The 114,436-nt window shown below is 70.3% G+C and carries 93 protein-coding genes (1 of these 93 cut by a window edge); 50 read left to right on the top strand and 43 right to left on the bottom strand.

The annotated features are described in order from the left end of the window. Nucleotides 1–977, bottom strand: partial view of an NADP-dependent phosphogluconate dehydrogenase gene (gene gndA, locus WFQ05_RS16925; protein WP_337054649.1) — the 5' portion only. The gene continues 436 nt to the left of window position 1, outside the view; the window shows 977 of its 1,413 coding nt (coding positions 1–977); the start codon lies at nt 975–977; the stop codon falls past the left edge of the window. 232 nt (nt 978–1,209) lie between these two features. On the opposite strand from gndA, the gene WFQ05_RS16920 reads away from it, so the two are divergent. From WFQ05_RS16920 to WFQ05_RS16905, 4 genes are all read left to right on the top strand, one after another. Beyond that, nucleotides 1,210–1,518, top strand: coding sequence for a zf-TFIIB domain-containing protein (locus tag WFQ05_RS16920; RefSeq protein ID WP_337054648.1), 309 nt, complete (start codon nt 1,210–1,212; stop codon nt 1,516–1,518). 288 nt (nt 1,519–1,806) lie between these two features. Continuing rightward, entirely contained in the window at nt 1,807–2,685 is an 879-nt protein-coding gene (rpoH, locus tag WFQ05_RS16915; protein ID WP_130516770.1) for an RNA polymerase sigma factor RpoH, read from the top strand. Between the two features lie 766 nt (nt 2,686–3,451). Then, complete coding sequence (locus WFQ05_RS16910) at nt 3,452–5,695, top strand: TonB-dependent siderophore receptor (protein WP_337054647.1); 2,244 nt, start codon at nt 3,452–3,454, stop codon at nt 5,693–5,695. Beyond that, a complete protein-coding gene (locus WFQ05_RS16905; protein WP_337054646.1) occupies nt 5,695–6,630 on the top strand; it encodes an alpha/beta hydrolase-fold protein in 936 nt (311 codons plus the stop codon). The genes WFQ05_RS16910 and WFQ05_RS16905 overlap by 1 nt, the downstream gene beginning before the upstream one ends. 264 nt (nt 6,631–6,894) lie before the next feature. Here WFQ05_RS16905 and WFQ05_RS16900 read toward each other — a convergent pair whose 3' ends face one another. Both WFQ05_RS16900 and WFQ05_RS16895 read right to left on the bottom strand, forming a co-directional pair. Then, a complete protein-coding gene (locus tag WFQ05_RS16900; RefSeq protein ID WP_337054645.1) occupies nt 6,895–8,211 on the bottom strand; it encodes an NAD(P)/FAD-dependent oxidoreductase in 1,317 nt (438 codons plus the stop codon). A gap of 280 nt (nt 8,212–8,491) precedes the next feature. Then, the gene (locus WFQ05_RS16895; protein ID WP_337054644.1) at nt 8,492–10,669 is read right to left on the bottom strand and encodes a primosomal protein N'; all 2,178 of its coding nucleotides are present in this window, start codon (nt 10,667–10,669) and stop codon (nt 8,492–8,494) included. A 468-nt stretch (nt 10,670–11,137) separates the two neighbouring features. Here WFQ05_RS16895 and WFQ05_RS16890 point away from each other — a divergent pair, with 468 nt between their 5' ends. Then, nucleotides 11,138–12,166 (top strand): hypothetical protein, encoded by a 1,029-nt coding sequence (locus WFQ05_RS16890; RefSeq protein WP_130528274.1) that lies wholly within the window; start codon nt 11,138–11,140, stop codon nt 12,164–12,166. After that, nucleotides 12,153–12,770 carry a DUF3106 domain-containing protein gene (locus WFQ05_RS16885; RefSeq protein ID WP_337054643.1) on the top strand — a complete coding sequence of 206 codons (618 nt, stop codon included), beginning with the start codon at nt 12,153–12,155 and terminating at the stop codon, nt 12,768–12,770. Before WFQ05_RS16890 ends, WFQ05_RS16885 begins: the two co-directional genes overlap by 14 nt. Before the next feature lie 39 nt (nt 12,771–12,809). On the opposite strand, the gene WFQ05_RS16880 is transcribed toward WFQ05_RS16885, so the two are convergent. After that, a complete protein-coding gene (locus tag WFQ05_RS16880) occupies nt 12,810–14,015 on the bottom strand; it encodes a DUF3667 domain-containing protein (protein WP_337054642.1) in 1,206 nt (401 codons plus the stop codon). Between the two features lie 106 nt (nt 14,016–14,121). Between WFQ05_RS16880 and WFQ05_RS16875 the strand changes: the two genes are divergently transcribed. The 3 genes from WFQ05_RS16875 to WFQ05_RS16865 all read left to right on the top strand — a co-directional run bounded on the left by WFQ05_RS16875 (nt 14,122) and on the right by WFQ05_RS16865 (nt 17,835). Then, a complete protein-coding gene (locus WFQ05_RS16875) occupies nt 14,122–15,474 on the top strand; it encodes an MATE family efflux transporter (protein WP_337054641.1) in 1,353 nt (450 codons plus the stop codon). Between the two features lie 109 nt (nt 15,475–15,583). Continuing rightward, a complete protein-coding gene (gene sppA / locus WFQ05_RS16870) occupies nt 15,584–17,494 on the top strand; it encodes a signal peptide peptidase SppA (RefSeq protein ID WP_337054639.1) in 1,911 nt (636 codons plus the stop codon). Between the two features lie 11 nt (nt 17,495–17,505). Continuing rightward, nucleotides 17,506–17,835: a hypothetical protein gene (locus WFQ05_RS16865; RefSeq protein ID WP_306995740.1), complete on the top strand. Its 330-nt coding sequence runs from the start codon at nt 17,506–17,508 to the stop codon at nt 17,833–17,835. A 4-nt stretch (nt 17,836–17,839) separates the two neighbouring features. Here the strand turns inward: WFQ05_RS16865 and WFQ05_RS16860 are convergent, their stop codons facing one another. Then, on the bottom strand, nt 17,840–18,067 hold the full coding sequence (locus tag WFQ05_RS16860; RefSeq protein ID WP_130516788.1) for a hypothetical protein: 228 nt from the start codon (nt 18,065–18,067) through the stop codon (nt 17,840–17,842). 60 nt (nt 18,068–18,127) lie between these two features. On the opposite strand from WFQ05_RS16860, the gene WFQ05_RS16855 reads away from it, so the two are divergent. Further along, nucleotides 18,128–18,538, top strand: coding sequence for a GNAT family N-acetyltransferase (locus tag WFQ05_RS16855; RefSeq protein WP_337054638.1), 411 nt, complete (start codon nt 18,128–18,130; stop codon nt 18,536–18,538). 11 nt (nt 18,539–18,549) lie between these two features. Continuing rightward, nucleotides 18,550–19,329 (top strand): SDR family oxidoreductase, encoded by a 780-nt coding sequence (locus WFQ05_RS16850; RefSeq protein WP_337054637.1) that lies wholly within the window; start codon nt 18,550–18,552, stop codon nt 19,327–19,329. 180 nt (nt 19,330–19,509) lie between these two features. Here the strand turns inward: WFQ05_RS16850 and WFQ05_RS16845 are convergent, their stop codons facing one another. Genes WFQ05_RS16845 through WFQ05_RS16830 form a run of 4 tightly spaced genes read right to left on the bottom strand, consistent with a single transcriptional unit; the run spans nt 19,510 to nt 23,993 of the window. Then, on the bottom strand, nt 19,510–20,274 hold the full coding sequence (locus WFQ05_RS16845; protein WP_337054636.1) for a DUF2894 domain-containing protein: 765 nt from the start codon (nt 20,272–20,274) through the stop codon (nt 19,510–19,512). Between the two features lies 1 nt (nt 20,275). Continuing rightward, on the bottom strand, nt 20,276–20,896 hold the full coding sequence (locus tag WFQ05_RS16840) for an OmpA family protein (RefSeq protein ID WP_337054635.1): 621 nt from the start codon (nt 20,894–20,896) through the stop codon (nt 20,276–20,278). Then, a complete protein-coding gene (locus WFQ05_RS16835) occupies nt 20,893–23,250 on the bottom strand; it encodes a DUF802 domain-containing protein (protein WP_337054634.1) in 2,358 nt (785 codons plus the stop codon). The genes WFQ05_RS16840 and WFQ05_RS16835 overlap by 4 nt, the downstream gene beginning before the upstream one ends. Then, nucleotides 23,232–23,993, bottom strand: a complete 762-nt coding sequence (locus WFQ05_RS16830) for a DUF3348 family protein (protein ID WP_337054633.1) — start codon at nt 23,991–23,993, stop codon at nt 23,232–23,234. The genes WFQ05_RS16835 and WFQ05_RS16830 overlap by 19 nt, the downstream gene beginning before the upstream one ends. 307 nt (nt 23,994–24,300) lie before the next feature. Here WFQ05_RS16830 and WFQ05_RS16825 point away from each other — a divergent pair, with 307 nt between their 5' ends. Next, nucleotides 24,301–25,029: a class I SAM-dependent methyltransferase gene (locus WFQ05_RS16825; RefSeq protein WP_337054632.1), complete on the top strand. Its 729-nt coding sequence runs from the start codon at nt 24,301–24,303 to the stop codon at nt 25,027–25,029. A gap of 279 nt (nt 25,030–25,308) precedes the next feature. Here WFQ05_RS16825 and WFQ05_RS16820 read toward each other — a convergent pair whose 3' ends face one another. The 4 genes from WFQ05_RS16820 to WFQ05_RS16805 all read right to left on the bottom strand — a co-directional run bounded on the left by WFQ05_RS16820 (nt 25,309) and on the right by WFQ05_RS16805 (nt 29,523). Then, nucleotides 25,309–25,890 carry a GNAT family N-acetyltransferase gene (locus tag WFQ05_RS16820; RefSeq protein ID WP_337054631.1) on the bottom strand — a complete coding sequence of 194 codons (582 nt, stop codon included), beginning with the start codon at nt 25,888–25,890 and terminating at the stop codon, nt 25,309–25,311. A 19-nt stretch (nt 25,891–25,909) separates the two neighbouring features. After that, nucleotides 25,910–26,692 carry a glutaminyl-peptide cyclotransferase gene (locus tag WFQ05_RS16815; protein WP_337054630.1) on the bottom strand — a complete coding sequence of 261 codons (783 nt, stop codon included), beginning with the start codon at nt 26,690–26,692 and terminating at the stop codon, nt 25,910–25,912. 96 nt (nt 26,693–26,788) lie between these two features. Continuing rightward, nucleotides 26,789–28,003 (bottom strand): serine hydrolase domain-containing protein, encoded by a 1,215-nt coding sequence (locus WFQ05_RS16810; protein ID WP_337054629.1) that lies wholly within the window; start codon nt 28,001–28,003, stop codon nt 26,789–26,791. 143 nt (nt 28,004–28,146) lie between these two features. Next, nucleotides 28,147–29,523, bottom strand: a complete 1,377-nt coding sequence (locus WFQ05_RS16805; RefSeq protein ID WP_205953502.1) for a short-chain fatty acyl-CoA regulator family protein — start codon at nt 29,521–29,523, stop codon at nt 28,147–28,149. Nucleotides 29,524–29,647: 124 nt separating this feature from the next. Here WFQ05_RS16805 and WFQ05_RS16800 point away from each other — a divergent pair, with 124 nt between their 5' ends. The 5 genes from WFQ05_RS16800 to mmsB are packed head-to-tail and all read left to right on the top strand — an operon-like array spanning nt 29,648 to nt 35,216. Continuing rightward, nucleotides 29,648–31,153, top strand: coding sequence for a CoA-acylating methylmalonate-semialdehyde dehydrogenase (locus WFQ05_RS16800; protein WP_337054628.1), 1,506 nt, complete (start codon nt 29,648–29,650; stop codon nt 31,151–31,153). 22 nt (nt 31,154–31,175) lie between these two features. Then, nucleotides 31,176–32,357, top strand: a complete 1,182-nt coding sequence (locus WFQ05_RS16795) for an acyl-CoA dehydrogenase family protein (RefSeq protein WP_337054627.1) — start codon at nt 31,176–31,178, stop codon at nt 32,355–32,357. Beyond that, nucleotides 32,354–33,148, top strand: coding sequence for an enoyl-CoA hydratase (locus WFQ05_RS16790; protein ID WP_337054626.1), 795 nt, complete (start codon nt 32,354–32,356; stop codon nt 33,146–33,148). The genes WFQ05_RS16795 and WFQ05_RS16790 overlap by 4 nt, the downstream gene beginning before the upstream one ends. Continuing rightward, on the top strand, nt 33,145–34,323 hold the full coding sequence (locus WFQ05_RS16785) for an enoyl-CoA hydratase/isomerase family protein (RefSeq protein ID WP_337054625.1): 1,179 nt from the start codon (nt 33,145–33,147) through the stop codon (nt 34,321–34,323). The genes WFQ05_RS16790 and WFQ05_RS16785 overlap by 4 nt, the downstream gene beginning before the upstream one ends. Then, a complete protein-coding gene (gene mmsB, locus WFQ05_RS16780; protein WP_337054624.1) occupies nt 34,320–35,216 on the top strand; it encodes a 3-hydroxyisobutyrate dehydrogenase in 897 nt (298 codons plus the stop codon). The genes WFQ05_RS16785 and mmsB overlap by 4 nt, the downstream gene beginning before the upstream one ends. A 236-nt stretch (nt 35,217–35,452) precedes the next feature. Here mmsB and WFQ05_RS16775 read toward each other — a convergent pair whose 3' ends face one another. From WFQ05_RS16775 to WFQ05_RS16735, 9 genes are all read right to left on the bottom strand, one after another. After that, nucleotides 35,453–36,562 (bottom strand): DUF4124 domain-containing protein, encoded by a 1,110-nt coding sequence (locus tag WFQ05_RS16775; protein ID WP_337054623.1) that lies wholly within the window; start codon nt 36,560–36,562, stop codon nt 35,453–35,455. Beyond that, the gene (locus WFQ05_RS16770; RefSeq protein WP_337054622.1) at nt 36,562–37,188 is read right to left on the bottom strand and encodes a DUF4124 domain-containing protein; all 627 of its coding nucleotides are present in this window, start codon (nt 37,186–37,188) and stop codon (nt 36,562–36,564) included. Before WFQ05_RS16770 ends, WFQ05_RS16775 begins: the two co-directional genes overlap by 1 nt. A gap of 54 nt (nt 37,189–37,242) precedes the next feature. Beyond that, a complete protein-coding gene (locus WFQ05_RS16765) occupies nt 37,243–37,809 on the bottom strand; it encodes a Sua5/YciO/YrdC/YwlC family protein (protein WP_337054621.1) in 567 nt (188 codons plus the stop codon). Nucleotides 37,810–37,813: 4 nt separating this feature from the next. Continuing rightward, nucleotides 37,814–40,357 (bottom strand): DNA topoisomerase I, encoded by a 2,544-nt coding sequence (locus WFQ05_RS16760; protein ID WP_337054620.1) that lies wholly within the window; start codon nt 40,355–40,357, stop codon nt 37,814–37,816. 165 nt (nt 40,358–40,522) lie between these two features. Beyond that, nucleotides 40,523–41,485, bottom strand: coding sequence for an RDD family protein (locus WFQ05_RS16755; RefSeq protein WP_337054619.1), 963 nt, complete (start codon nt 41,483–41,485; stop codon nt 40,523–40,525). Between the two features lie 84 nt (nt 41,486–41,569). After that, nucleotides 41,570–42,256, bottom strand: a complete 687-nt coding sequence (locus WFQ05_RS16750) for a GYF domain-containing protein (RefSeq protein ID WP_337054618.1) — start codon at nt 42,254–42,256, stop codon at nt 41,570–41,572. A 55-nt stretch (nt 42,257–42,311) separates the two neighbouring features. Then, on the bottom strand, nt 42,312–42,785 hold the full coding sequence (locus WFQ05_RS16745; protein WP_130516831.1) for a DUF494 family protein: 474 nt from the start codon (nt 42,783–42,785) through the stop codon (nt 42,312–42,314). A 42-nt stretch (nt 42,786–42,827) separates the two neighbouring features. Further along, a complete protein-coding gene (gene dprA / locus WFQ05_RS16740; protein ID WP_337054617.1) occupies nt 42,828–43,946 on the bottom strand; it encodes a DNA-processing protein DprA in 1,119 nt (372 codons plus the stop codon). Nucleotides 43,947–44,020: 74 nt separating this feature from the next. Continuing rightward, nucleotides 44,021–45,178, bottom strand: a complete 1,158-nt coding sequence (locus WFQ05_RS16735; protein ID WP_337054616.1) for a LysM domain-containing protein — start codon at nt 45,176–45,178, stop codon at nt 44,021–44,023. 411 nt (nt 45,179–45,589) lie between these two features. On the opposite strand from WFQ05_RS16735, the gene def reads away from it, so the two are divergent. The 5 genes from def to WFQ05_RS16710 all read left to right on the top strand — a co-directional run bounded on the left by def (nt 45,590) and on the right by WFQ05_RS16710 (nt 51,525). Then, nucleotides 45,590–46,102 (top strand): peptide deformylase, encoded by a 513-nt coding sequence (def, locus tag WFQ05_RS16730; protein ID WP_130528300.1) that lies wholly within the window; start codon nt 45,590–45,592, stop codon nt 46,100–46,102. A gap of 117 nt (nt 46,103–46,219) precedes the next feature. Then, nucleotides 46,220–47,140, top strand: a complete 921-nt coding sequence (gene fmt, locus WFQ05_RS16725) for a methionyl-tRNA formyltransferase (protein ID WP_337054615.1) — start codon at nt 46,220–46,222, stop codon at nt 47,138–47,140. Beyond that, nucleotides 47,137–48,435, top strand: coding sequence for a 16S rRNA (cytosine(967)-C(5))-methyltransferase RsmB (rsmB, locus tag WFQ05_RS16720; RefSeq protein ID WP_337054614.1), 1,299 nt, complete (start codon nt 47,137–47,139; stop codon nt 48,433–48,435). Before fmt ends, rsmB begins: the two co-directional genes overlap by 4 nt. A gap of 61 nt (nt 48,436–48,496) precedes the next feature. After that, nucleotides 48,497–50,230 (top strand): glycosyltransferase family 39 protein, encoded by a 1,734-nt coding sequence (locus WFQ05_RS16715; RefSeq protein WP_337054613.1) that lies wholly within the window; start codon nt 48,497–48,499, stop codon nt 50,228–50,230. 35 nt (nt 50,231–50,265) lie between these two features. Beyond that, the gene (locus tag WFQ05_RS16710) at nt 50,266–51,525 is read left to right on the top strand and encodes an O-antigen ligase family protein (protein ID WP_337054612.1); all 1,260 of its coding nucleotides are present in this window, start codon (nt 50,266–50,268) and stop codon (nt 51,523–51,525) included. A 62-nt stretch (nt 51,526–51,587) separates the two neighbouring features. Here WFQ05_RS16710 and WFQ05_RS16705 read toward each other — a convergent pair whose 3' ends face one another. Then, on the bottom strand, nt 51,588–52,388 hold the full coding sequence (locus WFQ05_RS16705) for a glycosyltransferase family 2 protein (protein WP_337054611.1): 801 nt from the start codon (nt 52,386–52,388) through the stop codon (nt 51,588–51,590). Nucleotides 52,389–52,397: 9 nt separating this feature from the next. On the opposite strand from WFQ05_RS16705, the gene WFQ05_RS16700 reads away from it, so the two are divergent. Continuing rightward, on the top strand, nt 52,398–53,465 hold the full coding sequence (locus tag WFQ05_RS16700; protein WP_337054610.1) for a CDP-glycerol glycerophosphotransferase family protein: 1,068 nt from the start codon (nt 52,398–52,400) through the stop codon (nt 53,463–53,465). Nucleotides 53,466–53,628: 163 nt separating this feature from the next. Here the strand turns inward: WFQ05_RS16700 and WFQ05_RS16695 are convergent, their stop codons facing one another. The 4 genes from WFQ05_RS16695 to WFQ05_RS16680 all read right to left on the bottom strand — a co-directional run bounded on the left by WFQ05_RS16695 (nt 53,629) and on the right by WFQ05_RS16680 (nt 58,103). Beyond that, nucleotides 53,629–55,143 carry a PH domain-containing protein gene (locus tag WFQ05_RS16695; RefSeq protein ID WP_337054609.1) on the bottom strand — a complete coding sequence of 505 codons (1,515 nt, stop codon included), beginning with the start codon at nt 55,141–55,143 and terminating at the stop codon, nt 53,629–53,631. Then, complete coding sequence (locus WFQ05_RS16690) at nt 55,140–55,646, bottom strand: PH domain-containing protein (protein ID WP_337054688.1); 507 nt, start codon at nt 55,644–55,646, stop codon at nt 55,140–55,142. Before WFQ05_RS16690 ends, WFQ05_RS16695 begins: the two co-directional genes overlap by 4 nt. Before the next feature lie 290 nt (nt 55,647–55,936). Continuing rightward, entirely contained in the window at nt 55,937–57,052 is a 1,116-nt protein-coding gene (gene ribA, locus WFQ05_RS16685; protein WP_337054608.1) for a GTP cyclohydrolase II RibA, read from the bottom strand. Between the two features lie 130 nt (nt 57,053–57,182). Continuing rightward, the gene (locus tag WFQ05_RS16680) at nt 57,183–58,103 is read right to left on the bottom strand and encodes a lauroyl acyltransferase (RefSeq protein WP_130516855.1); all 921 of its coding nucleotides are present in this window, start codon (nt 58,101–58,103) and stop codon (nt 57,183–57,185) included. Nucleotides 58,104–58,206: 103 nt separating this feature from the next. On the opposite strand from WFQ05_RS16680, the gene dtd reads away from it, so the two are divergent. The 4 genes from dtd (at nt 58,207) to WFQ05_RS16660 (ending at nt 64,283) form a co-directional block, all read left to right on the top strand. Beyond that, nucleotides 58,207–58,644 carry a D-aminoacyl-tRNA deacylase gene (dtd, locus tag WFQ05_RS16675; RefSeq protein ID WP_337054607.1) on the top strand — a complete coding sequence of 146 codons (438 nt, stop codon included), beginning with the start codon at nt 58,207–58,209 and terminating at the stop codon, nt 58,642–58,644. A 108-nt stretch (nt 58,645–58,752) separates the two neighbouring features. Further along, complete coding sequence (gene rpoD, locus WFQ05_RS16670; RefSeq protein ID WP_130535096.1) at nt 58,753–60,618, top strand: RNA polymerase sigma factor RpoD; 1,866 nt, start codon at nt 58,753–58,755, stop codon at nt 60,616–60,618. Between the two features lie 411 nt (nt 60,619–61,029). Then, entirely contained in the window at nt 61,030–62,982 is a 1,953-nt protein-coding gene (gene mdoH, locus WFQ05_RS16665) for a glucans biosynthesis glucosyltransferase MdoH (RefSeq protein WP_130516861.1), read from the top strand. A 467-nt stretch (nt 62,983–63,449) separates the two neighbouring features. Further along, nucleotides 63,450–64,283, top strand: a complete 834-nt coding sequence (locus WFQ05_RS16660; RefSeq protein ID WP_337054606.1) for an alpha/beta hydrolase — start codon at nt 63,450–63,452, stop codon at nt 64,281–64,283. A gap of 68 nt (nt 64,284–64,351) precedes the next feature. Here the strand turns inward: WFQ05_RS16660 and WFQ05_RS16655 are convergent, their stop codons facing one another. The 3 genes from WFQ05_RS16655 to WFQ05_RS16645 all read right to left on the bottom strand — a co-directional run bounded on the left by WFQ05_RS16655 (nt 64,352) and on the right by WFQ05_RS16645 (nt 66,849). Then, nucleotides 64,352–65,059 carry an alpha/beta hydrolase gene (locus WFQ05_RS16655; RefSeq protein ID WP_337054605.1) on the bottom strand — a complete coding sequence of 236 codons (708 nt, stop codon included), beginning with the start codon at nt 65,057–65,059 and terminating at the stop codon, nt 64,352–64,354. A gap of 351 nt (nt 65,060–65,410) precedes the next feature. Continuing rightward, nucleotides 65,411–66,253 (bottom strand): alpha/beta hydrolase, encoded by an 843-nt coding sequence (locus tag WFQ05_RS16650; protein ID WP_337054687.1) that lies wholly within the window; start codon nt 66,251–66,253, stop codon nt 65,411–65,413. 224 nt (nt 66,254–66,477) lie between these two features. Next, nucleotides 66,478–66,849 (bottom strand): hypothetical protein, encoded by a 372-nt coding sequence (locus WFQ05_RS16645; protein WP_337054604.1) that lies wholly within the window; start codon nt 66,847–66,849, stop codon nt 66,478–66,480. Between the two features lie 150 nt (nt 66,850–66,999). Here WFQ05_RS16645 and WFQ05_RS16640 point away from each other — a divergent pair, with 150 nt between their 5' ends. Then, nucleotides 67,000–69,978 carry an ATP-binding protein gene (locus WFQ05_RS16640; RefSeq protein ID WP_337054603.1) on the top strand — a complete coding sequence of 993 codons (2,979 nt, stop codon included), beginning with the start codon at nt 67,000–67,002 and terminating at the stop codon, nt 69,976–69,978. Further along, complete coding sequence (locus tag WFQ05_RS16635) at nt 69,978–70,619, top strand: response regulator transcription factor (RefSeq protein WP_286575357.1); 642 nt, start codon at nt 69,978–69,980, stop codon at nt 70,617–70,619. Before WFQ05_RS16640 ends, WFQ05_RS16635 begins: the two co-directional genes overlap by 1 nt. Before the next feature lie 93 nt (nt 70,620–70,712). Here WFQ05_RS16635 and WFQ05_RS16630 read toward each other — a convergent pair whose 3' ends face one another. From WFQ05_RS16630 to WFQ05_RS16615, 4 genes are all read right to left on the bottom strand, one after another. Continuing rightward, a complete protein-coding gene (locus WFQ05_RS16630) occupies nt 70,713–70,991 on the bottom strand; it encodes a hypothetical protein (RefSeq protein ID WP_337054602.1) in 279 nt (92 codons plus the stop codon). A gap of 36 nt (nt 70,992–71,027) precedes the next feature. Beyond that, nucleotides 71,028–71,933 carry a copper resistance protein B gene (locus WFQ05_RS16625; RefSeq protein WP_337054686.1) on the bottom strand — a complete coding sequence of 302 codons (906 nt, stop codon included), beginning with the start codon at nt 71,931–71,933 and terminating at the stop codon, nt 71,028–71,030. 278 nt (nt 71,934–72,211) lie between these two features. Next, nucleotides 72,212–74,059 (bottom strand): copper resistance system multicopper oxidase, encoded by a 1,848-nt coding sequence (locus WFQ05_RS16620; protein WP_337054601.1) that lies wholly within the window; start codon nt 74,057–74,059, stop codon nt 72,212–72,214. A gap of 114 nt (nt 74,060–74,173) precedes the next feature. Beyond that, nucleotides 74,174–74,608, bottom strand: a complete 435-nt coding sequence (locus WFQ05_RS16615; RefSeq protein WP_337054600.1) for a CopL family metal-binding regulatory protein — start codon at nt 74,606–74,608, stop codon at nt 74,174–74,176. Nucleotides 74,609–74,834: 226 nt separating this feature from the next. On the opposite strand from WFQ05_RS16615, the gene WFQ05_RS16610 reads away from it, so the two are divergent. The 7 genes from WFQ05_RS16610 to WFQ05_RS16580 all read left to right on the top strand — a co-directional run bounded on the left by WFQ05_RS16610 (nt 74,835) and on the right by WFQ05_RS16580 (nt 85,856). Further along, a complete protein-coding gene (locus WFQ05_RS16610) occupies nt 74,835–75,338 on the top strand; it encodes a heavy metal-responsive transcriptional regulator (protein ID WP_337054599.1) in 504 nt (167 codons plus the stop codon). Then, nucleotides 75,335–77,767 (top strand): heavy metal translocating P-type ATPase, encoded by a 2,433-nt coding sequence (locus WFQ05_RS16605; protein WP_337054598.1) that lies wholly within the window; start codon nt 75,335–75,337, stop codon nt 77,765–77,767. Before WFQ05_RS16610 ends, WFQ05_RS16605 begins: the two co-directional genes overlap by 4 nt. Nucleotides 77,768–77,828: 61 nt before the next feature. Further along, a complete protein-coding gene (locus tag WFQ05_RS16600; RefSeq protein ID WP_234852709.1) occupies nt 77,829–78,038 on the top strand; it encodes a heavy-metal-associated domain-containing protein in 210 nt (69 codons plus the stop codon). A gap of 294 nt (nt 78,039–78,332) precedes the next feature. Then, nucleotides 78,333–80,093: an ABC transporter ATP-binding protein/permease gene (locus WFQ05_RS16595; RefSeq protein ID WP_337054597.1), complete on the top strand. Its 1,761-nt coding sequence runs from the start codon at nt 78,333–78,335 to the stop codon at nt 80,091–80,093. Between the two features lie 185 nt (nt 80,094–80,278). After that, nucleotides 80,279–82,981 carry a TonB-dependent receptor gene (locus WFQ05_RS16590; RefSeq protein WP_337054596.1) on the top strand — a complete coding sequence of 901 codons (2,703 nt, stop codon included), beginning with the start codon at nt 80,279–80,281 and terminating at the stop codon, nt 82,979–82,981. 74 nt (nt 82,982–83,055) lie between these two features. Then, nucleotides 83,056–84,498 (top strand): metalloprotease TldD, encoded by a 1,443-nt coding sequence (gene tldD / locus WFQ05_RS16585; RefSeq protein ID WP_337054595.1) that lies wholly within the window; start codon nt 83,056–83,058, stop codon nt 84,496–84,498. After that, nucleotides 84,495–85,856 (top strand): metallopeptidase TldD-related protein, encoded by a 1,362-nt coding sequence (locus tag WFQ05_RS16580; protein WP_337054594.1) that lies wholly within the window; start codon nt 84,495–84,497, stop codon nt 85,854–85,856. Before tldD ends, WFQ05_RS16580 begins: the two co-directional genes overlap by 4 nt. 145 nt (nt 85,857–86,001) lie before the next feature. On the opposite strand, the gene WFQ05_RS16575 is transcribed toward WFQ05_RS16580, so the two are convergent. Further along, nucleotides 86,002–86,883, bottom strand: coding sequence for a LysR family transcriptional regulator (locus WFQ05_RS16575; RefSeq protein WP_337054685.1), 882 nt, complete (start codon nt 86,881–86,883; stop codon nt 86,002–86,004). Between the two features lie 118 nt (nt 86,884–87,001). Between WFQ05_RS16575 and WFQ05_RS16570 the strand changes: the two genes are divergently transcribed. Continuing rightward, on the top strand, nt 87,002–87,889 hold the full coding sequence (locus WFQ05_RS16570; RefSeq protein ID WP_337054593.1) for an aldo/keto reductase family oxidoreductase: 888 nt from the start codon (nt 87,002–87,004) through the stop codon (nt 87,887–87,889). Between the two features lie 80 nt (nt 87,890–87,969). Here the strand turns inward: WFQ05_RS16570 and WFQ05_RS16565 are convergent, their stop codons facing one another. The 4 genes from WFQ05_RS16565 to WFQ05_RS16550 form a co-directional block, all read right to left on the bottom strand. Beyond that, nucleotides 87,970–88,359 carry a VOC family protein gene (locus WFQ05_RS16565; protein ID WP_337054592.1) on the bottom strand — a complete coding sequence of 130 codons (390 nt, stop codon included), beginning with the start codon at nt 88,357–88,359 and terminating at the stop codon, nt 87,970–87,972. 197 nt (nt 88,360–88,556) lie between these two features. Further along, nucleotides 88,557–88,901, bottom strand: coding sequence for a nuclear transport factor 2 family protein (locus WFQ05_RS16560; RefSeq protein ID WP_337054591.1), 345 nt, complete (start codon nt 88,899–88,901; stop codon nt 88,557–88,559). A 4-nt stretch (nt 88,902–88,905) separates the two neighbouring features. Further along, entirely contained in the window at nt 88,906–89,307 is a 402-nt protein-coding gene (locus WFQ05_RS16555; RefSeq protein ID WP_337054590.1) for a VOC family protein, read from the bottom strand. 10 nt (nt 89,308–89,317) lie between these two features. Continuing rightward, entirely contained in the window at nt 89,318–90,061 is a 744-nt protein-coding gene (locus tag WFQ05_RS16550; protein ID WP_337054589.1) for an SDR family oxidoreductase, read from the bottom strand. A gap of 135 nt (nt 90,062–90,196) precedes the next feature. Between WFQ05_RS16550 and WFQ05_RS16545 the strand changes: the two genes are divergently transcribed. The 12 genes from WFQ05_RS16545 to WFQ05_RS16490 all read left to right on the top strand — a co-directional run bounded on the left by WFQ05_RS16545 (nt 90,197) and on the right by WFQ05_RS16490 (nt 109,340). Continuing rightward, nucleotides 90,197–91,102 (top strand): AraC family transcriptional regulator, encoded by a 906-nt coding sequence (locus tag WFQ05_RS16545; RefSeq protein WP_337054588.1) that lies wholly within the window; start codon nt 90,197–90,199, stop codon nt 91,100–91,102. Between the two features lie 297 nt (nt 91,103–91,399). Further along, on the top strand, nt 91,400–92,269 hold the full coding sequence (locus tag WFQ05_RS16540; protein WP_337054587.1) for a CoA ester lyase: 870 nt from the start codon (nt 91,400–91,402) through the stop codon (nt 92,267–92,269). Further along, nucleotides 92,266–94,644 carry a sodium:solute symporter gene (locus tag WFQ05_RS16535; RefSeq protein WP_337054586.1) on the top strand — a complete coding sequence of 793 codons (2,379 nt, stop codon included), beginning with the start codon at nt 92,266–92,268 and terminating at the stop codon, nt 94,642–94,644. Before WFQ05_RS16540 ends, WFQ05_RS16535 begins: the two co-directional genes overlap by 4 nt. A 48-nt stretch (nt 94,645–94,692) precedes the next feature. After that, nucleotides 94,693–95,580, top strand: coding sequence for a LysR family transcriptional regulator (locus WFQ05_RS16530; protein WP_130524368.1), 888 nt, complete (start codon nt 94,693–94,695; stop codon nt 95,578–95,580). Nucleotides 95,581–95,804: 224 nt separating this feature from the next. After that, nucleotides 95,805–98,066, top strand: a complete 2,262-nt coding sequence (locus tag WFQ05_RS16525) for a TonB-dependent receptor (RefSeq protein ID WP_337054585.1) — start codon at nt 95,805–95,807, stop codon at nt 98,064–98,066. 172 nt (nt 98,067–98,238) lie between these two features. Beyond that, nucleotides 98,239–99,426, top strand: a complete 1,188-nt coding sequence (locus WFQ05_RS16520) for a serine hydrolase domain-containing protein (protein WP_337054584.1) — start codon at nt 98,239–98,241, stop codon at nt 99,424–99,426. Then, complete coding sequence (locus tag WFQ05_RS16515) at nt 99,423–100,406, top strand: ribokinase (protein ID WP_337054583.1); 984 nt, start codon at nt 99,423–99,425, stop codon at nt 100,404–100,406. The genes WFQ05_RS16520 and WFQ05_RS16515 overlap by 4 nt, the downstream gene beginning before the upstream one ends. Continuing rightward, nucleotides 100,406–102,565 (top strand): SUMF1/EgtB/PvdO family nonheme iron enzyme, encoded by a 2,160-nt coding sequence (locus WFQ05_RS16510; protein WP_337054582.1) that lies wholly within the window; start codon nt 100,406–100,408, stop codon nt 102,563–102,565. The genes WFQ05_RS16515 and WFQ05_RS16510 overlap by 1 nt, the downstream gene beginning before the upstream one ends. Next, entirely contained in the window at nt 102,562–104,442 is a 1,881-nt protein-coding gene (locus WFQ05_RS16505) for a beta-L-arabinofuranosidase domain-containing protein (RefSeq protein WP_337054581.1), read from the top strand. The genes WFQ05_RS16510 and WFQ05_RS16505 overlap by 4 nt, the downstream gene beginning before the upstream one ends. 54 nt (nt 104,443–104,496) lie before the next feature. After that, entirely contained in the window at nt 104,497–105,666 is a 1,170-nt protein-coding gene (locus WFQ05_RS16500) for a CoA transferase (protein ID WP_337054580.1), read from the top strand. 231 nt (nt 105,667–105,897) lie between these two features. Continuing rightward, nucleotides 105,898–106,131 (top strand): hypothetical protein, encoded by a 234-nt coding sequence (locus tag WFQ05_RS16495; RefSeq protein WP_337054579.1) that lies wholly within the window; start codon nt 105,898–105,900, stop codon nt 106,129–106,131. A gap of 548 nt (nt 106,132–106,679) precedes the next feature. Next, entirely contained in the window at nt 106,680–109,340 is a 2,661-nt protein-coding gene (locus tag WFQ05_RS16490) for an excinuclease ABC subunit UvrA (protein ID WP_337054578.1), read from the top strand. A 161-nt stretch (nt 109,341–109,501) separates the two neighbouring features. On the opposite strand, the gene WFQ05_RS16485 is transcribed toward WFQ05_RS16490, so the two are convergent. The 3 genes from WFQ05_RS16485 to WFQ05_RS16475 all read right to left on the bottom strand — a co-directional run bounded on the left by WFQ05_RS16485 (nt 109,502) and on the right by WFQ05_RS16475 (nt 112,823). Then, entirely contained in the window at nt 109,502–110,485 is a 984-nt protein-coding gene (locus WFQ05_RS16485) for a MarR family winged helix-turn-helix transcriptional regulator (RefSeq protein ID WP_337054577.1), read from the bottom strand. Nucleotides 110,486–110,542: 57 nt separating this feature from the next. Beyond that, complete coding sequence (locus WFQ05_RS16480; protein WP_337054576.1) at nt 110,543–111,985, bottom strand: serine hydrolase domain-containing protein; 1,443 nt, start codon at nt 111,983–111,985, stop codon at nt 110,543–110,545. A gap of 67 nt (nt 111,986–112,052) precedes the next feature. Further along, nucleotides 112,053–112,823: a hypothetical protein gene (locus WFQ05_RS16475; protein ID WP_337054575.1), complete on the bottom strand. Its 771-nt coding sequence runs from the start codon at nt 112,821–112,823 to the stop codon at nt 112,053–112,055. A 187-nt stretch (nt 112,824–113,010) separates the two neighbouring features. Here WFQ05_RS16475 and WFQ05_RS16470 point away from each other — a divergent pair, with 187 nt between their 5' ends. Further along, nucleotides 113,011–113,799 carry a winged helix-turn-helix domain-containing protein gene (locus tag WFQ05_RS16470; protein ID WP_337054574.1) on the top strand — a complete coding sequence of 263 codons (789 nt, stop codon included), beginning with the start codon at nt 113,011–113,013 and terminating at the stop codon, nt 113,797–113,799. Nucleotides 113,800–113,874: 75 nt separating this feature from the next. Here WFQ05_RS16470 and WFQ05_RS16465 read toward each other — a convergent pair whose 3' ends face one another. After that, complete coding sequence (locus WFQ05_RS16465; RefSeq protein ID WP_337054573.1) at nt 113,875–114,171, bottom strand: hypothetical protein; 297 nt, start codon at nt 114,169–114,171, stop codon at nt 113,875–113,877. Between the last annotated feature and the right edge of the window lie 265 nt (nt 114,172–114,436).

Here is a 114,436-nt window from a genome sequence, read left to right as displayed (position 1 = left end):
GCCTTGCGCACCGCCTCGACGAAGGCCGCGCGATCGCCGTCGAACGCGGGCGCATCCGGCCCGGCCAGGATCCTGGCGGCTGCCACGCGCTCGTCCTTCAGCGCCGACAGCACGCGGGCGAACACCGACTCGGTGATCAGCGGCAGCGGCGTGCCCAGGTCCAGCGCGCTCTGGCTGGTCCACTTGCCCGTGCCCTTCTGCGCGGCGCGGTCGAGCACCTTGTCGACCAGATCGCCCTCGCCGCGATCGTCGCGCTTGCGCAGGATCGTGGCGGTGATCTCGATCAGGTAGCTGTCCAGCTCGCCCTGGTTCCACTGCGCGTAGGTGTCGGCCAGCTCGGCGTTGGACAGGCCGAGCACGTGCTTGAGCACGGCATAGCTCTCGGCGATCAGCTGCATGTCGCCGTACTCGATGCCGTTGTGGACCATCTTGATGTAATGGCCAGCGCCGTCCGGGCCGATGTAGGCCACGCACGGCGTGCCGTCCTCGGCCTTGGCGGCGATCTCGTTGAGGATCGGGGCAACCAGGTCGTAGGCGTCCTTCGGACCGCCGGGCATGATCGAGGGCCCCTTGAGCGCACCTTCCTCGCCGCCGGACACGCCGGTGCCGATGAAATGCAGACCGGCCTGGGCCAGCTCATCGTTGCGCCGGCGCGTGTCCTGGAAGAAGGTGTTGCCGCCGTCGATCAGCACGTCGCCCTTGGCCAGCAGCGGCTTGAGTTCGGCGATGACCGCATCGGTGCCGGCGCCGGCCTTGACCATCAGCAGGATGCGGCGCGGGGTTTCCAGCGATTCGACGAACTCGGCCAGCGTATAGCTCGGCACCAGGCCGGCATCCGGATGTTCGGCCATCACCTCGTCGGTCTTCTCGCGGCTGCGGTTGAAGATCGAGACCTTGTGCCCGCGGCTGGCGATGTTCAACGCCAGGTTGCGGCCCATGACCGCCATGCCGACCACGCCAATGGGTTGCTTGCTCATATGCGCTCCGATTGCCTGGACGGCACTGCAGGAAGGGGGCGCGCATGATAACGAGCGCGTCAGGCGATGCATGTCTGCACCGCGCCGCGCGCGCAACCGCGGTGCCCGCCGAGGCCAAACCGACCGCGCGCTCTCGCGGCGGTGACCATGCGGACAGGCCGTGGCCGGTTTCAGCACGGCTTCAATCCGGCCCGCACAGGCTCCAGGTCACTCTCCCTAGCCGATGCCCACCATGGACTGCCCCGTCTGCAAGACCACCGCGCTGATGATGTCCGAACGTCAGGGCATCGAGATCGACTACTGCCCGCAATGCCGCGGGATCTGGCTGGACCGGGGCGAGCTGGACAAGCTGATCGACCGGGCCAGCCCGGAGCCGCCCGCGCGCCAGGTCGCCGCGCCGCCTCCGCCGCCGGCCGCCGCCTACGGAGCGCGTGCCTACCCGCGGCATGACCACGATCGCCGCCACCGCGACACAGGCCACGACGGCTATGGTCGCAAGCGCAAGAAGGAGGGTTTTCTCTCCGACCTGTTCGACTTCTGAAGCCGTTTCCAGCCTCGCGCGTCCCGCCTGCGACGTTGGCATGAGGCGAAGCGACCTTCCGGCCTCTTGAACGGCGCGCTGACGGACCGCATGTCATGCTCTGGCAGCGTCGCGAATGCTGTTGGATGCGCTAAGTGGCTGATTGCCAAGGACCTGGCAGCAGATGTGAACGGATTTCCAAAAATGAATGCAATGTAACAGATGTCGCGATGATTGTTCCCTTGGTAGAACGAAGGGAACCATCCCGCGCCTTAGCAGTCCAACCCCCACATTGCTAAAATCGCTGCCATGACCCAGACCTCCGCTGCCACCGCCCTGGTGGCCAACAACCTCCCGATTCCCAGCCCGCTTGGCTCGCTGGACGCCTACATCGGCGCCGTGCACCAGATTCCGGTGCTCACGGTCGACGAGGAGCAGGCGCTGGCCCACCGTTTCCGCGACGAGGACGACCTCGACGCCGCGCGCGAGCTGGTGCATTCGCACCTGCGCTTCGTCGTGCACGTCGCCCGCGGCTACAGCGGCTACGGCCTGCCGCTGGGCGACCTGATCCAGGAAGGCAACATCGGCCTGATGAAGGCCGTCAAGCGCTTCGACCCGGACATGGGCGTGCGCCTGGTGTCCTTCGCGGTGCACTGGATCCGTGCCGAGATGCACGAGTTCATCCTCAAGAACTGGCGCATCGTCAAGGTCGCCACGACCAAGGCGCAGCGCAAGCTGTTCTTCAACCTGCGCAAGTCCAAGACCCGCCTGGGCTGGATGAACGCGGCCGAAGTCAGCGCCGTGGCCAAGGACCTCAACGTCTCCGAGCGCGAAGTGGTGGAGATGGAGTCGCGGCTGTCCGGTCGTGACATCGGCTTCGATGCCCCGTCCGACGAGGACGACGACCACGCCCCGCCGTCGCCGGCCGCCTATCTGATGGCCAACGAGGAAGATCCCTCGCAGGCCTACGAGCGCGCCGACAGCGAGGACAACCAGCTCGAGCTGCTGCGCGAAGGCATGGCCAATCTCGACCAGCGCTCGCGCGACATCATCGCCCGCCGCTGGCTGGACGCCGATGCCAAGGTGACGCTGCAGGAGCTGGCCGACGAGTACGGCGTCTCGGCCGAGCGCATCCGCCAGATCGAGGCCAACGCGCTGAAGAAGATGAAGGCGCTGTTTACCGCCTGATCGAGGCCGTCGCCTCGATGATCGAAGAGCCCCGCTCCTGGCGGGGCTTTTTTGTGGTGCTTCGCCGAATCGGACTCGCTCGGTGATTGAAGGTTCTGACTTCGGGTGGGCAGCGGTCCGGCGGGCGGCGTCCGCTTTTCCCTCAATCAGGGCATCCTGCCCTGATTCGGGCGCTCGGCTTCCTGCCTCGCTCGTCGCGGCCACCGCCCGCCGGCCCGCCGCCTCGCGCGTTGAGTCATCGGGCTTCGATTCAAAGGCGTTGCGCAAACGCTCTGCCCCCTCCCTTTCGCCGCAGGCGAAGGGGAGGGCCGGGGAGGGGTGCTGTTGCTCTTGCTTCGGCGGCTTGACCGGTAAAGCCTTAAGCCCTCCCTCTCAAGCGCTAGCCGCGATTTAGAGCTCCCCTGCGCTGTGCGCAAGGGAGGGGTTCTCGAACGACCGTGCAAACTGAAATCGGACGGGTCGAGGCTGGTCGGCGGAGTAAGTGCATAGGCTGCGCGACAAGCCGAAGGACTCTCTTGTTGTGTCTGCGGGCGGCGCCCAGGCAAGGGCACTGCAGTCAGCCCTGACAATCGTGTAATCGCGATTTCAAGATTCATTCTCATTTGCTAAGCTGCCGCGCATCCGGTCGCCGCCGCGCGCGGCGACACGCGAAGTCCGTCCTCGTCCTACACATGCCCGCCTCGCGGGCGTGATCGGTGGTGTGCGGCTTTGCCAGATTCGCCCCAGCCGTCGCCAGGGCATCACCCCCTGACCGAGGCTGTTCGAGATGACTCCTGCTGCGCGTCGCACGCTCCGTGCGCCTGTTACACGTCCCCTGCGCCTGGCCCTGCTGGCCGCGCTGGCCAGTTCCCTGCCTGCCCATGCGCAGCAGGCCGAGACCGACCAGGACGCCGACACCACCCTAGACACGCTGCACGTCACCGCCGAGCAGATCGCCAAGCAGGCGCTGGGCACCTCGATCATCACGCGCGAGGACATCGAGCGCCGGCCGCCGGCCAACGACCTGTCCGACCTGCTGCGGACCATGCCGGGCGTCAACCTGACCGGCAACAGCGCCTCGGGCGCCTACGGCAACAACCGCCAGATCGACCTGCGCGGCATGGGGCCGGAGAACACGCTGATCCTGATCGACGGCCGCCGCGTGAGCGCGCGCGATTCGGTGCGGATGGGCGTGGCCGGCGAACGCAACAGCCGCGGCGATACCAACTGGGTGCCGGCCGAGGCGGTCGAGCGCATCGAAGTGCTGCGCGGCCCGGCCGCGGCGCGCTACGGCTCCGGCGCGGCTGGTGGCGTGGTCAACATCATCACCAAGCGTCCCACCGGCGACCTGTCCGGCAGCATGACGCTGTACGGCCTGGTGCCGGAGCACAGCGACGAGGGCGGCAGCCAGCGCGCCGGGTTCACCCTGAGCGGACCGCTGGCGCGCGATCTGTCCTTTCGCCTGTACGGCAACCTCAACAAGACCGATGCCGATGCGCCGGACATCAACAGCGCGCATTCCCGCAGCGGCGTCGCCGCCGCCGGCCGCGAGGGCGTGCGCAACAAGGACATCAACGGCCTGCTGCGCTGGGACGCCAGCGACGCGCAGGTGGTCGAGGTGGAGTCCGGCTACAGCCGCCAGGGCAACATCTTCGCCGGCGAATATCTCAACAACTCCAACGCCACCGTGGTCAGCAAGGTCGGCGACGAGACCAATGTGATGACCCGCCGCGATGCGGCGCTGACCCATCGCGGCAAGTGGGACTTCGGCACCTCGCGCCTGACGGTGTCCTATGCGCAGACCGACAACGACCGCATCGCCGAAGGCCTGGCCGGCGGACCGGAGGGTTCGCTGTCGACCACGCCGGTGTGGACCCGTTCGACCCTGCGCGACGTCGCTGCCGACGGCGAGATCAACGTGCCGACCCTGCTCGGCGGCGTGGACAACATCTGGACGGTGGGATTCGAGTACCGCAAGAGCCGGCTGGACGATCCGTACTCGGTCTCGCAGGCGGCCCCCGGTGTGGTCGGCATCGATCCGAGCGGCCGCAACGGCAAGACCGACGAGCAGGTCAGTGCGGTGTTCGTCGAGGACAACCTCTACGCCACCGAGCGGCTGACCCTGACGCCTGGCCTGCGTTTCGATCACCACAGCGCGTTCGGCAACGAACTCAGCCCCAGCCTCAACGTGCAGTACAGGCTGGCGCCGGACTGGCTGATCAAGGGCGGCGTGGCGCGCGCGTTCAAGGCGCCCAACCTGTACCAGGCCAACCCGAATTACCTCTACTACACGCGCGGCAACGGCTGCCCGAGCTACTACGTCGGCGTCGGCACCGGCGGCTGCTACATCCAGGGCAGCGCGGACCTGGATCCGGAGACCAGCATCAACAAGGAGATCGGCATCGAGTGGCTGCCCGACACCGGCTACCACGCCTCGCTGACCTACTTCCATAACGACTACGACAACAAGATCGTGGCCGGCTACAGCGACTACTACCAGACGCCGGGCCGGGCCTTCGTCTATCAGTGGGTTAATGCCTCCAAGGCGCTGGTGCAGGGCGTGGAGGGCAATCTGAAGCTGCCGCTGCTCGGCGATCGCGGCGATACGCTGAGCTGGGATACCAACCTGACCTGGATGATCGACAACAAGAACGAGGCCACCGGTCAGCCGCTGTCGGTGATCCCCAAGTACACGCTCAACTCGACCCTGGACTGGCGCGTGACCCAGCGCCTGTCCTTGGCGCTCATGGCCACCTTCTACGGCAAGCAGGAGCAGGCGCGGCTGGACCGTAACAGCGAGGCGATCTGCGGCGCGGCCGGGCTGCCGGTGTGCGACACGCTCGGCGCCTACCAGCTGTGGAGCACCAGCCTGCGTTACCGGATCACGCGCGATGTCAGCCTCGGCCTGGGCGTGAACAACCTGGCCGACAAGCGCATCTTCCGCGAAGGCAGCCGCGCCAGCAGCGCCGGCGCGCAGACCTATAACGAACCCGGTCGCGCGTACTGGGCCAGCCTGCGGTTCGGCTTCTGATGCGCGCGCTCGCCTCCTGCCTGGGCGGCCTGTTGCTGCTCGCGCTCGTTGCCGCGCCGGCATGGGCCCAGCCCGACCTCACCCGCACCACCGGGCCGACGCTGGCCGACACCGGTTCGCGCGCCTACGCCTTCCATGTGCTCAGGTTCGTCTCGGCCGATGGTCAGCGCCATTACCGCGTGCGCGTGGCCGTGCCGAAGACGCCGGCGCCTGCCGGCGGCTTCCCCGCGCTGTATCTGCTCGATGGCAACGCGGCGCTGATGGAGCTGGACGAGGCCGCGCTCGAACGGCAGCGGGCTGGCGGGCATGCGCCGGTGCTGGTCTTCATCGCCACCGACAACGACCTGCGCATCGACAGCGCCGCGCGTTCCTACGACTACACGCCGACGCCGGCCGATGGCGCGCAGGAGGACGCGCTGGGCCGGCGCAGCGGCGGCGCCGATGCGTTCCTCGCGCTGATCGTCGATCAGGTGCGTCCGGCCGTGGCCCGGCTAGCGGCGTTGGACCCGGCACGGCAGACGCTGTGGGGACATTCCTACGGCGGGCTGTTCGCGCTGCATGCGTTGTTCACCCGGCCGCAGGCGTTCGACCGCTATGTCGCGGTGGATGCCTCGCTGTGGTGGGGCAGCGGCCAGATTCTCGAAGAGGCCGCGCGCTTCCAGGCCAAGGCGCTGCCGGCGCCGGCAGCGCTGCTGATGCTCAACGGTCGCGGCGCGCAGGAACGCGCCGCGCCGCGGGCCGCCGATGCGGCGCGCAGCCAGGCGATGCAGGCGGCGCGGATGCATCTACCCGCCGATGCGCCGGACACGCTGGCCGCGCAGCTGCGCAAGGTGCCCGGGCTCACGGTGGAGCAGAAGATCCTGCCGGGGCTCTCGCATGGGCAGACGCTGGGCGCCTCGCTGCAGCAGGCGATGGATTTCGCTGGCGCGCCGTAGGAGGGGTGCGCCACTTCCAGCGCGCGCTGTTCCCGCAGACGCCGGGATCGGGTGCGTGATCGCATCGCGTCCCGGCTTCAGCCGGCGCCCGCAAGCCGCACAGAACTCAACGTCGTCGTTCCCGCGAACGCGGGAACCTAGCGCCTTGGGGCTTGCTGAGCGAACGTCCATGGGTTCCCGCTTTCGCGGGAACGACGGTAGGTGGGTTCTTGCCGCGGATTTGATGACACGCATCGGCCCGCGCTAAGCGGGCCGATGCGCAGCTCAGTCCGCCGCGCGGTGCGGTTCCGGCGCGAGGTCCTGCACGGCGTGGTCGGGCACGGTCTCGCGCGGGGCCTGGCCGAAGATGATGCGGGCCGCGCGCTGGTAGCTCCAGTACGCCATGGCCCAGTTGACCAGCACCACGAAGCGGTTGCGGAAGCCGATCAGGAAGTACACGTGCGCGGCCAGCCAGAACCACCAGGCCAGCGGCCCGGACAGCTTGAACCGGCCCACGTGCACGATCGCCGCCATGCGGCCGATCGTGGCCAGGTTGCCGTAGTCGCTGTACTTGAACGGCGTCACCGGCTTGCCGGCCAGGCGCAGGCGCAGGCTCTTGGCGATGTAGCGGCCCATCTGCTTGGCCGCCGGCGCCACGCCCGGCACGGGCTTGCCGTCGGCCTGGGTGACGGCGGCCAGGTCGCCGCCGACGAAGATGTCCGGATGGCCCGGCACGCTCAGGTCCGGGCGCACCAGCACGCGTCCGGCGCGGTCCAGCGGCACGCCCAGACTGCGCGCCAGCGGCGAGGCGGCCACGCCGGCGGCCCACACCACCGTGCGCGCGGCGAAGGTCTGCCCGCCCAGCGTGTAGCCGTGTTCGTCGATGTGGGTCACCGGCGCGCCGGTGCAGACCTCGACGCCCAGCTTCTCCAGCTGCGCGCGCGCCTTGTCGGTGAGGTCCTCGGGGAAGGACGGCAGCACGCGCGGGCCGGCCTCGATCAGGCGCACCCGCGCCTGGGTCGGATCGATATGGCGGAACTCGTGCTTGAGCGTGTGCCGGGCGATCTCGGCCAGGGTGCCGGCCAGTTCGACCCCGGTCGGGCCGCCGCCGACGATGGCGAAGTGCAGCCAGGCCGCGCGCTTGGCGGGGTCGGGCTCGGCCTCGGCGCGTTCGAAGGCCACCAGCATCTCGCGGCGCAGGCGCAGGGCGTCGTCGAGCGTCTTCAGGCCCGGCGCGTGCTCGGCCCAGGCGTCGTTGCCGAAGTAGGCATGGCCGGCGCCGGTGGCCAGCACCAGCGTGTCGTAGCGCAGGCTGGTGCCGTCGGCCAGTTCGATGGTGTGCGCGTCGGGCAGCAGGCGGGTGACCTCGCCCAGCTGCACCTCGACATTGCGCTGGTCGCGCAGGATGTGGCGCAGCGGCGCGGCGATGTCCGGCGCGGACAGGCCGGCGGTGGCCACCTGGTACAGCAGCGGCTGGAACAGGTGGTGGTTGTGGCGGTCGATCAGGGTGATGCGCACCGGTGCGTCGTCGAGCGCGCGCGCGGCCCACAGGCCGGCGAACCCGCCGCCGACGATGACCAGATGGTGTGTTGAAACAGACATGAGCAACAGACTTGGAAACGGGGGGAGAGACGGGCGCCGGTGAGGCACCGCACGCCCCATCCTGTCACAGCCGGGTCGGCCTGGCGCTGAAGTCAATTCAACTTCTTGCTAATACGGCGCCGGATCGCACCGCCAGACGCAGCGCGATATCCAAACTTCACAAGCAACCTCCCTCACCGTCATTCCCGCGAAAGCGGGAATCCAGGGACTTTTCGCCCCGAACGCCGGAAACCCCAACCTCCCGCCCGCGCGAACCAACGCCACCGCTCCCACTCCCCACTCAATACAGATCCGTCGGATCCACATCCAGCGACCAGCGCACGCGCCGGGCCTCGGGCAGCGCCTCGACCTGCGCCAGCGCGGCCTGCAGCGCGGCGTGCAGGCGCGGGCGCTGGGCCGAGGAGAGCAGCAGCTGCATGCGCTGGAAGCCGGCGCGGCGCGGCATCGGCGCCGGCATCGGGCCGTGCAGCTCCAGGCCGGCATCGGCCTGCGCCAGCGCCGCGCGCACCGCGCGCAGGAAGGCCTGGACGTGCTCGATCTGCTTGGCCTCGGCGCGGAACATCGCCAGGTGCGCGAACGGCGGGAAGCCGGCCTCCTCGCGCTGGGCCAGCTCGGCCTGGGCGAAGGCGCGATAGCCGCCGGACAGCAGCGTCTCCAGCAGCGGATGACCGGGATGGTGGGTCTGCAGCCACACCTGGCCGGGGCGCGCGGCGCGCCCGGCGCGGCCGGCGACCTGGATCAGCAGCTGGGCGAGCTTCTCGCCGGCGCGGAAATCGGCCGAGAACAGGCCCTCGTCCACGCCGACCACCACCACCAGCGTCAGCAGCGGCAGGTCGTGGCCCTTGGCCAGGATCTGCGTGCCGACCAGGATGCCGGGCCCGTCGCCGAGCGTGGCGAAGGCCTGCTCCAGCGCATCCTTGCGCTGGGTCGTGGAGCGGTCGATGCGCAGCACCGGCACTTGGGAAAAGGTATCGGCCAGCAGTTCCTCCAGCCGCTCGGTGCCCACGCCCTGCGGCTGCAGCGCCAGCCCGCCGCAGTCCGGGCAGGCCAGCGGCGCGCTCTGGCGATGGCCGCAGTGGTGGCACTGCAGGCGGCGGCCGGCGGCGTGCACCGTCATCGGCGCGTCGCAGCGATGGCAGTGCGCACTCCAGCCGCAGTCGTGGCACAGCAGCACCGGCGCGTAGCCGCGGCGGTTCTTGAACACCAGTACCTGGCCGCCGGCCTGCAGCTGCGCGGCGATGGCCGCCAGCGTGTCGGGCGACAGGCCCGCAGCCAGCGGGCGCTTGCGCACGTCGACCACGCGCACGCTGGGCGCCTTGGCCGCGCCGGCGCGCGTGGACAGACGCAGATGCGCGTAGCGGCCGGCCTGGGCGTTGTGCAGGGTCTCCAGCGAGGGCGTGGCGCTGCCCAGGACCACCGGCACGTCCAGCGCCTTGCCGCGCACCAGGGCGAAGTCACGGGCGTGGTAGCGGATGCCGTCCAGCTGCTTGTAGCTGCCGTCGTGCTCCTCGTCGATGACGATCAGCCCGGCCTCGGGCAGCGGCACGAACACCGCCGAGCGCGTGCCCACCACGACGCGGGCCTCGCCGCGCAGGCAGGCGGCCCAGGTCAGCGCGCGTTCGCCGTCGGCCAGGCCCGAATGCAGCGCGTACACCTCCACGCCCAGCCGCGCCCGGAAGCGCGCCAGTGTCTGCGGGGTCAGGCCGATCTCCGGCACCAGCACCAGCGCCTGCCGGCCGCGCGCCAGGCAGGCGGCGATGGCGTGCAGATAGACCTCGGTTTTGCCCGAGCCGGTCACGCCCTCCAGCAGGATCGGGGCGAAGCCCTGCGCGGGGATGGCGGCCACCGCCGCCTGCTGTTCGTCGTTGAGCACCGGGCCGGGCTGGGGATCGCGCGCGCGGCTGCGCGGCGGCTGGGCGAGGCGCTCGGCCAGGCCGCGCTGCTGCAGGCTGCGCGCGGCGGTGCGCCAGCCGGGGTGGAGGTCGTCGAGCTGCCATTCGGCCAGGCCTTCGCCGCGCAAGCGCTCGGCCAGCAGGCGCGGCTGGCTGCCGGCGCGCAGGCGGTCCAGCGCGGTCATGCCGGCCTCGGTCAGGCGCCAGCCCCAGGCCTCGCGCACCGGCAGCGGCTCGCCGTGGCGCAGAGGGCCGGGCAGGGCGGTGGCCAGCACCTCGCCCAGCGGGGCGTGGGTGTAGGCGGCCAGCCACTGCAGCGAGCGCGCCAGCTCGCCGGCCAGCAGCGGAGCCCGATCCAGCACGGCCAGGGCGGTGCGCAGTTCGCCCGAGGAGGCGCCGGCGGCGACCACCTCGACCACCACGCCGACCAGTTCGCGATTGCCGAACGGCACCCGCACCCGCCGGCCGACATCGTCCTGGCCGACGGCGTGGCCGGGGGGCGGCAGGTAGTCGAAGGCCTGCCGCAGGGGAACGGGCAAGGCGACACGGAGCAACGGGGCGGACATCGCGGGCAAGTGTAGGGCACCGGTCAAATCGCACCGCCGGTTGTGCAGTTGCGGCAGGAACCTGTCTGCCAGGTGACGAAACCCACGCAACTGGCCGACACACATGGGAAAACCGCCTTATCCACACCGCCTGTGGATAAGGCTGTGCATCACGCCGCTGCTCCACGCCAAATCAGCCGTCTTTTCTGGGCGGGCGTCATATTGGTGAAAAAAACGCCAAGGCCAATTAGTCAATTAAAATCAATCACTTGAGCGTGGAACAGGCGAAAAGTGGGCCGTTGTGGAGGCGGCCGAAGGGCCCGGATGACGCCGCTTTGGATGCTGTGCACAACCATCGATTCGTCAAGCCCCGAAGAATCCCGGGAAATTTGAATGTTTGGCCAATGTCAAGGGTTTTGTTGACGAACCCAACCGGACCGTCGCCGCCTATCATGCGTATGTCACACGCCGCCGCCGATCGATCCTGACTTGAATACGCCCGCCGATGTCCCCGCCGCGCTCTCAGCCTTCCTGCGCGGCGTCGAACGCCGCGGCATCGTCCTGGCCGAGCTGCAGTGCGGCCGCCGCGAGACCGGCGAGATCGCCATGGCCGCGGCCCTGCGCGCCTTCGGCCAGTACGCCAGCGAGCAGCCGATGGCCGAGTGGCCGCGCGGCTTCTGGTCGCTGCTGGCCTCGGCTCCGCCGCTGCGCCAGGCCCACCCCGAGGCGCGCTGGCCGCAGGAGATGGACTGGCTGGCCGACCTCTCCGACAGCGACCGCCTGGCCCTGCTGCTGCGCCTGGCCGCCGGCCTGGACGAGGACGACGCGGCCGCCGTCATGGGGGTCAACCAGGTCGGCTATCGCGGCGCGCTGACCCGCGCCTGCCCGCGCGACGAGGCCGGCCAGCCCGACGCGGCCGCCTGGCGCGCGCTGGCCGAGGCGATCCAGCAGCATCTGCGCGCGCTCTCGCCCGAGCGCCTGGCCCATTTGAGCCGGCTGCGCGAGGCCCTGGCGCCGGACGTGCCCGAGCCGACGCCGGCGCCGGTCAGCGTGGCGCCCGAGCCGGTCCGGAAGCCATCCCCGTCGCCCGCACCGCGCCGCCCCCGTTCGGCGGCCGCAAGGCGTCCCTTCCCGTGGCGCCAGGTGCTGATCGCCGCCGCCGTCCTGCTGGTATTGGCCGCCATCGCCGGCGGCTGGTGGTACCTGCACCAGGGCCGGCTGGCCGCACCGGCGACCGTCGGCGCCCAGGGCGGCGGGGACGGCGCCCAGCCGCTGCGCGACGAGGCCCAGGTGCAGGTCGAGCCGCTGTCGCGCGACGACGAGGCCGACAAGCGCTTCAGCCAGGCCGAGGCGGTGCTGACCCATCCGGATTTCGACGCGCTGATGGACCCGCAAGGGCTGGCGCTGGCGCAGCGGGCCGGGTTCCTGGCCTGGTACGCGGCCGCGCCGCAGGACCGTCAGCGCGAGGCCGCCGAGGCCATGAACGCCCCTGCGGAGGCTCGCGATGCGGCGCAGTAAGCCCCTCGTGGCCCTGGCCGTGGCGGCCGTGCTGGGCCTGGCGACCTCGGTGCTGCTGGCCCAGGCGAGCGACGAGCAGGCGCTCACGCCAGCGATCCAGGTCGCGCGCGCCGCGCGCCTGGCGGCGCTGAGCACGCCGGCGCGGCACGCCTTCGCCGACCGCATGGTCGCCTGGGACCGTCTGCCGCCGCTGGAGCGCGCCAGGCGCCGCGCCGAGTACGCCGACTGGCTGGCCCTGGACCCGGCCACCCGCAGCCGGCTGCAGCAGGCCGCCGCGACCCTGGCCACGCTGCCGCCGGCGCAGCAGCAGGCGCTGCTGACCCGGTTCGGGCAACTGGACCAGAGCGAACAGGCCGGCTGGCGCCTTGGGCCCGACATCGGCGCCGACTTCGCCCGCCTGCAGCCGCTGCTGGCCTACATGCCGCAGGCGGAGATCGCGCCGATGCGCGCGGTGCTGCGCCAGCTGACCGCGCCGCAGCGCGCCGACCTGGCCGTGCTGGCCCAGCGCACGCCGCCGCAGGACCGCGATGCACTGCGCCAGGCGCTCATCGCCGCCGATCCCGCCGGTCGCGGGCAGTGGCTGCAGGAGCGGCTGCGCCACTAAAGCGGCGCGCCGTGCCGCCTCCGGGATGGACGGCAGGCCTCAGTGGGTGATGCTGGAGAACATCGGCACCAGCGAGAACATGCCCACCAGGATGAAATACAGCACGCCGATCACCCCGTACTTGAGCGTGGTCAGCCACCACGCTTCGCCGTAGACGCGGCGCTGGGTCAGCCACAGATAGACCGGCAGCCACAGCGCCAGCAGCACGCGCAGCACGCCCAGGGTCCGCGCCAGCCAGCCGGCGCTGGCGGGCAGGGCGTCGCCGATCAGCATCAGCGCGAACATCGCCAGCAGCGCGAGCACCAGGAAGGCGTGGCTGTAGAGGCCCACCACCAGATGCTCCAGATAGCCGCGTCCGCTGCCCAGGTAGCACAGCTTCAGCAGCAGCGCGAAGGCCGGCACCAGCACGAACAGCGCACTGGGGATCGCGGCCAGGAAGACGTGCACGAACTCGCCCGGATCGTCGCTGTAGCGCTGCAGATTGAGCCGGGCGCGCTCGACCTTGGCATTGAGCCAGCGGTTGGCGAAGCCGGGCAGGGCGTCGATGTGGATCTGTTCGTTCGTGTTGCGGCTGGCCGGCTTGAGTGCTTCGGGCTCGCGGGTACTTTGCGCGTGCTCCGCTGCGCCTGCGCCTGCCTCGGGCGCGAGCGTGGCCGGCTGGCTCGGGTCGAGCTGATGCAGTCGCGCCTGCGCATCGGCGCGCAGCTTGCGTTCGCCCATGGTCATGGCCCGGGCGGCGATGGAGTCGGCGGCGACCTGGGTCCTGGCTTCGCGCAGGGCGGCGAGCTTCTCGTCGCGGCTGGCCTCCACCGCCGCGACCGTGGTCTGCGCGCCGAACTGGCCCGGATCGGCGATCAGCTCGGGCCGCTCCCAGGCGCCGTCCTGCACGCCGCGCAGCATCGAGCCGATCTCCTTGCCGCCGTCCACATGCACCGCGTACTGGGCCACGAAGAAGGTCAGCACGCTCAGCACCACGAACAGCCGCAGCGGCGGCACATACGGCGCGCGGTGGCCGCGCAGGAAGCGCACCGGCAAACGCCCCGGGACGATCAGCTCGCGCAGCGTGCGCACGATGCGCCCGTCCAGGTGCCAGAACGACTCGAACACCTCCTCCACCGCGTGGCCGAAGCTGCGCAGCGGGTTGTGCGCCGGCTGGCCGCAGGCATGGCAGTAATGGCCGGCAAGCGGGGTGGCGCAGTTGTCGCATGCGGCGGACGTGGCGTGTCCGCCGGGTGGTGTGGTCATCGAAGCGGCGCCCCTTTCCCCAAGGTCGGCCGGTAAGATAGCGGCCCTTCCCGGCCCGATGCCAGCGCCCATCCCGCGCGCGATCGCAGCCGCTGTGCGTGTTTCCATGTCCGCCCCTTCCTTGCCCGCGCCGGGCCTTGCGCACGAGATGCGCAGCACCGGCCGCCTGGCGCTGCCGCTGGTCATCGGCCATGTCTCGGCCGGCCTGGTCGGCTTTGTCGACAACGTCATCGCCGGTCACCACGGCACCGCCACCCTGGCCGCCGTCACCACCGGCACCGCGCTGATGTGGCTGCCGCTGATGGTGCCGATCGGCACGCTGGTGGCGCTGGCCGCATCGGTGTCGCACCACGATGGCGCCGGCGAGCACGACCGCATCGGCCCGCTGTTCCGCCAGGCGCTGTGGCTGGCGGCGGGGCTGGGGCTGGCGATGTTCGCTTTCCTGAGCCTGATCCCGCACGCGCTGGCGCCGATGGGCATCGCGCCGGAGATCGTGCCGGGCGCGCGCGATTTCCTGCACGGCATCCGCTGGGGCATGCCGGCGATGGCCGCCTACCTGTGCATGCGCAACCTGAGCGAGGGCATGCACTGGACGCTGCCGACGATGGTGCTGGGCTTCGGCGGGCTGTTCCTGCTGGCGCCGCTGGGCTACGGGCTGGCCTTCGGCGCCTGGGGCCTGCCGGAACTGGGCGCCGGCGGGCTGGGCATCGCCTCGGCGGTGATGATGTGGGCGCAGGCGCTGCTGTTCCTCGCCTATCTGGCGCGCTCCAGGCGCTTCGCCCCGCTGGGGCTGTTCGCGCGTTTCGAACCGCCGCGCTGGGCGCAGATCGCTCCACTGCTGCGCACCGGCCTGCCGATCGGGGTGACGGTGCTGATGGAGGGCGGGCTGTTCATCAGCACCGCGCTGCTGATCGCGCGCCTGGGCGCGGTGCCGGCGGCGGCGCACCAGATCGCGATCAATCTCTCGGCGATTTGCTTCATGGTGCCGATGGCGCTGGCCGAGGCGACCACGGTGCGCGTGGGCCATGCGCTGGGCCGGCGCGACGCGCACGGCGTGCGCCGCGCGGTGCGCGCCGGCTACGCCATCGTGCTGGGCACGCAGACCTGTTCGGCGCTGGTGCTGGCGCTGTTCCAAAACCAGATCGTGGGCATCTATACCGACGATCTGGCCGTGGCCGCGCTGGCCGGCAGCCTGCTGGTGCTGGCGGCCATCTTCCAGTTCCCCGACGGCATCCAGGTGATGTCGGCCGGCGCGCTGCGCGGGCTCAAGGACACGCGCGTGCCGATGCTGCTGGCGGCGCTGGCCTACTGGGGCGTCGGCATGCCGGCGGGCGCCACGCTGGGCCTGGGGCTGGGCTACGGTCCGCGCGGGATGTGGGTCGGCCTGACCATCGGCCTGACCGCCGCGGCGGTGATGATGGCCCTGCGCCTGCGCCGGAGCACCGCGCGCCTGGCCTGAGGGCGGGGCCGGCCGGCTGAACAGCCGTGCCGTGACGTGTGGGGCATGCCGCGGCGGCGCGGCTGCGACTAAGCTGATGCACCGTTTGTCGAACGAGCCCCCAGCGCCCATGAACCAACCCGTCCGCCGCGATCCGATCAGCCGATTCTTCATCGGCCTGTGGGACGTGATGAATTTCACCCGACGGCTGATCTTCAACCTGGTCTTCTTCGGCCTGCTGTTCCTGATCGGGGTGCTGGTGATCGTGGCCCTGGCCAAGGGCGGTGGCCCCAAGCCGCTGCAGGACCGCACCACGCTGGTGATCGCCCCCGACGCGGCGCTGGTGGAGCAGTACTCGTCCGACCCGGCCAGCCGCGCGCTGTCCAAGGCCTTCGGCCAGGCCGGCGGCGAGGTGCAGCTGCGCGACCTGCTGCGCGCGCTGGAAGTGGCCAAGACCGACCGCAGGATCGAGCGGGTCTTCGTCGATTTCGACAAGCTGCGGGCCAGCGGCTATGCCTCGCTGCGCGAGGTCGCCGCCGCGCTGGCCGACCTGCGCGCCTCGGGCAAGCAGATCCTGGCCTTCAGCGAGAACATGAGCCAGGGCCAGTACCTGCTGGCCGCGCAGGCCAACGAGGTCTATCTGGACCCGATGGGCAGCGTGGAGATCACCGGCCTGGGCCGCTACCGCCAGTACTTCCGCGAAGGCCTGCAGGACAAGCTGGGCGTGGACGTGCACCTGTTCCGCGTGGGCGAGTACAAGTCCGCCGCCGAGCCCTACATCCTGGACGCGGCCTCGCCCGACGCCAAGGAAGCCGACCTGTTCTGGATGAACGATGTGTGGGGCCGCTACCTGGCCGACGTCGGCAAGGCGCGCAAGCTCTCGCCCGAGGCGGTGAGCGCCGGGGTGACCAACCTGCCGGCCGAGGTGACCGCCACCGGCGGCGACCTGGCCAAGGTCGCCCTGCAGCAGAAGCTGGTCGACGGGCTGAAGACCTGGCAGGACGTGCAGCAGCTGCTGATCGAACGCGGCGTGGCCGACGAGGACGACGCCGACAAGTCCGGCCTGGGCTTCCGCCACGTCACGCTGGAGCAGTACCTGGCGCAGCTGCCCGCCAAGCCGGCCGCGCTGGACGAGCGCCCGCAGGTGGCCGTGGTGGTGGCCTCCGGCGAGATCAGCTCCGGCGACCAGCCGGCCGGCCGCATCGGCGGGGAGAGCACCTCGGCCCTGCTGCGCACCGCGCGCGAGGACGACAAGGTCAAGGCCGTGGTGCTGCGTGTGGATTCGCCCGGCGGCGAGGTGTTCGCCTCCGAGCAGATCCGCCGCGAGGTGGTCGCGCTGCAGGCCGCCGGCAAGCCGGTGGTGGTGTCGATGGGCGACCTGGCCGCCTCGGGCGGCTACTGGATCAGCATGAACGCCGACCGCATCTATGCCGATCCCTCGACCATCAGCGGCTCGATCGGCATCTTCGGCCTGGTGCCCAACTTCACCCGTGCGCTGGGCAAGATCGGCGTGCATACCGATGGCGTGGGCACCACGCCCTTCGCCGGCGCGTTCGACCCGACCAAGCCGATGGATCCGCAGGTGAGCCAGATGATCCAGTCGGTCATCAACAAGGGCTATGCCGACTTCACCGGCCGCGTGGCCGCCGCGCGCCACAAGAGCGTCGAGCAGATCGACCAGATCGCCCGTGGCCGCGTATGGACCGGCCAGCAGGCCATGGAGCGCGGCCTGGTCGATCAGATGGGTGGGCTGAAGGACGCCATCGCCGATGCCGCCGCGCGCGCCAAGCTGGGCGCGGCCGACAAGTACCGGGTGCAGTACGTGGAGAAGGAGCTGTCGCCGTTCGAGCAGTTCCTGGCCAACGCGGCCGGCAGCCCGATGGGTCAGGCGCTGATGGGCCGTTCGGACCTTGCCCAGAGCCTGCTGCTCAAGGCCGCCCCGCACACCGCCGAGCAGTTGAAGTTCGTGCAGGACGCGCTGGAGCGCAAGCCCGGCGGCAAGCCGGTCAGCGAGCTGGCGTATTGCTTCTGCGGGTTGTGAAAGGAGATGCCATGAAGACGACCGATTTCGACAGCCGCGACCTTGCCCAGGCCAATCACCGGATCGTGGCGGAGGGAGAATCCCTTCCCAGCGTCCGCCTCAAGGATGGCAGCCGGGTCCAGACCGGCACGGTGGGCGCGATGCTGCAGAACGTGGTGCGCTACAACGCCGGCGAGCGCGGCGAGGTCGAGCGGGAACTGGAGCTGGCGGTGCCCACGCTGATCAAGGTGGGGTTGTTCGACTTGTTCACGCCCGAGGAATGGATGGCCGGCGACAACCCCGGCCGTCGCCTGCTGGGCGAGTGGGCGCTGCAGGCGCTGCAGCGCGCCGAACAGGGCTGACGCGTCACTGGCCTTCGGCGGCCTCGATCTGCTTGTCCTGCGCGTCCTTGGCCTGCTGCAGCTGGCCCTCGACGGCCTTGGCCTTGTCCAGCGGCCGGTGCAGGGCCTGGACCGCGGCGGTGCTTTGCGGCGTGGGCGGTTTGTCCGGCTGCGGCGCGGCCGGCGGGCTGCAGGCCGCCAGCGCGCCCAGGCAGGCGGCGCACAGCAAGCGAAGGCACGGGGATGCGGACATGGCGGCTGCCTCGCGAGGGATGCGTGGCTATCCTACGCCGACGCCATCGCCGAGCGCGCCATGCCCCCTCGCTACACGCTGATCGAAGCCGTCCCGACCGTCGCGGTCTACCGCGCGCTGCGCGTCGGCGCGGGGCTGAGCGCGAAGACCGAAGAAGCCGCGGCCAAGGGGCTGCCCCAGTCCTGCTTCGCCGTGCAGGTGCTGTGCGACGGTGAGCCGGTGGGCATGGGGCGCGTGATCGGCGACGGCGGCTGCTTCTACCAGGTCGTCGACATCGCCGTGCTGCCGGCGCATCCGGGACAGGGCCTGGGTAAACGCATCATGGCCGCGATCGCCGACTACTTGCGCCTGCAGGTGCCGGCCAGTGCCTATGTCAGTCTGATCGCCGATGGCCAGGCGCATCGGCTCTATGCGCAGTTCGGATTCGCACCGACCGCGCCGGCGTCGATCGGCATGGCCCTGGTGCGCTGAAGGAGAACGCGATGTCCCATCCCCACCGCTGGCGCCTGGACGGACAGCTCGCCCTGGTGACCGGCGCCAGCGCCGGCATCGGCCTGGCCGCCGCGGCCGAACTGCTCGCGCTCGGCGCGGACGTGCTGCTGGTCGCACGCGACGCCGATGCGCTGGAGGCCGCGCGCGACGAGCTCACCGACGCCCACCCGGAGCGGATGATCGAGGGCTTCGCCGCCGACGTGGCCGACGACGAGGAGCGGCGTGCGCTGCTGGACTGGGTGGAGGATCAGGGCGAGGGGCTGCACATCCTGGTCAACGCGGTCGGCGCGGGGGCGAACGGTAGCCTGCTGGATTTGGACGAGGCGACCTGGCGGGCGGTGTTCGAGACCGGGCTGTTCTCCGCGTTCGAACTGTGCCGCTATGCGCAGCCGCTGCTGGCGCGGCACCCGGCCAGCAGCATCGTCAACGTCGGCGCGTCCAGCGGCCTGCGCGCGGTGCGCGGCGCCACGGTCGAGGGCATGGCCAAGGCCGCACTGCACCAGATGACGCGCAGCCTGGCGGTGGAATGGGCGCAGGACGGCATCCGCGTCAACGCGGTCGCGCCCTGGGCCATCCGCACGCCCCGCACCGCCGCGCGCCTGGCCTCGCCGGCGCAGCACGAGCGCGTGCTGGCGCGCACGCCCCTGCAGCGCCTGGGCGAAGCGGAGGAGGTGGCCGGCGCGATCGCCTTCCTGTGTTTGCCGACGGCGGCCTACATCACTGGCGTCTGCCTGGACGTCGACGGCGGCTTCGGCTGCAGCGGCTTCTAACCAGCGCTCGCGAATCCCTCCACTCGCAGCGATCTGCCCCCTCCCTTGCGAAGCAGGGGAGGGCTGGGGAGAGGTGCTTTTGCTGTTGCTTCTCGCCGTCGGCAGAAACAACAGCAACATCAAAAGCCAACCCCTCCCCAGCCCTCCCCTTCGCTGCGCGAAAGGGAGGGGGCAAAGGCGCTAGGCGGGCTTTTTGCGGGTGCGGCTGCGCGAGGGCTTGGATGGCTTGGCGCCGCTGGGGAGGCGCGGGGCGTCAGCCTCGGGGTCGGTGCCGCCCTGCAGCTGGGCCATCCACGACAGCGCATCGACGTAGCCGAGGACGTGCTGCAGATAGCCCGGCGCGGTGTCGTGCATCAGCGTCAGGGCGCGGTGCACCAGCAGGTGCGAGTTGAGCGGGCCCGAATCTTCCGGCGCCGGCTCCAGCGACTGGCGCAGCTGGCGCGCCGTGCGCACCTCTTCCCACAGGCGCTGGAACTCGTCCAGCGCCGGCAGCTGCGGATAGGACGCCGCGGCAGGCCGCATTGCCCCCGTGGCCTCACGCGCGGTGGAGGCGTGTGCCCGGGACTGGCCTGGCTGGCGATGGTGGTGATCCTGCGCGGACGTCGGGCCGGAGGGCGCAAGCGGAGCAGGCGCGGCATGCGCCTCATCGCGCGCGTCGAATCGCTGCTGCGCGCCGGCATGCAAGGCATCGAGCAGTTCGGCCAGCGGGCTGGCCACGCTCACGGCCTGGCGGGACGTTCTGCGCTTGCGCGCCCGGGCCTGTTCGACGCGCGTGCGGTACTCGGCCAGCAGCGCAGCCAGGCGCGCTTCCAGCAATGCACGGGTCGCGCCGGTCTGCGTCTGGGTGCGCGCGGCCAGGGCGTCGAGCAGGGCGAAGCGCACCGGGTCGATGCGGTCGGCGCCCTGCGCGCGCCAGCGTTCCAGTTGGCCCAGCGCCGCCTGCACGTCAGGGCGTCGCGGTGGTCTTGGACGGGCGCGGCATCGGCGCGATCTCCACGCGGCGGTTGCGCGCGCGGCCCTCGGCGTCGTCGTTGGAGGCGACCGGCTGTTCGGAGCCGAACGCGGCGGCGAACACGGAGGACGCCGGTACGCCCTCGGCGATCAGCGTGCGCGTCACCGTCAGCGCGCGCTGCGCGGACAGTTCCCAGTTGTCGGCGTAGTGCAGGTTGTCGTCGTGGATCGGGCGGTCGTCGGTGAAGCCGCTGACCATCAGCACCTCATCTCGCGCGTGCAGGTACTGACGCAGCGGTGCGGCCAGGCTGTGCAGCACCTCGCGCCCCTCCGGCTGCAGCTGGTCGGAGTTGAGCGCGAACAGCACGTTGCCGCGGATGCCGATGCGGCCATCGACGAGGGTCACCCGGCCGGCCGCCAGGGGGCCGGCCAGCGCCCGCTCCAGCGCCTGGCGCCGGTGCGCCTCCTCGTCCAGCTTGCTCGACAGCTGCAGCTGCACGGCGATCACGCCGACCAGGATCAGCACGAAGGCGCCCAGCAGCACCGACATCAGATCGCCGAACGCCGCCCACACCGGCGTGCCGGCGCCTTCGTCCAGCTCGATCTCCCCACTCATGCCGCCGCGCTCTTGGCATCGCCCAGCTGGCGCAGGTCCTCGATGATCTGGCGCTGCGAGAGCAGGCTCAGGTCGATCACTTCGCGCGCCTGGGCCACGTAGTAGGCCAGCTGCTCATCGCTGCGCGCCAGCGACTTGTCCAGCGCCTGTTCGATGCCATGCAGGCGCTCGGTCAGTTCCGCGTTGGCCTGGCCGAACTGGGCCACTGCCGCGCCGAAGGCATCGCCCAGGCTGGCCACTTCGGTGGCGCTGGCGCCGACCTGCGCGGCGGCCTGTTCCAGCTTGCCGGTCTGCGCCTCGACGTGGTCGGTGAAGCGCGTGCCGACGCTTTCCAGCAGTTGCGCCGAGGTGGAGACCAGGGCGTCGATCGCGCCGCGCTGCTCGGTGGAGGCGTGATTGACCGCGTCCAGCAGCGTGTCCAGCGTGGACATCAGCTGGTTGCGTTCGGCCAGCAGCTCGGTGTCGCGCACCATGGAGTCGGAGAGCTTCTGGCGCAGTTCGGCGATGACCTCGGCCGCCGCGCGCGGCGCCTCGGCGGCGGCATCGACCAGGCGCGTGATCTGGGCGATGGTCTCCTGCGCATGCGTCTGCGCCTGGCCGGTGATCGCCTCGGCGGTCTGCGCCAGGGTGTCGCAGATGGCCTGCTGGCGCTGCGCGGTCTCGGCGCCGGCCTGTCGCCATTCCTCGCGCAGGGCCTGATGGGTCGAGGCGAGCGCCTCGGACCAGGCGGCCAGGCGCTGCCCGTCCTGGGCGGCCAGCGCGTCCTGCAGCGCGCTGTGCGAGCGGGTCAGCGTCTGCGCCACGGTGGCGGTGTGCTGGTCGAAGGCCGCGGCCGCCTCGCGCAGCTGATGCGCGTGCTGTTCGGCCTGCTGGGCCAGGGCCTCGCGCAGCTGCTGCTGGGTGTCCTCGGCGCTGCGCGCCAGGGCGCCGGCGTGCGTGTCGAAGGCGCTGGCCGCCTGCGCGCTATGCCGCGCGAACGCGGCGCTGGCCGCCTCCAGCTGCGCGCCGCCGCGTTCGGCCTGGGCGGTCAGCGTGTCGTGCAGCTGCGCCTGCGCCTGGCGGGCGTGGTCCAGCAGCGCGGCGGCGTGGGTCTGGAACGCGGCCCCGGCCTGCTCCAGCGCCTGCGCGTGCTGCGCGGCCTGGGCCGCGTGCAGCTCGCGCTGCTGGGCCAGGGCCTGGGTCCACTGCGTGTCGAGCTGCTGCGCGGTGCCGTCCAGGCGCGCGCCGATGGCCTCGACCGTGCGCGTGGCGTGCGTGGACAGCGCCTGGCCGGCGCCGTCCAGCGCCTGCTGCAGGGCATCGAGCTGGGCGGCGTGGGCCTGGCGCTGCGCATCGAGCGCGGCGGTCCAGCTGTCGCGGGCCATGCTGGTGGCGCCGGCGAAGCCCTTGTCCAGCGCGTCGAGCTGCTGCTGCACCGCCTCGCGCACGCTGGCCTGCAGCGTCTGCGCGTCGCGCGCCAGGCCGGTGAGGGTGCGTTCGACCACCGGCTGCAGCGCGGCGTTCACCGCCTGCGCGCTGTCGGCGACGCTGGCGGCCAGCGCGCTGGCCAGCACCTCGCTCAGCTGCACGTGCGCGGCCTCGGTCCGGGCATGCAGGACCTCGTGGCGTTCGACCAGTTGCGCGTGGGTGCTGCTGCTGTGGGTCTGGATGGTCTGCATCAGCGCGCCGAGCTGCTCGATCAGCTGCGGCATCAGCGCGGTCTGCGCCTGCTGCAGGCGGAAGGCCTCCTCCTGCCGATGCGCGCGCGAGTGTGGATGCAGCGTGGTGGCGATGGCCGCATCCAGCCGCTGCACGGCCTCCAGGCGCTCGCGCCGGCACAGCGCCGAGAGCAGGCCCAGCATCGCCGAGGTCGCCACGCCGGCGATCGAGGTGCCGAAGGCGAAGCCCAGGCCCTTCACCGGCGCGGCCAGCGAGCCGCGCATGGCCTGCAGGTCGATCGCGCTCTCCAGCGCCAGGCCGGTGCCGCGCAGCGTGGCCATCATGCCCAGCAGCGTGCCGAGCATGCCCAGCAGCACCAGCAGGCCGGTCAGGTACGGCGTCAGCGTCGGCGCCGGCAGAGCCACGCGCGCGCCTTCGATGCGCAGGCGCACCGGCTGGCGCAGGCTGGTGGCGAGCCGTTCCAGCCAGGCCGCCACGCCGGAGGCCGCGGTGGGGTCCTCGGCCAGGGCCAGCTCCAGCGTGCGCGTGGCCTGGCGGTAGCGGTGGAGCTCGATCGCGCCGGCGATGTAACAGGCGGCGATCACCAGCGACACCGCCACGCCCAGCGCGTTGTTGCCGAGGTAGCCGGCGCCGACCCAGGCCACGGCGAGCAGGCCCAGGAGGAAGACGATCAGGTTCAGGACGGTTCTTGGCATGAAGGCATCAACGAAGGCGTGAGCGCCGCGAGCAGCGCATCGATCGGTTGGAAGCGCAGGTCCAGCTCGGCCAGCAGCGCGCGCTGCATGTCCTGGGCGAAGGTCTGCAGCCAGGCAGGCATCTGCGCGGCGTCGGTTGGGTTGGCGCTGGCCGGGACGGCGTCGGCCTCGGCCGGGCGCAGGCGCAGGAAGTGCTGTTCCAGCAGCGCCGGGGCCGCGGCCAGCGCGGTCTGCTCGCGCGGGCTCAGGGTCGATTCCATCACCGCGTCGACCTCGGCCAGCCGCGCCAGCGCCGCCGGGCCGTGGCCGAGCATGTCGCGCAGGCGGCCGCGCAGCAGGCCGGTGGTGGCCAGCATGGCGCGCTGGTGGGCCAGGTAGCGCTGGCGAAACACGGGGAAGTCCACGGCCAGGTCCAGGTTCGTGCCTTCGCCGGCGGCCTTGTCCAGGCGCCGCTGGATGGCCGCGGCCAGCTCGCGGTCCTCGCGGATCGCCGCGGCCAGGGCCGCGCGCTGGGCATGGCAGGCGTCGGCCTCGGCGGCGTCGAAGCGCGGGCCGTCGGCGGCCGGCGGCGGCGCGCCGTCCAGCGCCCGCGACAGGGCGACCGCGCGGTTCCAGTCCACCCACTGCGCCAGCCGCTCGGGCAGCGCCGGCGGCGGGGCCGGCACGGCGACCTGGCCCAGCCGCGCGAGCAGGCGCACGAAGGCCGGGCCGGGGACAGGCCCGTGTTGTCGGGGTTTGGCCATGGAGGGGCGCGGCGGGCGCACTGAAAAAGACGGCGATTTTACACGGCCGGCCCGGCGGGCCCGGACGGGCCCCGCCCCGGGGGGCGCCGGCACGCCGAGGAGGCGCGCCTGGGAGGCTCACGGCCGCCGCGGCCCGTCCACGCCCAGCCGGACGCGCCCGGTCGGGCGTCTGGGCCGCACCGGAACGGGGTGAAGCCGGACCCGAGCCAGCCCGTGCCAGCCTGCACTCGAACGCAATGACAGCTGTCACTGGAGGGCGTGCCGGCGCACGCGCACGATGGCGCCGCCCCTTTCGGAGAACACGCCCATGTCCGCATCGCTTCGCGCTGGTCGCTACGGCATCGACGCGCCCTATGCCCCGCTCGGCATGCTCGCAGGCGCCGTAGCCTGTGCGGCCGTCGCGGTATTCGTGGCGCCGCAGTGGTGGGTGAGCGCCATCATCCTGACGCTGATGGCCGGGCTGTACCTGCACACCACGCGGCGCGGGAAGTTCCTGGTCTGGCAGCGCCTACTGGCCGCGCAGCCGTGGCGCGGCGACGAGCGGGTGCTGGACCTGGGCTGCGGCCGCGGCATGGTGCTGCTGGATGTCGCGCGCCACCTGCCGCGCGGTCGCGCGGTGGGCGTGGACATCTGGAGCAGCAAGGACCAGTCGGGCAACGCCATGGCGGCCGCGCTGGCCAATGCCGAAGCCGAGGGCGTGGCCGCGCGCGTGGAGCTGCACACCGCCGACATGCGCCGCCTGCCGTTCGCCGATGCCAGCTTCGATGCGGTGGTCTCCAATGTGGCCATCCACAACATCGCCACGCGCGAGGGCCGCGCGCAGGCCATCGACGAGGCCTGGCGCGTGCTGCGCCCCGGCGGCGTGCTGCTGCTGGCCGACATCAACAAGACCGACGAATACGTGGCCAGGCTCGCCACCCACGGCGTGACCGCCACGCGCCGCAGCCTGGGCTGGCGCATGTGGTGGGGCGGCCCGTGGGTGCCGACCCGCGTGGTCGAGGTGCGCAAGCCCGCTGCGGTGCGCGTGCCTGGCTGAGCGTGATCGGCGTGGAGCCGGCGCTTCCTTCGCCGCATGCGCCTGCCAAGGCGGCCCTGGTCGCCTGCATGCGCGTGCCGCTCCTCCGCCTGAGTGCGATGGTCCGCCATCGGACTGACGGGATACCGCAGCCGCGCCTGTAGAGCGGAGCTTGCTCCGCTGGGGCTTTCCCACGAACTGAACGGAAGGCAGCGGAGCGAGCTCCGCTCTACAGGGAGGGCGCGGCGTGATCGGAAGAGACGGGGGCTCCCACCAAGCTGCCTGACTTGGCCAGCTTGATCACGTTTTGTCGGTGCGCAGTGCGGTGGTATCCGCGAGGTGGCGATGCGGATCCAGCCGGGTGACGAAGACCTGCTCGACGCACCATTCGCCCTTGTATTCGTCTTCGCGCTGGTGCGAGGGCGTCATGCCCGCCCGCTGCAGCAGCGCCAGGCAGGGCAGATTGCGCAGGTCGCTGGCGGCATGGATCTCCACCAGGGACGGGAGGCAGGCCAGCCGTTCCAGCAGCCCGCGGACGCAGGCAGTGCCATGGCCCTGTCCCTGCGCGTCCGGCGTGATGCTCAGTCCGAACTCGGCCTGCGTGGCATCGGCCGACAGCCACACTCCGACATCGCCGATCAGCGCGTCGTCCTGCGCGCGCGCCAGCGCCAGCTGCCGCCAGCCATCGGGCACCAAGGCATCGTGTCCGGCCTGCTCGCGCAGGAAGGCCTCGCAGGCCGGGCGGTCCATCGGCGGCCAGCCCTGGAAGCGGGCCACCGCCGGATCGCGGCGATAGGCGTGGAAGGCGTCCAGATCGTCCAGGCGCAGCGCGCGCAGGCGCAGCCCGGCGAAGGTGTAGGGAAACAGGTCGAAGGTGTGCATGGTCTGTGGGCGCGGGCGCTCAGCGCGGCCCGGTCAGCTTGATCTCGAACAGCTTGGGCCAGCGCTTGCCGGTGACGAAGATGCGGTCGCCCTGCGCGTCGTAGGCGATGCCGTTGGGCACGTCGTCGTTCGGGTCGGGCAGCTTGCGGTAATCGAACAGGCCCTTGAGGTCGACCCAGCCCACCACCGCGCCGGTGGCCGGATCGATGCGCGCGATGCGATCGGTCATCCACACGTTGGCCCACAGCTGGCCCTTGATCCATTCCAGCTCGTTGACGCGCTGCAGCGGCTTGCCCTCGACGGTGACGGTGATGCTGCCGGTCTGCTGCAAGGTGTCCGGATCGAGCACGCGGATGACCGGCGTGCCGTCGCTCATGTACAGATGCGTTTCATCGCGGGTCAGCGCCCAGCCTTCGCCCGGATAGCGGAAGCTGCCGACGATGTCGAAGGTCGCCAGATCGCGGATCGCGCCCACGCCGCTGCGCCAGGTCAGCTGCAGCAGCTTGCCGTCGTGCGCGACGATGCCCTCGCCGAAGTACTGCGGCGGCAGCGCCGCCTCCTGCAGCACCTTGCCGGTGGCCAGCTCCACCTTGCGCACCACCGACTCGCCCAGCTCGCCGGTGCTCTCGTACAGCGCGCCATCCAGGTAGAACAGCCCCTCGGTGAAGGCCTGCGTGTCGTGCGGATACGTCTTGACCGCCTTGACGCCATAGACCGGCACCCGCGCGCAGGCGGGCAGGGTGAACAGCGCCAGCAGCAGCGCGAAAGCCGGGCGCAGAGGTGAGGCGGGCGTGCAATGCATCGGATCGACGGTCGAGGAGCGAGGCGGCAGCTTAGCCCAGCGCAGGCGGTTGACGGGCGCTTTCAACGCATCCAGACGCCGCCCTTCAGCCGCGCGCTAACGCGCCGCGCCCGATGCGCTCAGCGTCTGAGCGTGGGCGAACAACAGCTTGAGGATCGCCACATACGCCTTCTCGGTGTCCTGGCCGGCGGTGTTGGTGAAGAACACGATGCCGGTCCGCAGATCGGGCGTGGCCAGCATCTCGGTCTTCAGGCCGGGGTCGCTGCCGCCGTGGCCCACGTACCGGGTGTTGAACTTGGTCTGCCAGAACAGGCCGGAGTTCTTCTCGGCGATGTCGACATTGGCCGGCTTATGCTCGGCCGTGAACTGCAGGCGCAGCATATCGTCGACCGACTGCTTCTTTAGGATGCGCACGCCGTTGGCCTGGCCGCCGCTGAGCAGGGCGATGAAGAACTTGGACAGGTCGTCGACCGAGGTGCGCAGGCCGCCATCGGGCCAGGTCGTGCCGGTGTAGGGCTGCAGCGCGACGGCGATGCCGTCCTGCGACAGGTACAGCGTGGCGCCCTCGCGCAGATCGCGCGGCTGGAGACGCCAGTGGGTGCTGTCCATGCCGAGCGGGCGGAAGATGCGGTCCTCGGTGTAACGATCCAGCGACTGGCCGGTGGTGCGCTCGATGATGTAACCGGCCAGCCCGGCGCCGATGTTGGAGTAGTCGCGCTCGGTCCCGGGCGCGGAGGCGTTGTAGTTCTCCGGACTGTAGTCGGCGCCGCCCGGCACGAAGTAGCCGCGCAGGAAGTCGCCCAGCGGCTGCGGCGCATTGCGACCGAAGTGGTAGCTCGCGGCATACACGTCCCAGCGATCGGTGATGCTGGAGGTGTGCGTGGCGATCTGGCGTAGCGTGATCGGGATGTCGGGATGGCGCGGGTTGCGCACCTGGAACGGCAGGTAGCCATCGATGTCCGCGTCGACGCTGAGCTTGCCTTCCTCCTGCGCGCGCATCATCGCCGCGCCCACGACGGTCTTGCTGATGGATGCGATGTTCATGACGGTCGCGGTGGTGAACGGACGTCCGCTCTCGCGGTCGGCCAGCCCGTACGCGCCGCGCCAGGCCACCTTGCCGTCCACGATGACCGCGGCCCCCACGCCGACCAGCCCGCCCTCGCGCATCTGCTGCCTGATCGCCGCATCGATCGAGGTCGCCTGGGCGGCAGGTTCGGCGCTGCGTTCGGCGGCGCGCGCGTCGGCCAGACACAGCGGGCCGCCAGCAAGCGAAACGGTCAGCAGCGTGAGCAGCGTCTTGCGGAAGTACATGCGGAACCCCCTGTTGGAGCCGCGAGCGTCTCAGCCACGGCATCGCCGCCGCGTCTGCCGGAAGTCACTTCCGCGGGCCTCCTGGCCAATCCGTCAGCAATGCGCTGCCCGCGCCCCGCGGCGCACGCTCGGGCGGCCACCCTTCAGCGCGCCACCGCACCCAGCTGCGGCAGCGCGGGGAAGGCGCGCTGCAGGCAGTCGCTCCACTCGCAGGTGCGGCAGCCCGGGCCGATGGGCACGGCCGATTCGGGGCGGATGTCGATGCCGCGCGCGTAGACCAGGCGCTCGGCGTGGCGCAGGTCGCAGCCCACCGTGACGGCGAAGGTCTTGCGCGGCTGGCCGTAGCCGACCGGGCCGGTGCTGACCTGCCGGGCCAGCCAGAAGTGGCGGCGGCCATCGGGCAGGCGGGTGACCTGGGTCAGCACGCGTCCGGGCTGGTTGAAGGCCTCGTACACGATCCACAGCGGGCAGGAGCCGCCGACCTGGGAGAAGTGGAAATCGGTGGACGAGTGGCGCTTGGATACGTTGCCGGCGCGGTCCACGCGCATGAAGAAGATCGGCAGGCCCGGCGCGCCCTCGCGCTGCAGCGTGGACAGGCGATGGCACACCGCCTCGAAGCCCACGCCGAAGCGGTGCGCCAGCCATTCGATGTCGTAGCGGCTCTGCTCGGCGCTGCGCAGGAACTCGCCGTAGGGCATCACCAGCGCGCCGGCGAAGTAGTTGGACAGGCCGATGCGCGCCAGCGCCACGCGCTCGGCGTCGTCGAAGCCGGCGCGCGCGGTCAGCGCGGCGATCAGGCCGGGGTGTTCCAGCAGCACCAGTTCGGCGGCCATCTGGAAGGCCTGCTGGCCCGGGCGCAGGTAGTCGGGCAGGTGCAGCACGCGCGCGGCCGTGTCCAGGCGGCGCTTGATCTGGCCGCCGCCGTGGACCTCGACCAGCACGCCGTGGCGGTCGGCCAGGCGCTGGCGCAGGCGCGGCGCGGTGTGGCCGGGCACCAGGCCCAGTTCGTCGAACAGGCCCTCGGCCAGCGTGTCTAGCTCGGGGATGTGGTTGCGCAGGCGGTTGAAGTAGTCGCGCACCTGGTCGCCGGGCGGCAGCAGGGCCGGCGCGCCGGAGGTCGCATCGCCGATCTGCAGTTCCAGCGCCGCGGCGCGCTCGCGCAGGGCGCGATGCTCGCGATGCAGGTCCAGCAGCGCATGGGCGACCTGGGGCAGGTTGCCGGCCAGGGCGCGCAGCTCGGCCGTGGTCACGCCAGGCCGGTCCAGCGCGACCAGGGTCTCGTGCAGCGGGTCGATCAGCGCGGCCGGGTCGTCGGCGTCGAACAGGCCGGCGGTGTCCTGCAGGACCTGGCGCAGGCGCTGCTGCACGGCCGGGGTCAGCGGGCGCTTGTTGCGCTCGATCTGGTTCAGATAGCTGGGCGACAGGCCCAGCGCCTGGGCCAGCTGGGCCTGGGACAGGCCGTGGCGCTGGCGCAGGCGCTGCAGGCGCAGGCCGAGTTCGAGGCGGCGGTGGGGGCTCATCTTCGCAATCTTCGCAGAAATCCGCCGGGTCATTGGCCGGATTAAGCAGAATTGGGGCTGAAATCGGCCCCGATCTTGCGAAAGATGCGAATCCTGTCATTCGCCATCGCCCCAAGGGCCGCCCATGAACGCTGAACTGCCGCGCGTGTCTCTGCTGATCGACGGTGCCTTCGTCGAATCGCGCACCTCCACCTGGAAGGACATCGTCAACCCGGCCACGCAGGAAGTGCTGGGGCAGGTGCCCTTCGCCACCGTGGACGAGGTGGACCGCGCCGTGGCCGCCGCCAAGGAAGCCTTCAAGACCTGGCGCAAGACGCCCATCGGCACCCGCGCGCGCATCTTCCTCAAGTACCAGCAGCTGATCCGCGAGCACATGAGCGAGCTGGCGGCGATCCTCACCGCCGAGCAGGGCAAGACCCTGCCCGATGCCGAGGGCGACGTGTTCCGCGGGCTGGAGGTGGTCGAACACGCCGCGGCGATCGGCAACCTGCAGCTGGGCGAGCTGGCCAACAACGTGGCCAACGGCGTGGACACCTACACGCTCATGCAGCCGCTGGGCGTGTGCGCCGGCATCACCCCGTTCAACTTCCCGGCGATGATCCCGCTGTGGATGTTCCCGATGGCCATCGCCACCGGCAACACCTTCATCCTCAAGCCCTCCGAACAGGACCCGATGGTGACCATGCGCCTGGTCGAACTGGCGCTGGAGGCCGGCATCCCCAAGGGCGTGCTCAACGTCGTCCACGGCGGCGAGGAGGTGGTCAACGCCATCTGCGACCACCCGGACATCAAGGCGGTGTCCTTCGTCGGCTCGACCAAGGTCGGCACGCATGTTTACAACCGCGCCTCGCTGGCCGGCAAGCGCGTGCAGTGCATGATGGGCGCAAAGAACCACGCCGTCGTCCTGCCCGATGCCAACAAGGAGCAGACGCTCAATGCGATGGCCGGCGCGGCGTTCGGCGCGGCCGGCCAGCGCTGCATGGCCGCCTCGACGATGGTGGTGGTGGGCGCGGCGCGCGACTGGATCCCCGATCTGGTCGAGAAGGCCAAGACGCTGAAAGTGGGCCCGGGCAACGCCAGCGGCGTGGACGTCGGCCCGCTGATCTCCACTGCCGCGTGCTCGCGCGTGGAATCGCTGATCGAATCGGGCATCGCCCAGGGTGCGAAGCTCGAATTGGACGGCCGCAAGCCGCAGGTCGAGGGCCACGCGCAGGGCAACTTCGTCGGCCCGACCATCTTCTCCGGCGTCAAGCCGGGCATGCGCATCTACGACGAGGAGATCTTCGGGCCGGTGCTGGTGATCGTGGAGGTCGACACGCTCGATGAGGCCATCGCCTTCGTCAACGCCAACCCCAACGGCAACGGCACCGCGGTGTTCACCCAGTCGGGCGCGGCCGCGCGCCGGTTCCAGGAAGACATCGACGTGGGCCAGGTCGGCATCAACGTGCCGATCCCGGTGCCGGTGCCGCTGTTCTCCTTCACCGGCTCGCGCGCTTCCAAGCTGGGCGACCTCGGTCCGTACGGCAAGCAGGTAGTGCTGTTCTACACCCAGACCAAGACGGTGACCGCGCGCTGGTTCGACGACGACACGCTCAGCCACGGCGTCAACACCACGATCAGTCTCAAGTGAGCCTTCGCACAAGGGCGATGCCATGAATGCAGTGATGAAACTCCCGCACGACGCGGCCGAACTCACCGAGGAGCAGCAGGCCTTCCGCGAGGCCGCGCGCGACTTCGCCGACAAGGAATTCGCCCCGCACGCCGCGCACTGGGATGCCGAATGCATCTTCCCGCGCGAGGCCATCGCCAAGGCCGGCGAGCTGGGCTTCTGCGGCCTGTACTCGCCCGAGGCCGTCGGCGGGCTGGGGCTGTCGCGGCTGGATGCGGCGGTGGTGTTCGAGGAGCTGGCCAGCGTCGATCCCTCGACCTCCGCCTTCATCACCATCCACAACATGGCCACCTGGCTGATCGCCAGCAACGCCACGCCGGCCGTGCGCGATGCCTGGTGCCCGGGGCTGGTCGCCGGCGAGAAGCTGGCCTCCTACTGCCTGACCGAACCGGGCGCGGGCTCGGATGCGGCCTCGCTCAAGACCCGCGCCGTGCGCGAGGGCGACCACTACGTGCTCGACGGCGCAAAGGCCTTCATCTCCGGCGCCGGCGCCACCGACGTGCTGGTGGTGATGGCGCGCACCGGCGAGCCCGGCGCGCGCGGCATCAGCGCCTTCGTCGTGCCGGCCGATGCGGAAGGCATCAGCTACGGCCGCAAGGAAGAGAAGATGGGCTGGAACAGCCAGCCCACGCGCGGCATCACCTTCCAGGGCGTGCGCGTGCCGGCCGCCAACCTGCTGGGCCAGGAGGGCGACGGCTTCCGCCTGGCGATGAAGGCGCTGGACGGTGGGCGCATCAACATCGCCGCGTGCTCGCTGGGCGCGGCCCAGGGCGCGCTGGATGCGGCGCGCCGCTATCTGGGCGAGCGCAGCCAGTTCGGCAAGAAGCTGGGCGAGTTTCAGGCGCTGCAGTTCAAGCTGGCCGACATGGCCACCGAGCTGGTCGCCGCGCGCCAGATGGTCCACACCGCCGCGCGCAAGCTCGACGCCGACGCGGCGGACAAGACCGTGTGGTGCGCGATGGCCAAGCGCTTCGCCACCGATGCGGGCTTCTCGGTCTGCAACGACGCGCTGCAGCTGCACGGCGGTTACGGCTACATCCGCGAGTACCCGGTCGAGCGCCTGCTGCGCGACTGCCGCGTGCACCAGATCCTGGAGGGCACCAACGAGATCATGCGCGTGATCATCTCGCGCCATCTGCTGAGCAGCGACGAGGCGCTGCGATGAGGTGGCGCGACACCGAGCACACCGGGCTCAAGGTCGAGGCCGAGGGCCATGTCGCCCTCGTCACCCTGTCCAACCCGCCGGCCAATACCTGGACCGTGCACAGCCTGGCCGCGCTGCGCGACCTGGTCGCCGCGCTCAATGCCGACCGCGACATCTACGCGCTGGTGATCACCGGCGAGGGCGAGAAGTTCTTCTCGGCCGGCGCGGACCTGAAGCAGTTCGCTTCGGGCGACAAGGCGGCGGCGCGGGAGGCGGCGCGCCGCTTCGGCCAGGCCTTCGAGGCGCTGGCCGCGTTCCGGGGCGTGTCCATCGCCGCGATCAACGGCTATGCCATGGGCGGCGGGCTGGAATGCGCGCTGGCCTGCGATCTGCGCATCGCCGAGGAGCACGCGCAGCTCGCCCTCCCCGAAGCGGCCGTCGGCCTGCTGCCGTGTGCGGGAGGCACACAGGCGCTGCCGCGGCTGGTCGGGGAGGGCTGGGCCAAGCGCATGATCCTGCTCGGCGAGCGCGTCGACGCGGCCACCGCGCTGCGCATCGGCCTGGTCGAAGAGGTGGTGCCGCGGGGAGAGGGCCGCGCACGTGCCCTCGACTGGGCGCGCAGCGCGGGCCGCCAGAGCCCGACCAGCGTGGCCGCGTGCAAGGCGCTGGTGCAGGCTACGCGCAGCGGCAGCTTCGCCGCGGCGCTGGTGGCCGAACGCGAGGCCTTCGTCGATCTGTTCGACACCGCCGACCAGGCCGAGGGCGTCAACGCGTTCCTTGAAAAGCGCGCGCCGCAATGGACCAACGCATGAATCCGCATGATTCGGTGGTCGAGGCGCCGGTGCTGTTCGAGACCCGCGAGGGCGCAGGCGGCAGGCGCATCGGCATCGCCACGCTCAACGCGCCCAAGACGCTCAACGGCCTGTCGCTGGAGATGACGCGCCTGCTGGACGCGCAGCTGCGCGCCTGGGCCGAGGATGCCGCCATCGCCTGCGTGGTGCTGCAGGGCGCAGGCGAGAAGGCCTTCTGCGCCGGCGGCGACCTGCACGGCCTGTACCGCAGCATGAACGAGTACCGCGATGGCGGCAGCGAGGACATCACCTCCAACGCATACGCGGCGGCGTTCTTCGAAGAGGAATACCGCCTGGACTATTTCATCCACACCTATCCCAAGCCGCTGCTGTGCTGGGGCCACGGCATCGTGATGGGCGGCGGCATCGGCCTGATGTCGGGCGCCAGCCACCGCGTGGTCACCGAGCGCTCGCGGCTGGCCATGCCGGAGATCGGCATCGGCCTGTTCCCCGATGTCGGCGGCAGCTGGCTGCTGGCGCGCGTGCCGCGCGGCGCGGGCCTGTTCCTGGCGCTGACCGGCGCGCCGCTCAACGCCGGCGATGCGATCTACGCAGGCCTGGCCGATGTGTGCATCGACAGCGGCCGGCATGCCGCGCTGCTCGACGCGCTGGTCGCGCAGCCCTGGGACGAGGCGCCTGCGGCCAACCGCGCCGCGCTGACCAGACTGCTGGCCGGCATGTCCATGGCGGCACAGCCCGGGCCGCTGCAGTCGCATGCCGAGCAGGTCGAGGCGCTGGTCGGCGCCGGTTCGCTGGAGCAGGTGGTGGCCGCCATCGGCGCCGCCTCCAGCGATGACGACCCGTGGCTGCAGACCGCGCAGGCCACGCTGGCCGCCGGTGCGCCGGGCTCGGCGCGGCTGGCCTGGGAACTGCAGCGCCGCGCCGCCGACCTGAGCCTGGCCGACACCTTCCGCCGGGAATGCATCGCCGCCCTGCACGTGGCCGCGCACGGCGACTTCGCCGAAGGCATCCGCGCGCTGCTGATCGACAAGGACCGCAAGCCGCGCTGGAACCCGGCCACCCTGGCCCAGGCCGACGCGCAATGGGCGCAGGGCTTCCTCATCTCGCCCTGGCCGGCCGACGCGCATCCGTTGGCCGACCTGGATTCTTCTTCGCACCACAGGAGTCACGCATGAGCCGCATCGCCTTCATCGGTCTGGGCAACATGGGCGGGCCGATGGCCGCCAACCTGGTCAAGGCCGGGCACACGCTGTCGGTGTTCGACCTGGCGCCGGCGGCGCTGGAGGCGGCCAAGGCCGCCGGCGCCCACGCCGCCGCCTCGGCCCTCGACACGCTGGACGGCGCCGAGGTGGTGATCTCGATGCTGCCGGCCAGCCGGCACGTCGAAGGCCTGTACCTGGGCGAAGGTGGCCTGCTCGACCAGATCCCGCCCGGCGCGCTGGTGATCGACTGCAGCACCATCGCCCCGGCCAGCGCGCGCAAGGTCGCCCAGGCCGCGGCCGCGCGCGGCCTGGCGATGCTCGACGCGCCGGTGTCCGGCGGCACCGCCGGCGCCCAGGCCGGCACGCTGACCTTCATCGTCGGCGGCGAGGCGCAGGTGCTCGAACGCGCCCGCCCCGTGCTGCAGGCGATGGGCAAGAATATTTTCCACGTCGGAGCCAGCGGCGCCGGCCAGGTCGCCAAGCTGTGCAACAACATGGCCCTGGGCGTGATCATGGCGGTGACCGGCGAGGCCATCGGCCTGGGCGTGGCGCACGGGCTGGACCCGAAGGTGCTCTCGCAGATGATGGCGGTCAGCACCGGGCGCAGCTGGGCCACCGAGGTCTGCAACCCGTGGCCGGGCGTGCTGGAGAACGCACCGGCCTCGCGCGGCTACAGCGGCGGCTTCGGCAACGACCTGATGCTCAAGGACCTTGGTCTGGCGGTGGAGGCGGCCATGGGCGTGGGCGCGACCATCCCGCTGGGCGAACTGGCGCGCAATCTCTACGCCATGAACAAGCAGGCCGGCCGCGGCGGCCTGGACTTCTCCAGCGTGGTGCAGCTGATCAGCGACAAGGCGCAAGGCTGAATCCTCGCTGCGAACAGTGGGCCGTGCCTTGAAGCGCGGTCCAATCTAAAAGCCTTCGCCAACCATCTACCGTCATTCCCGCGAAAGCGGGAATCCATGGACGTGGGCACCGCGCATGAAAGCCGCTGGATGGTCAGGCATGCGTCTGCCGAAACGCACTTCCCGCTTTCGCGGAAATGACGGGTCTTCTTCGCCGTTCCGATCCGCGCTTGTCCGCTTTTCCTCGCCCGCGCGTCTTACTTGCAATGCGCATCGGTGACGATGCGCTGCACGCGGTCGTAGTCGGCCTTCCTGTCGGCCTGGTTCTCGGGCTTGGCATAGCGCCAGGCCACTTCGGCCTCGCCCAGGCGCTTGTTCCAAGCCGCGCACAGGCGCTGGTCGGGCACGCGGGCGCAGACGTCGTGGATCACCTCGCAGGCGCGGCCCGCGCCGCCGGCCGGGTTGCCGTCCAGACCGACGGTGTTCAGCGGCGCGCAGCGCGACTGCGGGTTGGCTTCCTCGGTCAGGTAGGTGCCGCTGTCGTAGGTGGTGCACTGGAACAGGATCGGCGGCGCCGAGCCGGTGACCAGCCCGGCCGCGGCCTGGTTGGCCTGCGGCGTCTTGCGACCGGCGAGCGCGTCGGCGGCCGCGTCGTCCTTGTGCAGGGTCGGGTCCTGGATCAGCGTCATGCCGGGAATCGTCTGCAGCACCTGCGCCTCGTCGGCCGCCGGAACGATGGCCGAATCGCGCGCGCGCTCGGCGCCCTGGCGCGCCGCCGCCGGCGCAGCTAACGGAGCGGTCTGCGCCGCTGTTGGCGCCCCCGCCTGTGCCGCCGGCACCGCGGTCGCCGGCGGCGCTGCGGCGGCGGGCTTGTTGCCTGGCAGCGGCATGCTCGCCACGCCCTGCACGGCGCGCTTGTCGGTCTTGCTGCCTGCCGGGCAGGGGCTGTTCTGGACGGTCAGCGCGCCGGTGGCATCGGTGCAGCGGTAGATCGTCGTCGCCGGCCCGGTCGGCGCGGGCGGCGTCACGGTCGGATCCGGGGTGGCGCTCAGGTGCAGCGGCGCGGGCGGTGGCCCGGAAGGAGCAGGCAACGCGACCGGCGCCGCCTCGACGCTGCGCGCGGGCGGCGCCGTCGAGGCGGCCGCAGGCGCGGGCGCGTTGCGCAGCGAAGATGGCAGCGGCCGGCTCGCCACCTCGCCGACCTGGCGCTTGTCTTCCTTGGTCCCGGCCGGGCACGGCGCGTTCTGCACCGTCATCTCGCCCTTCGCATCGGTGCAGCGGTAGATCGTGGTCTGCGCCAGCAGCGGCCACGCCAGGCCCAGCGCCGTCGCCGCCAGGGCGACGCGCGCCCAGTTCCTCACTCCCATCAACCTGCTCCGCAATCGTTGTCCAGGCGCGCGTCGAGACCGCGCTGTTCTTTGTCCAGCGCGTGCCGCTCGCTCTGCAGCGCGCTGTGGTACTGGCGCTGGATCTCGTAGCGCCGGTCGCGCAGCCGGTCGCAGACCTCGGCCTGCGGCAGCTGGTGACAGGCGTCGCGCACCCAGGTGTTGCCGACCACCACCGGTCCGCCGGGTCGATGATGGCCGGGCGGGCCCCAGCCGCCGCCGGGATAACCCAGCGACCACAGCGGCACCAGGCGCGGATTTCCGTCGCCATTGTCGCTGGTGTAGGTGCGTCCATCGTCGCTGGTGCACAGGTACATCGGCCGCGGCGGGGTGCGATAGATCACCACCTGCGCCGGTGCCGGTGGGGCGGCGGGGCGGGCTGGCGAAGCCGGGGCCGCGGGCGAGGCCGGCACCGGCGGCGGATCCTGCGGGCGCAGCATCTCGCGCACTTCCTGGCGCTGGCCCGGCGGGCACTTGGCGTCGCTCAGCGTCACCGTGCCGTCGCGGCCGACGCAGCGGTAGATCGTGACCGGATCGGCCGCGCGCGCCTCACCCGCCGTTAGGGCGGCGAGCACGAGCAACAGCGGCGGCAGCGGTGGGCGCGACATGCGCGCATCTTGCGCGCTGGCCTGCGGGGCGGGAAGCCTCGCGGCGCTGACGATTCAGTCCCGCAGCACCTGGCCGGTGCGCGCGTCGCGGATCACGCTGGGGCGATCCAGGCCGCCGGTGCGGCCTTCCAGCACGCCGTCCACGCGCGCCAGCAGGCGCAGGTCCAGATCCTCGAACCGGCGCACCGACGGCTCGCCGGCCAGGTTGGCGCTGGTGGACACCAGCGGCCCGCCGAAGGCGTTGCACAGCGCGATCACCTGCGGATGGGCGGTGACGCGCACGGCGATGCCGCTGTGCACGCCGGTGACCCAGCGCGGCGCCTGCGGCGAGGCCGGCACGATCCAGGTGTTGGCGCCGGGCCAGCTGTCGAGCACCGCGGTCTGGCGCGCGGCCGGCAGCGCGTCCCAGTCCAGCAGCGGGGCGAGCTGGTCGCGCTCGGCTGCGATCAGGATCAGGCCCTTGTCGACGCTGCGTTGCTTGATCGCCAGCAGGCGCATCACGGCCGGCTGCGACAGCGGGTCGCAGCCCAGGCCCCACACGCCTTCGGTGGGATAGGCCAGCACCCCGCCCTCGCGCAGCAGCGCGACGGCGGCGTCCAGGGACAGGGTCGAGACCGGCATGGCGTCAGAACGGTGCCGCGTCGTCGGCCGGCTTCTTCTTGATCACGGTCTTCTTGCCCGAGACCGGCATGGCCTTGGACGAGAGCATCGACACGGCCGGTTCGGGCTGGGCGGCGACCTTTTTCACCGCCTTTTTGGCGGCTTTCTTTGCAGGCGCCTTCTTGGCGGCCTTCTTCGCCGCAGGTTCCTTGGTGGCCTTGGCGCTCTTGGCGGGCGCCTTGGCCGCGGTCTTCTTGGCGCCGAAGCCCTTGCGCACCGGCTTGCCGGTCTCTTCCAGCAGCTTGACCACCTCGTCCAGCGTCAGCGACGCCGGCTCGCGATCCTTGGGGATCTTGCCGTTGAGCTTGCCGTCGGAGATGTACGGGCCGAAGCGGCCGTTGAGCACCTGGATGTCGCTGCCGTCGAACTCCTTGATGATCCGGTTGCGCGCGATCTCTTCCTTCTCCTCGATCAGGAACACTGCGCGGGCCAGGTCGATCGTGTACGGGTCGTCTTCCTTCTTCAGCGAGGCATAGGTGTTGCCGCGCCGGGCGAACGGGCCGAAGCGGCCGATGCCGACGCTGACGTCCTCGCCCTTGTCCTGGCCCAGCGCGCGCGGCATCAGGAACAGCTCCAGCGCCTCGTCCAGGGTGATGGTGTGCATCGACTGGCCCGGGCGCAGCGAGGCGAACTTGGGCTTCTCCTCGGCGTCCTCGGCGGTGCTGCCGATGGCCGCGTACGGCCCGAACCGGCCCAGCCGCACGCTGACCGGCTTGCCGGTCTTGGGATCGGTGCCCAGCTCGCGCGCGCCGCTGGCCTCGGCGCGGTCGACCGATTCCTTCTTCTCGTCCACCAGCTGGATGAAGGGCTCCCAGAAGCGCGTCATCAGCGGCACCCAGTCCTCCTCGCCGCGGCTGACCGCATCCAACTCGTCTTCCATCTTGGCGGTGAAGTCGTAGTCCACGTAGCGGGTGAAATGCCCGGACAGGAACTTGCTGACCGCGCGGCCGACATCGGAAGGCCGGAAGCTGCGGCCTTCCATCTCCACGTACTTGCGGAAGATCAGGGTCTGGATGATCGAGGCATAGGTGGAGGGACGGCCGATGCCGTATTCCTCCAGCGCCTTGACCAGCGCCGCTTCGGTGAAGCGCGGCGGCGGCTGGGTGAAGTGCTGCTCGGCGTCGATGCGGTCCAGCGGCACCGTGTCGCCCGGCTTCATCGCCGGCAGCTTGCGGCCTTCGTCCTCGTCCTCGGCGCTCTTGGTGTCCTTGCCTTCCTCGTACACGGCCAGAAAGCCGGGCACCACCACGGTGGTGCCGCTGGCGCGGAAGGCGTGCTGGCTGCCGGCGGCCAGCTCGACGCTGACCGTGTTGAGCGTGGCCGGGATCATCTGGCAGGCCACCGCGCGCTTCCAGATCAGCTCGTACAGGCGGCGCTCGTCGTCGGACAGGTAGCGGGAGACCTGCGCGGGCGTGCGCAGGGCCGAGGTCGGGCGCACGGCTTCGTGCGCTTCCTGGGCGTTCTTGGACTTGGTCTGGTAGGTGTTGGGCTTGTCCGGCAGCGAGGCGGTGCCGTAGTCGCGGGCGATGACGTCGCGGATCTCGTCCAGCGCGTCCTGCGAGAGGTTCACCGAGTCGGTACGCATGTAGGAGATCAGGCCGACCGTGCCTTCCTCGCCGATGGCCACGCCCTCGTACAGCTTCTGCGCCACCTGCATGGTCTTGCGCGTGGTGAAGCCCAGCTTGCGCGAGGCCTCCTGCTGCAGGGTCGAGGTGGTGAACGGCGGGGCGGGGCGACGCTTGCGCTCCTTGCTGGCCACGTCGGTGACATGCAGCGAGCCCTGCGCGGCCTGCTGGATGCGCAGGCGCGCGGCCTCGGCCGTGTCGCCGTCGGTGACGGTGAACTGTTCGAACTTCTGCCCGTCCAGCTTCACCAGCTTGGCGCTGAAATGCTGGCTGGGATGCGCGCACTCGGCGGCGATGGACCAGTACTCGCGGGCGACGAAGGCTTCGATCTCCTCCTCGCGCTCGACGATCATGCGCAGCGCCGGGCTCTGCACGCGGCCGGCCGACAGGCCGCGCTGCACCTTGCGCCACAGCACCGGCGAGAGGTTGAAGCCCACCAGGTAGTCCAGCGCGCGGCGCGCCTGCTGCGCATCGACCAGGTCGGCGGCGATGCTGCGCGGCTTGGTCATGGCCTCCTTGATCGCGCGCGGCGTGATCTCGGTGAACACCACCCGGTGCATGGGCTTGTCCTGGACCAGGTTGCGTTCCTTCAGGATCTCGGCGATGTGCCAGCTGATCGCCTCGCCCTCGCGGTCCGGGTCGGTCGCCAGATAGATGTCGTCGGCCGTCTTGGCCGCCTTGGCGATCGCGTCGACGTGCTTCTCGTTCTTTTCGATCGTCTCGTAGCGCATGGCGAAGCCGTTGTCCGGATCGACCGCGCCCTCCTTGGGCACCAGGTCGCGCACATGCCCGTAGCTGGCCAGGACGGTGAAGTCCTTGCCGAGGTATTTGTTGATCGTCTTGGCCTTGGCGGGCGACTCGACGATGAGCAGGTGCTTGGGCATTGGCTGGGGAGGTTCGATGCGGGCCGTGCGGGGCGGCGAGTGTGGGGCAGATCGGGGGAGGACAGAAGGCGACGCCCGGTCCTTTCGGCCCCGGGCGTTCAGCTTGTGGCTTTTTATAGTGGAATCACGGCCATGGTCCGGCTGTCAAGCCGGCCCGGTCGCGGCTCACCGGTGGCTCATGGCCGCACCGATGCCCGCGAACACCACAATGGCCACGTAGCCGAGCAGCACCAGACCGGCCAGGACCAGCATGGTGATGGTCACCGCGCCCAGCTCGCGACGCTGGCGTTCGGGGTGGGCGGTGAAGGCCCAGCGGTCCACCACCAGGGTGTCGCTCATCATGTCGTGCAGGCCCTGCTTGCGCGCGGTGATGCCGGCCATGATGGCCGAGGCGAGCATGCTCACATAGCAGGTCACGAAGCCCAGCGGCACCAGCCCGGCGAACCGGCCGAAGCTGCGCAACACCGAGATCCGCTCGCCGTTGGAGCGCACCACCTTGATGCCCACCGCCAGCTTGCCCAGCGTGGCCTGGCTGCCGGAGGCGTGCATCAGGGTGAAATAGGCCGCCTGCACGAGGAAGGGCACCAGGTAGAACAGCAGGACGAAGGTCACGCCCAGCATCGGCGCGCGCCCGGCCTGCATGTCGGAGAACAGGTTGCCTCCGACGCCCATGACCACCACCACGATCATCAGCACCGCGAACATCACCGCGCCGACGATCAGGCCGTCCAGCATCGAGGCGGCGAAGCGTTTGAGGAAGCCGGCATAGACGATCTCGCCGCCGTCGACCACGTCCTGCTCGCGGGCGATTGTGGCGCGCGGGGCGGCGTAGGGCGAGGCCGGCTCGACCGTGGCCCCTGGTACGGCCGAGCGCCAGTCGGCGGCGGCGGGCGGGGTGGGTTCGGCGGCGAATGGCGCCGGCTCCGCCGGCGGCGGCGCGACCGGCGCGTCGCCCAGCAGGCCCAGCTCGGCCGCGTGCCGGCCCAGCGGCTGCCAGTCGGGCAGCCCTTCGCGCCAGACCAGCGCGTCCTGGCCGATGCGGCCGGCGTTGAAGGCCTGGGCCAGCGCGGCCGCGTCCATCGGGCCGTGACGCTGGCGGTCACGGTCTGCGTAGTACCAGTTCGACATGCGATCCCCGTGTTGCTTCCAATTCCCCGGGCGCCACGTTAACCCAGGCGGGTGGGCGAACCCAGGCCCGGCCGGGAACGGGCGCTAGCGCCCACCGGCGCGGCAATGGGCCGGCAGCTGACGACCCGGCAGTTCCGAGCGGCAGCGCCAGCCGCCGGCGCCATCGGCTTCCAGCCAGATCCGCTTCCCGTCCAGGCGCGCCTGTCCGGGCCTGCGCAGGACGATCTCCAGCCCGCAGGCGCCGCTGGCGGGGAACTTGCCGATCGTGATCGCCGAGACCGCGCGCCCTGCGTAATCGCCAGGTGCGCGGAAAGGCGGCTGGTCATTGGCCGGACAGGTCCCCGACGGCGCCTGGGCGATGGCCTGCTGGACCTGCGCCTGCACCGGTGCCGCCTCGCTCAGGGCCTGGGCGATCACCGATCGGGTGACGTAGTCCTGGTAGGCGGGAATCGTGATGGCCGCCAGGATGGCCGTCACCGGCACCGCGCAGGCCAGCGCGACGATCGCGGCGATCGCGCAGCCGGACAGGCCGCGCCGGGCGGGCATGCGCTGGGCTGAGGATGCGGCCGCCAGCGGCGGAGGGGCGGGCGGAAGCGCAGGACCCAGGCCCAACTCGGGGCGCAGGGTCGACAGCGGCTGCCATTGGGCCAGACCTTCGCGCCATAGCAGCGATTGCTGGCCGAGCGTCCCGTCGCGCAGCAGACGCAGGATGTCCTCGGTCGGCACCGGACCCTCGGTCCGGGCCTCGTGCCGGTAATACCACTGACTCATCGATTCTCCCCGCGTCCCTGCGCGGCCTGCGCCTGGGCGCAGGCCGGTTGATCGGTCAGTGCACCGGCTCCGGCTCGTCGGCGAACATCTGGGTCTCCATCCAGGCGTAGGCCGCTTCCGACCCCGGCTGGTTGAACAGCACCATCAGCACGACCCACTTGAGGTCGTCCAGATCCAGTTCGTCCTGGTCCAGCGCCATGGCGCGGTCCAGCACCAGCTCGCGCTGGTCGGCGTCCAGGATGCCGTGCTGCTCGAGGAACATCAGGAAGCCGCGGCCTTCCACGTCCAGCTTCTCCAGCTCAAGGCCGTGGAAGATGCGGATCGGGCCGTCCACGCGCGGCTCGCCGGCACTGGGCCGCTGCTCGGCCAGCGCATCGAGCCAGTCGAAGGCTTTATTGATTTCGGTGGGGCTGAAACCGGCCTGGATCAGGCCGTTCTGGAGGGAGTCGCGGTCGCGGACCGGATCGGCGTCTTCGGTGAAGTAATGTTCGAACAGGTATAGCAGGACGTCCAGGATGCTCTCTTTCATTGCCCTCGGCCTGTGCTCAAAAGCACTGTGGAGGTGGGAAAACTACGATCTGCGTGCGTAACGGCCATGTTGGACCGCCACCTGCCCATCCAGTTCCATGACCAGCAGCATGGAGGACACTTCAGCGGTCGTCAATCGGGTCCGCGCGACGAGTTGATCCATACCGGTTGGGTCGTGGCCAAGCGCTTCCCACAAGCGCTGGTAGTCGGGGTCCGGGTGCGTCCTGGCGGGATCGCCCCCTGGATGGGGGCGGCCGGCGGGTGCCGCAAGGCCTCTGGCCAGGTCTCCGGCGGCCTGGGCCAGGCCTTCGAGGATTTCCCGGGGGTGCTCGATCAGGGTCGCCCCGTCGCGGATCAGGCGATGGCAGCCGCGCGCCATCGGGTTGTGGATCGAGCCGGGCAGGGCGAAGACCTCGCGTCCGGCCTCGGCCGCCAGGCGGGCGGTGATCAGCGCGCCTGAACGTTCGGCCGCCTCGATCACCACGGTGCCCAGCGCCAGCCCGGCCAGGACCCGGTTGCGGCTGGGGAAGTGCGGCGCCCGCGCCCGCGTGCCGGGCGGGAACTCGCTGACCACCGCGCCGCGCTCGGCCAGGCGCGCGCGCAGGCGGGCGTGGCCGGCCGGATAGGCCAGATCCGGCCCGGTGCCGACCACCGCCACCGTGCGCCCATCGGCCAGCGCCAGCGCGGCCTCGTGCGCGGCGGCGTCGATGCCGGCGGCCATGCCGCTGAGCACCGCCCAGCCGGCCGAGGCCAGCGCATGGGCGAAGTCGGCGGCGTTGTCGCGGCCTCCGGCGGTGGGCGCGCGGCTGCCGACCACCGCCACGCCGGGGTGCCAGAGCAGGTCCGCATCGCCCTCGACGAACAGCGCCAGCGGCGGCGAGGCCGTCTGCGCCAGCAGCGGTGGGTAGTCGGCATGCCCCCAATGGAGCAGGCGCCGCCGCGGCCCGGCCAGCCAGGCCAGGCAGCGTGCCAGGGCCGCGGCACAGGGGGCGGCCAGGCGCGCGCAGCGCTTGGCCTCCAGCCCGGCCTGGCGCCAGGCCGCGGGCCCGGCGGCCAGCGCGGCGGCGGCGCTGCCATGGGTCTCGACCAGCTGCCGGCGTGGCGCGGTTGCGCCGCCTGCGAGCACCAGGGCCAGCCAGGCGCGGGTGTCTTCATCGTCCATGGCCGCCAGCGTGGCCCAGGAAACGACAACGGCGCCCTCGGGCGCCGTCGTGATGCTGCGTAGGAAAAGTCGGACTAGTCGACGCTGGCGGTGGCCGTGTTCGGCATGCCGGCGTCCGGGTCGCGCAGGAAGTAGCCCACGCGCGAGGGCGCCGAGCCTTCCATGATCAGGCCGTAGCTGACCTTCTCGTAGGTCTTGAAGATCATCACGTGCGCGGTGTACTGGTCGGGCAGCTTGTTGCGGCCCTGGCCGGGCTTCTTGGTCTCGGCGATGCGCGAGGTCGGGCCCTTGAACGGGTCGAGCTTGTAGCTGCCGGGGCGCCACACCGACAGCACCGTGCCGTTGTCCAGGCCTTCGCGACTGCCGCCGGACAGGGCGACCACGTCGTGCGCGCCGCCGTAGGACAGCGTGTCGGAGATCGACATGATGCGCACCTTGCCGTCCACCAGCGGGGTGCGCGGCGGATGCGGGAAGAACTGCAGGTCGAAGGGCTGGGCCTCGACCGGGATCAGGCGATCGCCGGCGCGGACCTCGCGACCATTGCCTTCCAGGTGCAGCGTGGTGGCGTTGCCCTCCGGATCGACCGCGGTGACGGTGCCAATGGCCATCTGCTCCAGCTCGTAGCCGAGGAAGTCGTCGTTGTCGTTCGGGGCCTGGAACTCCTTCCACAGGTTGCCCTCGCCGAGCGTGCGCTCACCGCGGTAGTCCAGGTCGGTGCTGGGCTTGGGCTCGTCGTAGTACTTGGTCGGCCGCACCACAGCGTAGCGCTGGCCGACCTGCGGGGCCTCCAGGTCGACGGCGTAGACGTCCTGGCCGCCGAAGGCGCGCAGGCGGTCGTCCTGCAGGCCGGCGATGTAGGGCAGATCGTCGATGCTGTCGACCACGCGCAGGTGGCGCAGGAAGGGCTCGATGTCCGACAGCGGCACGCCGGTGATCGGCGCGTCCTGGCGCGGCCCGGGCTTGACCTGGGCCTGGGCCACGCGGTCCAGATAGGCCAGGCTGATCACATCGCCGGGGTAGATCAGGTGCGGGTTGGCGATCTGCGGGTTGGCCTGCCAGATCTCCGGCCACAGCCAGGGCTTCTTGAGGAAGCGCGCCGAGATATCCCACAGCGTGTCGCCCTTGCGCACCACGTAGGTGTCGGGGTGGTTGCCGGCGAATTCTTGGGCCGTGGCGAAGGCGGCAAGGGTCAGGAACGCGACAGCCACAGCTGTGCGGCATTGTTTGAACATGGCGGTATGTACCTGATTCCCCTACAGGTGGTCGCCACTATAGTCCAGAAAAAGCCCGCCGACGCAAGCGATGGTGGGGGTCCGCTGCGCGGGGGCTTGTCCCCCGGCGGCGGGTGGGTCGCGCCGCCCTCGGGCGCCCTGGGACAAGGAAGCGCGCGGAAGTGGACTTGGGTCCACGACCGAGCAATGGCGCCGTCACAGGCCTGCCCAGGGGTGGCCCTTCGGGTTGAGTCGGCAGGACGGCCACGGTCGAGAGGCGCGCTGTGAAATGCGCAACGGTCTATCCCGCGTCATGCGCTGCGCTCGACTGCCCTGTGGGCCCGACGCGGCCTACCCGGTGCCGGAGGACAAGCCCTACAATGTGTGGTCCGTCGCCGGACCGCATCCCGGCCTCCCCACCAGGTGCTCGCCATGGCCCAGTTGCCCATCCTCGAATTCCCCGATCCGCGCCTGCGCACCAAGGCGGTGCCCGTGCGCGCGGAGCAGATCGCCGAACCGGCGTTCCAGACCCTGCTCGACGACATGTTCGAGACCATGTACGAGGCGCCGGGCATCGGCCTGGCCGCCAGTCAGGTGGACGTGCACCAGCGCTTCATGGTCATCGATGTGAGCGAGGAGAAGAACGCCCCGCAGGTGTTCATCAACCCGGAGATCCTGGACAAGGCCGGCGAGCAGGTCTACCAGGAGGGCTGCCTGTCGGTGCCCGGCATCTTCGCCGACGTGACCCGCGCCGATGCGATCACGGTGAAGTTCATCGACCGCACCGGCGCGGCGCAGCAGCTGCGCGTGGACGGCCTGCTGGCGGTGTGCATCCAGCACGAGATGGACCACCTGGACGGCAAGCTGTTCGTCGATTACCTGTCCCCGCTCAAGCGCGAGATGGTCAAGAAGAAGCTGGCCAAGGCGCGACGGAATGCGGCATGAGTTGACGCCGGGGCGCGGGTCTTCGGACCTGGGACCCGGCCGGTCGGCCCTGCCGACGCATCAGCCACGCGCGTGTCCCCCGTCTTTCGCTCCGAACCCAGAGTTGCGCCTCTCCGCATGAAGATCGTCTTTGCCGGCACGCCGGATTTCGCCGTGCCGTCGCTGCGCGCGGCCGTGCGCCACAACGAAGTGGTCGCCGTCTACACCCAGCCCGACCGTCCCGCCGGGCGCGGGCGCGGGCTGACCGCCTCGCCGGTCAAGCTCGAGGCGATCAAGCGCGGCATCCCGGTGCTGCAGCCCGAGACGCTGCGCAACCCCGAGACCCAGGCCGCGCTGCGGCTGATGGCGCCGGATGTGATGGTGGTGGTCGCCTACGGCCTGATCCTGCCCAAGGCGGTGCTGGAGATCCCGCGCTACGGTTGCTGGAACGTGCACGCCTCGCTGCTGCCGCGCTGGCGCGGCGCCGCGCCGATCCAGCGCGCCATCGAGGCCGGCGACACCGAGAGCGGCGTGTGCCTGATGCAGATGGAGGCCGGCCTGGACACCGGGCCGGTGCTGCTTTCGCTGTCCACGCCGATCTCCGAGACCGACACCGGCGGCCAGCTGCACGACCGCCTGGCCGAGCTGGGCGGGCAGGTGCTGGCCGACGGCCTGGGCCTGCTGCGCGCCGACATGCGTCCGGTGCCGCGGCCGCAGCCCGCGCAGGGGGTGACCTACGCGCACAAGCTGGACAAGGCCGAGGCGCGGCTGGACTGGACCCAGCCGGCGCAGGTGCTGGCGCGCAAGGTGCGCGCCTTCGTGCCCTGGCCGATCGCGGAAGGCCAGGTGGCCGGCGAACGCCTGCGCATCCACGGCGCCATCGCCATCGACCTGGCCCACAACGCCGCGCCCGGCACGCTGCTGGCCGCCACCCGCCAGGGGCTGGACATCGCCTGTGGTCAGGGTGCGCTGCGCCTGCGCGCGGTCCAGCGCGAGGGCGGCAAGGCGATCACCGCCGCCGACTACCTCAACGCGCGCCGCGATCTGTCCGGCGCATGAGCAGCCAGGCCGGCGTGGTGGTGCGGGTCACGGCCGCCCGCGTGCTGGACGCGGTGCTGCATCGCGGCCGCTCGCTCAAGGCCGAGCTGGCCACCGCGCTGCCGCAGCTGGCCGATCCGCGCGATCGCGCGCTGCTCGAGGCGATCTGCTTCGCCGCGCTGCGCCGGCGCACGGCCTACAACGCGGCGCTGAGCGGCTGGATGCCCCGCCCGCTGCAGGCCAGGGACAACGAACTGCGCGCGCTGCTGCTGGCCGGCCTGGCCCAGCTCGACGCGCTGCAGCTGCCGGCGCACGCGGCGCTGTCGGCCACGGTCGAGGCGGCGCGCACGCTGGGCCGGCCGCACCAGGCCGGCATGGTCAACGCGCTGCTGCGCCGCGCCCAGCGCGAAGGCGTGCCGGCCGCCGATGCGTCTGCGGCCTGGCCGCAGTGGCTGCAGCAGCGCATCCGCGCCGATTGGCCGGCGCAGGCCGATGCGCTCTTCGCCGCCAGCGCGCAGGCCGCGCCGCTGTGGCTGCGGGTCAACCGGCGCATGAGCGGCCGCGACGCCTATCGCACGCAGCTGGCCGAGGCCGGAATCCAGGCCGAGACCGTCGCCGCCTTGCCCGACGGCCTGCGGCTGGCCGAATCGACCGCCGTCGGCGGCCTGCCGGGCTTCGACTCTGGCGTGGTGTCGGTCCAGGACGGCTCGGCCCAGCAGGTCGCCGATCTGTTCGCCCTGGCCGACCAGGCGCGGGTGCTGGACGCCTGCGCCGCGCCCGGCGGCAAGTCCGCGCATCTGCTCGAACGCCAGCCTGGCCTGCGGCTGACGGCGCTCGATGTGGATGCGCGCCGCCTGCGCCGGGTCGAACAGACCCTGCAGCGGGTCGGCGCGACGGCCACGCTCAAGGCGGCCGACGCCAGCGATCCGAGCGGCTGGTGGGACGGGGTGCCGTTCGATGCCGTGCTGCTGGACGCGCCGTGCTCGGCCACCGGCATCGTGCGCCGCCAGCCCGACGTGCTGCTGCATCGCCGGCCCGAGGACCTCGCCGCGCTGACCGCGCTGCAGGCGCGCCTGCTGGACGCGGCCTGGGCGGTGCTCGCGCCGGGCGGCACGCTGGTGTATGCGACCTGCTCGCTGCTGGCCGCGGAGAACGCCGAGCAGATCGAGGCCTTCCTAGCGCGTCACGACGCCGCGCAGCTGGACGATCCGGGTGAAGCCTTCGGCCACCCCAGCGGCGGCGGGCGCCAGCGCCTGACGGGCGAGGACGGCATGGATGGCTTCTTCTATGCCCGTCTGCGCAAGGCCGCCGCCTGAGCCGACGGCGCGCTTCGCCTCACCACGGCGTTCCGACATCGCCTCGCTATCATCCCGCGCCATGCGTCCCATGACTTACGCCAAGACCCGCTCGCTCGATACCTGGTTGCTGTTCATCACCGCCTTGCTGGTCATCGGTGCGGGCATCGGCCTGCGCGATCCGTGGCCGGCCGACGAGCCGCGCTTCACGCTGGTCGCCAAGCACATGGTGGAGAGCGGCGAGTGGCTGTTCCCGCATCGCGGCGTGGAGCTGTACTCGGACAAGCCGCCGATGCTGATGTGGCTGGAGGGGCTGTTCTTCCTGCTCACCGGCAACTGGCGCGTGGCCTTCCTGATGCCCTCGCTGCTGGCCACGCTGGGCGCGATCTGGTGCGTCAAGGACCTGGGCCAGCGGCTGTGGACGCGCAAGGTCGGGCTGTACGCGGGCTGGGCGCTGCTGTTCGCCTTCCAGTTCACCTATCAGGCCAAGCGCGCGCAGATCGACGCGCTGGTGCTGGGCATGATCACGCTGGCCAACTACGGCCTGCTGCGGCATCTGCTCAAGGGGCCGGACTGGAAGATGTGGGTGCTGGGCTGGTTCTTCGCCGGCCTGGGCACGATCACCAAGGGCGTGGGCTTCCTGGCGCTGCTGAGCATCGTGCCGGCGGCGGTGGTCTCGGCCCGCGGCTGGCCCGGGGTCAAGGTGTGGGCCGGCGACCGGCGCTTCTGGCTTGGGCCGCTGGCCTTCCTGGTGGCGGTGTCGATCTGGCTGGTGCCGATGGTGACCACGGTGCTGCTGTCGGGCGATCCGGAGCACCGCGCCTATCTCAACGACATCCTGCTGCGGCAGACCGCCAAGCGCTACGCGCGCTCCTGGGACCACCCGCAGCCGTGGTGGTACTTCCTGCAGGTGCTGCTGATGTGGGCGCCGACCATCCTGGCGCTGCCCTGGGCGATCGCGCCGTGGGCGCGGCGCCTGCGCCTGCGCCACGATCCGCGCTATCTGGTGCCGCTGGCGTGGTGGCTGATCGTGATGGTGTTCTTCTCCATCCCGCACGGCAAACGCGACGTCTACATCATGCCGGCGCTGCCGATGCTGTGCCTGGCGCTGGCGCCGCTGCTGCCGGGCCTGCTGCGGCGGCGCGACGTGCGCGGGGTGCTGCATGCGTTCACCGCGGTGCTGGTGCTGGCCACGCTGGGGATGGGCATCGCGATGCTGACCGGCGAGCCCTCTTTCGAGCGCGGCCTGCATCGCGACCGCGACCTGGACCAGGCCGCGACCCACGCCCTGGCCTGGGTCCTGGTGGCGATCGGCACCTGGGGCCTGGGCAGCCTGCTGGCGTTCTGGCGACGGCCGGCGGTGGCGATGTGCTCGACGCTGGGCGCGACCTGGGTGCTGTACGGGATGGTGGTGTGCCCGTTGCTCAACGATTCCAGCTCCGCGCGCGGGGTGATGCGCGAGGTGGCCCAGGCCATCGGTCCGCAGGCCGAGCTGGGCCTGGTGGCCTGGAAGGAGCAGAACCTGCTCATGAGCCAGTCCAACACCACCACCTTCGGCTTCCGCAAGCTGTGGAAGGACCAGCTGCGCGAGGGCCTGGCCTGGCAGGCGCAGGCGCCGCAGCGGCGCTGGCTGCTGGTCCAGGACATCGCCCTGCCGGCCTGCATCGACCGCGGCGTGGCCCGGCATGCGGGGCAGGCCGGTCGCCGCGGCTGGTGGCTAGTGCCGATGGCCGCGCGCATGGGCTGTCCGGCCTCGCCGGAGATTCCGTTCGACGATTCGGCGCGCAAGGCGCAGGTCGAGGCCCAGGGTGAGTAACGCGATGTTGTGGATGACTGGCGTACATGGGCCCGATGCCGAACGCGCCTGAGCGGACATCGCTGCGGTTCCAGCCCTTTCCCGCCTCGCCGCGGCTGCGCGCCGCGCGCGCGCTGTACACGCTGGCCCTGGTGCTGCTGCCGTTCTGCCTGATCGCCACGCCCTTCGGCCTGCTGCCGGCGGCGGTGTGCACGCTGCTGGCGGTGCTGCTGGCGCCGGACCGGATCTGGGCGGCGCGTTTCGATGCCGGCCGGCCGCTGCTGTGGATGCTGCTGGCCGTGGCGCTGGTCGCCCTGGTGGTGAGCACCTCGACGCTGATCCACCACGACCGCTGGAGCGAGGCCGGCAACCGTGGACGCGTGCTGGTGATGCCGCTGGCCATGCTGCTGGTGATCGGCCTGGCGCCGCCGCGGGCGGCGCTGTGGAGTGGCGCGGTGCTGGGCCTGTTCGGCGCCTGCGCGGTGGCGCTGGTGCAGCTGTGGCAGGGCGTGGCGCGCGCCGATGGCTGGATCAACGCGATCACCTTCGGCGACCTGACGGTGCTGCTGATGGGGCTGGTGGTGTTCCTGCGGCCCTCCGGGCGGCTGATGCTGACCATCGCGGCCACCTGCGCCGGCCTGGTGGCGGTGGTGCTGAGCGGCACGCGCGGGGCCTGGCCGGCGGCCGTGCTGGTGCTGGTCATCGCGCTGATCTCGCGCGCCAACGGCGGCAAGGCGCGGCGTTGGGAATTCTGGGCGCTGGTGGGGCTTGCGATCGTGGCCCTGGCCGCGCTGCTGCCGCACGTCAGCGAGCGGGTGGAGGCGCTGCGCGGCGACATCCAGCGCTATGCGGTGGGCGATGCGGATTCGTCCTCCGGGGCGCGCATCGAGCTGATCGGCATGGCCGTGGACGAGCTGCAGCGCCAGCCCTGGACCGGCGTGGGCGTGGGGCATTTCGAACGCGTGGTGCTGGCCTCGCCCGAGTGCCAGCCGCCCGAGCCCCTGAGCTGGTGCGACCTGGACCACGCGCACAGCGACTTCCCCGAATGGGGCGCGACCATGGGCATTCCCGGCATCGTCGCGCTGCTGGCGCTTTACGGCGTGCCGGCCTGGCTGTTCGTGCGCCAGCTGCGGGTGAGGCCGTTCCCGCGCCGCTCGCGCAGCGCCGCGCTGGCCGGGCTGATGACGGTGGTGTCCTTCGTGCTGTGCGGGCTGAGCCAGTCGATGTGGGCCCATCAGCTCAGCGGCGGCGCCTATCTGACGCTGGTCGGCATCCTGCTGGGATTCAGCCTGCGCGAGGATCCGCGGAAGGGCTAGGGGCGAGGCGTGCGTGGAAAGGAGTGAGAAGTGAGCGTTTGCCCTTCCTCACTCCTCTGCGCTCACTTCTGCTTCCCCAACGGCTGCCCGTGCTGCAGCAGCCACAGCATGATCGCCTTCTGCCGCACGTAGTTGGCGCGCACGTAGGCGTAGACCAGGCCGCGCCAGCCATCCAGGAAGCCGAGCCGGAACACATAGCCGCGCCAGAAGCGCCACGCCGGCGACACTACCAGCTTGGCCAGCGAGGCGCGCTTGCCGCGGGCGAACTCGTGCTCGGCCATCATCTGCGCGTAGCGCTGGGTCTTGGCCAGCTGCTGCTCCAGCGAGCGGTAGGGATAGTGGATCAGGTCGCCGGCCAGGGTGTGGACCGGACCTTCGACGCTGGCGGCTTCGTGGATCTCGCGCTGGCCGCGCCAGCCGCCGCGCCGGCGGTCGAACAGCCGCAGCACCCGGTCCGGATAGGCGTTGCCGTGGCGCAGGAAGCGGCCGAAGTAATCGGAAAGCCGGTTGAAGCGATAGCCCGCCGCGCCGGCGAAGCCGCCCTCGCGCGCGGCCTCGATCGCCGCACGCAGCTTCGCGTCCACGCGCTCGTCCGCATCCAGGCACAGCACCCAGTCGTGTGCGGCGCTGCGCACGGCGAAGTCCTTCTGGCTGCGATAGCCCTCGAAGTCGCGCAGCAGCACGCGCGCGCCGCGGGCCTGGGCGATGGCGACCGTGGCGTCGGTCGAATGCGAGTCAACCACCACGCACTCGTCGCAGAAGGCCAGCGAGTCCAGGCAGTCGCCGATGCGATCGGCTTCGTTGAAAGTGATAATGCAGGCCGAAATACGCGGCCGCGGGTCGTGTGGCGACGTCAAGGACATAACACGCTCATGGCCGACTACCTGCTGTTTGCGACCGAACGGTACGCCCTGCCTATTCTGGCGCCTCTGGCCCGGGCGCTGCACGCTTCAGGCCAACAGGTCCACGCATGGTTCGAGGGCAACGCGCGTGGGCTGGAGACGCAGGTGGCGCCGTGCGTGCGCCCGGTCGATCTGAAGGCCGCCGTGGCGCTGCGCCCGCGCGCAGTGTTCAGCGCGGCCAACTGGGTGCCGCCCTTCGTGGCCGGCGCCAAGGTGCAGCTGTTTCATGGCTTCAACGTGGAGAAGCGGGCCGATGGGCGCGGGCACTTCCGCGTGCGCGGGCTGTTCGACCTGTACTGCACGCAGGGGCCGGCCACCACCGCGCCGTTCCGCGCGCTGGCCGAGCGCGAGGGCCACTTCGCCGTGGCCCAGACCGGCTGGCCCAAGCTCGATCCGCTGTTCCGCGACGATGGCGGCGCCAGCGCCGCGCTGCGCGCGCCGGCGGGCGAGCGGCCGGTGATCCTCTTCGGTTCGACCTTCACCGAACGCCTGAGTGCCGCGCCGGTGCTGGTCGACCAGATCGCCGCCGACATCGCGCGTGGCCAGCGCTACTGGCTGCTGACCCTGCATCCCAAGTGTCCGCCGGCGCTGTTCGATCGCTACCGCGCGCTGGCCGGGGCCAACGCCGCCTTCGTCGAGCCCGAGCAGGTGATGGCCGCCCAGCGCGCGGCCGATGTGCTGGTGTCGGATACCTCCTCGATCGTCTCGGAGTTCGTCGTCCAGCACAAACCGGTGGTGACCCTGCGCAACCGCGCGCCCAAGCCGCACATGCTGGACTTCGACGACCCGGCGCAGCTGCCGGCGCAGCTGGAGCGCGCGCTGCATCCAGCGCCGGCGCTGATGGAGGCGATCGTGCGCTATGCCGATTCAATCCATCCCGATCGCGATGGCTTCAGCGCCGAGCGGGTGATCGCCGCGACCGAGGACTTCATCGCCGGCGAGCTGGGCGTGCTCAGGCCCAAGCCCTTCGCCGCACGCCTGCGCGCCCTGCAGATCCGCAAGGACCTAGGCTACTGGGGCCCAGGCGCCCGGCACTGACCCACCTGTAGAGCGGAGCTTGCTCCGCTGGGGCCTTCCTCCGCGAGCCGAACGAAGAGCAGCGGAGTCCCCAAAAGGGGATTGCCACAAGCTCCGCTCTACAGGCAGGCCGCTGCGAGATTTGAGGAGACAGTTGCTTCCACCCTGCCAAGCGATGGCTTCCTCACCAGCGCAGCCGGCGCCGTGCCAGGGTGGCGGTGAGCTGATCATGCAGGGCGCGGGCCTGGTCCAGCGGCATCAGGCGCAGCTCCAGGCGCGGTCCCTGGTGGGCGGCGCCGGCCGAGTCGAGCAGCAGCGTGGCCGTGCCGCAGCGGCGGTCCAGCGGCGAGCGGCTCAGGCGCAGCGCCTGCAGCTTGTCGACCTCGGCGAAGCGCCACCAGCGCGTCCACCAGCCGCCGCGCACGGCCACCAGGCGTGTGTCCACGCTCCAGGCCATGTGCTGCATCTGCCGGCGCGCCTTGAACGCCGACCACGGCCACCACGCCAGCACCACCAGCGCCAGCACATCCAGCAGCGGCCACAGCGCCGCGGCCAGGACGATCAGCCAGAACGCCGGCCACAGGCACAGCCGCCACCATTGCCCGACCGGCATCGCATGCCACTGCGCCGGTGGCCACTGCGCGTCGGGCAGCAGGTGCTGCAGCAGCGCATCGCAGCGCTCGGGCGTGGCCAGCGGCACCAGTTCGCGGATCGCGCGGTCCTGTTCGTTCGAGCTGCCGACCACGGCGGTGTCGATGTCCAGGCTGCGCCGCCCGAAGCAGCGATGCAGCACGCCCTCGCGCAGCGTCCAGGACTGGATCCGGCGCCGCGCCGCGCTGGAGCGCACGCGCGCCAGCAGGCCGCGTTCGACGGTCAGGCGCTGCTGCGCTTCGCTCAGGCGGAAGCCGTGGTACTGCAGCGCCGCCAGCGCGATCGACAGCGCCCGCAGCAGCGCCAGCGCCAGCAGCAGCACGCTGGTCGCGGTCAGCAGCCAGGTCAGCCAGCCCAGGTGCAGATGGCTGGCGAAGCCGAACGCCTGCCGGCCGTAGCGTTCGATCGCATCGGCGACCACGCGCTGCGGGAACAGCTGGTACAGCGCGCCGGCCGTGGCCGCCATCGCGATCATGCCGCGGTTGGAGATCAGGCCCAGGCGCACGATCTCGCCCGCGCCCAGGGCCAGCAGGGTGTTGCCTTCCGGCGCCTCGGGCACGGCCTCGGCGCCGGCCTGGCCGCGATGGCGCACCAGCGACTCCAGCGCCAGCGCCTGGTCCAGCCGCAGCACGCGCATCTGCGCTTCCGGCTTGCTGCCGCCGGCCGACTCCAGGCGCAGCTCGGCCACGCCGAACAGCCGGTGCAGCAGGCTCTGATGCACCGCCACGTTATGGATGCGGGCGAAGGGAATCTCGCGCCGGCTGCGGTTGAGCAGGCCGCTGCGGATGCTCAGGCCCTCTGCGCCGATGCGGTAGCGGTAGGTCAGATAGCGCAGCAGCGAGGTGCCGACCAGGATCGCCATCACCACCAGCGTGGCAACATGGTTGTAGCGGTCCGAGTCGCCATCGCGCCCGCCCCCGAACACCACCAGCACGAGCAGCGGCAGCAGGAACTGCTTGAGCTGCTGGAGCAGCACGAACAGCCACGACCACGGATGCAGGCGCTGGTCGCGCGGACCGCGCTGCACGGCGTCAGGCGGCGCGCTCACAGCGCGTCGTCGTCGCGGTCGAGCTGGTGCGCCAGGCGCTCGCGCAGGCGTTCGGCATCGCGCTGGTCCAGCCCGGAGACCGAGACCGCGTTCAGCCGCGTGCCGGCGGTATGCACCACCAGCGTGGCCAGCCGCGCGGCGCGATCCAGCGGGCCGCGGCGCACGTCCAGATGCTGCACGCGCGAAATCGGCACATGGGTCTCGCTGCGCCACAGCCGGCCCTGCATCAGCGCGAAGCCCTGCGCGTCCAGCCGCCAGCGGATGAAGCGATGGCGGCGATAGGCGATCACCGCCGCGCCCAGCGCGATCACCGCGACCGCGATCGCGCCGTCGTCCAGCCAGGGCGTCAGGCCCGGCGCGGACAGCCAGGCCACGCCCAGGGCGAAGGCGCCGGCCACGAGTGTGCCGATGAAGGCGCCGAGCGCAGCCAGCCGGGCGCCGCGCGGCGGCAGCGCCTGCCAGCCATCGGGCAGTGCGGTGGCGGGTGCGGGTGGCGGAGCAATTTCGGGAAGCGGAGGCGAGGACGACACGCGGAGCCTGGACGGGGAGGGCGGGAGCTAAGCGCCGCCGAGTCTAGAGCGTGCGGTGGCCCCGGGGGTGAGCGCGAGGCCGTCTCAGGACACCTCGACCCGGTGTCGCGCCCTCGGCCCAGGCGTCTTCGCCGCTTGCGCGACCCGCGCACTCCCCACCGTCGTTCCCGCGCAAGCGGGAACCCATGGACTTTACGCACAACTTCCCAAAGCACTGGATCCCCGCTTTTCGCGGGAATGACGATCCTGAAAGCCGCCAGCAATCAGGACAGCGAAGACAGCAGCGCGTCCACGTCCAACGCGTGCCCGGCGCGGGCGGCCTTGGTGCGCAGGTACTGCTCGTTGTCGGTGGTGATACGGCCGGTGACCGGCAGGCGTTCGACCACCTCCACGCCGACCGCGCGCAGGCGCTCGACCTTGGACGGGTTGTTGCTCAGCAGCCGCACCTGATGCACGCCCAGGCCGCGCAGCATAGCCGCGGCGGTGCCGTAGCGTCGCTCGTCCGGGCCGAAGCCCAGCAGCGCGTCGGCATCGATGGTGTCCAGGCCCAGGTGCTGATAGCCGTAGGCGCGCATCTTGGCGGCGATGCCGGTACCGCGGCCTTCCTGGTCCAGGTACAGCAGCACGCCGCCGCCCAGCTCGGCCAGCTTGGCCAGGCCGTTGCGCAGCTGGTCGCCGCAGTCGCACTTGAGCGAGCCGAACAGGTCGCCGGTCAGGCACGAGGAATGCACCCGCACCGGCACCGGCCGGCTGAAGTCCGGGGTGCCGACGATGATCGCCACCTGATCGCGCTGGGCCACCCCGCCGCGGAACACCACGAAGCGCGCATCGCCCAGCCCGCGCAGCGGCACGCGGGTGCTGGCGACTTCCTCCCAGTCCTGCCCGGCGTCGGCCTGGCCGGCCTCGACCTGGTCCAGGGTGATGGCCAGGCAGGCGTCGAACGGACCGGCCTGCGCGTCCAGGTCGTGCACCACCAGCGCCGGCAGCAGCAGCCCCAGGCGCGCCAGCTGCAGCCCGGCGGCATCCCGCGCGTTGGCCGGGTGCCAGGCGTCGCCGTGCGGCTGGGCGGGCAGATAGCTCAGGTCGGCGAGCTGATCGAAGCGCCCGTCCAGCGCCAGGCGCGCCCCTTGCGGCGCGTCCAGGCCGAGCACGCCGGCGCGGATCGGCCCGATCGACAGCGTCGCCCGCCCGCCGCTGACCTCCAGGAAGCCGTGGAAGCTGTCCGGGGACGCGGTGTCCACCGCCAGCACGGCGGTCTGCCCGCCCTGCGCATCGACCACGCGCAGCGGCCGGCCCGCGCGCAGCTCGGCGGCCGCCCGCTCGCACGCCACGGCGGCGGGATGGCCGAACAGGGCGAGGTGGAGGTGGGAAGCGGTCATGGCGGTCGGAATCAGCGGCGGGGCGAGGAACGGGGCGGCGTGCGATGGGGCGAATGGAGCCTGGTGGGCATTTTCGCCGATCCGCCGCGCGGCGGCGGCCACGCCAGCGGAACGATGCGGGTCTGGGCCGTCAGTGCGGGTGCCTGGCGGTCCAGTACGGGTCGGTCTGGCCACTGCCCGGAGGGCGCAGCGTGTAGCGCTTGTAGGTCCACTGGTACTGGGCCGGGTCGCGCCGGGCCACGCGCTCGATCTGCGCGTTGAGCAGGGCGGTGCCTGCCACCGGGTCCGCGTCGCCGATGCCCGGCGGGGTCGGCTCGACGTGCAGGGCGAAGTCCAGCCCACTGCCTACGCGCTCGCACCAGCCCAGCAGCACGATCGCGCCGGTGCGCTCGGCCAGGCGGTTGACCAGGGTCATGGTCAGCGCCGGCACGCCGAAGAACGGCACGAACACCCCATCGCCCGCCTTGGGCTGCTGGTCGGGCAGGATGCCGACCGCGCCGCCCTCCTTGAGCACCTTGAACAGCTGGCGCACGGCCGGGCCCTCGGCGCGCACCTGGCGGATGTTCTCCGCCCCGCGCACGCGCTGCAGGAAGGCGTCGCCGGCGGCCGAGGCCGGCGGCTTGTAGACGATGGCGATGTCCCCGCGCGAGGCCAGCCACTGGTTCAGCAGCTCCCAGTTGCCGAAATGCGGCGCGGCCACGATCACCCCGCGGCCGGACTTGAGCGCCGCGTCGTACAGGTCCTGGCCGTGGCGCTGGCGCAGGTGCTCGTCCAGGTTCCGCGCGTGCGGTCGGGTCCAGAAGCGCAGCGTCTCCAGCGCCTGGCGCGCGGTGCCGCGCAGGATGCGCCGGTGCAGATCGGCGCGCTGGCTGGGCAGCAGCTCGGGATAGGCCAGCTCCAGGTTGCGGCGGGCCACCCGGCTCTCGCGCGCGTCCAGCCGGCCCCAGGTCCAGGCCAGGGCATCGGCGAGGCGGCGCAGCAGCGGCCAGGGCAGGGAGGTGAGGGCGGCGGCGGCGCGGTAGGCGCCAGCGGCCAGCAGGTGCGGCTTCATCGTCCCAGTCTATCGGCGGTGTCAACCGGGCGGGGATTGCAAAGCCCGGCTCCCGTCCGCACCTTGTGCGGCCGAGACCGGTGCCCCAAGGAGGCCCAAGCCGATGTTGTCGCTGATCCAGCGCGTGACCCGCGCCAGCGTGACGGTGGACGGCCAGACCGTCGGCGCCATCGGCCCCGGGCTGCTGGCCCTGGTCGGGCTGGAGCCGGGCGACGGCGAGGCGCAGATCCAGCGCATGGCCCAGCGCCTGCTGGGCTACCGGGTCTTCGCCGATGAGGCCGGGCGGATGAACCGCTCGCTGACCGACACCGGCGGCGGCCTGCTGCTGGTCAGCCAGTTCACCCTGGCGGCAGATACGGCCTCGGGCATGCGGCCCAGCTTCACCGCCGCCGCCCCGCCGGAAGAGGCTGAACGCGGCTTCAACCGGCTGGTGGAGGTCTGCCGGGTGCGGCACGGGGGGGTGGAAACCGGGCGTTTCGGCGCCCATATGGTGGTGGACCTGGTCAACGACGGCCCGGTGACTTTCCTGCTGCGGCCCTGAGCTGCCGCGAAAACAGCTGCACAAGCCCCACTAAATCCAGACTGGACGCGGTCCGGCTGGTATAATACGTGGTTCTCCAGACCTTTCTTTTAGGCGGCGCAAGCACTCATGGCCAACGAACGTCCTGCCCAGGCATCCGACATCAAGCTGCTGATCAGCAAGGGCCTTGAACAAGGCTACCTGACCTATGCCGAGGTCAACGATCACCTGCCTGACGACATGGTCGATCCGGAGCAGATCGAAGACATCATCGGCATGATCAACGGCATGGGCATCCAGGTCCATGAAGTGGCGCCGGATGCCGAGACCCTGCTGCTGGCCGGCGAGGCCAGCGGCAACCGCGAGGTCGACGAGACCGCCGCCGAGGAAGCCGCCGCCGCGCTGACCTCGCTGGACACCGAGGGTGGCCGCACCACCGACCCGGTGCGCATGTACATGCGCGAGATGGGCACGGTCGAGCTGCTGACCCGCGAGGGCGAGATCGCCATCGCCAAGCGCATCGAGGAAGGCCTGGGCCAGGTGCAGGCCTCGCTGGGCCTGCTGCCGTCGATCGTGGACATGGTCCTGGAGGACTACGAGCTGCACAAGGCCGGCAAGAAGCGCCTGGCCGAGGTGGTCGTGGGCTTCAACGACATCGTCGAAGAGCCGGAGGCCCCCGCGGTCGAGGCGGCCGACGTCAGCGACGCCGATGCCGATGCCGACACCGACGACGAGGATGAGGACGAAGAGGGCGGCGCCGAAGAGGAAGCCGGCCCGACCGGTCCGGACCCGGAGGAAGTGGCGCGCCGCATGGAAGTGATGGCCGCCGCCATGGCCAAGTTCAAGAAGGGCTACGCCAAGAGCGGCGCCGACAGCAAGACCGGCGCCAAGCTGCGCGCCGAGATGGCCGAGGTGTTCGTCACCCTGAAGCTGCCGCTGGCCCTGACCGACAACCTGGTCAAGCACGTGCGCGACGTCCTGCAGCAGATCAAGGACCAGGAGCGCCGCGTGCTGCACCTGTCCACGGTCACCGCCAAGATGCCGCGCAAGGACTTCATCCGCTCCTGGGAAGGCAACCAGACCAACCTGGAGTGGGTCGACGAGGCGCTCAAGCGCAAGCAGAAGTGGTCTTCGGGCCTGCGTGAGGTCAAGGACCAGATCATCGCCCAGCAGCAGGCCACCATCGAGGTGGAGCAGGCGATGTACCTGACCCTGGCCGATCTGAAGGACATCAGCCGGCAGATGGCCTATGGCGAGGCCAAGGCGCGCAAGGCCAAGAAGGAAATGGTCGAGGCCAACCTGCGCCTGGTGATCTCCATCGCCAAGAAGTACACCAACCGCGGCCTGCAGTTCCTGGACCTGATCCAGGAGGGCAACATCGGCCTGATGAAGGCGGTGGACAAGTTCGAATACCGCCGCGGCTACAAGTTCTCGACCTACGCTACCTGGTGGATCCGCCAGGCGATCACCCGCTCGATCGCCGACCAGGCGCGCACCATCCGCATCCCGGTGCACATGATCGAGACGATCAACAAGCTCAACCGCATCTCGCGCCAGATGCTCCAGCAGTACGGCCGCGAGGCCACGCCGGAGGAGCTGGCCAAGGAGATGGACATGCCCGAGGACAAGATCCGCAAGGTCATGAAGATCGCCAAGGAGCCGATCTCCATGGAGACCCCGATCGGCGACGACGAGGACTCGCACCTGGGCGACTTCATCGAGGACACCAACGTGGAGTCCCCGATCGAGAACACCACCAACATCAACCTGATGGAAACGGTGCGCGACGTGCTGGCCGGGCTGACCCCGCGCGAGGCCAAGGTGCTGCGCATGCGCTTCGGCATCGACATGAACACCGACCACACCCTGGAAGAGGTCGGCAAGCAGTTCGACGTCACCCGCGAGCGCATCCGGCAGATCGAGGCCAAGGCGCTGCGCAAGCTGCGTCATCCCTCGCGTTCGGAGACGCTGCGCAGCTTCCTGGACATCGACTGATCCAGGCCAGGCGCGGGACCGTCCAGGCCCTGCGACGCGATCCACGACAGGCCCGCCATCGGCGGGCCTGTCGCGTTCTGCGGCGGCGGCGCGCGCGCCGTCCGGCAAAACCCTAACGTTCCATCGTCTAGCATCGGCATTCTTGTCCCCCCAACAAGGAGTCTGCGTGCGTGCCAACGCCGCCGACTGCGGTGTCTCCATCGCGGTCTTCCCGCAACGCCCCCCGTCCGCGCCGCGGCCTGAGTCGCTTTTGCCGGCGGATCGGATTCGCCAAGCGCGCCAGCGCCTGTATTCTTCTGCGCATGTCCCCGCGTCCGACCCTGTCGTGTTCCTTCCGCTGCGCCTGCACGCCAGCGTGGCGATCGCGCGCGTGATTCCCCTCCCGCAGCCAGGCCCCGCGCGTCGTACCGCATGAAGATCGCCGAACCCATCCGCGTGCCCTATCCCGAGCACGTCATCGACGAGCAGGCCTTCGCCTACGAACTGCTGCCGCCGCCGGCGCCTTTGGAGATGCCGCAGCAGTCGCTGCGCACCGGCAAGCTGCGCAGCCCGCCCATGCCCTCGGCGCCGCCGAACATGGCGCTGCGCCGGCTCTACATCTTCGGCGGGACGCTGGCGATCACCCTGGCCGGCCTGTACCAGATGTTCCGGGTGATGGCGACCGATGGCATCAACCTGCTCGAAGGGCTGTTCCTGACCCTGTTCGCGCTGCTGTTCGCCTGGGTGTCGCTGTCGTTCTGCAGCGCGCTGGCCGGCTTCCTGCTGATCGTCACGCGCCGCCGCCGCCGTCTGGGGCTGCGGCCGGAAGATCCGCTGCCCACGCCGACCGTGCGCACCGCGCTGCTGATGCCCACCTACAACGAGGAGCCGCAGCGGCTGATGGCCGGCCTGCAGGCGATCTACGAGTCGGTGCGCGAGACCGGGCATATCGACCGCTTCGATTTCTTCATCCTTTCCGACACCACGCGCGGGCCGATCCGCATGGACGAGGTGGAGGAGTTCCATCGCCTACGCGAGCGCCTGGGCGGCGCGCCCAACCTCTATTACCGCCACCGCGCCGACAACGCCGAGCGCAAGGCCGGCAACATCGCCGAGTGGGTGCGGCGCTTCGGCGCGGCCTATCCGCAGATGCTGATCCTGGACGCCGACAGCCTGATGACCGGCGACACCATCGTGCGCCTGGCCTGGGGCATGGAGACCCACCCGGACGTGGGGCTGATCCAGTCGCTGCCGCTGATCGTCAACGGCAGCACGCTGTTCGCGCGCATGCAGCAGTTCGCCGGGCGCGTCTACGGCCCGGTGATCGCGCACGGCGTGGCTTGGTGGCACGGCACCGAGAGCAACTACTGGGGCCACAACGCGGTCATCCGCACCCAGGCCTTCGCCGATCATGCCGGCCTGCCCAAGCTCGGCGGCGTGCGCCCGTTCAAGGGCCATGTGCTCAGCCACGACTTCGTCGAGGCGGCGCTGATCCGCCGCGGCGGCTGGGCCTGCCACATGACGCCGGCGCTGGGCGGCAGCTTCGAGGAGGGCCCGCCCTCGCTGACCGACCTGCTGGTGCGCGACCGGCGCTGGTGCCAGGGCAACCTGCAGCACGTGGGCATCCTGCCCACGCGCGGGCTGCACTGGATCAGCCGCACCCACTTCATGATCGGCATCGGTCATTACCTGACCGCGCCGATGTGGGCGATGATGATGCTGATCGGCATCGCCATCCCGCTGGAGCAGGCCGGCACGCTGCTGAGCCTGTCGGACCTGGCGCATTTTTCGCCGGTGAGCTACTGGCGCTCGCTCGACCCGGACCGGATCCTGTACGTGTTCGAGGCGACGATGTTCGCGCTGTTCGCGCCCAAGGTGATGGGATACCTGGCGGTGCTGGCCGACCGCAAGGTGCGGCGCGGCTGCGGCGGTTGGTTCCGCATGATCGTGAGCATCGTGATCGAGAGCGTGCTGGCCGCGCTGATGGCGCCGATCGTGATGTACGTGCAGTCGCGCGGCGTGGCCGAGGTGCTGGCCGGCAAGGACTCGGGCTGGGACGCGCAGCGCCGCGACGACGGCTCGATGCCGTGGGGCCTGCTGGTGCGCCGCTACGGCGGGCTGTCGGTGTTCGGCGTGCTGATGGGCGCGGCGGCGTACTTCGTCTCGCCTTCGCTGGCGCTGTGGATGTCGCCGGTGATCGCCGGCCTGGTGCTGTCGATCCCGATCGTGGCGCTGACCTCGGCGCGTGGACCGGGGCAGGCGCTGCGCCGGCTCAAGCTGCTCAGCATCCCCGAAGAAACGCGGCCGCCGGCGATCCTGGTCCGCGCCGGCCGCCTGCGCCAGCGCATCGAGGCCGAAGCCGAGGCCGCTGCGGAAGCGAACTGATTGCTTCCGCAGCGATCGATCTAGCGGCTGGCCAGCGGAGTTCCGATCGCGTCTGAGACACGGCAGGGCCATCTCGTCGCTTGCCCATCGCCGGCAGCGGCGCGCAGGGGTGCGTGCAGCGCAAGGTGAGGCAGGCGAGCGTCGCGCCCACCGTCGGTGGTGATTGCCGCGTCTTTGAACAACAGCCCGGCCGGCCGCCAACGATGCGTTCCGGCGCAGAGCTTCGATGCCTTTGGTGCAAGAGCCTCCACCTGTTCTTGACGAAGCGGCGACGCCATCCGAACACGGCGGTTGTATCTAATGGGCCAGTCGATGCGGGGTCCTCATGCAGTGGCGGATCCCGAGGCAATGCATGCCGACGAACGATCCACCGGACAGTGGCTTGCCCTCCCGTGACGCGCCCTGCCCAGCGCATCCGCGATAGCCGCCGGTCCCATCACATCCACCATCAGCGAGGAAACAAGCGTATGCCGACAGTCACGACCAAAGACGGCGTGGAGATCTTCTACAAGGACTGGGGCCCGCGCGACGGGCAGGTCATCTTCTTCCACCACGGCTGGCCGCTGTCCTCGGACGACTGGGACGCGCAGATGATGTTCTTCCTCGCCAAGGGTTTCCGCGTGGTCGCCCACGACCGTCGCGGCCACGGGCGCTCGGCGCAGGTCTGGGACGGGCACGACATGGACCATTACGCCGACGATGTCGCGGCGGTGGTCGAGCATCTGGGCATCAGCAAGGCGACGCACGTGGGCCATTCCACGGGCGGCGGCGAGGTGGTGCGCTACATCGCGCGCCACGGCGAGGACAAGGTCGCCCATGCGGTGCTGATCAGCGCGGTGCCGCCGCTGATGGTCAAGACCGCGAGCAATCCGGGCGGTACGCCCAAGGAGGTCTTCGACGACTTCCAGAAGCAGGTCGCCACCAACCGCCCGCAGTTCTATCACGACGTACCGGCCGGCCCGTTCTATGGCTACAACCGGCCGGGCGCCAAGCCCGTGGAAGCGGTGATCCACAACTGGTGGCGCCAGGGCATGATGGGCGGCGCCAAGGCGCATTACGACGGCGTGGTCGCGTTCTCGCAGACCGATTTCACCGAGGATCTCAAGGCCATCACCGTGCCGGTGCTGGTGATCCACGGCGACGACGACCAGGTGGTGCCGTACGCCGATTCGGGCGTGCTGTCGGCCAAGCTGGTGCGCAACGGCACACTGAAGACCTACAAGGGCGCCCCGCACGGCGTGCCGACCACGCATGCCGATCAGGTCAACGCCGACCTGCTGGAGTTCATCCAGAAGGGCTGAGCGCGACGCGCGCGTTCACCCATCCCATCGGCCTGCTCCGGCAGGCCGGTGGCACTCGACCAGAACGCCTAGGCGTCCTGACTGGAAACGGCGGCTACCGCCTGCGCGATGACCTCGGCCACCGCGTCCGGCATGGACAGCAGCGACATGTGGCTGGCGAGCAGTTCGGTGGTGCGGGCCTGTAGACGCGTGGCCAACGCGCGCTGCAGATCGACGCTGACCGCCCGGTCCTGACTGGACACGACGTACCAGTTCGGTCGGTCGCGCCAGGCCGGATGGCCGATCCTGTCGTTGAAAGTCGTCAGCGCCAGCGGCGTCTGCACGACGGCGAGCGTGCGCGCTTCTTCCTCGGACAGGTCCTGGGCGACGTTGGCGATCCAGCTGGCCTCGCCCATCTTGAGGAACCCGTCGCCGAATGGCACGACCCCGCCGAGGCCGGGCGGCGGCGGGTGCTGGCCCACCTGATCGCCGGTCGATTCGCCGGCATCGGGCGCGAAGGCCGCCACGTAGACCAGGGCGCACACCTTGGGGTCGTTGCCGGCCTCGGTGATGACCGTGCCGCCCCAGCTGTGCCCGACCAGGACGACCGGGCCGTCGATGGCCTGGAGCGTGCGGCGGGTGGCCGCGACGTCGTCGGCCAGCGATGTGGTGGGGTTCTGCACGGCCACCACGTTCAGGCGTGCGCGCATCAGCCGCGCGATGACGGCGCGCCAGCTGGAGGCGTCGGCCCAGGCGCCGTGCACCAGGACGACGGTGGGGTTGGGGGCCTGTGCCATCGACGATTTCTCCTGATGAAGCGACGTGTCGTGTCGCGCGCTTGTGCGGGTGTGGGAAAGAGCGTGGGATCAACTGTCTCCTCAAATCTCGCAGTGGACTGGCTGTAGAGCGGAGCTTGTGGCAATCCCCTTTTGGGGACTCCGCTGCTCTTCGTTGGGTTCATGGGGGAAGGCCCCAGCGGAGCAAGCTCCGCTCTACAGACGGGAGCCGCTATGGCGGCGAGGGGCTTTGCCGGGCAACCCTCATCACCGGCATGCCGGCTCCCACCCGCACTCGCTCCGACGTCCACTCCAACTCTTCCCAGGTGCCACTCCCACATTTGCTTCCGGGCTGCCGTGGCGTTCGCGTCCTCAGCTCTTGACGAAGGCCAGCAGGTCCGGGTTGATGACGTCGGCGTGCGTGGTCAGCATGCCGTGCGGGTAGCCCTTGTAGACCTTGAGCGTGCCGTTCTTGAGCAGCTTGATCGACTTCAGCGCCGAGGCCTGGATCGGCACCACCTGGTCGTCGTCGCCGTGCAGGACCAGGGTCGGCACGGTGATGGCCTTGAGGTCCTCGGTCTGGTCGGTCTCGGAGAAGGCCTTGACGCCATCGACGTGGGCCTTCGCGCTGCCCATCATCCCCTGGCGCCACCAGTTCTGGACCACGCCCGGATAGACCTTCGCATCGGGCCGGTTGAAGCCGTAGAACGGGCCTGCGGCCACATCGAGGAAGAACTGGGCGCGGTTGCTGGCGGTGCTGTTGCGGAAGCCGTCGAACACTTCCAGCGGCAGGCCTTCCGGACTGGTCGGCGTCTTGAGCATCAGCGGCGGCACGGCGCTCACCAGCACGGCCTTGGCCACGCGGCCCTGCGGCTGGCCGAACTTGGCCACGTAGCGCGCCACCTCGCCGCCGCCGGTGGAGTGGCCGATATGCACGGCGTTGCGCAGGTCCAGGTGCTCGGCCACGGCCGAGGCGTCGGCGGCGTAGTGGTCCATGTCGTGGCCTTCGCTGACCTGGGCCGAACGGCCGTGACCGCGCCGGTCATGGGCGACCACGCGGTAGCCGTGCTGGACGAAGAACATCATCTGTGCGTCCCAGTCGTCCGAGGACAACGGCCAGCCGTGGTGGAACACGATGGGCTGGGCGTTCTTCGGGCCCCAGTCCTTGTAGAAGATCTGGACGCCGTCTTTGGTCTGGACGTAGCTGCTGGTCATGGGCGGATTTCCTTGTGCGGTCGAGGGGGCCGGTCGTGGCAGGGCCACGGCCGGCAGGACGGCGGTGGCGATCAGGGCGGCACCGGCCTGGAGGGTCTGGCGACGCGTGAACGTCAGGGGATCGTGCGGGTCGTGCGACATGTGAAGGGCTCCTTCGGCGGGAATGCCGCCCGGTCAAGCGCGGTGGGACCAAGGCCATCGTGTCGCCAGCGACACCGGGCCGCCTACCCTCGTTCGTTGCGTCCGTCGTTCCCTCTTTCGGGGGACGCGGCGTCATGGCGGACGACGCGACGACCGAAGCGCCGTGCGTCCAGCGAATACGCGCCGGGCCCCAGCAAGGCCAGGCCGGCGATGAGCAGCAGGGTCGGCGCCTGATCGACGGCCAGGTGCGCCAGCGCGTGCACGCTGGCGAGCAGCAGCGCCAGGGGCGTGAGCCAGCCGCAGATCAGCAGCAGGCCGGCCGCCAGCGCCGTGCCGGTCCACGCAGGGCTACCCGCCGTGAGCGACTGCCACAGCGCCACCGCCAGCGCCACGCGCAGCAGCATCAGGCCCACACCGGGCCCCCGGTCGGGAAACATCGAGAACAGTCGCTGCATGGCCACCTCCGCCAGCGATGGGCGCATGGTTCCGACGCGCTGCGCATCCCCCGAAAGAGGCGTCAGCGCGCCCCCCTGTCCTGAGACAATCGATCCATGAGGGGCGCCGGTGCGCAGCGACATCGAGGCAGTTGGATCATCCGCGCGTGCTTGGCGTGGCTGGTCCTGGCCTGGCTGTGGCCGTGCGTCGCGCATGCGGAAGACGCGCCCCGGGACGCGGCGCTGTCGGGGTTCGACCACAGCAGCTGGACGCTCGAACGCGGCGCCCCGGCCGATATCTGGGACATGTTCCAGGGCAGCGATCGCGCCCTGTGGCTGGGCACCGGCAGCGGGCTTTACCGCTTCGACGGGCAGCGCTTCATGCGCACTGCGCCGACGCCGGGGCAGCCCTTGCCCTCCAACAACCTCACGGTGCTCAAGGACGACGGCGCCGGTGGCGTCTGGGCGGGCACCTACGATGCCGGCGTCTTCCATCTGCACGGCCAGACGCTGCAGCGCTATGGCCCCGAGCGGGGGCTGCCGCAGGGGTTCGTGTTCTCGATGGCGCGCGACGGGCAGGGGCGCTGGTGGGTGGCCAATGGCGTCAGCCTGCGCTGGTTCGACGGGCAGCGCTGGCGCGCGCCGCAGGCCGGGCAGGGCTTCGCCGCGGGCGAGGCGTACTGGGTGCTGTGCGACGCGGGCGGCACCCTGTGGGTGGCCACGGCCGAGCGCCTGCTGTATCTGCCGCGCGCAGGGCAAAAGTTCCTGGATGCCGGCGTGCCGCTGACCCGCTACGCGACCCTGGCGCAGGCGCCGGACGGCACGGTGTGGGTGGCCGATCGCAGGCGCGGCCTGTGGCCGGTGGCCGACCGCGCCGGGCTGCTGCCGGAAGACGCGCGGCAGCGGCGCGCCCTGCCGCAGCTGCGCCTGCAGCGCTTCGCCTTCCAACACGATGGCAGCCTGTGGGGCAGCGTGCTGGGCGGCGGCGGGATCGTGCGGCTGCGCTGGGAGCGCACCGGCGCCCTGCTGCCTATCGAACGCTTCGATGTCGGCCAGGGCCTGCCTTCCACCTATGCCTCGCCGGTGCTGGAAGACCTGGAGGGCGATGTCTGGATCGGCACGAATCTGGGCCTGTCGCGATTCCGCCGACACCTGATCCATCGCCTGGCCTGGCCGGGGCGCGATGCGCCGGACACGCTGATGACGCTGCCGGGGCAGCAGGTGCGCGCCTATGGCGAGGCCGGCACCGTCTGGCCGCTGGACCGCGCCCGCCTGGCGGCGCTGGGCCAGGGGCAGCGCCCGATGCCGGCGCAGGACGCCGCAGCGGTCTGGCGCTGGCAAGGCGGTCGGATCGTGCGTTCGCCGCATCCGGCCACGATGGCCGCAGCGCCCTCCGACGCAGGGCCGGGCGAGGTTTCGGCCCTGATCCAGTCCGCACAGGCGGTGTGGGCGTGCGCGACCGCGGGCGGCGTGCTGCGCAACGCCGGCAGCGGCTGGGTACGCGAGACGCGCCTGCCCGACCGGCGCTGCTCGACCCTGCAGGTGGATGCGCGCGGCGCGCTGCTGGTCGGCTACCCGGACGGCGGTGTCGCCGTGTTGGCGGACGATGCGCAGGGCCCGGCGACGGTGTCGCAGGCCGGCGTCGGGCCGATCACCGGGCTGTACCGTGACGACGCACTGACCCTGGTCGCGGGCGAGGAAGGCCTGGCGCTGGCCGATGCGACGGGCGGCTATGCCCGCGTGCGCGGACTGCGCGAGGACCTGCTGCTCGGCATCAGCGGCATCGTGCGCCAGGGCGAAGGCGAGCTGTTGCTTTACGGCATCCGGGGACTGGTGCGCGTCTCGCCCGACGACCTGCGGCGCAGTGCCGCTACCGGCCTGCCGCTGGACCAGGCCCGCGCCTTCGACGCCATCGACGGCCTGCCCGGCGTCGCCCTGCAGACCAGTGGCGTGCCGACATTGGCGCTGGGCCAGGACGGGCTGCTGTGGATGGCGAGCAACCAGGGCCTGGCCTGGCTGGACGTGAACGCCATCGCGCGCAACCGCGTCGCGCCGCGGGTCCGTCTGGGGGAGGTGGTCTCGGGCCAGGGCCGGCAGCCGCTGGTCGACGGGCTGGTCCTGCCCAAGCGCACGCGTGAGCTGGAGCTGGACTATTCCGCCGCCAGCCTCGCGCGCCCGGACCGGGTGCGCTACCGGGTCCGCCTGGAGGGCGTGGATGCGCACTGGCGCGAAATGGGCGAGCTGGCGCAGGTGCGCTACGCCAACCTGCAGCCGGGGCGCTATCGCTTCGAGGTCATGGCCGCCAACGAGGACGGCGTGTGGAGCGTGCCGGTCCAGGCCGGCTTCGCCATCCGCCCCGCGTGGACGCAGACCGGGCTGTTCCGCGTGGCGATGCTGGTGCTGCTGGCGCTGGCGATCGCCGCGGTCATCGTCCTGCGCAGCCGCGCGCTGGCCGCGCGCTGGCGCGCGCGCCTGGAGGAACGCCACGGCGAGCGTGAACGCATCGCCCGCGACCTGCACGACACCTTGCTGCAGGGCATGCAGGGCCTGGTGCTGCGGCTGCATGCGGCCAACCAGCGCCTGCCGCCGACCGAGCCGGTGCGGCACGAGGTCGAGCACGCCCTGGAGCTGGCCGAATCCACCCTGCGCGAGGGGCGCGAGCGGGTGGTCGGCCTGCGCGGCGAAGACACGCGCGTCGAGCTGGGCGCGCGCCTGGCGGCGGTCGGCAAGCGCCTGGCCGACGGTCCGGCGCCCAGCCTGCGCCTGCTGATCGAAGGCCAGCCGCGCGCGCTGCCGACCTGCGTGGCCGAGGAGGCGTTCCTGATCGGGCGCGAGGCGCTGACCAACGCGCTGCGCCACGCCCAGGCCAAGGCCATCGAAGTGGAGATCGGCTACGGCCGCGAGGCGCTGCACCTGCGCGTGCGCGACGACGGCGTGGGCATGCCGGCCGACGCGCAGACCAGGCGCGCGCACTTCGGCCTGCGCGGCATGCGCGAGCGCGCCGCCCGCATCGGCGGCACGCTGCAGGTGTGGTCGGCGCCGCGGATGGGCACGGAGATCGCACTTTCGGTCCCGGCCGCGCGCGCCTACGCTGTGGCACGGACGCGCTGGTGGCAGCGCCTGCGCCGGGCTTCGCAGGAGGACGCTTGATGCAATCGCAGATCGGCGTGCTGGTGGTGGACGATCACCCGCTGTTGCGCGACGGGCTGCGCGCCATGCTCGAGGCGCAGCCGGACATGCGCCTGCTGGGCGAGGCCGGCGACGGCCACCAGGCCCTGGAGCGTTACGCGCAGCTGGCGCCCGATGTGGTGCTGATGGATCTGCAGATGCCCGGCATGGACGGCGTGGAAGCCATCGAGCGGCTGCGCCGGCACGATCCGCGTGCGCGCATCCTGGTGCTGACCACCTACAGCGGCGATGCGCGCGCGGTGCGCGCGCTGCAGGCCGGCGCCGCCGGCTATCTGCTCAAGGACATGCTGCGCCACGACCTGCTGGACACCATCCGCGCGGTCTTCGCCGGCCAGCGCCCGCGCATGCCGATGCACATCGCCGAGGGCATCGCCTGCCATGTGGCCGACGACGGGCTGTCCCAGCGCGAGACCGTGGTCCTGTCGGCGGCCGCCAGCGGGCTGACCAACAAGGCCATCGGCCAGCGCCTGTCGATCTCCGAACAGACCGTCAAGGCGCACATGAAGAGTCTGATGGCCAAGCTCGGTGCGCGCGATCGCACGCATGCGGTCACCATCGCCCTGCAGCGCGGGATCATCTCGCTGGAGCGGATCGAGCTGTAGGCGCGCGGCGAGGATCCGTGTGCGCGTGATGGCGGGCCCGGCGCGTCGCTCATGCGTTCCGGTGCGCCGGGCCCGCTCTGGACTGCGCTGAGGTCAGCGCAGCATCTTCAGGCCGGCGTCGTACTCGGCCGGGCTGAGCTTGCCGTCGCGGTCCATGTCGATCATGCCGAAGTGCGGCGCCAGCGGATGGTCCTTGGGCAGCTCGGCCTTGTCGATGAAGCCGTCGTGGTTCCTGTCCAGCGCGGCGAACTCGCCCTGGGCCGGCGCGGCCGCGGCATGGTCGCCGTGCGGGTGCGCCTGCGGACCGGCCCAGGCGGCGCCGGAAAGCAGGCCGGCGCAGACCAGGGAGACAGCGAAGAACGGATGTTTCATGGAGAGCCTCTTGGGGTGGGAGAAGAAAGGGAACCTTTAGAACCACACGCGCACACCGGCCACCAGCGCGGTCTCGCGCGGGTGGTCGGCCGCGTCGGCGCTGCCACCGAAGGAGCGCGTGTGGTTCACGCCGATGTAGGGCGCGAAGCGGCGGGTGACCTCATAGCGCAGGCGCAGGCCAGCCTCGACGCTGTTGAGCCCGCTGCCCCGGCCGGTCCGCGGATCGTCCCTGGCCGACAGGTCGGCCTCGACGCGCGGCTGCAGGATCAGGCGGTTGGTGAGCAGCAGTTCGTACTCGGCCTCCAGGCGCGCGCCGAGCTGGCCCGAGCTGCCCAGATACACGGTGGCGGCGACCTCGAACTTGTACGGCGCCAGGCCCTGCACGCCGAGCGCGGCCCAGGTGCGCCCGTCGCGCGGGCGGAAGTCCTGGCGCACGCCGGCGACCAGATCCCACCAGGGCGTGATGCTGCGGCCGTAGAGCACTTCCAGGTCGGCCGATTCGGTGCGTCCCGCGCTGCGCTCGCCTTCGCTGCGCAGCCACAGGCGATTCACGTCGCCGCCGATCCAGCTGCTGGCCTCCCAGGCCTGGCCATGCGCATCGCTGGCGTTCCATGCCTCCAGGCGATCCAGCTGCACCAGCCAGTTGAGCGTCGGGCCATGCGCCATGGAGGCGTGCGAGAGCTGCGGAAAGGCGGCCGCACGGTCTGCGTCGGTCAGGACCGGAATGGGCTCGTGCGGCTCCTGCGATGCGCCGTGGTCCATCGCGGATTGGTCCATCGCGGAGTGGTCCATCGCGGAGTGATCCATCGTGGAGTGGTCCATTGAGGAGTGATCCATCGCGGAGTGATCCATCGTGGAGTGATCCATCGCGGAGTGATCCATCGTGGAGTGATCCATCGTGGAGTGGTCCATCGTGGAGTGGTCCATCGTGGAGTGGTCCATCGCGGAGTGCTCCATCGAGGAGTGATCCATCGAGGAGTGATCCATCGTGGAATGGTCCATCGTGGAATGGTCCATCGCAGCGCCTCCCATGGACGAGGCGTGCTGCTTCGGCCTGTGCGGGCATGGCGGGGACGAAGGCTGTCCATTGGCTTGCGCCTGCGCGGCCTTCTTGCAGGTGGCCTGCGGTGTCTCCGCGGCGGTCTGGCCGGCCAGCGCCGGCGACGAAACGAGCAGGCCCAGGGCGATGGCCGCTGCGGTGCGGGGCAAGGTCTGCATGCTCATTCCTCCACCCGCACTTCGCGCATCATGCCGCCGTCCATGTGGTAGAGCAGGTGGCAGTGGTAGGCCCAGCGGCCGAGTGCGTCGGCGCGCACGCGATAGCTGCGGCGCGTGCCCGGCGGCATGTCCACGGTGTGCTTGCGCACCTGGAACCGGCCCTGCGCATCCTCCACATCGCTCCACATGCCGTGCAGATGGATGGGGTGCTGCATCATGGTGTCGTTGACCAGCACGATGCGCACGCGCTCGCCGTAATTGAGCCGCAGCGGCTCGGCGCTGGCGAACGGGATGCCGTTGAACGACCAGGCGAACTTCTCCATGTTGCCGGTCAGGTGCAGCTCGATCTCGCGGCCGGGCTCGCGGCCGTCGGGATCGTCGAAGACGCTGCGCAGGTCGGCATAGGTCAGCACCTTGCGGCCGTTGTCGCGCAGGCCGATGCCGGGGTCGTCCAGCTTGGGCGCGGTGGCCATCGACTGCATGTCCACCAGCGGGTTGCCGGTCTCGCTGGCCGGATGCGCGGGCATGCCACCGGCGCCATGGCCCATCGCGCCGTGATCCATCCCGGCCATGCCGCCATGGCCCATGGCCGAGTGATCCATGCCGGCCATGTCGCCGTGCCCCATCGCCGCATGGTCCATGCCCGCCATGTCGTGTCCGGCCGCACCGTGGTCCATGCCGCCCATCGCGCCCATGTCGTGGCCCATGTCGCCCATGCTCAGCAGCGGGCGCGGATCGAGCGCGGGAATCGGCGCCTCCAGCCCGATGCGGGTGGTCAGCGTGCCGCGCGCATAGCCGGTGCGGCCCATGTCCTGGGCGAAGACGGTGTAGGCGTCCTGGCCGCGCGGCTCGACGATCACGTCCACCGTCTCGGCCACGGCCATGCGGAACTCGTCCACGCTGACCGGATGGACGTACTGCCCGTCCACCGCGACCACGGTCATCTTCAGGCCCGGGATGCGGATGTCGAAATAGGTCATGTTGGCGGCGTTGATGAAGCGCAGCAGCACCTTCTCGCCCTGGCGGAACTCGCCGCTCCAGTTGGCTGCCGGCGTCGTGCCGTTCATCAGATAGGTGTAGGTGTGGCCGTTGACGTCGGACAGGTCGCTGGGCGTCATCCGCATCCGGCCCCACATGCCGCGGTCGGCCAGCGTGGCCGAGAGCCCGTCGCGCCGCGCATCGCGCACGAAGTCGCCCACCGTGCGCTGGTAGTAGTTGTCGTAGGACGGCATCTTCTTCAGCCTCCGGAACAGCGCGGCCGGATCCAGGTCGGTCCAGTCCGACAGCAGCACCACGTGCTCGCGGTCGTAGTGGTAGGGCGGCGGCGTGGCCGGCTCGATGACGATCGGCCCGTACAGCCCGGCCTGCTCCTGATGCAGCGAATGGCTGTGGTACCAGTAGGTGCCCGACTGGCGCAGCTTGAAGCGGTACAGATAGGCCTCGCCTGGGTAGATGCCGTCGAAGCTCAGGCCCGGCACGCCATCCATGTTGGCCGGCAGCAGCAGGCCATGCCAGTGCACCGAGGTCTGCGTGCCGGCGGCCAGGCGATTGCTGACGCGGATGGTGACCGTGTCGCCTTCGCGCCAGCGCAGCAGCGGGGCGGGCAGGCGGCCGTTGACGGTGATCGCCGGCCGCTCGCGGCCGGTGAAGTTGACGCGGCTCGCGCCGATGGCCAGGTCGAATTGGGTGCCGCGCAGTTCGTTGGCGGCCGCAAGGCGGTCCTGGGCGAAGGCGGGTACCCGCGCCAGCCCGAGGCCGAGCGTGGCGCTGCCCAGCGCCAGGCCGGTGACGAAGGTACGGCGGGAAGGGTCCGGGACCCGATCGGGCCCGGAGAAAAAGCGTGATGGCATAGACGCCTCGATCGAAAGCCGTGCCGATGCGGCACGAAGTGCAGGCGCAGCGCGCCAGGCCAAGGCCGGGCTGCGACTGCGATCCAGGCCGCGACAGACGCGGCCGAGCGGGCGCTAGCGGATCGGGGGGCGGATCAGGGGCGGCACGGCGGGCGCGCCGCGCGTGCTCGCGTCGAAGGCCAGCGTGCGGCTGGCGGGCGCGTGCGGGTGCACCAGGGTCGGCAGCGCCGGCACGATGACCTGCGAGGCCGCGGCGCAGTGGCATTCGGACGAGGCGCAGCAGTGCTCGCCATGCTTCTGGTGCGCGCCCTCCATCGCCTGCCCGCAGGCCGGCGCGGCGCGCTGGTGCATCTGGCAATCGGCCTGCGCGTGGCCGGGCCGATGCTGCATCGACGCGTGCGCCTCATGGCCGTGCGATGCCGACGATGCGGCCGGCCCGTGCGCATTCGCCGCCGCCTGCGCCCAGGCGCGCGCCGCGGCGTCGCCTGCGCCATTGACCAGCAGGATCGTGCACAGCAGCAGGCGCAGGAGGGCGGACGGCAGCGACAAGGCGGATGCGGAAGCAGCGAGGAATGGCTGCAGGATAACCAAGAGATCCGCACGGGCAAGCCAACCGCCGCGCATGGCCCCAGATAGGACAGAACCCTGGAGCCCACTCCACAAGGCCCTGCACGACGCATCGTCGCTCGTGGAATGAACAAATAATGAATGTCCATCTCGCAATGCAACAATCACGTTGACTCTGGACTTAGGTCCAAGTCTTAGGGTCCACCTCATGAACTCCACACCGCCAGGTTCCCACTTCACGATCGGCGTGCTGGCCCAGCAGTCCGGGGTGGCGATCGACACGATCCGCTACTACGAGCGCGAGGGGCTGCTCTCGCCCGCCTATCGCCGCGCCTCGGGCTATCGCGAATACGACACGCAGTCGGTCGAGCGCATGCGGTTCATCCTGCGCGCCAAGGAGCTGGGCTTCAGCCTGGAGGAAATCCGCGAGCTGCTGGCGCTGGAATCCGATCGGGTCAACGGCGTGGAAGGCGTCAAGCAGCGCGCCAGCCGGCGCCTGCAGGAGTTGAACGTGCGCATCGCCCAGCTCACCGAGATGCGCGACGCCCTGGCGCGGCTGATCGACGCCTGCCCCGGCTGCGGCGAGCCGGAAGGCTGCCCGATCCTCTCCAGCATCCACGGCGCGCCGCCCGAGGCGAACGATGCGGCGGCCGCGCCTTCGCCCGCGCCGTGCTGCGGCGCGGATCTCAAAGACAGGAAACACGATTCATGAGTCAGGCGGCAGCCACCACGTTGAACTTCCCGGTCCGCGGCATGACCTGCGCGGCGTGCGCGACCACGATCGAGAAGCTGCTCAACAAGCATCCGGGCGTCAAGGCGACGGTCAACTTCGCCAGCGAACGCGTGCAGCTGCAGTGCGACCGCACCCAGGTCCAGCCGCAGGCCCTGGTGGAGACGCTGGACAAGGCCGGCTTCTCGGTGCCGCCGGAGACCGTGGCGCTGGAGATCACCGGCATGAGCTGCGCCGCCTGCGCGGCCGGCATCGAAGGCGTGCTGGCCAAGACGCCCGGCGTGATCGCCGGCAACGTCAACTTCGCCTCGGCCAAGGCGCGGGTGGAATACACCCCGGGCGTGGTCGACGTGGCGCAGATCGTCGAGCGCATCGGCAAGGCCGGGTTCGGCGCGAGCGAGGTGCGCGAGATCGGCGAGGCCGAGATGGCCGCGCGCGAGGCCGGCGAACGCGCGGCCTGGCGCCGCCAGGTCTGGATGTTCGTGGCCTCGGTGGTGCTGACCCTGCCGCTGTTCGCGCAGATGTTCACCATGTTCGACTTCGCCGACCTGGGCCACGCGCTGGGCGGCCACCACGCCGAACTGCTGCCGCGCTGGCTGCAGCTGGTGCTGGCCACGCCGGTGCAGTTCTGGATCGGCGCGCGCTTCTACAAGGCGGCCTTCAAGTCGCTGCGCAGCGGCACGGCCAACATGGACGTGCTCGTGGCGCTGGGCACGTCCATGGCCTATCTGTACAGCGTGGTGGTGACGGTGCTGGATCTGCCGGGCCAGCATGTGTACTTCGAGGCCAGCGCCTCGATCATCACCCTGATCCTGCTCGGACGCCTGCTGGAGGCGCGCGCCAAGCGCAAGACCTCCTCGGCGATCCGCGCGCTGCTCAACCTCAAGCCCAAGACCGCCAAGGTCGAACGCGACGGCAAGCTGGTCGAGGTCGATGCCGGCAGCCTGGTGGTGGGCGATGTGTTCGTGGTCGCCGCGGGCGAGAGCGTGCCGGTGGATGGCGAAGTGCTCAGCGGCACCTCCAGCGTGGACGAGGCGATGCTCTCGGGCGAGTCGATGCCGGTAAACAAGGAGCCCGGCAGCCGGCTGTTCGCCGCCACGGTCAACCAGTACGGCATGCTGCGCGCGCGCGCCACCGGCATCGGCGCGGACACCATGCTGGCCCAGATCATCCGCATGGTCGACGAGGCGCAGGGCTCCAAGGCGCCGATCCAGCACCTGGTCGACCGGATCGCCGGCATCTTCGTGCCCGTCGTCGTGGCCATCGCCGCGCTGACCCTGGCCATCACCTGGCTGGTCACCGGCAGCTTCTCCGTCGCGTTGGTGCACGCGGTCGCGGTGCTGGTGATCGCCTGTCCGTGCTCGCTGGGCCTGGCCACGCCGACGGCGATCATGGTCGGCACCGGCATGGGCGCGCGCGCCGGCATCCTGATCCGCAACGCCGAGGTGCTCGAACGCGCCCGCGCGCTCAAGACCCTGGTGGTCGACAAGACCGGCACCCTGACCGAAGGCAGGCCGCAGGTGACCGACCTGCTGCCCAGCGCGGAGACCGAACGCGACGCGCTGCTGCGCCTGGCGGCCAGCCTGGAGGCCGGCTCGGAGCATCCGCTGGCCAAGGCGATCATGAAGGCCGCCGAGGCGGCCGGCATGCAGGCGGCGGGCGTGACCGACTTCGAGACGATCCCGGGCAAGGGCGTGCGCGGCGTGATCGACGGGCGCCAGGCGATCCTGGGCTCGCCGGCCTGGCTGGCGGCCGAGCGGGCCCGCACCAGCACCGCGCTGGAAGCCCGCGCCCAGGCCGTGCAGGCCCAGGGCAAGACCGTGGTCGGCGTCGCGGTGGACGGCGTGACCGCCGGCTTCATCGCCATCGCCGACCAGCTGCGCGACACCTCGCGCGAGGCCGTGCGCCGGCTGCAGGCCATGGGCGTGGACGTGGTGATGATGACCGGCGACAACCGCCACACCGCCGAGGCGATCGCGCGCCAGGCCGGGATCACGCGCTACTTCGCCGAAGTGCTGCCGCAGCAAAAGGCCGATGAGGTCAAGCGCCTGCAGCAGGCGCAGGGCGGGCACGTGGGCATGGTCGGCGACGGCATCAACGACGCGCCGGCGCTGGCCGCGGCCGATGTGAGCCTGGCCATCGGCGCCGGCTCGGACATCGCCATCGAGGCGGCCGACGTGGTGCTGGTCAAGGGCGACCTGCGCCATGTAGCCACCGCCATCGATCTGTCCAGCGCCACGCTGCGCAAGATCCGCCAGAACCTGTTCTTCGCCTTCTTCTACAACGTGCTCGGCATCCCGCTGGCCGCCTTCGGCCTGCTCAATCCGGTCATCGCCGGCGCGGCGATGGCGATGAGTTCGATCTCGGTGGTGAGCAACTCGCTGCTGCTCAACCGCTGGCGTCCGAAATGATCGGATCGCCCTGGCCGGCCCGCTTCCCAGTCCCACTTCCCACACCCAAGGAAAGCCCAAGATGCATATCGAACTGACCGTAGACGGCATGAAGTGCGGAGGCTGCTCTGGCCGCCTCAAGCGCGTGCTGGAAGGCACCGACGGCGTGCAGGCCACGCAGATCGTGCTGGAGACCAAGCAGGTCGCCGTCGATTTCGACGAGGCCGGCATCGACGTCGATGCGATCAAGCATGTGATCACCGACGCCGGCTTCACCGTGCTGGCCGCCTGAGGCATGACCGGCCTGCGCCTGGCGGAATGACGGCACGCCCGCGGCCCGCGTTCGACGCGTGCCGCAGGCGCCCGGCCAACCGCCAACGCGCGCAGGCCACCGACGCTGCAGCGGGGGGACGCCGCAGCGGAGGATGAAGGACAAGGACCGGACCGGCGGAGGGGCCGTCCGAGGAGAAGGGGAACGCTCTCGCAGACGCCCGTTGTGCTGGCCGCCGTCCAGGCGGCCAGTGGCGCGGCGCGCTGCCACCTGGGGCCATCGCGCTCTGCCCGCTGCCGTTGCCACGGAGCCTCGATGAACGACACCGACCACGACGAAAGGCACCTGCCGAAGGTCCCGGCGCGTCAGCTCTGGCGCCTGCTGGGCGGCTACTGGCGCTCGGACGACCGGCTCATGGCCTGGCTCCTGCTGCTGTCCATCCCCGCGCTGCACGGGGTGATGGTCTACCAGGGCCTGCTGCAGAACCGCATCTACGGGGTGATGTTCGATGCGCTGGGCGATCGCCAGGCCAGCGTGTTCTGGCGGCAGCTGATCCTCACCGGCGCCGTCATGGCCACCTGGGTGCTGGCCCATACCCTGGTGGAGTGGCTGATGCAGCTGCTCTACATGCGCTGGCGCACCTGGCTCAACGCGTACTTCTCCGACCGCTGGCTGGAGCGCAAGGCCTATTACCGGATGGACCGCGCCGGCAGCATCGACAACCCGGACCAGCGCCTGTCCGAGGACCTGCAGATCCTGACCGAGAAGGGCGTGACCAAGGGCTTCGAATTCCTGCACCAGATGGGCGTGGTGGTGGTCTTCACCGGCGTGCTGTGGAACCTCTCGCGCGATATCGCCTTCACCGTCGCCGGGCAGCAGGTGGCCATTCCCGGGCTGGTGGTCTTCGTGTTCCTGGGCTTCTGCCTGCTCAGCACCGGCTTGGTGGAATGGCTGGGGCGGCCGCTGCTGCGCGCCCGCTATCGCCAGCAGGCGCGCGAGGGCGACTACCGCTTCGCCCTGGTGCGCGTGCGCGAGAACGCCGAGCCCATCGCGCTCTACGCGGGCGAGGCGTCCGAGCGTCGCCGCCTGGGCGGCGCCTTCGGCCGCATCCGCCAGAACTGGCGCAAGGTGGTGCGCCATACCTTCAGCGTCAATCTGGCCACCGATACCGGCAACCAGGGCGTGCAGCTGCTGCCGTGGGTGCTCGGCGCCGGCGCGTACTTCGCCGGCGGCCTCTCGCTCGGCCAGCTGACGCGGCTGCACCAGACCTGCAACCAGACCCGCATCGGCCTGCTGTGGTTCATCCAGAACTACACCGAGCTGGCCGACGTGCGCGCCGCGCTGGCGCGCTTGGTCGAGCTGGACCACGCGCTGGACACACACGATGCGCGTCACGACATCGTCGTGGCCGACAGCCAGGACGAGGTGCTGCGCACCTATGCGCTGGCGCTGGAGTGCCCGGACGGGCGGGCGCTGGGCGAGCCGGTCTCGGTGGACATCAAGGCCGGGTCGAGCTGCGTGATCGTGGGGCCCTCGGGCTGCGGCAAGAGCACGTTCCTGCTGTCGCTGGCCGGCCTATGGCCGCACGGACACGGCCGCATCGAGATGCCGCGCGGACGGCGCAGCATGTTCATCCCGCAGCGGCCCTACGTGCCCATCGGCTCGTTGAAGGAGGCGCTGTGCTACCCGGGCGACAGCGCCGACTTCGACGACCAAAGCTGCGTCGACGCCTTACGCGCCTGCCGGCTGGAGCACCACGCCCAGCGCCTGGACGAGGTCGATCACTGGAGCAAGCGGCTCTCGCCCGGCGAGCAGCAGCGCCTGGCGTTCGCGCGCGTGCTGATGCAGCGCCCGCAGACGCTGTTCCTGGACGAGGCCACCTCGGCCCTGGACCAGGACACCGAGGCCTTGCTCTACCGGCAACTGCGCGAGCGGCTGCCGGGCTGCACGGTGATCAGCGTCGCCCACCGCGACTCGGTCATCGCCATGCACGAACGCAAGCTGAGTTTCTCCGGCGCGGGCAGGCCGGCGTGGTGTTCCGCACCGTCTGCGCAGGTGGTCCCCGCGACGGGCTAGCCAGCCGCACCACGCAACAGCGGTAAGCGCCCAGGTGGGAAAGACAGGCGCGCAGGCGCGCGGGGAGCGCGCCTGACACAAGCAAGCGGGAGCGTGGCTCCCATCCCGGACGAGGCGGCCCGTGCCGCAGCGGCGGGCGAGTTTGACCCAGCGGTTCCCTTCTTCTCACGACCGGAGAGCCTTCGTTGAACACGATCACCCCGAGCGCACTGGCCATCGCCGTGTCCCTCTGCCTTGCCAGCGCGGCCCATGCCCAGACCGCGGACACCGACCCGGCGCAGGCATCCAACCCGTCCACGCAGCAGGTCCAGCCGCGACAGCTCGATGGCGTCAGCGTCACCGGCTCGCTGCTGCCGCGCAGCCAGCTGGAGACCTTCGTGCCCACTGTGACCATCACCCATCGGGACATGGTCCGGCAGGGCTTCAAGGACGTTGCCACCGCGCTGCGCGCCTCCACCCTGGGCGGCGGCGGCCTGCGCGAAGGCGCGCCGATCGGCTCGGGCAATACGCAGGCCGCGCGCTCGGTCAACCTGTTCGGCCTGGGCGCCAGCTATACCAAGATCCTGATCAACGGCCATCCCTTCGCCAACTTCCCGATGGCGGCCAATACCACCGACGGCGGCATGCTGGCCGACCTGAGCAACATCCCGATGGCGATGATCGACCGCGTCGAGATCCTGCCCGGCAGCCAGTCGGCGACCTATGGCGCCGACGCGGTGGCCGGCGTGGTCAACATCCTCCTGCGCCGCGATGTGCAAGGCACGGAGGTCAGCGTCCAGTCCAACGTCTACACCGAAGGCGGCGGCGCCAGCCAGCGGCTGCAGCTGGTGGGCGGAAGCGCGCTGGGCAGCGCCACCTCGCTGACCTATGCGCTGCAGTACGACCATGCCGCGCCGCTGCTGGGCACCGAGCGCAGGCTCACCGCCTACACACCGGCCAAGGACGATGCCTTCGCCCGCACCTCGGCCACGTCCTACTACGACCCGGGCGCGCAGGGCTGCGCCCAGATGGCCGACCTGTTCGGCGGCACGATGGAATACAAGACCAACGGCGCGGCCAGGTACTGCGGTTCGGACAACACCGCGGCCTCGGTCTCCACTTACGACGCGGCGCGGCGCACGGTGGCCGGCTATCTCTCGCTGCAGCACGATGTCTCCGAGCGCATGACCGCCTATGCGGACCTGAACTACGCCCTGGGCCAGACGCAGAGCAACTGCTGCCTGACCTGGTACTGGCAGAGCGTCACCGACCAGGCCTCCGGCAGGAACTACCTGATCTCGCGCGAGTTCGCGCTGGAGGAGATCGGCGGATTCGGCAACGCGGCCCGGCGCAACCGGACCCATCAGTACGACTTCACCGGCGGCCTGCGCGGCGATCTCGGCGATGGCGACTGGCGCTATGACGCCTACTATTCGCGCTCGGCGTACGCGGTCAAGCAGCACCAGCTTCAGCCGGTGACGCCGACGATGAACGCCTATCTGGCCCAGCGCTACCGCGATGTGCGCCAGGTCTTCGTGCCGCTGACGCCGCAGGAGTATCTGAGTTTCAGTTACGACCAGACCCGCAAGGCCGACACCATGACCCAGCAGGTCAGCGCGCGGGTCTACAACACCCGCCTGTTCGGCCTGCCCGGCGGCGACGCGGGCCTGGCGGTCCTGCTGGAAGGCGGCAACGAGCGCTGGAACGACAGCCCCGACGCCATGTCCCGCTCCGGTGCGATGTTCGGCGGCGCCACGCAGGCCAGCCACGGCGATCGCGATCGCTGGGGCGGCGCGGTGCAGATGGATCTGCCGATGGCCTCGATGCTGACCGCGACGCTCGCCGGTCGATACGACGACTATCGCTACTCCGGCTACGACCGCAATCGCCCGACCTGGCGCCTGGGCCTGGAGTTCCGGCCGTTCGAAAGCCTGCTGCTGCGCGGCGGCGTGGGCACCTCGTTCCGCGCGCCGGACATGTCCTTCCTTTATTCGGGCGCCAGCAAGGGCAACCAGAACACCTACGACTTCTATCGCTGCGACCAGCTGGGCGTGTCGCGCAGCAGTGCCCAGTGCCGCTACATCATGCCCAGCTACACCAGCGGCAACCTAGCGCTGGAGCCGGTGACCTCCAAGTCCAAGAGCATCGGCCTGGTGTGGGCGCCGCTGCGCAACCTGACCTTCAACGCCGACTTCATGGACATCGAGATCCACAACGAGGTGCGCGCGCTGAGTCTGGCCAACATCCTCTTCGACGAGGCCGCCTGCCGGCAGAACGGACAGGCGTCCTACCTGCCCAGCTGCGCCGACGCGCTGGCCCGGGTCAGCCGCGGCGCCGACGGGCTGATCACCGGCGTGCAGAGCGGGTACTTCAACGTGGCCTACAAGCAGATGAAGCTGCTGATGGGTGGGGCCAACTATCGCGTGGCCACCGAGCGCCTGGGCAGCTGGAACTTCAAGCTCAACGCCAGTCGCATCGTCGACTACCGGGCGCAGCTGGATTCGGTGTCGCCTATCGTCGATGTGATCGACGAGCCCAAGGGCCAGGCCAGCTTCTTCCCGCGCATGCTCAACGCCACCATCGGCTGGGAGCAGGGTCCGCTGTCGGTCACCCTGTGGGGCGTGCGCTACGGCAAGACACCCAACTTCTCGGTGCGCAACTGGGGCTGGAGCCCGACCGCGGCGCAGGTGGCGCTGTACGGCCCGCCCGGCTACGACGATGCCTGGCTACTGTTCAACGGCTCGGTGCAGTATCAGCTGCCGTTCCAGGCCACGTTATCGCTGGCGGTCACCAACCTGGCCAACAGGATGCCGCCGAACCGCAACTGGACCTCCGCGCCGTACTTCAACTCCCAGCTCTACAACGTCTACGGGCGCGGCCTGAGCTTCGAGGTCACCAAGAAGTTCTGAGCGCCTCATGCGGTCGCCCGCTTCGCTCCATCGGGCATCGGCGCGACCGCCTTCCACACCAACCGGGAATCTCCATGTCTTGTTTGATCGCCCAGGCCGAGCAGCGCCTGCTGGCACCGGCCTGCCTGTCCCTGGACGGGCTGGATCGGGTCTTCGCGCGTCTGCTGGCGCCGTCCACCGACGAGGCGGACCTCTATTTCCAGCAGACGCGCAGCGAGTCCTGGTCGCTCGAGGATGGCATCGTCAAGCAGGCGCGCCACAGCAGCGCGCAGGGCGTCGGCCTGCGCGCGGTCTGCGGCGAGAGGACCGGCTTCGCCTACACCGATGCGATGGAATTGCCGGCGCTGCTCGAGGCGGCCGGCTCGGCTCGGGCCATCGCACAGGCGGGCGGGCAGGGGCGTGCGCACGCGCTGGTCCGCAATGCGCCGGCGCCGCTGTACGAGGCCATCGACCCCATCGATGGCCTGGCCGCGGAGGAGAAGGTCGCGCTGCTGCGCACGATCGACGCGGCGGCGCGCGCCCTGGACCCGCGCATCAGGCAGGTCAGCGCCAGCCTGATGGCCAGCTGCGAGACCGTCCTGATCGTCGCCGCCGACGGCACGCTGGTCGCCGACGTGCGGCCGCTGGTGCGGCTCAATGTGCAGGTGATCGCCGAACACCACGGCCGCCGCGAATCGGGCAGCGCCGGCGGCGGCGGACGCTACGACCTGGCGACGCTGATCGAGGGCGGCGCCGCGCTCGAGCACACGCGCGAGGCGGTACGCCGCGCGCTGGTCAATCTGGAATCGGTCGCCGCGCCCGCCGGCGAGATGACCGTCGTGGTGGGGCCCGGATGGCCGGGCGTGCTGCTGCACGAGGCCGTGGGCCATGGCCTGGAAGGCGACTTCAACCGCAAGCAGACCTCGGTGTTCTCCGAGCGCATGGGCCAGCGCGTGGCGGCCAGGGGCGTGACCATCGTCGACGACGGCACGCTGGCCGGGCGGCGTGGCTCGCTCTCGGTGGACGACGAAGGCACGCCGACCCAGCGCACCACGCTGATCGAGGACGGCGTGCTCAAGGGCTATCTGCACGACCGCATGAGCGCCCGGCTGATGGGCAAGGCGCGCACCGGCAACGGCCGGCGCGAGTCGTATGCCCACCTGCCGATGCCGCGCATGACCAACACCTACATGCTGCCGGGCGAGCACGCGCCCGAGGAGATCCTGCGCTCGGTCAGGCGCGGGCTCTACGCGGTGAACTTCGCCGGCGGCCAGATCGACATCACCAGCGGCAAGTTCGTGTTCTCCGCCAACGAGGCCTATCTGATCGAGGACGGGCGCATCGTCGCGCCGGTGCGCGGCGCGACCCTGATCGGCGCCGGGGCCGAGGTGCTGAGCCGGGTCTCGATGATCGGCAACGATCTGCGGCTGGACGCCGGCATCGCCATCTGCGGCAAGGCCGGGCAGAGCGTGCCGGTCGGCGTGGGCCAGCCCACCCTGCGCATCGATGCGATGACCGTGGGCGGGACCGCCGCATGAACCTGCGCGTCCATCCCGATGCGAACCAGGACGATCCCCAGCTGCTCGAGCTCGCCACCCTGTGCGAGCAGACCGTGGCCGCGTGCCGCGTCCTGGGCGCCGACCAGGCCGAGGTCGTGGCGCACGCCGCCAGCGGGCTGGAGGTGGGCGTGCGCAGGGATCAGGTCGAGACCCTGATCCGCAGCCAGGACGTCAGCGTGACCGTGACGGCCTGGCGCGCGGGCCGCAAGGGCGTGGTCAGCGTCGGCGACACACGCGTCGCCTCCCTGCGCCAGGCGGCCGAGCGCGCCTGCGCCTTCGCGCGCCTGACCGAGCCGGATGCCCACGGCGGACTGGCCGATCCGGACGGGTCTGCGCGCCAGCGGCCGCCGCTGGACCTCTGGCATCCCTGGGCACTGGAGGCCGAGCACGCCATCGCACAGGCCCGGCAGACCGAAGCGGCCGGGCGCGACTTCGACGCCCGGATCGCCAACACCAACGGCGCGCAGCTCGGCACGCGTGCGGAGCGCTCGGCGCGCGCCGATTCCAACGGCTTCCTCGGCACCGCCACGCGGACCCGCCACCAGCTGTGGGCCTCGTTCATCACCCGCGACGCGCGCGGCATGCAGACGGGCAGCTGGTACGACAGCCGCTGTTCGCCCCAGGACCTGCAGGATCCGACCGAGATCGGCCGGCGCGCGGCGCTGCACGCCGTGCAGCGGCTGGGCGCGCGGCGGCTCGGCACGCGGCAGTGCCCTGTGCTGTTCGCCGCGGACGTGGCGGCCGGCCTGTTCGGCCACTTCCTGGAGGCGGTGAGCGGCGCCGCGCTCTGCCAGCAGGCCAGCTTCCTGGCCGACGGCCTGGGGAAGACGGTGTTCCCCGCCTTCATGGACCTGCACGAGCGTCCGCATCTGCCGCGCGGTGCCGGCTCGCGCCACTTCGATGCCGAAGGCGTCGCCGCGGCAGACGGCGCATTGGTCCTGGGCGGCCGGCTGCAGCGCTATGCCCTCGACGTCCGCTCGGCGCGGCAGCTGGGCATGGCCAGCACCGGCAACGCCGGCGGCATCAGCAACCTGCAGGTCGGTCATGGAACGGAGGATCTCGATGGCCTGCTGCGCCGCATGCACACTGGCCTGCTGGTGACGCAGGTGATGGGGCAGGGCGTGTCGATCGTGACCGGCGACTACTCGCGCGGCGTGTCCGGCTTCTGGGTCGAGCACGGCGCCATCGCCTATCCCGTGGACGAGATCACCATCGCCTCCAACCTGCGCGAGATGTTCGCCGGCATCGTCGCGGTCGGCCGCGATGTCGACACGCGCGGGCGGATCCGCACAGGATCGCTGCTGATCGAGCGCATGACCGTTGCGGGTGCCGGCTGAGGCCCGCGTGCCTTGCTCATGGACGCACGGGTAAGACGCGGAGCTTCACAGCAGGGCTCGCCATCGGAAAGGAACACGCAGCAAGGCCGTCAGAGGCCGATGGTCTTCCAGGGCGGATGCGGGGCCGCGTGTTCGATGGACGCCGTTACGCGCCCTGCGCCCTGACGAAATCGATGAAGGCCCGCAGCGGCGGCGGCACCAGCGCGCGATTGGGGTAGTACAGGAAGGGGCCTTGAAACGTCTGCCACCACGGCTTGAGCACGGGCTCCAGTGCGCCGGACGCCAGATGCGGCTGAAGCCAGTCCTCGAACAGATGTACGATGCCATTGCCGGCGACGGCCGCCTCGATCGCCAGGTCGACCCCTCCGCCGAGCTCCACCAGCAGCTGTCCGCGCGGGACGATGGTGATCACGTCCTCGCCCTGCTCGAATTCCCATTCGGACACCACCCCGCTGGGAAAGCGCCCGCGGATGCAGTCGTGGTCGAAGAGGTCGCGGGGATGGGCCGGGCGCCCGCGCCGGTCCAGATACGAGGGGGAGGCCGCGGTGGCGCTGCGCTGCACGCGTGGGCCGATCGGGAGGGCGATCATGTCCTGTTGCAGGCGCTCGCCATAGCGAATCCCGGCATCGCAGCCGGCGGCGATGACGTCGACGAAGCTTTCCTGGGTCAGCACCTCCACGCTGATATCGGGATAGCGCGCCATGAAGGGCGGCAGGATCCGCGGCAGGACCAGGCGCGCGGCGCTGACCGGCACATTGAGCCGCAGCGTGCCGGTGGGCGTGCTCCTGAATCCGCTCATCGCGTCGGCCGCGGTGTCCAGTTCCCGCAGGGCGGGCTCGATGCGCGCCAGCAGCGCCTTGCCTGCGTCGGTCAGGCCGACACTGCGGGTCGTGCGGTTGAGCAGGCGCACCCCGAGCCGCGCTTCCAGGCGCTTGACCGCATCGCTGAGCTTGGACGCGCTGATCCCGGCCACCCTGGCCGCCTCGCGGAATCCCGCGGCCCGCGCCACCAGGACAAAGGCCTGCATATCGCCCAACTGGTTGGTCATTGTTCGCCGATCCGGACGGCCTGTTCGCTTTGTAGTGGATTGTCGCACAGCCACCGCGACGTTAGTTTTCTCGCACCCCGACGAAACGAGTGCCGCCATGAATGCTTCTTCCACCCCTTCCACGATCCCGCAGGACTTCACCCTCGGCGATCGCAGCGTCGCCCGCCTCGGCTATGGCGCCATGCAGCTGTCCGGCCCGCACGCCTTCGGCCCGCCGAAGGATCGGGATGCGGCCGTGCGCGTGCTGCGCCATGCCGTGGAGCTGGGCGTCAACCATCTCGACACCAGCGACTTCTACGGCCCGCACATCACCAACCAGATCATCCGCGAGGCCCTGCATCCCTATCGCGACGGGCTCACCATCGTGACCAAGATCGGTGCCCGGCGCGGCGCGAGCGGCGAGTGGCTGCCGGCGATGTCGGCGGCGGAGCTCACCAGCGCCGTACACGACAACCTGCGCAACCTCGGGCTAGATGTGCTCGACGTGGTCAACCTGCGCTGCATGTTCGACGTGATGGCTCCGGCCGAAGGCACGATCGAGCCCTACCTCACCGTCCTGGCCGAACTGCAGCAGCGTGGCCTCATCCGCCACATCGGCCTGAGCAACGTCACCGCCACGCAGGTCGCCGAAGGCCGCGCGCTCTGCCGCATCGTCTGCGTGCAGAACCAATACAACCTGGTGCACCGCGCCGATGACGCGCTTGTGGATTCCCTGGCGCGGGACGGCATCGCCTACGTGCCCTTCTTCCCGCTCGGCGGCTTCAACCCGCTGCAGGTCTCGGCGCTGTCCGCCGTCGCGCAGAAGCTGGGTGCCACGCCGATGCAGGTGGCCCTGGCCTGGCTGCTGCAGCGCTCGCCCAATCTGCTGCTGATCCCGGGCACCTCCTCGGTGGAACACCTGCGCGAGAACATGCAGTCGGCGCAGCTGGTGCTCGATCGTGAGGACGTCGCCACGCTCGATGCGGTCGCTCAGCTGAAGGCCTGACCAGGCTCCATGGGCCAGCGACGTGCTGAAACAAGCGCGCGCGGAAGTCCGCCTTCAATCGGAAGCGGACCAGGCTCCGGCTAGCGCTGGCATACCACTTCGACATTGACGCCATCCGGGTCCAGCACATAGGCCGCGTAATAGTGGGCGTGATAGCGCTCGCGCACGCCGGGTGGGCCGTTGTCGGTGCCGCCCGCCGCCAGGGCCGCCTTGTGGAAGGCATCGACCGCAAGGCGGCTGTTCGAGGCGAAGGCCAGATGCATTCCCGCCATGGCCGCCTGGCCATCGTGGATCCAGAGGCATGGATAGCCGCCCTGGCCGAGCCCGTAGCGCCAGCCGCCGGTCCTTGTCCGCTCGGGCTCCACCGCGATGATGCGGGCGAACCCCAGCGGGCCCAGGGCCGCCTCGTAGAAGCGACACGAGCGCGCGGCGTCGGTCACGGGGAATTCGATGTGATCAAGCATGGTCATGCGCGCTCGGGTCTGGGTGAAGGGGGCGGTGTCGTCTCGCACGGCCGCCCGCTCGGTGGAGGAGGGGCAGAGCGGGGACGTGGGTACCCGCGGTCTGCCGGATGGCGCGGGGCCGAGCAAGGCGCTCCGCGCTTCGGGCGATGCCAGCAGTCCCGCATCGCGCGGCTCGCCGCGGCAGCTCGCTCGAATCGCGCTGCCTACTCCAGATCCGCATCGATCCGGACGATGCGGCCGTCCGCTCCCAGCGTGATGTCCAGCAGGCCGATCTCGTGGCCGAAATCTCCGGTGAAGTCCACGCGGGCCACGGCCTGGTTCGGCGCGCGCTGCTGCAGCGAGAGCAGTCGGGTAACCGTGCGGTAGCCGATGAAATAGCGCTCCACATAATCGCGGATGCCGGCATGGCCGACGAAGCTTCGTCCGGTGGACGGGTCGTCCACGATCGCGTCCGGGGCGAACAGTGCCAACGCGGCCTGCGCATCGAAGGCATTGGTCGCGGCGATGAAGGCCTCTGCAGCGGCCTGCAGGCGTTGCTTCGGTGTCATGGGCTCACTCCTCGTGCTGCCAGCGCTTGTAGACGAACTCCAGGCTGTAGCCATCCGGATCCCTGACCTGCGCCGCGTAGTAGTGCGGGTCGTAGTGGAGCTGGGCGCCGGGCGGGTGGATCTCGGTGGCGCCGGCCTGCAGGGCGGCGCGATAGGCCACATCCACATGCTCGGCGGAAGCGGCCACGAAGCCCACATGGGCGGCAACACTGCTGGGCTGCCCTTGTCTGAGCCAGAAGAACATCCTGCCGTTGGCGCCGAAACCCTTGAGATCGGGATGGCCGGGCGGGCCGTCGCGGCCGTCGTAATCCAGGCGATTGACGATGCCGAGCGGCCTCAGCGCGGCCTCGTAGAAGGCCACCGAGCGCCGCAGGTCGCTCACCGTCAGAAACACATGATCCAGCATGGCGTCCTCCTCAGACGATGTAGCCGCCGGCGACTTCGATCGACTGCGCGTTGATCCATCCGCCGTCTGTCGACAGCAGCATCGCGATGACCCGTGCGACCTCTTCGGGCTCGCCGACACGGCACAGCGCGGTCTGGGCGGACAGCAGGGCCTCGAACTCATCGTTGAGTCCGCCGCCCAGTTCGGTCCGGATCGGGCCTGGCGAGACGGCGTTGACGCGGATGCCGCGCGCGCCGAACTCCTTGGCCATGTAACGCGTCAGCACCTCCAGCCCGCCCTTGAAGGCGGCATACGGCGCCACGCCGGCGGTGGCCACGCGGGTGGTGGCGCTGGTCAGGTTGACGATGGAGGCGCCGCGTTCAAGCAGCGGCAGCAACTGCTGGACCAGGAAGAAGGGGCCCTTGAGGTGCACGCCGAACAGCCCATCGAACTCCTGCTCGGTGACGGACTCGATCGGATTGAACCGCCCGTAGCCGGCGTTGTTGACCAGGCCCGCAAGCGCGCGGGTCCCCCATAGCCTTTCCAGCTGCAGTGCGACGGCGTCGCCGAATTCGCCGAAGCTGGCGACATCGCCGACATCTAGCGGCAGGGCGCAGGCGCGCCCGCCCTGCGTGGTGATCTGTTCCACCACCGCCTCGGCGGCGGCGGGATTGCGGTTGTAGGTCAGGATGACGCCCAGCCCGCGCCGCGCGCATTCCCTGGCCGTGGCGGCGCCGATGCCGCGGCTGCCTCCGGTGATGACGATGACACCCATGTGCTGCTCCGGTCTTGATGAGGAGCATCACGGTAGGGGCCATGCGTCGGGATGACCTGCCCATTCTTGGCGCAAACCTGCCCGATCCTGCTTTCCGCCTTGCGCGCGCGTGGCGGCTCCTGTCTGATCGTCGGCATGACATCGCAGCTCGACGAACTCCGCAGGCTGGCCGCTTGCGCGCAGAACAGGCAGACGCAGACCGGCATCCCACGGGTCGCGATGGTGCAGGGCCGGATTCCCGAGCACGCGCTCAGCGCGGTCTACGAGCCGATGATCAACCTGATCCTGCGCGGCGGGAAGTCGATGACGGTCGGCGGCAGCACCCTGCATTACGACCCGGCGACCTACTTCGTCATGACGGTGGAGCTGCCCGCGGTCGGTCAGGTCCACGCCGCGGCGGACGGAAGCCCCTACCTGGCCGTCGCCTTGAACCTGGACGCGGGCGTCATCGGACGCCTGCTGGACGACATGCAGGGCGCCGACGCCTGCCGCGGCGCCGCATCCCGCCCCGTGGCGGCCTTCTCCGTCGCCACCGTCACGCCCGAGCTGATGGACGCCTGGGTGCGCATGCTGAGCCTGATGGAGCGTCCGCGCGACATCCCGGCGCTGGCGCCGGTCTATGAGCGGGAGATCCTCTATCGCGTGCTCCAGGGCCCGCATGGGCAGCTGCTGCGCGACATCGCCATGCCGGAGACGGCGCTGGGGCGGGTGCGCAAGGCGATCCAGTGGATCCGGCAGCACTACGCGGCGCCGTTGCGGATCGGCACGCTCGCCCAACTGGCGGCGATGAGCGAGTCGGCCTTCCATCGCCACTTCAAGGCGGCCACCGCGCTCAGTCCGCTGCAGTACCAGAAGCAGCTGCGTCTGCTGCAGGCGCGCCAGTTGCTGACGGCACAGGGCGCCAGCGTGACCGCCGCGGCGATGGAAGTCGGCTATGAGAGCGCCACGCAGTTCAGCCGTGAGTACGCCAGGGCCTTCGGCCTGCCGCCGTCGCAGGACGCGGCCCGGATCCTGGCGGCGTTTCGCGCCAACGCTTCCTGAAAGGGAGGGCGGCGGTCGCGCGAGGGGGGCGACTTTGCGGCGCGACACGTCGCTTGCCTTCGCCCGAGCGTTTCAGCAAGAAAGCGGCTCTGGTATTGGGGGTGCGCCGGAAACATCGGTGGCCAACCTGCATGATGCATGGCCCCATACGGGTGAGGCGCGGACCTGTCCATGCATCTCTCACCGCGCATCATCCCGCTACAAACCCTTTCTTCTGAACGAAGGCCGGGGCGGCTGCTCGGGCGGCGGGCGTCCAGCAGACTCGTGCATGGTCGTCTGGTAGGGAATGAGCCCGGGATGCGGAGCAAGCTGTTCGTGCCGGGGGGGCGCCCGGAGCTGTTCGCCAAGGCGATGGCGGGCCAGGCCGATGCGGTCTCCTTCGATCTGGAGGATGCCGTGCCGGTGGAGGGCAAGGACCGGGCGCGGGAGGGCCTGGCGGCGTATCTGCGCGGGCTGGCGCCGACGCAGGCAGCGGGCAAGTGCATCATCATACGGATCAATGCCTACGATTCGCCGTACTTCTCCCAGGACCTGCAGGCGCTGGCGATCGCCGGCGTCGCGATGATCAACGTGCCCAAGCTCGAGCATGCCCAGACCGTCAGCGCCGTCGCCGAGCGCCTGGCCGGGGCCGAACAGGCCAACGGCGTCGCGGCGCCGATCGGCCTGCTGGTCAACATCGAGACGCCGGCCGGGTTGGCCAATGCCGCGGCGCTGGCCGCGGCGCATCCGCGGGTGGCCGGGCTGCAGCTGGGGCTGGGCGATCTGTTCGCGCCGTTCGCCATCGCCAGGACGCCGGCCAATGTCCATGCGGCGATGTTCGCCGTGCGCATGGCCGCGGCGCGGGCCGGCATCGCCGCGTACGACGGGGCCTGGCCCGATGTCGCCGATGAGGCGGGCTTCCTGGCCGAGGCCACGCTGGCCCGCGCGCTGGGCTTCAGCGGCAAGAGCTGCATCCATCCGCGCCAGGTCGCTCTGGCGCACCAGGTCTTCTCGGTGGACCAGGACGCGCTGGCGTATGCGCGGCGCGTGGTCGAGGCCGCGGCTGCGGCGCAGGCGCGCGGGCATGGCGCCTTCCTCGTCGATGGGCGCATGGTGGACGCGCCTTACCTGGCCAGGGCACGGGCGCTGGTGGCCGCGGCCCGCAGTGAAGCGGAGGCGTCCGGATGAGCCGTTTTCAATCGCGTATTGGCATGCGCGGCATCCGATCTGTCGCGCTGGTCCTGCTCTGGCTGCTGTGCGTGTCGCTTCCGGCCGCCGCGTCCAATCTGGTCGGCCTGTCCGCCACGCACCTCCCGCCGCTGCCCGCAGCGAAGGAGACCCGGCTGGAGGCGGTCGGCGATTCGCTGCTGGCGCTCCAGGCCGGCCAGGCGTGGCGACTCGAGGCAGGCGCCAAGACGTGGCGCCCGCTGCGCTGGTCCCTGCCGATCGAGCCCGCGCGGGTCCAGGCCCTCGCCAGCGACGGGAGCCGGGTGTGGCTGCTCTCGAACGTGGCGAACGGCGACCTGACGCTGACCGCGGCGCGACTGAGCAACGACGCGCTCGTGGAAGCCACACGTCTTCCGCCTCCGCCCGTCGCGCTGCGCAATGCACGCGTGGCCTTCGACAACGGGCAGCTGACCCTGGCCGGGCTCGATGCCTCCGAGCAGCCACACGTGCTCCAGGAGGACGGCGGCGGTTGGCATCGCCTGCCCGCATGGCCCGGCGGCGGACCCGTGCAGGGGCTGATGGCGCGCGGCTCCAGGCTGTATCTGGCCGCGGGCCAGCCCGCGACGCCGACGCTGTTCTCCTGGTCCTCCGATGCCGGCTGGCAGTCGCTGGGCGCCTTGCCCGGCGCCCTCGTGCCGGGCTCGGCGCAGCCGCTGGGTCAGGCGCATCTGATGTTCCTGGTGCAGGGCCAGCCCGATCTGCGCACCTTCCACACCATCACCCACGCCTGGAACCGGATGCCCTTGCCCGGCGCGGACCGCCCGGTCCAGGCCGCCAGGCTGGGCAACGGCCTGGCCTGGGTCGATGCCTCCGGCCGCATCGAAGCCGCCGCGATCGAGTCCGGCAAGTACCTGCTCAAGTGGCAGGACTGGGCGGTGATCGTGTTCTACCTGGCCCTGGTCATCGGCATCGGCGGCTACTTCTATCTGCGCGAGCGGCGGCAGTCGACCTCGGACTTCTTCGTCGGCGGCCGCTCGATCCCGTTCTGGGCCGCGGGCATCAGCCTGTACGCGACCAACACCAGTTCGATCAGCTTCATCGCCATCCCGGCCAAGGCATTCGAGACCAACTGGCAGTACATGACCAACAACCTGATCGCGGTGGTCGGGCTGATGTTCGTGGCGGTGTGGATCGTGCCGCTGCTGCGGCGGCTCAACCTGATGTCGGTGTTCTCCTATCTGGAGACGCGCTTCCACCCGGCGATCCGCATGCTGGCCAGCGCGCTGTGCATCGCCATGCAGGTCGGCGCGCGGATGAGCGTGATCCTGTTCCTGCCGGCGCTGGCCATCGCCACCATCACCGGCATCAGCGTGGCCCTGAGCGTGGTGCTGATGGGGGTGTTCACCATCATCTACACCGCCATGGGCGGCATGAAGGCGGTGATCTGGACCGACGTGGTCCAGGTCATCGTCAAGATGGGCGGGGCGATCTTCGCCATCGGCTTCATCATCTGGCACATCCCGGGCGGGGCGCCGGAGTTCTGGGATGTGGCCACCGCCAACCAGAAGATGAAGACCTTCGATTTCAGCTTCGACCTGACCAAGGCGACGGTGTGGGGCTTCATCTTCCTGGTGCTGTTCGACGTGGTGCTGACCTTTCCGAAGGATCAGGTGCTGATGCAGCGCACGCTGTCCACGCCCTCGGACAAGGAGGCGGGGCGTTCGATCTGGGCCTTCGCCGCGATCATGATCCCCGGCGGGCTGGTGTTCTACTCCATCGGCACCGCGCTGTTCGTCTATTACAAGGCGCATCCGGAGCGGCTCAATCCGACGCTGCCGATCGACGCCACCTTCCCCTTGTTCATCGCCGCCGAACTGCCGACCGGGGTGACCGGGCTGATCGTGGCCGGCATCTTCGCCGCCGCCATGGCCACGCTGTCCTCGATCATGAACTCGGTCGCCACGCTGGTCTCGGTGGACTTCTACGAGCGGCTGGTCAAGGCGCCCGATCAGCGCCGCAGCGTGCTGTTCGCCGAGATCACCACGGTGGTGGTGGGCCTGGTGGGCATCGGCCTGGCGCTGCTGATGTCGCGTTACGACATCCACTCGCTGTTCGATGTGTCCATCGAGCTGGCCGGCCTGCTGGGCGGCGGCTTCGCCGGCTCGTACACGCTGGGCATGTTCACGCGCCGGGCCAACTCGCCGGGCGTGGCGATCGGCATCGGCTGCAGCATCGTGCTCACCTTCGTGGCGTGGTGGTTCGACCTGGTCCATCCGTATTTCTACCTGGCCATCTCGATCCTGCTGAGCATCGTGATCGGCTACCTGGCCAGCCTGTGCTTCCCGGCGCCGCAGCGCTCGCTCAAGGGGCTGACGATCTACCGCGATGCAGAATGAGCCGGGCCGCGCCGCTGTGTAATCTCATGCCCCGGGCTGGGGGCTGATGTGGACACGCAATTCCTGAAGACGTTCGTCACGGTCGCCGACCGTGGCTCCATGGCGGCCGCCGCGCGCGATCTGGACATCAGCCCTGCCGCGGTGGCCCAGCAGCTGCGCACGCTGGAACGCGAACTCGGCACCGGCCTGCTGGCGCGGGCCGGGCGCACCGTGACCCTGACCGAGGCCGGCGCGCGCATCCTGGAGCGCGCCCGCGACCTGCTGCGCAACGTCTCGGACCTGCGCTCGGTGGCGCACGAGGGCGACATCAGCGGCGAGCTGCGGCTGGGCGCCTGCCCGACCGCGCTGGCGGGCATGCTGCCGGACGTGCTGACCTGCATGGTCTCGGCCTTCCCGCAGATCAACGTCTTCATCAAGCCGGGCTATTCGGCCGACCTGTATCGCGCGGTCGAATCGGGCGAGCTGGACGCGGCCATGGTGCTGGAGGCGCCATTCGAGCTGCCCAAGACCTGCGACTGGCTGCTGGTGCGCGAGGAGCCGCTGATCGTGCTGGCGCCGGCGCAGCTGGCCGACCAGGATCCGCATGCGCTGCTGGCCACCCAGCCGCTGATCCGCTACGACCGCCACCAGTGGGGCGGGCGCCAGGCCGACGACTATCTGCGCCGGCACGGCATCGTGCCCAAGGAGCGCTTCGAGCTCAATGCGCTCAACGCGATCGCGGTGATGGTCGATCGCGGCCTGGGCGTGTCGCTGGTGCCGGACTGGGCGCGCCCCTGGCCCGAAGGCCTGCGCCTGGCGCGCATCCCGCTGCCCGATGCCGACGTCTCGCGACGCATCGGCGTGGTGTGGTCGCGCTCGTCGGTGCGCCTGCGCCTGGTCAACGCCCTGCTGCGCGAGTGCCGGTCCAGGGCGCAGGCGGCGCAGCCCGCCGAATGACGGGCGGCACGGCGGCGTTGCACGCGTAAGCAACAAAAGCTGCGGTTTGAACAAAGTCCGCTGCGCTTCCTTCCCCTCCAGGGCCCTTCTACGCTGATTGCATGGTCCGGCAGGCGCGTCTGGGAGGAACGCGCCACACGGGCAGCCTCGTCGCTGCCCAGCAAGCATCCGTTGCGGCCACCTGCGCGTGCGCCCGCTCTCGCCAAAGTCCATGAGATCGACACATGAAGAAGATGCCCGTGACACTCGGGGTGTTTGTGCTGGCCGCCGCCGTGAGCGCCAGCGTGCGCGCGCAGCAGGCCCAGGCCGCCGCCGCGCAAGGTGCAACCGAACAGAACCCGCAGGATGCGCGCGCGACCAAGGCCAAGGATCTGGACAGGATGATCGTGACCGGCACGCGGGCGCCCAAGGCGGTCGACAAGATCCCGGGTGCGATCTCGGTGATTTCCCCGCAGGAGGTCGCCCAGACGCTGGCGGTGACCGAGGATGCGACCGCGGTCCTGGCGCGGACCGTGCCCGGCTATTCCGAGTCCTCGCAGGCGATGAGCAATACCGGCGAGACGCTGCGCGGGCGCATTCCGCTGCGCCTGTTCGACGGCATCCCGCAGGGCTCGCCGCTGCGCGAGGGCACGCGCAACGGCACCTTCACCGACATGGGGATCGTGGGCCGGATCGAGGTGATCAACGGCCCGTCCGCCTCCGAGGGCATCGGCGCCACCGGTGGCGTGATCAACTACATCTCCAAGGTGCCCGACAAGATCGGCAGCGAGACCACCTTCACCGCGCGCTATCTGACCCAGGGGCATTCGGACAGCGATGGCTACAAGCTGGGGCTGACCTACGGCCTGAAGCAGGACAGCTACGACTTCATCGGCGCGGTGTCGTATCTGGATCGCGGCATCGCCTACGACGGCAAGGGCCGCACCGTGGGCATGAACACCAGCGGCTCGCTGGCCGATTCGGAGTCGCGCAACATCTACCTCAAGGGCGGCTACAACTTCGGCGAGGACGGCGAGCAGCGCCTGCAGGCCACCTACAGCCGCTTCAAGATCGAGGGCAAGGGCGAGTGGATCCAGGTGCTGGGCTGCCGCGGCCCCACCGATTCGCCGCCGTGCGCCACGCCGTACCCCAACACCTCGGTGAAGGGGCAGATCTTCGGCTCCAAGGACGCCTTCAACGACTTCGAGCAGTACAGCCTGCAGTACACCCACCAGGACTTCTTCGGCGGCCGGCTGGATCTGGTGGGCTACAAGGCCGACCAGGCCATGCGCTATCTGCCGGAGAACGGCGACGACAAGCAGCTGGTCAAGGTCGGTCCGGGCTTCGACGAGTCCAAGCGCATCTACGACCAGTCCGAGATCGTGTCGAACAAGAAGGGCCTGCGCACCTCGTGGACGCGCTCTGCGTTGTTCGACGTCTCCGGGCTCGAGCTGCACACCGGCGTGGACCTGGTCGAGGACCGGGCCCAGCAGCGCCTGGCGCTGACCAACCGCGTGTGGGTGCCGCCGATGGACTACAAGAGCACCGCGCCCTACGCGCAGCTGTCCTGGGACATCGGCCCGCTGACCCTGAGCGGCGGCTACCGGCGCGAGGACGGCACGCTGAAGATCGACAGCTACACCACCACCGCCTATCGCAACAGCGTGTTCGTGCAGGGCGGCAAGCTGGACTACACCGCCAGCCTGCCCAATTTCGGCGCGATCTGGCGCGTCAACGACCAGTGGTCGATCTTCAGCGCCTACAGCAAGGGCTTCACGCTGCCCAACGTCGGCATCCCGCTGCGCAACGTCAACTACCCGGGACAGTCGGTCCAGGGCATCCTCGACCTGCAGGCGGTCATCGTCAGCAACGTCGATGTGGGCTTCAACTGGCGCAGGGAGCGCGGGGCGCTCAACGGCACCTGGTACCACTCCAAGTCCGACCTGGGCGTGTCGCTGCAGATCGATCCGAACACCAGCGATTTCATCATGAGTCGCGTGCCCACCGACATCAAGGGCATCGAGCTCAGCGGCGAATGGAACTTCACCGATACCTTCAAGCTGACCGGGCTGTATTCGCGCATCCGCGGCAAGACCGCGTTCTGGGGCTCCGACGCGCTGGGCCGCTACGGCGCCGGTCCGTTGACCAAGCCGATGGGCATCCTCGACCTCAGTCCCGACAAGATCGGCGCCTCGGCCGTGTGGAAGTTCCTGCCCAACGCCGACGCCACCCTGGGCGCGACCAAACTGCTGGATCGGCACATCAGCGGCGAGGACACCCGGCCCTTCGACGGGCGCAGGTTCACCTACGACGAGCGCACCACCGGCTACACCCTGTGGGACCTGGGCGTGAACTACGACGCCGGCCGGATCGGCAAGTTCACCCTGGGCGTGGAGAACCTGTTCAACAAGTACTACATCCTGAGCTGGTCGCAGCTGGCCGGTTACCAGAACTACTGGGCAGGCCGCGGACGCGTGGTCTCGCTGACCTACAACTACACCTTCTAAGCGGATGCGGGAACGTCGTTTCGTACAGGGAGCAAGGGCCATGGCCGGCCAGGCCGATGCGGTGCGACGTGCGCGACCCGCCGGTGTGCGGCGGCGGTGCGAACGGGCGCAACGTGCGCAGGATCGGGCTCGATCCTGGGCGCGATCGGTCCTGGCGGCCTGGCTGTGTCTGGTGCCGCTGGTGCTCCAGGCCGAGGATCGCTGGCAGCGGCTGGATGCGTTCCTGACGCAGTCCACGTCCGCTGCCGGCTATCCCGGCGCGGTGGCGGTGGTCGAGGTCGATGGCAAGCCGGTGTTCCAGGGCGCGTACGGCCATCGTGATCTGGCGCGCACCCGGCCGATGCGGGCCGATGCGATCTTCCGCATCTATTCCATGACCAAGCCCGTGGCCACGATGGCGGTGCTGACGCTGATGGAGCAGGGCAAGCTGGCGCTGGACGATCCCTTGAGCCGCTATCTGCCCGCCTTTGCGCAGACGCAGGTGGTGGTCGGCGGCGACCTCGCTCAGCCGCGCCTGGCGCCGGTGCGCTGCCCGATCACGCTGCGCCATCTGTTGACCCATACCAGCGGCCTTGCGGCCGACGCCACCCGATATCCGGTGGCCACGGCGCTGCTGGAGCAGGCCGGGGTGGAGCAGGCGCGCGATCTGGCCGATGTCGCGGGCAGGCTGGCCAGGGTCCCGCTGGCGACACAGCCGGGCACCGAGTTCAACTACGAAGGCGCCAACACCGAGCTGCTGGCGCGTGTGGTGGAAGTCGTCAGCGGCGAGACGTTCTCGCACTATCTCCAGGCGCAGGTGCTGGGGCCGCTGGGCATGCGGGACACCGGGTTCGAGGTGCCTGCGGCGCAGCGCGGCCGGGTCGTGGATCTGCCGACGCTGGACGACCATGGCGCGCTGCGCATGGCCGACACGCCGAGCGCGCGCCAGCCCGGTGCCCGGCTGCGCGCCTACGACAGCGCAGCCGGTGGCTTGTATTCCACGGCGGGCGACTATCTGCGATTCGCGCGGATGCTGCTCAACGACGGCGCATCCGGCGGTGCGCGCGTGCTCTCGCGCAAAACGATCGAGCTGATGATGCGCGATCAGCTGGGCGGCTTCGATCCACCGGTGAAGGGCCTGGTCCCCGGTGAGGGCTTCGGGTTGGGCGGCTATGTGGTCACCGACCCGGCCGCGCGCGGGCGGTTGGGCAGCGTCGGCCAGTTCGGCTGGTCCGGCGCGGCATCGACCTATTTCACGGTGGACCGCAAGGCGCATCTGGTTGCGGTGCTGCTGCTGCAATACCTGCCCGCCGATCGTCCGGGCGATCGGCCCAAGCTGGCGACGCCGTTCTACAACCTCGTCTATCAGGCGCTGCCATGAGACCCGTCGTGCTGGTGGCCGGCTCGGCCAATCTCGACTTCGTGGTGCAGGCCGATCACGTGCCCGCGCCCGGCGAGACCGTACTCGGCCAGGATCTGCAGACCTTCCCCGGCGGCAAGGGCGCCAACCAGGCCGTCGCCTGCGCGCGCGCCGGTGGCGTGCGGACGCGGATGCTGCTGGCCCTGGGCGAGGATGGCTTCGCCGTGCCGGTGCGGGCCGCGCTGGAGCAGGCCGGCGTCGCCCTGCACGTGGTGCCGGCGCGCGATCGCGCCACCGGCACGGCGCTGGTGTGCCTGGCCGGCGATGGCGAGAACGCGATCATCGTCGCCCCTGGCGCCAATCACGCCTTGACCAGGGACGACCTGCCGCCGCTGGCGGACGTGGCCTTCCTGCTCATGCAGCTGGAAGTGCCCTTGGCGGCCGTGTGCGGCTGGGCCGAGGCGGCGCACGCGGCCGGCGTCAGGGTCGTGCTCAACGCCGCCCCGGCGTGCGCCTTGCCCGACGAACTGCTGCGCAGACTGGACGTGCTGGTGGTCAACGAGGGCGAACTCGACCTGCTGGCCGGGCATGCAGGCGTTCGCGCCGACGCCCCCACGGCCGACAAGCTCGCGGCGCTGCCGGTGGCCCGCGTGGTGGTGACGCTGGGTGCACGCGGCTGCTATGCCTGGTCCGGCGGACGGGTCGCGCTGCAGCCGGCCTTTGCCGTGCAGGCGGTGGACACCACCGGCGCGGGCGATGCGTTCTGCGGCGCGCTGACCGCCGGCCTGGCCGGCGGCGCGACGCTCGCCGCCGCGCTGCGCCGCGCCTGCGCGGTCTCGGCCCTGGCCTGCACGCGCGTGGGCGCCCAGTCCGGCGTCCCGACCTGCGCGGAGGTCGAGGCGTTCCTGCGCGATGCGCCCCCGGCCGCCGCCGCGGTCGTCTCCGCGCTGGCCGACTATGCTGGCCTGGCGCACTGTCCTCTTCTCGAACCGACCTGCTGATGTCCGACCAAGACACCCCCCAGCGCGAGCCCGTGCGCACCGAGTTCAAGTTCTCCCACGTCACCACCGGGCGCTATCTGCCCTCGCCGGGCAAGGCGCCAGGCTGGCCCTTCGCCGATATCGGCCAGTGGAAGATCCAGACCGCGCCGGCCTGGCGCGACTGGATGACCGAGCTGCGCGACTGGCGGCGCGAGCATCTGGTGCGCATCGGCTTCGACGATGCCAACTACCGCAGGCCGGAACTGCAATGGGCGCAGCGCAACTTCGTTCATGCGCAGATGATGGTCGAGGATCGCTACTTCTACGATCCGCAGCGCGGGTGCTACACGGTCGATCGCTACCTGGACGATCTGGAGGCGCGTTTCGGCGGCATCGACAGCGTCCTGGTCTGGTACATCTACCCCAACATCGGCATCGACGACCGCAACCAGTTCGACATGGCGGCCGACCTGCCGGGCGGGCTCGACGGGCTGCGCGCGGTGGTGGAGGCCTTCCACCGGCGCGGGGTGCGGGTCTTCCTGCCCACCATGCCGTGGGACCACGGCACCCGCGCGCCGGAGGGGCCGCACTGGGAGGCCATCGCGCGCATCGTCGATGCGGTCGGCGCCGACGGCATCAACGGTGATACCTACAACGGGGTGCCGCGCGCCTTCTTCGATGCCTGCCTGGCGCGGGGTCGTCCGGTGGTGCTGCAGCCCGAATCGACCATCAGCGCCGAGGAGCAGCTGGTCTGGAACGTGCAGAGCTGGGGCAAGAAGGCGCCGAACGAATTCGTGCCGCCGCTGGCCAAGTTCAAGTGGCTCGAGCCGCGCCACATGATCAACTACGAGAACCGCTGGGGCCGCGATCGCCGCCACGACCTGCAGTACATCTTCTTCAACGGCATCGGCTACAACGCCTGGGAGAACGTGTGGGGCATCTGGAACGGGCTGACCGAGCGCGACGCGCAGACGCTGCGCCGCATCGCCGCGATCCAGCGCCAGTTCGCGCCGCTGTTCGTGTCCATGGACTGGGAGCCGTACTGGCCCACGTTGCTGCGCGGCCTGTTCGCCAGCCGCTTCCCTGGCCAGGGGCGCGCGCTGTGGACGCTGGTCAACCGACTGGAGTCGCCGCTGCGCGGCGAGCTGCTGCACATCGAGCATGCGCCGGGCACGCGCTACTTCGACCTGTGGAACGGCAGCGAGCTGACGCCGCTGCTGCGCGAGGGCGGCGCCTGTCTCACCCTGGAGCTGGAGGCGCTGGGCTTCGGCGCGGTCCTGGCCCTGGATGAGGGGATGGACGAGCCAACGCTGGAAGACTTCCTCGCCCGGATGCGCCAGCACGCCGCCACGCCGCTGGGGCAGTGCTCGGCACAGTGGCGCGCCCTGCCGCAGCAGTGCGTGGACGTGCCCGCGACGGCGCCCGCGGCGCAGCCGCCGGAAGGCATGGTGACCATTCCTGCAGGCGAGTTCGTCTTCGCCGTGGGCGGCATCGAGGTCGAAGGCGGGGTCTGGGACGGTGTGGACGTGCAGTATCCGTGGGAGGACAGCGCACGCCGCTTCCACCGCGAACGTCTGCGGATGCGCGCCTTCCATATCGATCGCACACCGGTGACCAATGCGCAGTTCAAGGCGTTCATCGACGCCAGCGGCTATGCGCCGGTCGATGCGCATCGCTTCCTGCATCGCTGGCATGAAGGCGCGCCGGTGGCCGGCAGCGAGCAGCAGCCGGTGGTGTGGATCTCGCTGGAGGACGCACGCGCGTACGCGGCCTGGGCCGGCAAGCGTCTGCCGCGCGAGTGGGAATGGCAGTACGCCGCACAGGGCGGCGATGGCCGCGCCTACCCGTGGGGCGAGAGCTGGGACGCCTCGGCCGTGCCGGCGCCGCAGTACGGGCCGCAGGCCGGCGCGCCGGCCGACGTGACCGCGCACCCCGCCGGCGCCAGCCCGTTCGGCGTGCTCGACCTGGTCGGCAACGTCTGGCAGTGGACCGACGAATACGTGGATGCGCACACGCGCGCGGCGGTGCTGCGCGGCGGCAGCCGCTACCGGCCGCAGACCTCGCACTGGTACTTCCCGCAGGCGCTGCGCCTGGACGAGCACGGCAAGTATCTGCTGATGGCGCCGTGCCGGGATCGCTCGGCCTATATCGGCTTCCGCTGCGTGGTGGATGCCGCATGAGCGCTGTGCTGCGCTTTCCTTCGCCCGGGCGGGTGCGGCTGGGCGGTGTGCTCGGCGAGGCCATCGAGGCCAGCCGCAAGGGGCGGCTGTCGCACTTCATCGTGGATGCGCACAGCCCGGCGATCGCGCTGTTCGATCCGGCCCGCGCCGAGGACAACCACGAAGGCGACTGGTACGGCGAGCACGCCGGCAAATGGCTGATCGCCGCGGCCCGCGCGGCCGCCCACCAGGGCGACGACGTGCTGCGCGCGCGGGTGCTGGAGGTGGCCGATCATCTCGCCGCCATCCAGCGCACCGATGGCTATCTGGGCACCTACGCGCCCGAGCGGCGCTTCACCGTGCCGCAGCCGCCGCGCCCGTGGAGCTGGGACGGCGCGCCGGCGCTGCGCACCTGGGACGTGTGGACGCATGCCTATCTGGTGCTGGGCCTGATCGAAGCATGGCGCCTGGGCGGCAAGCGCGCGCATCTGGACGCCGCACGGGCCATCGGCCGGCTCTGCCATGCCGCCTTCGTCGAGGGTGGACTGGACATCACCACCTGCGGCAATCACTTCGGCATGTCGGCCACGGTGCTGCTGGATGGCGCGGTGGAGCTGTTCCTGGTCACCGAAGAACTGCAGTTTCTCGAGTTGGCCCGGCGCATCGTCGAACAAGCCGACCACAACCCGCCGCTGGCCCTGGTCCAGCGCCTGCTGGCGGGCGTGGACGCGTCCGAGATCGGCACGGGCAAGGCCTACCAGCTGCTGTGGAACGCCGCGGCGCTGGCCAAGTTGGCGCGCGCCACCGGCGATGCGACGCTGCTGCCCGCGCTGGAGCGGCTGTGGGCCAACGTGCACGACCATCACCTGAGCCTGGGCGGCGGGCCATGGGGCGGGGCAGGGCTGCGCTCGCGCGAGTGCTTCAATCCGCCGTTCGTGTTCGATCCGCAGGGGTATGTCGAGACCTGCTCCACCCTGGCCTGGCTGCAGTTCACCCGCGAACTGCTGGCCTGGACCGGCGATGCCCGCTACGTCGATGCGATCGAGCGCACCGCGTTCAACGACCTGCTCGGCGCGATGGCGGCCGACGGGCAGGACTGGTGCTACTACAGCTTCGGCAACGGTCGCCGGACGCACACCACCTACTGGCGCTGCTGCAAGTCCAGCGGCGCGATGGCAGTGGAAGAGCTGCCGATGCTGGCGTACGCGACCAGTGCGCGGGACGTACGCGTCAATCTCTTCGTCCCCGGCGAGGTCGTCTTCGACGACGGGCCCGTGCCCGGCCTGCGCATCGTCCAGCAAGGACAGGGTGAGGTGCCGATGCAGGTCGAGTTGACGATGCAGCCGGCCCACTCCTCGACCTTCGTGCTTGCCTTGCGACAGCCCGCGTGGAGTGCACCCGTGCAGGTCCGCATCGATGGCGAACTCCAGGACGCGCGCGCCGACGACGATGGCTACGTGCGGCTGCAACGTCAGTGGCGGATCGGCACACGCATCGAGATCGCCTTCAGCGCACGTCCGCAGCTGCAGCGGCGCAGCAACCGCAACGTGCAGGAATCGCGTGCCCCCGACGGATCGCCCGTGGCGCAGCAAGTGCTGCGCCACGATTACGTGGCCGTGTCGTGGGGACCGTTGGCCTATGCCACGGCCTTGGCCGAAGGCGACAGTCCTGCGCCCGACCTGCCGCTGTCCGGGGCCTCGCTCGACACGCAGCTCGATCCGGCCGGCGCGCCAGGCGCAGAGATCGCGCTGGCGCTGCCCGGCGGCATCAGACGGCTGTCCCCGTTCTGGCGCGTCGGCGATCGCCGCGACGGCAGTTGGCATGCCACCTGGTTCCGCCTGCCGCTGACCGCGGAGGATGGGACGACTTCGCCAACAAATTGTCGGTCCAGAACCTAGGCTGGCGGCCTGTATCGCGTTGCCCTGGCGCCACACACTTCCCCCATGGGATCCATGCAAGCGCATTCATCGATGGCCACGACCTCGCTGTTCGACCAGATCCATCGCGATGGTCCGCCAGGACCGCTGACGGGCGTCAGGGTGCTCGACCTCAGCGCCTACATCGCCGGCCCCTACGGCTGCACCCTGCTCGCCGACCAGGGCGCGACCGTGCTCAAGGTCGAACCGCCGGCCGGCGACAACCTGCGGCAATATCCCTCGACCCTGGCTAGCGAGAGCCGCGCCTTCCTCGGCGTCAATCGCAGCAAGCGCGGCATCGTGCTGGACCTCAAGGACCAGGCGCAGCACGCGCAGCTGCTGCGCCTGGTGCGCGAGGCCGACGTGCTGGTCCACAACTTCCGCCCCAGCGTGCCGGCGCGCCTGGGCATCGATTTCGAACGGCTGTCGGCCTTCAATCCGCGGCTGGTGTACTGCGCGGTCTCCGGCTACGGCGAGCGCGGGCTGATGCGCGAGAAGGCCGGCTACGACCAGGTGCTGCAGGCCATGACCGGCATGTGCGCCCTGCAGGGCAAGCGCAGCGGTCCGCCGGAGATCATCTACGGCTCGGTGGTGGACTACTACGCCGCGGCCCTGGTCGCCTCGGGCGTGACCGCCGCCTTGTACGAGCGCGAGCGCAGCGGCGTGGGCCAGTTCGTCGGCGTTTCGCTGCTGCGCGCCGCGCTGACCATGCAGTCGGCCAGGCTGGTCTGGGTCGAGGGCGAGGCGCTGGATATCGGCCGCGACATGCGCTCCGGTGGCGTGACCGGCATCCATCCGGCCAAGGAGGGATACCTCTACCTCTCGGCCAATACCGCGCGCTTCTGGCAGGCCCTGTGCCGACTCACCGGCCTGGACGCGCTGGCCGAAGATCCGCGCTACGCCAGCGTCAAGCTGCGCGCCCAGCACGCCGGCGAGATCCTGCCGCGCCTGCACGAAGCCCTGCAGGCCCATACCGCCATGCAGTGGGAGGAGATCTTCGGCGACGCCGTGCCGTGCGCGGCCGCCCGCAAGATCGAGGACATGTTCCAGCATCCGCAGGTACATGCCGAACAGATGATCGGCGAGGTCGCCCATCCCGTGGTCGGCAAGTACCAGAACGTCACCCGCCCCATCGTCTACGGCCGCACTCCCGGCCCCGAACCCTTCGCCGCTCCGACGCTGGGGCAGGACAATGCGTTGCTCTGATTCGGAGCGGGCGGTGCAAAAGCGGGGTCGATTACCTTGCGGCCCGTTTGCCCGTCATCTGATGGGCAGTTGCAGCAGCTGTTTCCCAAGCGGAGACAGCAAACGGCTTCGATCAGAGCCAAAGAGCCGCGTTTCGCGTGCGTCTAGGATCAGCCCTTCAGAAAACCGATAAACGCCCTCAGCGCAGCGGATTGATGGCGGCGACTCGGGAAGTAGATATAGAGCGCCTCCATGGCCGATGACCAGGCGGGCAGCACGTGTGTCAGGCGTCCTTCCTCGATGAGGGCGGTCACCATCGCGCTTGGCGCGCTGACGATCCCGAGACCACGGACGGCAAGGTCGATCTGCGAAGCGAGATCGTGGACGATGGTCGCTTCGGGCAGGGAGATCTGGATCCTGTCGTCGGCCGATACCAGCGTCCAGGGAATGATCGATCCGGTGAGCTGGCTACTGCGCTGGCAGTGACCTCGCTGGCGGCTCAGAAATCAGTCTTGCTCCTCAGGTTGCCGCACCGGGACGCCGTCCCCCGCCTGCTGGACAACCCATGATTGGGAGCTCGTGGGACTTCCGAACGGTGATGCATGGCATCGCGCGCTCACCCGTCTGTGCACTCCCTCCTTCTCGGCTTCAGGGAGTTCTTCAGCGGGGGAAGCGGGCATCGCAGCCGGTGGGCAGGTGTCTCCGGAGCGGTCTTACACACCAGCCCTTCATGCACGAGCCTGAAAGATGCACCACAGTGGGCGGGCAGGTGAGTCGGTTGGCCCACCGCATGGTGATGATGTCCGATGAGGGCGTTGGCCACGCCCATCCGCAGGCGCCTGGAAGATGGCGGCCAATGCCGCGCGGGCCCGCGACAGGCTGGGCGCTGCCGAAGGCGAAGCAACGCTGGCCCAGGGCGTGACCTGGCTCGCGCTGGCTCCTCGCTCGATGGCGCACAGTCGCCAAGCCCGGCGCCTTGACCGACTCGGCTCGTAGTCGGCCCATCGCTCCCTCATGCACCACAGGATCAGGACATGCCAGGCTCTTCTCGCGTTGAATCCCCTCGTACGACAGCCGCCAGCGGCTTCGTCCAGGTGCGCGGTGCCCGCGAGAACAACCTCAAGGATGTGGATGTTTCCATTCCGCGCAACGCGCTGGTGGTGTTCTCGGGGGTCTCCGGCTCCGGGAAGTCTTCGCTCGCCTTCGGCACCCTCTATGCCGAGGCCCAGCGACGCTACTTCGAGTCCGTGGCGCCCTATGCGCGGCGGCTGATCGATCAGGCGGGCGTGCCGGACGTCGATGCGATCGAAGGCCTGCCGCCCGCGGTGGCGCTGCAGCAACAGCGAGGCGCCAGCAACGCGCGTTCCTCGGTGGGCAGTGTGACCACCCTGTCCAGTCTGGTGCGGATGATGTACTCGCGCGCGGGCGCCTATCCGGCCGGGCAGCCGATGCTGTATGCCGAGGACTTCTCGCCCAACACGCCGCAGGGGGCATGCCCCACCTGTCATGGACTGGGCTACGTGTACGAGGTGACCGAGGCGATCATGGTCCCCGATCCCTCGCTGTCCATCCGCGAGCGTGCGATCGCCTCGTGGCCACCGGCCTGGCAAGGCCAGAACCTGCGCGACATCCTGGTCAGCATGGGCTACGACGTCGACCGGCCGTGGAAGGACCTGCCGAAGAAGGACCGCGACTGGATCCTGTTCACCGAGGAAACGCCGACGGTGCCGGTGTATGCGGGCTTCACGCCTGCCGAGACCCGCGCCGCGCTCAAGCGCAAGCTGGAGCCGAGCTACATGGGCACCTTCACCGGTGCCCGGCGGTATGTGCTGCACACCTTCGCCAACACCCAGAGCGCGCTGATGCGAAAGCGCGTGTCCCGTTTCATGGAGGGCAAGCTGTGCCCCAGCTGCCACGGGAAGCGGCTCAAGCCCGAGGCGCTATCGGTCACCTTTGCCGGCGTGGACATCGGCGCCTTCCTGCAGATGCCGCTGGACCAGCTGGCGGCCCTGCTCGAACCGATTGCCCAGGGCGACTTCGGCGCCCATGCGGCCGGGGCGGGAACGGACAGGGAGGCGACCCGGCGTGACCGTGCCAAGCGCGCGGCCTCCGGCCGTGCGACGCATGGGGTATCGCCCGACGTGCGGCGCACCTCCGCGCTGTCGGAAGAAAAGCGCCTTGCCGCGCAGCGCCTGGCCGGCAGCGTGGTGGCACGCCTGCGCCAACTGCGCGGGCTGGGCCTCGGCTACCTGACGCTGGACCGTGCCACGCCGACGCTTTCGGCCGGCGAGTTGCAGCGTTTGCGGCTGGCGACACAGCTGAGTTCGCTGCTGTTCGGCGTCGTGTACGTGCTCGACGAGCCCTCGGCCGGGCTGCACCCCTCCGACAGCCAGGCCTTGTACGACGCGCTCGATCGGCTGCGTGACGCAGGCAACTCGGTGTTCGTGGTGGAACACGACCTGGACCTGATGCGCCGTGCGCAATGGCTGGTGGATGTCGGGCCGGATGCCGGGGAGCAGGGCGGCCACGTGCTCTACAGCGGCGAGCCGGCTGGCCTGCGCAAGATCGCCCAGTCGCGCACCGCGCGCTACCTGTTCGGTGAAATTCCCACGCCGGCCAGCCAGGCACGCGAAGCGACCGGCTGGCTGGAGATGCTGGGCATCCACCGCCATAACCTGCGTGGCGTGGATGCGCGTATTCCGCTGGGTGTGCTGACCGCCGTCACCGGGATCTCCGGCTCCGGCAAGTCCAGCCTCGTCGCGCAGGCCCTGCCGGAGCTGCTATTGCTGCACCTGGGCCAAGAGCCGGAAGACGACGCCGACAGCGACACCAGCGAGGCGCCGGCAGTGATCGAGGCGACCGGCGGCCATCTGGCGGGCGACGTGGACGCCCTGCAACGGCTGGTGCAGGTCGACCAGAAGCCGATCGGTCGCACGCCGCGCTCGAATCTGGCCACCTACACCGGCCTGTTCGACCATGTGCGCAAGCTGTTCGCCGCCACGCCTGATGCGCGGCGGCGCCGCTACGACGCCGGCCGGTTCTCGTTCAACGTCGCCAAGGGGCGCTGCGAGACCTGCGAGGGCGAAGGCTTCGTCAGCGTGGAACTGCTGTTCATGCCCAGCGTGTACGCGCCGTGCCCGACGTGCCACGGCGCGCGCTACAACGAGGCGACGCTGAAGGTGCGATGGAACGGACGCAACATCGCCGAGGTCCTGCAGATGACCGTGGACGAAGCCGGCGCGTTCTTCGGCGGGGAAGACGCCGTGGCGCGGCCCCTGCAACTGCTGCGCGACATCGGACTGGGCTATCTGCGCCTGGGGCAGCCGGCGACCGAGCTTTCCGGGGGCGAGGCGCAGCGCATCAAGCTGGCGACCGAGCTTCAGCGCAGCCAGCGCGGCCGCAGCCTGTATGTACTCGACGAGCCGACCACCGGGCTGCATGCGTCGGATGTCGACCGCTTGCTGGTGCAACTGCAGCGCCTGGTCGACGCCGGCAATACCGTGGTGATGATCGAGCACGACATGCGTGCGGTGGCCCAGGCCGACTGGGTGATCGACGTGGGACCGGGTGCGGGCGCTGCCGGCGGCCGCATCGTGGTGGCAGGCTCCCCGCGCACAGTGGCTGGAGCGCCTGGCAGCCTGACCGCTCGGTTTCTTGCGCAGGCGTTGGTCGCCGGATCCGACGGTGAGCGTTGAAGGCGGTGTGGCCTGCGCCACGGCATGCCTGCTGTCGGCGGCATGCAACGAACGCCACCACGGAGTTGATGCGAACGCTCAGGCATCCGCTGCTGCGTGACCTGTTGCCATGGTCGATAGCCGGCTGACCGGCGGGAGCGGGCGAAGCCCAGGCGACTGTGCTATGGGCGCTTGCGCACGAAATGCTGCTCCAACACCTCCCGCCCCCATTGGCTTCCCGGCCGCTGCTCCACGCAGATAAAGCCGTGCGTTTCGTACAGGCGTCGCGCGGCCTGCAGGCCATCGAAGGTCCACAGATGCGTTTCGGCGAAGGCCGGCCGGGCGTCCACGAACGCGAGCGCCTCGGTCAGCAGGCGGCGGCCGATACCGCCGCCGCGTACCCCGTCATCCACGATGAACCAGCGCAGGTGGGCGACGGTTGGCCCGAGATCTTCGCCGTCGATGGCCACCGCACCCACGATCCGTTCGTCCACCTCGGCCGTCCACACGGCGTTGGGCGACGGTGCCCGGGCGTCCAGGCGCCCGCAGAACTCCGCCAGGCCCCCCGCCACCATGGACTCGAACCGCTGGCCAAAGCCTGCCTCGCGTGCATAGAAGCGCGCGTGCATTTCGGTGATGCGTGCGATCAGTCCGGGGCGGTAGCCGCAGTGCACGGTCACCTCGGGCCCCGGGCGCGGCGGTTGCGGGGCACCCAGAGGTGCGCCACAGCCCGCGCGTGCCAGCGCAGCGGCATAGAGGCGCATCCCCTCGAGCACCGCGCGATCCTCACCCGGTCGCAGCTGCTCCAAGGCGCCGGTCACCTGGGCCCGCGCGAACGCGTGGATGCCCGCCACCCGTCGCCGGCCGCGGGCGGTCAGGGCCAGCCGCTTCACGCGCCCGTCTTCCGCGCCGGTCGTTTCCTGCACTTCGCCCGAAGCCACCAGCTTGCGCAGCATGCGGCTCACGCTGGACTTCTCCAGGCGCAGATGCTCGCCCAGATCGCGTGCCGTCAGCGTTCCGCCGTGCTGCTCGATCTCGATCAAGGCATGCACTGCGGAGGGAGACAGATCGGTCCCGGCGAAGTCTCCCCCCATGAAACCCAGCGTGCGGACCATGGCGCGGGACACGGCCCGCAGTTCTTCGACAAGGGGGTGAGGGGTGGGCATGGGCATCTCCAGTCAGTTGTATCGTACAACTAAATTGAAGGAGTCGCCCGCTGATGCTCAAGGCTCGCCTGGCCTGGTCGAAAGCGCGCGTGCCTTTTCGTACAGCGCCTTGGCCATCTCCGCATCGCCTCTCGTCGCGTGCGCTTCGGCCAGACTGTCCCAGGCGTTCGCCGACTTAGGGAAGAGCACGGTGTTGAGCGCGAATACGCGCAGCGCGGGATCGATGCCCAGGTTTTCCCGGATGGTGTAGCCGGCGCTATTGATGGTTCGCTCCAGCGTCGCATCGTCGAGCGTGGTGCCTTCGCGGATCGACTTGGCTTGTGCCAGTGCATCGCCTTCCGCCTGTGGCCGCAATGCGTAGCGCACCATGGATTCGGACAAGGCCGCCACGGGAAACTTGTCCGGCGCCACCACCGCCATCGCGCTGTCCACCAGCATGCGCGACCAGACATTCTTCGCGCTGCCATTGGTCAGGTAGACGAAGGTGTAGACCTCGCCATCCAGCGTACCCTTGAAGAGGATGCGGACGCGAACGCGCGTCCCGCCGTCGTGGCCGACCTGCCGGTACGCGCCGCTCTCTCCGTATTCCCAACCGGCAGCGAACCAACCGCGCCGTCCGTCAGGCAGGATCCGGGGTTGCCAGAGCCGCTGCAGCGTAGCCTTGCTCACCAGCTTGCCCGAAGTCATGGCCTTCAGAAATCGGGCGAGGTCGTCCAGCGAGGTGTACAGCGCAGCGTGGCCGTAAGCGTAGGCGGGCCATGCGAGATCCTGCTCTGCTTTCAGATTTCCATCCTTGCCGGCGTAGGACGTGACCACGCGCTGCTTCGGCGGCGCGGTCGTGCCGAGCCAGGTGTGCCGCAGATGGAGCCTGCGGATGATGCGTTCCTGCGCCACCTGCGGATAGGGTTTACCGTAATGCCTGGCCAGCAACGCCGCCAGCACGAGGTAGTTCGTCTGCGTGTAACGGGATTCGGTCCCGGGCGGAAACTGCAGTGGCATGTCGGCCAACGATGCGAACACCGTCCGCAGTTCGGGCGGAAACACCGTCTCCGCTGCGGCGCCCTTGCCTTGGCGTGAGTCGAAGTAATCCGGTACGCCTGAGGTATGGTCGAGGAAGTCGCGCACCGGGATCGCCTTCCAGCGCGCCGGCAGGCCGGGCAGGTAGGCGCTCGCCGGGGCGTCCAGTTCCACTTCTCCCTGTTCCACCAGCTGCATGATCAGGGTGCTGACGAAGAGCTTGCTCAAGGAATAGACGGGGAACACGAAATCGCTCGTCAGGCGTTCGTGAGTTCGTACGTCGGCCTCGCCCTGCGCACCCCGAAAGAGCACCTGGCCATCGTGCGCCACCAGCAACGCCTGACCAGGGATGCCGTAGCGTTCCCCGTTAACGGCCATCTGCCGCGCCAGCGCCTGGGGCAGCGCGTCCTCCGCAGGCGCGCAAAAAGGAACTGGCAGTACGGCTGCGAGCAGCATCACCGCCAGACGCTTGAACGACACCATGTATCGCATGCAAAAACTGCCTCTGTTATCAGTCCGGGACAGCGGTGCCCGTGATCTGGAAGGACGGTCAGTGGACAAAGAAGGCGGTCCGCGCAACGCCCGCATTGTTGCGCTTGCCCATCCAGGCGCGCACTTCCACTTCGTACAGGCCGGGCGCGGTAGCGGGAAGCTTCGCGTCGAACATCGCGCTCTCGGGATCGAACCGAAGCCCCACCTTGTCGAGCGCTGCGCCGTCGACTGTGACGTAGGCTTCGACCTCAACGTCGCTCGCGGGCCAGGGGCCGTTCTCGGAGAGCGCGCAGCCGCAGAGCATCGTGACGCTCGCCCGCAAGGGGACGGTCGTCCCCGCCTTGATCCTCTGGTAGGCGACGGGCTGGGCCAGGTTGACGATCAGGCCGGGCAGTTCCATCAGCCATCCGTCGCCGGCGGTGAGGTCGTGTCCCGGAAGAATCCATTGGGTGCTGGTGGCCGTGGTGGTGGCCTGGGGCTGGCCAAGCGGGCCGGTCACGCTCAGGGTCACGCGGCGGGGACGATCGATGTCGAGCGTGACCCGAAAGGCGGCCGAGTCCTTGGTGGAGCGCTCCCCGTCCTGCGGACTCGACCCGCCCATGATCCGCTGGGTATCGCCGGTCGTCCCCGACGTCTGGCCTTGCGCCAGAACCTGACCGGTCTCGGCGTCGGTCAGGACGACGCGGGTGGAGGCGGCGTAGCCGCCGAGGAACTTGGCGCCGCGCGCGAGCACCCTGACCTCCACCCGGGTCGGTTCGGCCCTGGCCTGGGCACTCATCCCGGCAAGGATCGCGACCAGGCATAAGAAGAGGGGAAGGGATGAGCGCATGCGAGCATTCCTGAACATGGATGGAGTACGGGAGGCGGATCTGCGGAGAGGTTAGGGTTGTCGCCCCGACAGGCCCGCAGAGATCCCGGACAAGCGTGCGGCGCTCTGCGAGAATGGTCGAATGACATGTCATGACTTCTGCTGACATGGCGTAACGGCGGGGATTTCGAAGGGCTCGGAGATTGGGATGTCGCTGCGTTTCGACCATTTCAGGCTGGACCCGGCCGCCCTGCAGATCTTCCGGGAGGATGTGCAGCTGGACGCTCCACCTCAGGTGGTCGAGGTCCTCTGTCATCTGATTCAGAACGCGGACCGGGTCGTGCCGCGACAGGAACTGCTGGACCGGTTCTGGCCGCGTGCGGGCACCGGCGGAGACGCGGCCCTCAATACCTGCATTCGCCGCATCCGCACGCTGCTGGAGGACGATGCCGACGCGCCGCGCTACATCCAGACGCGGCCCCGCGCCGGCTACCGTTTCGTCGGCGCGCTCATCGACGGCGTGCAACCGCCGCCTCCGGCGCGCCGCCGCCTCTTCAGGCCGGTGTTGGCCGTCGGCCTGACCGCAGCCCTGGCGGTTGGCGGGGCGGCCTGGGCATGGGCCTCCGGCCTGCTCTCGCGCCCGGAGCAGCGCATCGCCATCGAGCCCGCGCAGGGCCTGTGCGAGTACGTGCTGTTCCCGCACTTCAATGCTGGCCTGCGCGAGAGTCTCCTGGCCCAGGTCAGTCACAGCCTGCCCGCCGGCTACAGCGTGGTCTCGGACAGCCAGCATGCCGAACTGCATGCTCGCGTCAGCGTGCGGCAGACAGCTCAGCAGACCGTGGTCGTCCTGACCCTGCTCGACGAAGGAGCGGGGCGCCTGCTGTGGTCGGGCGAATTCTCCGAAGCCACGGACATGGAGAACTACGTGCCGTTGCAGCGCTCGCTCGCCAAGCGCATGGCTGCAGGCTTGACCCAGGCTCTGGATCGACATTCCTGAGACCGGATCGCTCGCGTCAGGCCTTGCCGGTGGTTGCTCGGCTCACCGTCCGGCTGTTCGCGCAAGCGCCGAAACTCATTCACCCGAAGCGTAGTGCCAAGGTCTGGACGTGCGGCCGTCATAGCGGTCTTCGATCCGTTTGAACCACCGCTTCAGATCGCGCACGAAGCGCTCGTGATCGAAATCCTTGAACTCCCTCCTGTTCAGCTGCTCGGACAGCTGATCGAGGACCTCGCGGGAGACGTGGCGCATCTTGTCCTTCCTCGGGAGCGGGACGATGACCGACAGATGCAGCATGATGTTGGTGTAGAACTCGGCGTCCTTACGCCGGGAACGCACCTTTGCTTGAGGCTCGCCGAATCGCCACTGCACATCAGGAGCAGGGCGACGCCGGTGACTTCGATGCCATGGGAAAGGCGCGCGGACCTGGCGACCGCGTAGGCATAGGGGTGCGTGATTCTCCCCAGCCGGGCCCGCCAGTCGGAAACCGACGTGATACTCAGCCTCATGGCGGCTTTCCTCTCAGGGGTTCACCCCCGTTTTCACGGACACTTACGAGAAGGCCGATCAAGGCCATGAGGAGTGTTCATGTCGAAGCGAAGGAAGTTCAGCACCGAGTTCAAGCGCGGTGCGGTTG

Origin of the sequence: Pseudoxanthomonas sp. USHLN014 (genome assembly GCF_037153335.1) — a bacterium.
GTDB classification, from domain to species: domain Bacteria; phylum Pseudomonadota; class Gammaproteobacteria; order Xanthomonadales; family Xanthomonadaceae; genus Pseudoxanthomonas_A; species Pseudoxanthomonas_A winnipegensis.
Note: the sequence above shows the minus strand (reverse complement) of the source record. Positions and strands in the feature narration are given on the sequence as shown.

Bases quoted from the DNA above. Each gene is read 5' to 3' on its own strand.
- ribA (WP_337054608.1), bottom strand. From the start codon at position 57,052: ATGACCGCTTCCCACCTCCACCTCGCCCTGTTCGGCCATCCCGCCGCC.
- WFQ05_RS16700 (WP_337054610.1), top strand. From the start codon at position 52,398: ATGGCCGACTACCTGCTGTTTGCGACCGAACGGTACGCCCTGCCTATT.
- WFQ05_RS16820 (WP_337054631.1), bottom strand. From the start codon at position 25,890: ATGCACACCTTCGACCTGTTTCCCTACACCTTCGCCGGGCTGCGCCTG.
- WFQ05_RS16900 (WP_337054645.1), bottom strand. From the start codon at position 8,211: ATGTCTGTTTCAACACACCATCTGGTCATCGTCGGCGGCGGGTTCGCC.
- WFQ05_RS16855 (WP_337054638.1), top strand. From the start codon at position 18,128: ATGCCCCCTCGCTACACGCTGATCGAAGCCGTCCCGACCGTCGCGGTC.
- dprA (WP_337054617.1), bottom strand. From the start codon at position 43,946: ATGGACGATGAAGACACCCGCGCCTGGCTGGCCCTGGTGCTCGCAGGC.
- WFQ05_RS16805 (WP_205953502.1), bottom strand. From the start codon at position 29,523: ATGAGCCCCCACCGCCGCCTCGAACTCGGCCTGCGCCTGCAGCGCCTG.
- WFQ05_RS16715 (WP_337054613.1), top strand. From the start codon at position 48,497: ATGCGTCCCATGACTTACGCCAAGACCCGCTCGCTCGATACCTGGTTG.
- WFQ05_RS16540 (WP_337054587.1), top strand. From the start codon at position 91,400: ATGCGGAGCAAGCTGTTCGTGCCGGGGGGGCGCCCGGAGCTGTTCGCC.
- WFQ05_RS16500 (WP_337054580.1), top strand. From the start codon at position 104,497: ATGCAAGCGCATTCATCGATGGCCACGACCTCGCTGTTCGACCAGATC.
- WFQ05_RS16865 (WP_306995740.1), top strand. From the start codon at position 17,506: ATGAAGACGACCGATTTCGACAGCCGCGACCTTGCCCAGGCCAATCAC.
- WFQ05_RS16550 (WP_337054589.1), bottom strand. From the start codon at position 90,061: ATGGGTGTCATCGTCATCACCGGAGGCAGCCGCGGCATCGGCGCCGCC.
- WFQ05_RS16495 (WP_337054579.1), top strand. From the start codon at position 105,898: ATGGCCGATGACCAGGCGGGCAGCACGTGTGTCAGGCGTCCTTCCTCG.
- WFQ05_RS16745 (WP_130516831.1), bottom strand. From the start codon at position 42,785: ATGAAAGAGAGCATCCTGGACGTCCTGCTATACCTGTTCGAACATTAC.
- WFQ05_RS16850 (WP_337054637.1), top strand. From the start codon at position 18,550: ATGTCCCATCCCCACCGCTGGCGCCTGGACGGACAGCTCGCCCTGGTG.
- WFQ05_RS16800 (WP_337054628.1), top strand. From the start codon at position 29,648: ATGAACGCTGAACTGCCGCGCGTGTCTCTGCTGATCGACGGTGCCTTC.
- WFQ05_RS16630 (WP_337054602.1), bottom strand. From the start codon at position 70,991: ATGAAACATCCGTTCTTCGCTGTCTCCCTGGTCTGCGCCGGCCTGCTT.
- WFQ05_RS16705 (WP_337054611.1), bottom strand. From the start codon at position 52,388: ATGTCCTTGACGTCGCCACACGACCCGCGGCCGCGTATTTCGGCCTGC.
- WFQ05_RS16910 (WP_337054647.1), top strand. From the start codon at position 3,452: ATGACTCCTGCTGCGCGTCGCACGCTCCGTGCGCCTGTTACACGTCCC.
- WFQ05_RS16680 (WP_130516855.1), bottom strand. From the start codon at position 58,103: ATGAAGCCGCACCTGCTGGCCGCTGGCGCCTACCGCGCCGCCGCCGCC.
- WFQ05_RS16830 (WP_337054633.1), bottom strand. From the start codon at position 23,993: ATGGCCAAACCCCGACAACACGGGCCTGTCCCCGGCCCGGCCTTCGTG.
- WFQ05_RS16600 (WP_234852709.1), top strand. From the start codon at position 77,829: ATGCATATCGAACTGACCGTAGACGGCATGAAGTGCGGAGGCTGCTCT.
- WFQ05_RS16570 (WP_337054593.1), top strand. From the start codon at position 87,002: ATGAATGCTTCTTCCACCCCTTCCACGATCCCGCAGGACTTCACCCTC.
- WFQ05_RS16535 (WP_337054586.1), top strand. From the start codon at position 92,266: ATGAGCCGTTTTCAATCGCGTATTGGCATGCGCGGCATCCGATCTGTC.
- rsmB (WP_337054614.1), top strand. From the start codon at position 47,137: ATGAGCAGCCAGGCCGGCGTGGTGGTGCGGGTCACGGCCGCCCGCGTG.
- WFQ05_RS16795 (WP_337054627.1), top strand. From the start codon at position 31,176: ATGAATGCAGTGATGAAACTCCCGCACGACGCGGCCGAACTCACCGAG.
- WFQ05_RS16755 (WP_337054619.1), bottom strand. From the start codon at position 41,485: ATGTCGAACTGGTACTACGCAGACCGTGACCGCCAGCGTCACGGCCCG.
- WFQ05_RS16560 (WP_337054591.1), bottom strand. From the start codon at position 88,901: ATGACACCGAAGCAACGCCTGCAGGCCGCTGCAGAGGCCTTCATCGCC.
- WFQ05_RS16835 (WP_337054634.1), bottom strand. From the start codon at position 23,250: ATGCCAAGAACCGTCCTGAACCTGATCGTCTTCCTCCTGGGCCTGCTC.
- WFQ05_RS16645 (WP_337054604.1), bottom strand. From the start codon at position 66,849: ATGCAGCGACTGTTCTCGATGTTTCCCGACCGGGGGCCCGGTGTGGGC.
- WFQ05_RS16510 (WP_337054582.1), top strand. From the start codon at position 100,406: ATGTCCGACCAAGACACCCCCCAGCGCGAGCCCGTGCGCACCGAGTTC.
- WFQ05_RS16625 (WP_337054686.1), bottom strand. From the start codon at position 71,933: ATGGACCACTCCACGATGGACCACTCCACGATGGACCACTCCACGATG.
- mdoH (WP_130516861.1), top strand. From the start codon at position 61,030: ATGAAGATCGCCGAACCCATCCGCGTGCCCTATCCCGAGCACGTCATC.
- WFQ05_RS16920 (WP_337054648.1), top strand. From the start codon at position 1,210: ATGGACTGCCCCGTCTGCAAGACCACCGCGCTGATGATGTCCGAACGT.
- WFQ05_RS16750 (WP_337054618.1), bottom strand. From the start codon at position 42,256: ATGAGTCAGTGGTATTACCGGCACGAGGCCCGGACCGAGGGTCCGGTG.
- dtd (WP_337054607.1), top strand. From the start codon at position 58,207: ATGTTGTCGCTGATCCAGCGCGTGACCCGCGCCAGCGTGACGGTGGAC.
- WFQ05_RS16545 (WP_337054588.1), top strand. From the start codon at position 90,197: ATGACATCGCAGCTCGACGAACTCCGCAGGCTGGCCGCTTGCGCGCAG.
- WFQ05_RS16650 (WP_337054687.1), bottom strand. From the start codon at position 66,253: ATGACCAGCAGCTACGTCCAGACCAAAGACGGCGTCCAGATCTTCTAC.
- rpoH (WP_130516770.1), top strand. From the start codon at position 1,807: ATGACCCAGACCTCCGCTGCCACCGCCCTGGTGGCCAACAACCTCCCG.
- WFQ05_RS16710 (WP_337054612.1), top strand. From the start codon at position 50,266: ATGCCGAACGCGCCTGAGCGGACATCGCTGCGGTTCCAGCCCTTTCCC.
- WFQ05_RS16620 (WP_337054601.1), bottom strand. From the start codon at position 74,059: ATGCCATCACGCTTTTTCTCCGGGCCCGATCGGGTCCCGGACCCTTCC.
- WFQ05_RS16635 (WP_286575357.1), top strand. From the start codon at position 69,978: ATGCAATCGCAGATCGGCGTGCTGGTGGTGGACGATCACCCGCTGTTG.
- WFQ05_RS16505 (WP_337054581.1), top strand. From the start codon at position 102,562: ATGAGCGCTGTGCTGCGCTTTCCTTCGCCCGGGCGGGTGCGGCTGGGC.
- WFQ05_RS16480 (WP_337054576.1), bottom strand. From the start codon at position 111,985: ATGGTGTCGTTCAAGCGTCTGGCGGTGATGCTGCTCGCAGCCGTACTG.
- WFQ05_RS16775 (WP_337054623.1), bottom strand. From the start codon at position 36,562: ATGGGAGTGAGGAACTGGGCGCGCGTCGCCCTGGCGGCGACGGCGCTG.
- WFQ05_RS16525 (WP_337054585.1), top strand. From the start codon at position 95,805: ATGAAGAAGATGCCCGTGACACTCGGGGTGTTTGTGCTGGCCGCCGCC.
- WFQ05_RS16815 (WP_337054630.1), bottom strand. From the start codon at position 26,692: ATGCATTGCACGCCCGCCTCACCTCTGCGCCCGGCTTTCGCGCTGCTG.
- WFQ05_RS16895 (WP_337054644.1), bottom strand. From the start codon at position 10,669: ATGTCCGCCCCGTTGCTCCGTGTCGCCTTGCCCGTTCCCCTGCGGCAG.
- tldD (WP_337054595.1), top strand. From the start codon at position 83,056: ATGTCTTGTTTGATCGCCCAGGCCGAGCAGCGCCTGCTGGCACCGGCC.
- WFQ05_RS16610 (WP_337054599.1), top strand. From the start codon at position 74,835: ATGAACTCCACACCGCCAGGTTCCCACTTCACGATCGGCGTGCTGGCC.
- WFQ05_RS16580 (WP_337054594.1), top strand. From the start codon at position 84,495: ATGAACCTGCGCGTCCATCCCGATGCGAACCAGGACGATCCCCAGCTG.
- WFQ05_RS16885 (WP_337054643.1), top strand. From the start codon at position 12,153: ATGCGGCGCAGTAAGCCCCTCGTGGCCCTGGCCGTGGCGGCCGTGCTG.
- WFQ05_RS16485 (WP_337054577.1), bottom strand. From the start codon at position 110,485: ATGCCCACCCCTCACCCCCTTGTCGAAGAACTGCGGGCCGTGTCCCGC.
- def (WP_130528300.1), top strand. From the start codon at position 45,590: ATGGCCCAGTTGCCCATCCTCGAATTCCCCGATCCGCGCCTGCGCACC.
- fmt (WP_337054615.1), top strand. From the start codon at position 46,220: ATGAAGATCGTCTTTGCCGGCACGCCGGATTTCGCCGTGCCGTCGCTG.
- sppA (WP_337054639.1), top strand. From the start codon at position 15,584: ATGAACCAACCCGTCCGCCGCGATCCGATCAGCCGATTCTTCATCGGC.
- WFQ05_RS16660 (WP_337054606.1), top strand. From the start codon at position 63,450: ATGCCGACAGTCACGACCAAAGACGGCGTGGAGATCTTCTACAAGGAC.
- mmsB (WP_337054624.1), top strand. From the start codon at position 34,320: ATGAGCCGCATCGCCTTCATCGGTCTGGGCAACATGGGCGGGCCGATG.
- WFQ05_RS16785 (WP_337054625.1), top strand. From the start codon at position 33,145: ATGAATCCGCATGATTCGGTGGTCGAGGCGCCGGTGCTGTTCGAGACC.
- WFQ05_RS16605 (WP_337054598.1), top strand. From the start codon at position 75,335: ATGAGTCAGGCGGCAGCCACCACGTTGAACTTCCCGGTCCGCGGCATG.
- WFQ05_RS16860 (WP_130516788.1), bottom strand. From the start codon at position 18,067: ATGTCCGCATCCCCGTGCCTTCGCTTGCTGTGCGCCGCCTGCCTGGGC.
- WFQ05_RS16810 (WP_337054629.1), bottom strand. From the start codon at position 28,003: ATGTACTTCCGCAAGACGCTGCTCACGCTGCTGACCGTTTCGCTTGCT.
- WFQ05_RS16475 (WP_337054575.1), bottom strand. From the start codon at position 112,823: ATGCGCTCATCCCTTCCCCTCTTCTTATGCCTGGTCGCGATCCTTGCC.
- WFQ05_RS16765 (WP_337054621.1), bottom strand. From the start codon at position 37,809: ATGCCGGTCTCGACCCTGTCCCTGGACGCCGCCGTCGCGCTGCTGCGC.
- WFQ05_RS16880 (WP_337054642.1), bottom strand. From the start codon at position 14,015: ATGACCACACCACCCGGCGGACACGCCACGTCCGCCGCATGCGACAAC.
- WFQ05_RS16735 (WP_337054616.1), bottom strand. From the start codon at position 45,178: ATGTTCAAACAATGCCGCACAGCTGTGGCTGTCGCGTTCCTGACCCTT.
- WFQ05_RS16515 (WP_337054583.1), top strand. From the start codon at position 99,423: ATGAGACCCGTCGTGCTGGTGGCCGGCTCGGCCAATCTCGACTTCGTG.
- WFQ05_RS16760 (WP_337054620.1), bottom strand. From the start codon at position 40,357: ATGCCCAAGCACCTGCTCATCGTCGAGTCGCCCGCCAAGGCCAAGACG.
- WFQ05_RS16790 (WP_337054626.1), top strand. From the start codon at position 32,354: ATGAGGTGGCGCGACACCGAGCACACCGGGCTCAAGGTCGAGGCCGAG.
- WFQ05_RS16555 (WP_337054590.1), bottom strand. From the start codon at position 89,307: ATGCTGGATCATGTGTTTCTGACGGTGAGCGACCTGCGGCGCTCGGTG.
- WFQ05_RS16905 (WP_337054646.1), top strand. From the start codon at position 5,695: ATGCGCGCGCTCGCCTCCTGCCTGGGCGGCCTGTTGCTGCTCGCGCTC.
- WFQ05_RS16655 (WP_337054605.1), bottom strand. From the start codon at position 65,059: ATGGCACAGGCCCCCAACCCCACCGTCGTCCTGGTGCACGGCGCCTGG.
- WFQ05_RS16575 (WP_337054685.1), bottom strand. From the start codon at position 86,883: ATGCAGGCCTTTGTCCTGGTGGCGCGGGCCGCGGGATTCCGCGAGGCG.
- WFQ05_RS16595 (WP_337054597.1), top strand. From the start codon at position 78,333: ATGAACGACACCGACCACGACGAAAGGCACCTGCCGAAGGTCCCGGCG.
- WFQ05_RS16770 (WP_337054622.1), bottom strand. From the start codon at position 37,188: ATGTCGCGCCCACCGCTGCCGCCGCTGTTGCTCGTGCTCGCCGCCCTA.
- WFQ05_RS16825 (WP_337054632.1), top strand. From the start codon at position 24,301: ATGTCCGCATCGCTTCGCGCTGGTCGCTACGGCATCGACGCGCCCTAT.
- WFQ05_RS16565 (WP_337054592.1), bottom strand. From the start codon at position 88,359: ATGACCATGCTTGATCACATCGAATTCCCCGTGACCGACGCCGCGCGC.
- WFQ05_RS16490 (WP_337054578.1), top strand. From the start codon at position 106,680: ATGCCAGGCTCTTCTCGCGTTGAATCCCCTCGTACGACAGCCGCCAGC.
- rpoD (WP_130535096.1), top strand. From the start codon at position 58,753: ATGGCCAACGAACGTCCTGCCCAGGCATCCGACATCAAGCTGCTGATC.
- WFQ05_RS16470 (WP_337054574.1), top strand. From the start codon at position 113,011: ATGTCGCTGCGTTTCGACCATTTCAGGCTGGACCCGGCCGCCCTGCAG.
- WFQ05_RS16840 (WP_337054635.1), bottom strand. From the start codon at position 20,896: ATGAGTGGGGAGATCGAGCTGGACGAAGGCGCCGGCACGCCGGTGTGG.
- WFQ05_RS16875 (WP_337054641.1), top strand. From the start codon at position 14,122: ATGTCCGCCCCTTCCTTGCCCGCGCCGGGCCTTGCGCACGAGATGCGC.